The sequence below is a fragment of the Pseudomonas sp. S2_H01 genome, assembly GCF_054668305.1.
The window spans coordinates 1,266,433-1,381,775 of sequence record NZ_CP162756.1 but is presented as its reverse complement, the minus strand read 5'-3'; the positions used below and the strand labels follow the sequence as shown (position 1 = coordinate 1,381,775).

86 protein-coding genes, 2 tRNA genes, 3 rRNA genes and 1 pseudogene are annotated in these 115,343 nt (G+C 59.7%); 48 read left to right on the top strand and 44 right to left on the bottom strand.

Going from position 1 to position 115,343, the window contains the following annotated elements:
- Nucleotides 1-109: 109 nt before the first annotated feature.
- The 6 genes from AB4N84_RS06095 (at nt 110) to AB4N84_RS06070 (ending at nt 7,944) form a co-directional block, all read left to right on the top strand.
- Nucleotides 110-1,459 carry an MFS transporter gene (locus tag AB4N84_RS06095; RefSeq protein WP_074756268.1) on the top strand — a complete coding sequence of 450 codons (1,350 nt, stop codon included), beginning with the start codon at nt 110-112 and terminating at the stop codon, nt 1,457-1,459.
- Nucleotides 1,452-2,411, top strand: coding sequence for an amidohydrolase family protein (locus tag AB4N84_RS06090; RefSeq protein WP_460045609.1), 960 nt, complete (start codon nt 1,452-1,454; stop codon nt 2,409-2,411). Before AB4N84_RS06095 ends, AB4N84_RS06090 begins: the two co-directional genes overlap by 8 nt.
- The gene (locus tag AB4N84_RS06085; protein WP_074756264.1) at nt 2,408-3,412 is read left to right on the top strand and encodes a 4-hydroxythreonine-4-phosphate dehydrogenase PdxA; all 1,005 of its coding nucleotides are present in this window, start codon (nt 2,408-2,410) and stop codon (nt 3,410-3,412) included. Before AB4N84_RS06090 ends, AB4N84_RS06085 begins: the two co-directional genes overlap by 4 nt.
- A gap of 475 nt (nt 3,413-3,887) precedes the next feature.
- Nucleotides 3,888-5,063: an L-rhamnonate dehydratase gene (locus AB4N84_RS06080; RefSeq protein WP_074756263.1), complete on the top strand. Its 1,176-nt coding sequence runs from the start codon at nt 3,888-3,890 to the stop codon at nt 5,061-5,063.
- A 279-nt stretch (nt 5,064-5,342) separates the two neighbouring features.
- Nucleotides 5,343-6,338, top strand: a complete 996-nt coding sequence (araD1, locus tag AB4N84_RS06075; RefSeq protein WP_460045608.1) for an AraD1 family protein — start codon at nt 5,343-5,345, stop codon at nt 6,336-6,338.
- Nucleotides 6,339-6,363: 25 nt separating this feature from the next.
- Nucleotides 6,364-7,944 (top strand): aldehyde dehydrogenase (NADP(+)), encoded by a 1,581-nt coding sequence (locus AB4N84_RS06070; protein WP_460045607.1) that lies wholly within the window; start codon nt 6,364-6,366, stop codon nt 7,942-7,944.
- Nucleotides 7,945-8,080: 136 nt separating this feature from the next.
- Here the strand turns inward: AB4N84_RS06070 and AB4N84_RS06065 are convergent, their stop codons facing one another.
- The 3 genes from AB4N84_RS06065 to AB4N84_RS06055 form a co-directional block, all read right to left on the bottom strand.
- The gene (locus tag AB4N84_RS06065; protein WP_460045606.1) at nt 8,081-9,373 is read right to left on the bottom strand and encodes an MFS transporter; all 1,293 of its coding nucleotides are present in this window, start codon (nt 9,371-9,373) and stop codon (nt 8,081-8,083) included.
- Nucleotides 9,374-9,650: 277 nt separating this feature from the next.
- Nucleotides 9,651-10,736, bottom strand: a complete 1,086-nt coding sequence (trmA, locus tag AB4N84_RS06060) for a tRNA (uridine(54)-C5)-methyltransferase TrmA (RefSeq protein ID WP_460045604.1) — start codon at nt 10,734-10,736, stop codon at nt 9,651-9,653.
- On the bottom strand, nt 10,733-12,025 hold the full coding sequence (locus AB4N84_RS06055) for an NCS2 family permease (protein WP_074756253.1): 1,293 nt from the start codon (nt 12,023-12,025) through the stop codon (nt 10,733-10,735). Before AB4N84_RS06055 ends, trmA begins: the two co-directional genes overlap by 4 nt.
- A 307-nt stretch (nt 12,026-12,332) precedes the next feature.
- On the opposite strand from AB4N84_RS06055, the gene AB4N84_RS06050 reads away from it, so the two are divergent.
- From AB4N84_RS06050 to AB4N84_RS06030, 5 genes are all read left to right on the top strand, one after another.
- Nucleotides 12,333-12,866, top strand: a complete 534-nt coding sequence (locus AB4N84_RS06050) for a (2Fe-2S)-binding protein (protein WP_460045603.1) — start codon at nt 12,333-12,335, stop codon at nt 12,864-12,866.
- A complete protein-coding gene (locus tag AB4N84_RS06045) occupies nt 12,863-13,849 on the top strand; it encodes an FAD binding domain-containing protein (protein ID WP_460045602.1) in 987 nt (328 codons plus the stop codon). The genes AB4N84_RS06050 and AB4N84_RS06045 overlap by 4 nt, the downstream gene beginning before the upstream one ends.
- Nucleotides 13,849-16,068 carry a xanthine dehydrogenase family protein molybdopterin-binding subunit gene (locus AB4N84_RS06040; protein WP_460045601.1) on the top strand — a complete coding sequence of 740 codons (2,220 nt, stop codon included), beginning with the start codon at nt 13,849-13,851 and terminating at the stop codon, nt 16,066-16,068. The genes AB4N84_RS06045 and AB4N84_RS06040 overlap by 1 nt, the downstream gene beginning before the upstream one ends.
- 369 nt (nt 16,069-16,437) lie before the next feature.
- On the top strand, nt 16,438-17,379 hold the full coding sequence (choX, locus tag AB4N84_RS06035) for a choline ABC transporter substrate-binding protein (protein ID WP_460045599.1): 942 nt from the start codon (nt 16,438-16,440) through the stop codon (nt 17,377-17,379).
- Nucleotides 17,380-17,573: 194 nt separating this feature from the next.
- Nucleotides 17,574-18,509: an alpha/beta hydrolase gene (locus tag AB4N84_RS06030; RefSeq protein ID WP_460045598.1), complete on the top strand. Its 936-nt coding sequence runs from the start codon at nt 17,574-17,576 to the stop codon at nt 18,507-18,509.
- A 10-nt stretch (nt 18,510-18,519) separates the two neighbouring features.
- On the opposite strand, the pseudogene AB4N84_RS06025 reads toward AB4N84_RS06030, so the two are convergent.
- Nucleotides 18,520-19,166 (bottom strand): annotated as a pseudogene (locus AB4N84_RS06025) (MFS transporter).
- Nucleotides 19,167-19,597: 431 nt separating this feature from the next.
- Here AB4N84_RS06025 and AB4N84_RS06020 point away from each other — a divergent pair.
- From AB4N84_RS06020 to AB4N84_RS06010, 3 genes are read left to right on the top strand one after another with little or no spacing between them, the layout of a single operon-like run.
- On the top strand, nt 19,598-21,037 hold the full coding sequence (locus AB4N84_RS06020; protein ID WP_074756243.1) for a cytochrome ubiquinol oxidase subunit I: 1,440 nt from the start codon (nt 19,598-19,600) through the stop codon (nt 21,035-21,037).
- A 3-nt stretch (nt 21,038-21,040) separates the two neighbouring features.
- Entirely contained in the window at nt 21,041-22,048 is a 1,008-nt protein-coding gene (gene cydB, locus AB4N84_RS06015) for a cytochrome d ubiquinol oxidase subunit II (protein ID WP_074756241.1), read from the top strand.
- Nucleotides 22,049-22,105: 57 nt separating this feature from the next.
- Nucleotides 22,106-22,288 (top strand): DUF2474 domain-containing protein, encoded by a 183-nt coding sequence (locus AB4N84_RS06010; protein ID WP_460045596.1) that lies wholly within the window; start codon nt 22,106-22,108, stop codon nt 22,286-22,288.
- Nucleotides 22,289-22,465: 177 nt separating this feature from the next.
- Here the strand turns inward: AB4N84_RS06010 and AB4N84_RS06005 are convergent, their stop codons facing one another.
- Together AB4N84_RS06005 and AB4N84_RS06000 are read right to left on the bottom strand one after the other, a co-directional pair.
- Nucleotides 22,466-23,590 carry a methyltransferase gene (locus AB4N84_RS06005; RefSeq protein ID WP_460045594.1) on the bottom strand — a complete coding sequence of 375 codons (1,125 nt, stop codon included), beginning with the start codon at nt 23,588-23,590 and terminating at the stop codon, nt 22,466-22,468.
- A 165-nt stretch (nt 23,591-23,755) separates the two neighbouring features.
- Nucleotides 23,756-24,004: a helix-turn-helix domain-containing protein gene (locus AB4N84_RS06000; protein ID WP_460045592.1), complete on the bottom strand. Its 249-nt coding sequence runs from the start codon at nt 24,002-24,004 to the stop codon at nt 23,756-23,758.
- A 336-nt stretch (nt 24,005-24,340) separates the two neighbouring features.
- Here AB4N84_RS06000 and AB4N84_RS05995 point away from each other — a divergent pair, with 336 nt between their 5' ends.
- Nucleotides 24,341-25,117, top strand: coding sequence for a ferredoxin--NADP reductase (locus AB4N84_RS05995; protein ID WP_460045591.1), 777 nt, complete (start codon nt 24,341-24,343; stop codon nt 25,115-25,117).
- Nucleotides 25,118-25,280: 163 nt separating this feature from the next.
- Here the strand turns inward: AB4N84_RS05995 and mscL are convergent, their stop codons facing one another.
- Entirely contained in the window at nt 25,281-25,730 is a 450-nt protein-coding gene (gene mscL / locus AB4N84_RS05990) for a large-conductance mechanosensitive channel protein MscL (protein ID WP_074756231.1), read from the bottom strand.
- A gap of 197 nt (nt 25,731-25,927) precedes the next feature.
- On the opposite strand from mscL, the gene radA reads away from it, so the two are divergent.
- A complete protein-coding gene (radA, locus tag AB4N84_RS05985; RefSeq protein ID WP_062390018.1) occupies nt 25,928-27,298 on the top strand; it encodes a DNA repair protein RadA in 1,371 nt (456 codons plus the stop codon).
- A 137-nt stretch (nt 27,299-27,435) separates the two neighbouring features.
- Here radA and AB4N84_RS05980 read toward each other — a convergent pair whose 3' ends face one another.
- On the bottom strand, nt 27,436-27,804 hold the full coding sequence (locus AB4N84_RS05980; protein WP_074756227.1) for a PilZ domain-containing protein: 369 nt from the start codon (nt 27,802-27,804) through the stop codon (nt 27,436-27,438).
- Between the two features lie 136 nt (nt 27,805-27,940).
- On the opposite strand from AB4N84_RS05980, the gene AB4N84_RS05975 reads away from it, so the two are divergent.
- From AB4N84_RS05975 to yjiA, 3 genes are all read left to right on the top strand, one after another.
- On the top strand, nt 27,941-30,010 hold the full coding sequence (locus tag AB4N84_RS05975; RefSeq protein ID WP_460045590.1) for a carbon starvation CstA family protein: 2,070 nt from the start codon (nt 27,941-27,943) through the stop codon (nt 30,008-30,010).
- A gap of 26 nt (nt 30,011-30,036) precedes the next feature.
- Complete coding sequence (locus AB4N84_RS05970; RefSeq protein ID WP_074756223.1) at nt 30,037-30,234, top strand: YbdD/YjiX family protein; 198 nt, start codon at nt 30,037-30,039, stop codon at nt 30,232-30,234.
- A 152-nt stretch (nt 30,235-30,386) separates the two neighbouring features.
- Nucleotides 30,387-31,364, top strand: a complete 978-nt coding sequence (gene yjiA, locus AB4N84_RS05965) for a GTPase (RefSeq protein ID WP_460045589.1) — start codon at nt 30,387-30,389, stop codon at nt 31,362-31,364.
- Between the two features lie 174 nt (nt 31,365-31,538).
- Here the strand turns inward: yjiA and glyA are convergent, their stop codons facing one another.
- Together glyA and AB4N84_RS05955 are read right to left on the bottom strand one after the other, a co-directional pair.
- The gene (gene glyA / locus AB4N84_RS05960) at nt 31,539-32,792 is read right to left on the bottom strand and encodes a serine hydroxymethyltransferase (protein WP_460045588.1); all 1,254 of its coding nucleotides are present in this window, start codon (nt 32,790-32,792) and stop codon (nt 31,539-31,541) included.
- Between the two features lie 287 nt (nt 32,793-33,079).
- Nucleotides 33,080-36,919 carry a sensor domain-containing protein gene (locus AB4N84_RS05955; RefSeq protein WP_460045587.1) on the bottom strand — a complete coding sequence of 1,280 codons (3,840 nt, stop codon included), beginning with the start codon at nt 36,917-36,919 and terminating at the stop codon, nt 33,080-33,082.
- 397 nt (nt 36,920-37,316) lie between these two features.
- Here AB4N84_RS05955 and ettA point away from each other — a divergent pair, with 397 nt between their 5' ends.
- Both ettA and AB4N84_RS05945 read left to right on the top strand, forming a co-directional pair.
- The gene (gene ettA, locus AB4N84_RS05950) at nt 37,317-38,981 is read left to right on the top strand and encodes an energy-dependent translational throttle protein EttA (RefSeq protein ID WP_074756215.1); all 1,665 of its coding nucleotides are present in this window, start codon (nt 37,317-37,319) and stop codon (nt 38,979-38,981) included.
- 120 nt (nt 38,982-39,101) lie between these two features.
- Nucleotides 39,102-40,433, top strand: a complete 1,332-nt coding sequence (locus tag AB4N84_RS05945) for an IS4 family transposase (RefSeq protein WP_460045586.1) — start codon at nt 39,102-39,104, stop codon at nt 40,431-40,433.
- 239 nt (nt 40,434-40,672) lie between these two features.
- On the opposite strand, the gene AB4N84_RS05940 is transcribed toward AB4N84_RS05945, so the two are convergent.
- Both AB4N84_RS05940 and AB4N84_RS05935 read right to left on the bottom strand, forming a co-directional pair.
- Entirely contained in the window at nt 40,673-41,170 is a 498-nt protein-coding gene (locus tag AB4N84_RS05940; protein WP_460045585.1) for a GreA/GreB family elongation factor, read from the bottom strand.
- A gap of 86 nt (nt 41,171-41,256) precedes the next feature.
- Complete coding sequence (locus AB4N84_RS05935) at nt 41,257-41,616, bottom strand: hypothetical protein (protein ID WP_460045583.1); 360 nt, start codon at nt 41,614-41,616, stop codon at nt 41,257-41,259.
- A gap of 228 nt (nt 41,617-41,844) precedes the next feature.
- Here AB4N84_RS05935 and AB4N84_RS05930 point away from each other — a divergent pair, with 228 nt between their 5' ends.
- Nucleotides 41,845-43,053, top strand: coding sequence for a multidrug effflux MFS transporter (locus AB4N84_RS05930; protein ID WP_460045582.1), 1,209 nt, complete (start codon nt 41,845-41,847; stop codon nt 43,051-43,053).
- A gap of 673 nt (nt 43,054-43,726) precedes the next feature.
- The gene (locus AB4N84_RS05925) at nt 43,727-44,419 is read left to right on the top strand and encodes an ArsR/SmtB family transcription factor (protein ID WP_074756207.1); all 693 of its coding nucleotides are present in this window, start codon (nt 43,727-43,729) and stop codon (nt 44,417-44,419) included.
- Nucleotides 44,420-44,528: 109 nt separating this feature from the next.
- On the opposite strand, the gene AB4N84_RS05920 is transcribed toward AB4N84_RS05925, so the two are convergent.
- The 3 genes from AB4N84_RS05920 to AB4N84_RS05910 form a co-directional block, all read right to left on the bottom strand.
- On the bottom strand, nt 44,529-45,482 hold the full coding sequence (locus AB4N84_RS05920) for an adenosine deaminase (protein WP_074756205.1): 954 nt from the start codon (nt 45,480-45,482) through the stop codon (nt 44,529-44,531).
- Nucleotides 45,483-45,561: 79 nt separating this feature from the next.
- The gene (locus tag AB4N84_RS05915) at nt 45,562-46,530 is read right to left on the bottom strand and encodes a 2-oxoglutarate and iron-dependent oxygenase domain-containing protein (protein ID WP_460045581.1); all 969 of its coding nucleotides are present in this window, start codon (nt 46,528-46,530) and stop codon (nt 45,562-45,564) included.
- Between the two features lie 140 nt (nt 46,531-46,670).
- Nucleotides 46,671-47,768, bottom strand: coding sequence for a BMP family ABC transporter substrate-binding protein (locus AB4N84_RS05910; RefSeq protein ID WP_460045580.1), 1,098 nt, complete (start codon nt 47,766-47,768; stop codon nt 46,671-46,673).
- Nucleotides 47,769-48,174: 406 nt separating this feature from the next.
- Here AB4N84_RS05910 and AB4N84_RS05905 point away from each other — a divergent pair, with 406 nt between their 5' ends.
- Nucleotides 48,175-49,266 carry a calcium:cation antiporter gene (locus AB4N84_RS05905; RefSeq protein ID WP_460045579.1) on the top strand — a complete coding sequence of 364 codons (1,092 nt, stop codon included), beginning with the start codon at nt 48,175-48,177 and terminating at the stop codon, nt 49,264-49,266.
- Between the two features lie 41 nt (nt 49,267-49,307).
- Here the strand turns inward: AB4N84_RS05905 and AB4N84_RS05900 are convergent, their stop codons facing one another.
- The 9 genes from AB4N84_RS05900 to AB4N84_RS05860 all read right to left on the bottom strand — a co-directional run bounded on the left by AB4N84_RS05900 (nt 49,308) and on the right by AB4N84_RS05860 (nt 59,846).
- Nucleotides 49,308-50,663, bottom strand: coding sequence for an 8-oxoguanine deaminase (locus tag AB4N84_RS05900; protein WP_460045578.1), 1,356 nt, complete (start codon nt 50,661-50,663; stop codon nt 49,308-49,310).
- Between the two features lie 303 nt (nt 50,664-50,966).
- Complete coding sequence (locus AB4N84_RS05895; protein ID WP_460045577.1) at nt 50,967-51,653, bottom strand: SDR family oxidoreductase; 687 nt, start codon at nt 51,651-51,653, stop codon at nt 50,967-50,969.
- Nucleotides 51,654-51,756: 103 nt separating this feature from the next.
- Nucleotides 51,757-52,683, bottom strand: a complete 927-nt coding sequence (locus AB4N84_RS05890) for an ABC transporter permease (RefSeq protein WP_460045576.1) — start codon at nt 52,681-52,683, stop codon at nt 51,757-51,759.
- Entirely contained in the window at nt 52,683-53,783 is a 1,101-nt protein-coding gene (locus AB4N84_RS05885; protein WP_460045575.1) for an ABC transporter permease, read from the bottom strand. The genes AB4N84_RS05890 and AB4N84_RS05885 overlap by 1 nt, the downstream gene beginning before the upstream one ends.
- A gap of 11 nt (nt 53,784-53,794) precedes the next feature.
- The gene (locus tag AB4N84_RS05880; protein WP_460045574.1) at nt 53,795-55,357 is read right to left on the bottom strand and encodes an ABC transporter ATP-binding protein; all 1,563 of its coding nucleotides are present in this window, start codon (nt 55,355-55,357) and stop codon (nt 53,795-53,797) included.
- 596 nt (nt 55,358-55,953) lie between these two features.
- Nucleotides 55,954-56,547 carry an IMPACT family protein gene (locus AB4N84_RS05875; RefSeq protein WP_460045572.1) on the bottom strand — a complete coding sequence of 198 codons (594 nt, stop codon included), beginning with the start codon at nt 56,545-56,547 and terminating at the stop codon, nt 55,954-55,956.
- Nucleotides 56,548-56,583: 36 nt separating this feature from the next.
- Nucleotides 56,584-57,243 (bottom strand): TetR/AcrR family transcriptional regulator, encoded by a 660-nt coding sequence (locus AB4N84_RS05870; RefSeq protein WP_460045571.1) that lies wholly within the window; start codon nt 57,241-57,243, stop codon nt 56,584-56,586.
- 84 nt (nt 57,244-57,327) lie between these two features.
- The gene (locus AB4N84_RS05865) at nt 57,328-58,713 is read right to left on the bottom strand and encodes a uracil-xanthine permease family protein (RefSeq protein WP_460046947.1); all 1,386 of its coding nucleotides are present in this window, start codon (nt 58,711-58,713) and stop codon (nt 57,328-57,330) included.
- 212 nt (nt 58,714-58,925) lie between these two features.
- Entirely contained in the window at nt 58,926-59,846 is a 921-nt protein-coding gene (locus AB4N84_RS05860) for a LysR family transcriptional regulator (RefSeq protein ID WP_460045570.1), read from the bottom strand.
- Between the two features lie 148 nt (nt 59,847-59,994).
- On the opposite strand from AB4N84_RS05860, the gene aptA reads away from it, so the two are divergent.
- From aptA to recD, 10 genes are all read left to right on the top strand, one after another.
- Complete coding sequence (gene aptA, locus AB4N84_RS05855) at nt 59,995-61,341, top strand: omega-aminotransferase AptA (protein WP_460045569.1); 1,347 nt, start codon at nt 59,995-59,997, stop codon at nt 61,339-61,341.
- 69 nt (nt 61,342-61,410) lie between these two features.
- The gene (locus tag AB4N84_RS05850; RefSeq protein WP_074756181.1) at nt 61,411-62,904 is read left to right on the top strand and encodes a CoA-acylating methylmalonate-semialdehyde dehydrogenase; all 1,494 of its coding nucleotides are present in this window, start codon (nt 61,411-61,413) and stop codon (nt 62,902-62,904) included.
- 583 nt (nt 62,905-63,487) lie between these two features.
- Nucleotides 63,488-65,024, top strand: a 16S ribosomal RNA gene (locus tag AB4N84_RS05845).
- A gap of 64 nt (nt 65,025-65,088) precedes the next feature.
- Nucleotides 65,089-65,165: transfer RNA gene (locus tag AB4N84_RS05840), tRNA-Ile, on the top strand.
- Nucleotides 65,166-65,191: 26 nt separating this feature from the next.
- Nucleotides 65,192-65,267: transfer RNA gene (locus AB4N84_RS05835), tRNA-Ala, on the top strand.
- Between the two features lie 248 nt (nt 65,268-65,515).
- A 23S ribosomal RNA gene (locus AB4N84_RS05830) occupies nt 65,516-68,408 on the top strand.
- A gap of 155 nt (nt 68,409-68,563) precedes the next feature.
- Nucleotides 68,564-68,679: ribosomal RNA gene (rrf, locus tag AB4N84_RS05825) — 5S ribosomal RNA — on the top strand.
- Together the 16S, 23S and 5S rRNA genes with 2 tRNA genes alongside form the textbook arrangement of a ribosomal RNA operon.
- 126 nt (nt 68,680-68,805) lie before the next feature.
- On the top strand, nt 68,806-72,267 hold the full coding sequence (gene recC / locus AB4N84_RS05820; RefSeq protein ID WP_460045568.1) for an exodeoxyribonuclease V subunit gamma: 3,462 nt from the start codon (nt 68,806-68,808) through the stop codon (nt 72,265-72,267).
- A complete protein-coding gene (recB, locus tag AB4N84_RS05815) occupies nt 72,264-75,962 on the top strand; it encodes an exodeoxyribonuclease V subunit beta (protein WP_460045566.1) in 3,699 nt (1,232 codons plus the stop codon). The genes recC and recB overlap by 4 nt, the downstream gene beginning before the upstream one ends.
- Nucleotides 75,959-78,046: an exodeoxyribonuclease V subunit alpha gene (recD, locus tag AB4N84_RS05810; RefSeq protein ID WP_460045565.1), complete on the top strand. Its 2,088-nt coding sequence runs from the start codon at nt 75,959-75,961 to the stop codon at nt 78,044-78,046. The genes recB and recD overlap by 4 nt, the downstream gene beginning before the upstream one ends.
- Before the next feature lie 170 nt (nt 78,047-78,216).
- Here the strand turns inward: recD and AB4N84_RS05805 are convergent, their stop codons facing one another.
- The 6 genes from AB4N84_RS05805 to AB4N84_RS05780 all read right to left on the bottom strand — a co-directional run bounded on the left by AB4N84_RS05805 (nt 78,217) and on the right by AB4N84_RS05780 (nt 84,416).
- Nucleotides 78,217-78,489, bottom strand: a complete 273-nt coding sequence (locus AB4N84_RS05805; protein ID WP_074756137.1) for a Rho-binding antiterminator — start codon at nt 78,487-78,489, stop codon at nt 78,217-78,219.
- A 54-nt stretch (nt 78,490-78,543) separates the two neighbouring features.
- Nucleotides 78,544-80,094: an amino acid ABC transporter permease/ATP-binding protein gene (locus AB4N84_RS05800; RefSeq protein WP_460045563.1), complete on the bottom strand. Its 1,551-nt coding sequence runs from the start codon at nt 80,092-80,094 to the stop codon at nt 78,544-78,546.
- Between the two features lie 225 nt (nt 80,095-80,319).
- Nucleotides 80,320-81,120, bottom strand: coding sequence for an ABC transporter substrate-binding protein (locus AB4N84_RS05795; RefSeq protein ID WP_074756178.1), 801 nt, complete (start codon nt 81,118-81,120; stop codon nt 80,320-80,322).
- A gap of 59 nt (nt 81,121-81,179) precedes the next feature.
- The gene (locus AB4N84_RS05790) at nt 81,180-82,244 is read right to left on the bottom strand and encodes an isopenicillin N synthase family dioxygenase (RefSeq protein WP_074756133.1); all 1,065 of its coding nucleotides are present in this window, start codon (nt 82,242-82,244) and stop codon (nt 81,180-81,182) included.
- 13 nt (nt 82,245-82,257) lie between these two features.
- Nucleotides 82,258-83,109: a sugar phosphate isomerase/epimerase family protein gene (locus AB4N84_RS05785; protein WP_460045561.1), complete on the bottom strand. Its 852-nt coding sequence runs from the start codon at nt 83,107-83,109 to the stop codon at nt 82,258-82,260.
- A gap of 359 nt (nt 83,110-83,468) precedes the next feature.
- Nucleotides 83,469-84,416: a LysR family transcriptional regulator gene (locus AB4N84_RS05780; protein WP_460045560.1), complete on the bottom strand. Its 948-nt coding sequence runs from the start codon at nt 84,414-84,416 to the stop codon at nt 83,469-83,471.
- 313 nt (nt 84,417-84,729) lie between these two features.
- On the opposite strand from AB4N84_RS05780, the gene AB4N84_RS05775 reads away from it, so the two are divergent.
- From AB4N84_RS05775 to mmsB, 3 genes are all read left to right on the top strand, one after another.
- The gene (locus tag AB4N84_RS05775) at nt 84,730-86,058 is read left to right on the top strand and encodes an MFS transporter (protein WP_074756127.1); all 1,329 of its coding nucleotides are present in this window, start codon (nt 84,730-84,732) and stop codon (nt 86,056-86,058) included.
- A gap of 57 nt (nt 86,059-86,115) precedes the next feature.
- Entirely contained in the window at nt 86,116-87,642 is a 1,527-nt protein-coding gene (locus tag AB4N84_RS05770; RefSeq protein WP_460045558.1) for a CoA-acylating methylmalonate-semialdehyde dehydrogenase, read from the top strand.
- Nucleotides 87,643-87,827: 185 nt separating this feature from the next.
- The gene (gene mmsB, locus AB4N84_RS05765; protein WP_074756125.1) at nt 87,828-88,715 is read left to right on the top strand and encodes a 3-hydroxyisobutyrate dehydrogenase; all 888 of its coding nucleotides are present in this window, start codon (nt 87,828-87,830) and stop codon (nt 88,713-88,715) included.
- A gap of 126 nt (nt 88,716-88,841) precedes the next feature.
- On the opposite strand, the gene argH is transcribed toward mmsB, so the two are convergent.
- From argH to AB4N84_RS05715, 10 genes are all read right to left on the bottom strand, one after another.
- A complete protein-coding gene (gene argH / locus AB4N84_RS05760) occupies nt 88,842-90,272 on the bottom strand; it encodes an argininosuccinate lyase (RefSeq protein ID WP_460045556.1) in 1,431 nt (476 codons plus the stop codon).
- 273 nt (nt 90,273-90,545) lie between these two features.
- Nucleotides 90,546-90,800 (bottom strand): glutaredoxin 3, encoded by a 255-nt coding sequence (gene grxC / locus AB4N84_RS05755; protein WP_074756174.1) that lies wholly within the window; start codon nt 90,798-90,800, stop codon nt 90,546-90,548.
- A gap of 175 nt (nt 90,801-90,975) precedes the next feature.
- The gene (locus tag AB4N84_RS05750) at nt 90,976-91,899 is read right to left on the bottom strand and encodes a LysR family transcriptional regulator (RefSeq protein WP_074756121.1); all 924 of its coding nucleotides are present in this window, start codon (nt 91,897-91,899) and stop codon (nt 90,976-90,978) included.
- 283 nt (nt 91,900-92,182) lie between these two features.
- Nucleotides 92,183-92,629 carry a cupin domain-containing protein gene (locus AB4N84_RS05745; protein ID WP_460045554.1) on the bottom strand — a complete coding sequence of 149 codons (447 nt, stop codon included), beginning with the start codon at nt 92,627-92,629 and terminating at the stop codon, nt 92,183-92,185.
- A gap of 9 nt (nt 92,630-92,638) precedes the next feature.
- Entirely contained in the window at nt 92,639-93,349 is a 711-nt protein-coding gene (locus tag AB4N84_RS05740) for a TenA family transcriptional regulator (RefSeq protein ID WP_460045553.1), read from the bottom strand.
- Nucleotides 93,349-94,644, bottom strand: a complete 1,296-nt coding sequence (ectB, locus tag AB4N84_RS05735; RefSeq protein WP_460045552.1) for a diaminobutyrate--2-oxoglutarate transaminase — start codon at nt 94,642-94,644, stop codon at nt 93,349-93,351. The genes AB4N84_RS05740 and ectB overlap by 1 nt, the downstream gene beginning before the upstream one ends.
- Nucleotides 94,645-94,666: 22 nt before the next feature.
- The gene (locus AB4N84_RS05730) at nt 94,667-95,332 is read right to left on the bottom strand and encodes a GNAT family N-acyltransferase (RefSeq protein ID WP_460045551.1); all 666 of its coding nucleotides are present in this window, start codon (nt 95,330-95,332) and stop codon (nt 94,667-94,669) included.
- Nucleotides 95,307-96,530, bottom strand: a complete 1,224-nt coding sequence (locus tag AB4N84_RS05725; RefSeq protein ID WP_460045549.1) for an MFS transporter — start codon at nt 96,528-96,530, stop codon at nt 95,307-95,309. Before AB4N84_RS05725 ends, AB4N84_RS05730 begins: the two co-directional genes overlap by 26 nt.
- A gap of 45 nt (nt 96,531-96,575) precedes the next feature.
- Nucleotides 96,576-97,505: a ThiF family adenylyltransferase gene (locus tag AB4N84_RS05720; RefSeq protein ID WP_074756111.1), complete on the bottom strand. Its 930-nt coding sequence runs from the start codon at nt 97,503-97,505 to the stop codon at nt 96,576-96,578.
- A gap of 15 nt (nt 97,506-97,520) precedes the next feature.
- Nucleotides 97,521-98,630 (bottom strand): alpha/beta hydrolase, encoded by a 1,110-nt coding sequence (locus tag AB4N84_RS05715; RefSeq protein ID WP_460045548.1) that lies wholly within the window; start codon nt 98,628-98,630, stop codon nt 97,521-97,523.
- A gap of 145 nt (nt 98,631-98,775) precedes the next feature.
- Between AB4N84_RS05715 and AB4N84_RS05710 the strand changes: the two genes are divergently transcribed.
- Nucleotides 98,776-99,594 (top strand): isocitrate lyase/PEP mutase family protein, encoded by an 819-nt coding sequence (locus AB4N84_RS05710; RefSeq protein WP_074756109.1) that lies wholly within the window; start codon nt 98,776-98,778, stop codon nt 99,592-99,594.
- Nucleotides 99,595-99,799: 205 nt separating this feature from the next.
- Here AB4N84_RS05710 and AB4N84_RS05705 read toward each other — a convergent pair whose 3' ends face one another.
- Nucleotides 99,800-100,144 (bottom strand): cupin domain-containing protein, encoded by a 345-nt coding sequence (locus tag AB4N84_RS05705; RefSeq protein ID WP_074756107.1) that lies wholly within the window; start codon nt 100,142-100,144, stop codon nt 99,800-99,802.
- A 61-nt stretch (nt 100,145-100,205) separates the two neighbouring features.
- Nucleotides 100,206-101,129, bottom strand: a complete 924-nt coding sequence (locus AB4N84_RS05700; protein WP_460045546.1) for a LysR family transcriptional regulator — start codon at nt 101,127-101,129, stop codon at nt 100,206-100,208.
- Between the two features lie 163 nt (nt 101,130-101,292).
- Between AB4N84_RS05700 and AB4N84_RS05695 the strand changes: the two genes are divergently transcribed.
- The 3 genes from AB4N84_RS05695 to AB4N84_RS05685 all read left to right on the top strand — a co-directional run bounded on the left by AB4N84_RS05695 (nt 101,293) and on the right by AB4N84_RS05685 (nt 103,926).
- The gene (locus AB4N84_RS05695; RefSeq protein ID WP_074756103.1) at nt 101,293-102,057 is read left to right on the top strand and encodes a sulfite exporter TauE/SafE family protein; all 765 of its coding nucleotides are present in this window, start codon (nt 101,293-101,295) and stop codon (nt 102,055-102,057) included.
- A gap of 201 nt (nt 102,058-102,258) precedes the next feature.
- Nucleotides 102,259-102,843: an NAD(P)H-dependent oxidoreductase gene (locus tag AB4N84_RS05690; RefSeq protein WP_460045545.1), complete on the top strand. Its 585-nt coding sequence runs from the start codon at nt 102,259-102,261 to the stop codon at nt 102,841-102,843.
- A 186-nt stretch (nt 102,844-103,029) separates the two neighbouring features.
- Nucleotides 103,030-103,926, top strand: a complete 897-nt coding sequence (locus AB4N84_RS05685) for a LysR substrate-binding domain-containing protein (protein ID WP_460045543.1) — start codon at nt 103,030-103,032, stop codon at nt 103,924-103,926.
- Nucleotides 103,927-104,090: 164 nt separating this feature from the next.
- Here the strand turns inward: AB4N84_RS05685 and AB4N84_RS05680 are convergent, their stop codons facing one another.
- Nucleotides 104,091-104,960 carry a LysR family transcriptional regulator gene (locus AB4N84_RS05680; protein WP_460045542.1) on the bottom strand — a complete coding sequence of 290 codons (870 nt, stop codon included), beginning with the start codon at nt 104,958-104,960 and terminating at the stop codon, nt 104,091-104,093.
- 112 nt (nt 104,961-105,072) lie between these two features.
- Here AB4N84_RS05680 and AB4N84_RS05675 point away from each other — a divergent pair, with 112 nt between their 5' ends.
- The 3 genes from AB4N84_RS05675 to ggt all read left to right on the top strand — a co-directional run bounded on the left by AB4N84_RS05675 (nt 105,073) and on the right by ggt (nt 109,159).
- Entirely contained in the window at nt 105,073-106,029 is a 957-nt protein-coding gene (locus AB4N84_RS05675) for a DMT family transporter (protein ID WP_460045540.1), read from the top strand.
- Between the two features lie 264 nt (nt 106,030-106,293).
- On the top strand, nt 106,294-107,193 hold the full coding sequence (locus tag AB4N84_RS05670; RefSeq protein ID WP_074756092.1) for an NAD-dependent epimerase/dehydratase family protein: 900 nt from the start codon (nt 106,294-106,296) through the stop codon (nt 107,191-107,193).
- Between the two features lie 298 nt (nt 107,194-107,491).
- Complete coding sequence (ggt, locus tag AB4N84_RS05665; protein WP_460045538.1) at nt 107,492-109,159, top strand: gamma-glutamyltransferase; 1,668 nt, start codon at nt 107,492-107,494, stop codon at nt 109,157-109,159.
- 325 nt (nt 109,160-109,484) lie between these two features.
- Here ggt and AB4N84_RS05660 read toward each other — a convergent pair whose 3' ends face one another.
- Entirely contained in the window at nt 109,485-111,068 is a 1,584-nt protein-coding gene (locus tag AB4N84_RS05660; protein ID WP_074756089.1) for a peptide chain release factor 3, read from the bottom strand.
- 333 nt (nt 111,069-111,401) lie between these two features.
- On the opposite strand from AB4N84_RS05660, the gene AB4N84_RS05655 reads away from it, so the two are divergent.
- Genes AB4N84_RS05655 through AB4N84_RS05640 form a run of 4 tightly spaced genes read left to right on the top strand, consistent with a single transcriptional unit; the run spans nt 111,402 to nt 114,935 of the window.
- Nucleotides 111,402-112,115, top strand: a complete 714-nt coding sequence (locus AB4N84_RS05655; RefSeq protein WP_074756088.1) for an ABC transporter permease — start codon at nt 111,402-111,404, stop codon at nt 112,113-112,115.
- Between the two features lie 20 nt (nt 112,116-112,135).
- Entirely contained in the window at nt 112,136-113,104 is a 969-nt protein-coding gene (locus AB4N84_RS05650) for a glycine betaine ABC transporter substrate-binding protein (RefSeq protein ID WP_083370743.1), read from the top strand.
- A complete protein-coding gene (locus tag AB4N84_RS05645) occupies nt 113,101-113,754 on the top strand; it encodes an ABC transporter permease (RefSeq protein ID WP_074756086.1) in 654 nt (217 codons plus the stop codon). The genes AB4N84_RS05650 and AB4N84_RS05645 overlap by 4 nt, the downstream gene beginning before the upstream one ends.
- An 11-nt stretch (nt 113,755-113,765) precedes the next feature.
- The gene (locus AB4N84_RS05640) at nt 113,766-114,935 is read left to right on the top strand and encodes an osmoprotectant ABC transporter ATP-binding protein OsmV (protein WP_460046946.1); all 1,170 of its coding nucleotides are present in this window, start codon (nt 113,766-113,768) and stop codon (nt 114,933-114,935) included.
- The last annotated feature ends 408 nt before the right edge of the window (nt 114,936-115,343 follow it).

The window sequence follows — 115,343 nt, the reverse complement described above, 5'->3', positions numbered from 1 at the left end:
CCACTTTTGATTAGACGGTTATCGCTGAGCCTTCGATAGTGATGGCCACGACGGGTGATCTCACAGAAGATCGCCAACAATAAAAACAACAACATTGAGGTACGCACCCATGGCTCGCAGCAGCGCCGACGTGAACCTGTCCGCGACAGGTGAACCGTATGCCCCTCCCGTTTCCAGCGTTGCCTCCGGGGCCAAAGCCAGTACGGTGCGGTGGCGGATCTTCGCAATCATCTTCGTGCTGACCATGGTCAACCTGATCGACCGGGTTTCGCTGTCCATCGCGATGCCGACCATCGCCAAGGAATTCACCCTCTCACCTGCGATGCAGGGTTTGATCCTCAGCAGTTTCTTCTGGGCCTACGCGCTGTTGCAGATCCCCGGGGGCTGGATGATCGACCGCTTTGGGCCGCGCCGTGTGATCACGTGGTCGACCGGATTGTGGGGCACGTTCCAGGTGTTGGCCGGTTTTGCCACGGGCGGCGCGTCGTTGTTGTTCGCCCGGATGTTTCTGGGGGCTGCGGAAGCGCCTCTGTTTCCGTCGGGCGGCAAGCTGATTTCGCTGTGGCTGGCGCCAAGCGAGCGCAGCCGTGGTGCGGTGATGATGGACAGTGGCAGTCCGCTGGGCGTAGCGCTGGGTGGGTTGATCATCGCTTTCCTGATCGTGTCGCTGGACTCCTGGCGCTCGGCCTTTGTGATTGCCGGGGTCGCGACGCTGTTGTTGGGCTGGGTGTCGTGGCGGTATCTGCGTGACGACCCCTCGGTTCACCCGCAGGTCAACGAAGCGGAGCTGGCGAAAATCAATGAAGGCCGTGAAACCCCGGCGGCTGAAGCGGCGCGGGCCAAGGTCAAAGGTCTGGGCATCGCCGCTCGCTCGCTGACGGGCCTGCTCATCGGCCGCTCGACCTGGGCGATGGTGTATTTCGGTTTGCTGACCTGGGGGCCGAGCTACCTGGCTCAAGCACGAGGCTTCGACATCAAGGGCATCGGTTTCGCGACGTTCGTGATTTTCATCTGCGGTTCTCTGGGCTCGCTGACCGGCGGTTTTCTTTGCGACGGCCTGATTCGCAAGGGCGTGCGCCGGGGTGTGGCGGTCAAAGGCTTGCTGACTTTCTCGGGTGTGATTGCCCTGGGTGCCTTGCTGTTGTTGCCGCAACTGAGCGATCCGATTGGCGCAGTGGCATTGCTGGCAATGACGGCGTTCTTCCTGATGTGGGGCAGCCTCTACTGGAGCTTCCCGGCATTGCTCGCGGCACCTGCCCGGGTCGGCCTGATCGGCGGCGTGATGAACCTGGCGGGCAGCATTGGCGGCATCTTCGTACCCATTTTGGTGGGCCTGATCCTGCAATACTTCGGCGGTTTCGGTGCGGTGCTCGGGTTCTTCGCGGTCTGCGCTGCGCTGTTCGTCCTTGCCACCCTGCTGATCGGCCTCGACGGCGAGCGTGAGGTGAGCAATGGCTGAGGAGGTCTATAACGGCCCGATTGTCGATGCCCATCATCATTTCTGGGACCCGCAGACCAACCACCATCCGTGGCTTGCAGAGGGGGCAAACATCCCGTTCCGCTACGGTGATTATTCGGCGATCAAGCGGCGTTACCTGCCACCCGAGTACTTCGCCGATGTGGGCGAGCACAACGTGGTGCAGACGGTCTACGTCGAGACCGAGTGGGACCCGAGCGACCCGATCGGTGAAACCCGTTTCATCGAGCAGATCGCCGCGCGGTACGGCGTCCCCAATGCGGTCGTCGCGCAGGCCTGGCTCGATCATCCGGATGCGATTGCCGTGCTCGCCGAGCAGGCGTTGTTCGCCAGCGTCCGCAGCGTGCGGCACAAACCTGGTGGCCCTGCGTCGCCAAACGAGGTGGGCTCGCAACACACATTGATGAGCAATGAACACTGGCGCCGCAGTTACGCGACCTTGCACGATCTGGGCTTGCGTTTCGACCTGCAGACGCCGTGGTGGAACCTGCCGGAAGCCGGGTTGCTGGCGCGGGACTTTCCGGACACGACGCTGATTCTCAACCACGCCGGGCTGCCGTCGGATCGCAGCACCGAAGGCCTGGCAGGGTGGCATGGGGCGATGGCGAAACTGGCCGAGCAACCCAACGTGATGGTGAAAATCTCCGGCCTCGGTTTGCCCGGCAAATGCTGGAGCGTTCAGGACAATGGCTGGATCGTGCGCGAGATCATCGCGATGTTCGGCACTGACCGGGCGATGTTCGCCAGCAACTTCCCGGTCGACAGCCTGTGCGGCTCGTTCGACGACATCTACAGCGGTTTCAAACACATCGTTCGTGATCTGCCGCGCGCCGATCAGGAGCGTCTTTTCTACAGTAACGCGCAGCGTATTTACCGTTGCGAGCCGTGCGCCGTGGACCGTCCGCGGCAAGAACACATGAGGAGTCAGGCATGAATAAAACCCGAATTGCGATGGTGCTCGGTGACCCGGCAGGCATCGGCCCGGAATTGATCGCGCGTCTGCTCAGCGATGAAAAGGTCCGCAGTCAGGCGCAGGTGGTCCTGATCGCCGATGAAGCCGAAATGCGTCGGGGCATGGACCTTGCCGGTCTTTCGTTCCCTTATCGGCAGATCGATTCACTGGACACGCTGGATTTCACTGACGACACGCCGTTGTTTTACAACTTCCGTGGGGACGCGGTGGGCGAGTTCCCGCGCAGCGAAGCCAGCGCCATTGGCGGCCGTTACTGCCTGGACACCCTGAAGATCGCGGTTGAGCTGACGGCCGCAAAAGTCACCAATGCGGTGTTGTTCGGACCGTTGAATAAAACCTCGCTGCACATGGCGGGCATGGATCACAACGACGAGTTGCACTGGTTTGCCGAGCTGTTGGGCTTCACCGGGCCGTTCTGCGAATTCAACGTGATGGATAACCTGTGGACCTCTCGCGTGACCTCCCACGTGGCGCTGTCAGCGGTGCCGGGCATGTTGAGTCAGGAGCGGGTGGTCGAGGCGATTCGGCTGATCGATACCGCGCTCAAACGCAACGGTCTGAAAGCACCGCGCATCGGTGTCTGCGGACTGAACCCGCACAACGGCGACAACGGTTCGTTCGGACGCGAGGAAATCGACATCATCGGTCCGGCAGTCAAAACCGCCCAGGCGCAGGGCATGAATGCGGACGGACCGTATCCGGGCGATACGATTTTCTTGAAAGTGCAGGGCGACGCCAACGCGTTCGATGCGGTGGTGACGATGTACCACGACCAGGGGCAGATCGCGATCAAGCTGATGGGCTTTTCTCGCGGGGTAACGGTGCAGGGCGGGTTGCCGATTCCGATCACCACGCCAGCGCACGGCACGGCGTTTGATATTGCGGGCCAGGGCAAGGCGAACGTCGGTGCCATCCGCCAGGCTTTCGAAATCGCCTGTCGGATGGGGCAGAGCAACGTTTAACGGTTCGGGCCTTCGGGCTGAGTGAAAAAAGACCACGTTTTTGCCGCAGGACGTTAGATGAGCGTCCTGCGGTTTTTTTTGTCTGGATTTCGGGTTGTCTGAGCTGACGCCATCGCGGGCAAGCGCGCTCCTACAGGTGACGGTCGTCTTTGACTGTTCCCACGCTCTGCACGTTCTACGTCCGAGGTTGCCTGTGACGCCGAGCGTCCGTCGCCGGGTTACCACGCGGAGCGCGGGAACGATCAAACAACCTTTGTCCCTCCTATAACTCCCAAACCGGTTATGTCTTGCCACCGATCACCACCGGCTATCACTGGATACGCATAAGTGATTAGCCGGCCCCCTTCGCGACTGGCTAAATTCCTTCCATCGAGCCGCGATGCAAAGCCTGCGAATCGAAGAACAATTACAAGAAGCCCTGTTCCGAACCCCGTGGAACGATTGGGCGCAACCAGCAGTGGCAAGGACTCTTCTCATGAAAATCAAAGCAATCCGTACCCGTGTCTTCGAATGGAAAGGCAAAGTCGTTCCACCTCAGGCGCACTTCTGCACCAACGCCAGCGACATCCTTTTTGAACGTGGCGATGCCATGGGCTCTTTCCGCTTTCACGGTTGGCTGGTGGTGGAAGTCGAGACCGACAACGGCATCGTCGGCATCGGTAACTGCGCGCTCGCGCCTCGTGTGGCCAAGGAAATCATCGACACCTATCTGGCCCCGATCGCGATCGGCGAAGACCCGTTCGACAACGAGTACATCTGGCAGAAAATGTACCGCCAGAGCCACGCTTGGGGCCGTAAAGGCATCGGCATGGCGGCCATTTCGGCGATCGACATCGCGATCTGGGACATCATGGGCAAAGCGGTGAACAAGCCGGTGTTCAAACTGCTCGGCGGCCGCACCAAAGAGAAGATCTGGACCTACGCCTCCAAGCTCTACGCCAATGACAACCTGGACCTGTTCCTCGAAGAAGCGCAGGGCTACCTGAGCCAGGGCTTCACTGCCATGAAAATGCGCTTTGGCTACGGTCCGAAAGACGGCCCGGCGGGCATGCGCCGCAACATCGAGCAGGTGCGTGCGCTGCGTGAACTGGCGGGTCCTGACGTCGACATCATGCTCGAGTGCTACATGGGCTGGACCCTGGAATACGCCCGTCGCATGTTGCCGAAACTGGCTGAGTTCGAGCCGCGCTGGCTCGAAGAACCCGTGATCGCCGACGACCTGGAAGGCTACATCGAGCTGAAGAAGATGGGCATCATGCCGATCTCCGGCGGCGAGCATGAATTCACCTCTTACGGCTTCAAAGACATGCTCGAACGCCGCGCGGTCGACGTGATTCAGTACGACACCAACCGCGTCGGTGGCATCACGGCCGCGCGCAAGATCAACGCCATGGCCGAAGCCTGGTCGGTGCCGGTCATTCCGCACGCCGGTCAGATGCACAACTACCACCTGACCATGTCCACCACCGCCTCGCCGATGGCCGAGTTCTTCCCGGTGTTCGACGTCGAGGTCGGCAACGAACTCTTCTACTACGTCTTCAAAGGCGAGCCAGCACCGGTCAACGGCTACATCCAGCTGGACGACAACAAGCCGGGTCTGGGCCTGGAAATCTCGGACGAGTACCTGAGCGAGTTCAACATTATCGAGTGATGTTGTAAGCGGTCGCGCGACGTCCCTGATGCCGCGCGCGCTGCTTTTGATTCGGTTCTGATGCCCCACGATCTGCTTTTGATTCTGCCCGCAGGGCGTAGGAGCAAGCTTGCTCGCGATCTGCCGGGCACCGGCAGCAAACCCTGCGAATACGGTGCAGCTGACACGGCCAATGTGCCTGATTTTGCTGCCGCTTCGCGCCAGATCGCGAGCAAGCTTGCTCCTACGCCCTCCGGGCAGAAGCGAGATCGCATTCCACATTTTCGGGAGATTCAGCCTATGCGCCTTATTCAATTCGAAAACAGCCAGGGTCAGCGCCAGGTCGGCGTTGTCGAGGGCTCGCAGGTCAACGTCGTGCGCAACACCACCAGCACCCGCGAACTGGCCCTTGCCGCCATTCGCAGCCAGCACAGCCTTCAGGCTGAAGTCGAAAGCCGTGGCACCGAATCCGGCCCGGATTACGCGGGCCTCTTGCAGAACGGTCACATCCTCCCACCGCTGGACCACGAAGACCCGGCGCATTGCCTGATCAGCGGCACGGGCCTCACGCACCTGGGCAGCGCCTCGGCGCGCGACAAGATGCACCAGCACGACGGTCAGGTTGAAGCGGGCATGACCGACACCATGAAGATCTTCAAGTGGGGCATCGAAGGCGGCAAACCGGCGCAGGGCCAGGTCGGTGCGCAGCCGGAGTGGTTCTACAAAGGCGATGGCAGCATCGTGGTGCGGCCGGGTGCAGACTTCCCGGTTCCGGCGTTTGCCGAGGACGCGGGTGAAGAGCCCGAACTGACAGGCCTCTACGTCGTTGGCGATGACGGTCAGCCGTACCGGCTGGGTTACGCGCTGGGCAATGAGTTCTCCGACCACGTCATGGAGCGTCGCAACTACCTGTACCTGGCGCACTCCAAGCTGCGTTATTGCGCCTACGGCCCGGAGTTGCGGGTCGGCGAATTGCCGCGTCACCTGGCTGGCATGAGCCGCATCAAGCGTAACGGCGACGTGATCTGGGAGAAGGAATTCCTCAGCGGCGAAGACAACATGTGCCACAGCCTGGCCAACCTCGAATATCACCACTTCAAGTACGCCCAGTTCCTGCGCCCTGGCGATGTGCACATTCACTACTTCGGCACCGCGACGCTGTCGTTCGCCGATGGCGTGAAAACCCAGCCGGGCGACCGCTTCCAGATCAGCCTCGATGCCTTCGGCGCACCGCTGGAAAACGGCATCGGCGAAGGGCCACGTCCCGTGGCGATCGGTCAGATTAAGGCGCTTTAGGGTTAACGGATTAGAGGAGTTTCTGATGTCTTCCACGCTTGGACACAACTTCATTGGCGGCCAGCGCAGCGCACAGGGTTCGGTGCAACTGAACAGCCTCGACGCGACCACCGGCGAGGCGCTGCCGCATGCGTTCGTGCAGGCGACCGAAGCGGAGGTCGACGCTGCCGCGCACGCCGCCGCAGCTGCCTTCCCGGCGTTTCGCAACCTGCCGGCTGAAAAGCGCGCGCAATTCCTCGACGCGATTGCCGATGAACTGGACGCACTGGGCGATGATTTCGTCGCCACCGTGTGCCGCGAGACGGCGCTGCCGGCCGGACGCATTCAAGGCGAGCGCGGCCGGACCAGCGGGCAAATGCGCTTGTTTGCCAAAGTGTTGCGCCGTGGCGACTTTTACGGCGCACGCATCGACCGGGCCTTGCCTGATCGTCAACCGTTGCCGCGCCCCGACCTGCGTCAGGTGCGCATGGGTGTGGGCCCGGTTGCGGTGTTCGGCGCGAGCAACTTCCCGTTGGCGTTCTCTACGGCCGGCGGTGATACCGCCTCAGCGCTGGCAGCCGGTTGCCCGGTGATCGTCAAAGCACACAGCGGTCACATGGTCACTGCCGAGCGTGTTGCCGAGGCCGTGATCCGTGCCGCTGAGCGTACCGACATGCCGAAGGGCGTGTTCAGCATGATTTTTGGCAACGGCGTGGGCGAATGGCTGGTCAGGCATCCGCTGGTTCAGGCGGTAGGGTTTACCGGCTCGCTGCGTGGCGGCAACGCGTTGGTCAAAATGGCGTCCGAACGTCCTCAACCGATTCCGGTGTTCGCCGAGATGTCGAGCATCAACCCGGTGTTCATCTTGCCTAACGCGCTGACGGCTCGTGGCGAGAAGATTGCGTCGGAACTGGCCGCTTCGGTGACCTTGGGGGGCGGGCAGTTCTGCACCAACCCGGGCCTGGTGATGGGTTTGCGTTCCCCTGCGTTCAGCCAGTTCGTCGAGCGCCTGAGCGCCAACATGAATGACCAGGCGCCACACACGATGCTCAACGCGGGTGGCCTGGTCAGCTACAGCAAAGGTCTCGAGCATCTTCACGGTCATGCCGGTGTGACGCATCTGGCCGGGCATCCGCAGCAGGGCGAACAGGCCCAGCCGCAGCTGTTCAAGGCGGACGTCAGTCTGTTGCTGAACGGCGATGAGTTGCTGCAAGAAGAGGTGTTCGGGCCGACCACGATCATCATTGAAGTCGAGGACGAGGCCACGTTGAAGTCGGCGTTGACCGGCCTTCGCGGACAACTGACCGCGACCGTGATCGGTGAGCCCGCCGAACTCGTGAGTTACGCGTGGTTAATGGAGGCGTTGCAGGAGAAGGTCGGGCGCGTGCTGCTCAATGGCTACCCAACGGGCGTCGAAGTGTGCGATGCGATGGTTCACGGCGGGCCGTATCCCGCCACGTCCGATTCGCGTGGTACGTCAGTCGGCACATTGGCGATCGATCGTTTCCTGCGCCCGGTGTGCTTCCAGAATTACCCCGATGCGCTGTTGCCCGAAGCCTTGCAGAACGCCAACCCGCTGAAGATCCGCCGGTTGGTGGATGGGGATATCACTGATTCAGCGCTGTAGAACTGCAAACCAATAAACCTGTGGGAGCGAATTCATTCGCGAGACGGCGGTACAGGCGATGAAGATGTATCGCCTGAACTGTCGATTCGCGAATGAATTCGCTCCCACAGGTACGGTGTCAATCAATGAACCTGGATCACACCCGCGCTTTCTGCTGTTCGGTCACTTCCGAAGGCGACGCATCGGCAAAGTGATTCACCTGCCGCAAGGCCTTGAAGCCCACCATCCAGGTACCCACTACTCCTAACGTACACAATCCGCCGATGATCGCGGCAGGGACAGCGCCCCACAGCGCAGCGCTGCTGCCCGCGCGGAATTCGCCCAGTTCGTTGGAAGAACCAATGAACAGCATGTTCACCGCATTGACCCGACCGCGCATGTCGTCGGGGGTCGAGAACTGCACCAGCGTCGAGCGGATATACACGCTGACCATGTCCGCGGCCCCCGCAATCATCAACGCGAACAACGACAGCCAGAACAGCGTCGACAGCGCGAACACCAGGTTCGCGAGGCCAAACACCGCGACCGCAATGAACATCACCATGCCGACGTTGCGATCAAACGGCCGCACGCTCAGATAAAGCCCGGTGCCGACCTCTCCCAGACTCATCGCACTGCGCAGCGCGCCCAGGCCTTGAGGTCCCAAGTGCAGGACTTCGTGGGCGTAGATCGGCAGCAAGGCGACCACGCCGCCCAGCAGCACGGCGAACAGGTCCAGCGAAATGGTGCCCAGAATGATCGGGCGCGAACGAATGAACGCGATGCCCGCCGTGAAGCGTTTCCAGGCGGTGGATTCCAGAATCTGCTTTTTACCGGCATAGAGCACCGGCACGCGGGTCAGCAGCAGCACGCCGGCTATGAAACTCGCCATGCACACCGAATAGGTCAAACCGCCGCCGCCCGCCGCGTACAGGCCGCCGCCCACCAGCGGTCCGGCAATGGTGGCGATGCGCATGATCATGCTGTTGGTGGCGATGGCCGAGGCGAGTTTTTCGCGCGACACGACCTGCGGCAGCAGGCTTTGCAGCGCCGGACCGGTGAACGCCCGGGCACAGCCGAACAACGCCAGCGTGGCATAAATCAACCGGGTGTCTTGATGGTGGGTGACCGAGAACAGCATCAGCATCAGGCTGCACAGCGCCTGGACGGTCCAGCTGATGGTCAGGATCAGTTTGCGATCGTAGCGGTCGATGAGGTCGCCGGCCGGCATCAGCAACAGCAACATCGGGATGAACTGCGCAAGGCCCACATACGCCAGCGAAATCGGGCTGCGGGTCATGTCATAGACCTGCCAGGCGACTACCACCGCTTGAATCTGCATGGCAAACACGGCTGCGAGGCGGGCCGTCAGAAACTCGAAAAAGCCAGGCTGCCGAAGCACGCTGTCAGAGGCAGATCCGGAGGGCGAAGCGGGCGATTCGGAACTCAAGGCAAGGCATCCATCGAACGGAAAGACGGCCGATTGTTATACACCGGTATGCAGGTATATGCCGGTTACTGTCACAAATTTAATGATGAGCGGTGCGATGTTATTTGACTTCGCCGCAGCGCCGACTGGCATCTCGCGGACCTGTGGAAGCCGGCTTGCTGCGGGCCGCGTTCGGACGAAGGCGCCGGGTCAGACACTGATGTTTTGAATGACCCATCGCATTCGCCACTGTCGTAACCTCCAGCAGCTCCCACAGGTGAATGTGTTTCGCATTCGCTTAGCGTCTGACCAGCAACACCCCAGACTCCATATGGTGCGTGTACGGAAACTGATCGAACAGTGCGCAGCGCTCCACCCGGTGGGTGTCGTGCAGTTGCGCGATGTTGGCCGCCAGGGTTTCCGGGTTGCAGGAGATGTACAGGATGCGTTCGAAACGACGGGTCAGTTCGCAGGTGTCCGGGTCCATGCCCGCACGCGGCGGGTCGACGAAGACGCTGCCGAACTCGTAGCTCTTCAGGTCCACACCGGCCAGACGCCGGAACGGACGCACATCGTTCAGCGCTTCGGTCAGCTCCTCTGCCGACAGACGCACCAGCGACACATTATCCACCGCGTTGTCCGCCAGGTTGCTCAAGGCGGCGTTGACCGAGGTCTTGCTGATTTCGGTCGCAAGCACTTTGCGCACGCGGGTCGCAAGCGGCAGCGTGAAGTTGCCGTTGCCGCAATACAGCTCCAGCAAGTCATCCTCACGGTCGCCCAGCGCGTCATACGCCCAGCTCAGCATTTTCTGGTTCACAGTGCCGTTGGGCTGGGTGAATGCGCCTTCTGGCTGGCGATAGCTGAACGTGCGTCCAGCGACGTCCAGCTCCTCGGTCACGTAATCGCGGCCGATCACCAGACGTTGCCCCTTGGAGCGGCCGATCACGCTGACCTTCAAGTCCGCGGCCAGTTGCTCGGCTTCAAGCTTCCAGGCGTCATCGAGCGGACGGTGGTAGCACAGGGTGATCATGCCGTCGCCGGCCAGCGTGGTCAGGAAGTCGACCTGAAACAGCTTGTGGTTAAGCGTCTTGCTGGCTTCCCAGCGATCACGCAGCACCGGCATCAATGCATTGATGTGCAGGCTTGCGATCGGGAAGTCGTTGATCAGGATCGGCGTGTACTTGTCGCCCGGCGTGAACATCGCATAGTGACGTTTGCCATCGTCGCGCCACAGGCGGAACTCGGCGCGCAGGCGGTAGTGCTCACGCGGCGAGTCAAAGACCTGAGGTTCCGGCGCGTCAAACGGCTTCAGCAGCTCACGAAGACGATCGGCTTTTTCATCGAGCTGACGGCTGTAGCTCGCAGGGTCGAACGTGCTGCTCATGGATAGAAGCCCAGCTTGATGACGAACAGGATCGACAGCACGACCAGCGCTGAATTCAGTTCACGGGCGCGGCCCGACAACAGCTTGATCACTGTCCAGGAAATGAAGCCAAACGCGATGCCGTTGGCGATGGAATAGGTGAACGGCATCGCCAGCGCGGTGAGCACGACGGGCGCCGCTTCGGTGATGTCGTCCCAGTTGATTTCCGCCAGACCCGAGGTCATCAGCACGGCCACGAAGAGCAGGGCCGGGGCGGTGGCGAAGGCCGGAACGCTGCCGGCCAGGGGCGCGAAAAACAACGCCAGCAGGAACAGCACCGCGACCACGATGGCGGTCAGGCCGGTGCGGCCACCGGCACTGACGCCGGCTGCGGATTCGATGTAGCTGGTGGTGGTCGAGGTGCCCAGCAGCGAACCGGCCATCGCGGCGGTGCTGTCGGCGATCAGCGCACGGCCCATTTTCGGCATGTGGCCGTCTTTGCCCATCAGGCCTGCGCGCTTGGCGACGCCGATCAACGTCCCGGAGTTATCAAACAGATCAACAAAGAGAAACGAGAAGATCACGCTGACCAGACCGATGTTCAGCGCACCGGCGATGTCCAGTTGCAGGAAGGTCGGTGCCAGCGAAGGCGGCATCGACACCACGCCGCCGAACGGCGAAAAGCCCATCAGGATCGAGATGATGGTCACGGCCAGAATGCCGATCAGCACCGCGCCGCGCACTTTCAGGGCTTCCAGCGCCACGATCAGGGCAAAGCCCAGCGCCGCGAGCACCGGAGCCGGTTTGGCCAGGTCGCCCAGACCGACCATGGTGGCCGGGTTGCTGACCACGATTTCAGCGTTGTGCAGGGCAATCAGCGCCAGGAACAGACCGATACCGGCGGCAATCGCCGAACGCAGCGGCAGCGGGATGCTGTTGATGATCCATTCGCGGATGCGAAAGATCGATAGCAGGAAGAACATCACGGCGGAAATGAACACCGCACCCAGCGCCACTTGCCAGGTGTGGCCCATATGGAGCACCACGGTGTAGGTGAAGAAAGCGTTCAAGCCCATGCCCGGCGCCAGTGCGATCGGGTAGTTGGCGATCAGGCCCATGACCGTGGAGCCGATGGCGGCTGCCAGACAGGTCGCGACGAAGATGGCGCCTTTGTCCATGCCGGTCGCGCCGAGGATGCTCGGGTTGACGAACAGGATGTAGGCCATGGCCAGGAACGTCGTGACGCCGGCCAGGATTTCCGTGCGCACATTGGTGTTATGTGCCTTGAGTTGAAACAGCCGCTCCAGCATGTGTGGCTCCCCGGTGGCGCAATGCGCCATTAATGAAATCGACTAAAACAGCAAAGCACAGCTCGCGAAAAGAGCTTGCACAAATTCTGCCAGTCGCAAAAAGCCGCGCATCATACCAGCGTCCCCCGTGAAAGGCTGCTGACGTTGATCGGTATGGAAGGGCACGCGCGCTTGGGTTCCCAGGCCCTTGGGGTCCCAGGCACCCGGCACGCTCATCACAAACCCTGAACGTTTAGGAAAACCCGCCAGTCGTACCTCATGAGACGCAGATTGACTGCGCAGACGCGTACCTACCGTGAGGTTTGCAATGAGCGAGACAACTAACCAGGCCTTCGCAGAGCATGCCATTGCTCTGACCCTGAACGGCCAGTCCAGACAATTGAACGTGCAGCCGTGGTCGACATTGCTGGACGTATTGCGTGAACAGCTCGATCTGGTGGGCACCAAGAAAGGCTGTGACCACGGACAGTGCGGGGCGTGCACGGTGCTGCGCGATGGCAAGCGGGTCAATGCCTGCCTGACCCTGGCGGTCATGTGCGACGGCGCCGAGTTGACCACCATCGAAGGGCTGGCGGACGGCGACACGCTGCACCCGATGCAGCAGTCGTTCATAAAGCATGACGCCTTTCAGTGCGGTTACTGCACGCCGGGTCAGATTTGCTCGGCAGTCGGGCTGGCCAACGAAGGCCGGGCGCACACCGCTGACCAGATCAAAGAGTTGATGAGTGGCAACCTGTGCCGCTGCGGCGCCTACACCAACATCCTCGCAGCGGTCGAAGAGGCCTTGCCGCACTCCGCCGCCGAGGCATCGGCCGTCAGTGAAGGAGGGATCGACGCATGAATCCCTTCCATTACAGCAAGCCCGTCGACGTCAGTCAGGCAATCAGCCTGGCCGGAGCGGCCAGCCGCTTTATCGCGGGCGGCACCAACCTGCTGGATTTGATGAAAGAAAACATCGCCCGGCCGGAACACCTGATCGACATCACCGGCCTGCCGCTCAAGGACGTCCGGGAAACCGCCAGTGGCGGCCTGTTGATCGGTGCGTTGGTGAGCAATGCCGATCTGGCGTGGCATCCCTTGGTCGAGCAGCGTTACCCATTGCTGTCGCAAGCCATCCTGGCAGGCGCCTCGCCTCAGCTGCGTAACATGGCCAGCACCGGCGGCAACCTGCTTCAGCGCACCCGTTGTTACTACTTTTACGATTCCGCGGTGCCTTGCAACAAGCGCGAGCCGGGAAGCGGATGCCCGGCTAAAGACGGCCTGAACCGGATTCACGCGATCCTGGGCGCCAGCGAGGACTGCGTGGCCACCCACCCGTCGGACATGTGCGTGGCGCTGGCCGCGCTGGACGCCGTTGTGCATGTGGAAGGTCGGGGCGGCAAACGCACCATCGAATTCGCTGACTTTCACCGGTTGCCGGAAGACGCCCCACAGCGCGACAACCAGCTGGCCGATGACGAATTGATCACGGCCATCGAACTCCCACCCCAAGGGTTTGTTGCTCACAGCCATTACCTGAAGATTCGGGATCGTGCGTCCTACGCCTTCGCGCTGGTCTCGGTCGCGGCTGCCTTGGAGCTGGACGGCGACATCATTCGCGACGTGCGCCTGGCCCTGGGCGGGGTGGCGCACAAGCCGTGGCGTGACAAAGCGGTCGAGCAGTCGCTCATAGGGCAACCGGTGTCCCGGGAGAATTTCGTGGCGGCAGCCGAAGCCATCCTGCGTGACGCCAAACCGCTCGAACACAACGCCTTCAAGGTCAAGCTGGCGCAACGCGCCATCGTCCGTGCGCTCAGCGACGCGGCAACAGGAGGTAAAGCCTGATGAACGCGAAAATCAATCCACCCGGTTATGTGTCACCCGTCGGGCAACCGCTGGATCGCGTCGACGGTCACCTGAAGGTCACCGGCCAGGCACGCTATGCCGGCGAATACCCGCAAGCCGGCCTGCTGTTTGGCAGCGTGGTGTCCAGCAATATTGCGTGCGGCCGCGTGCTGCGCATTGACGCCTCGCAAGCCTTGCAGGTCAAAGGTGTCGTCGCCGTCATTGACCACACCAACCGTCCGCATGTTGCCAGTTACGACAAAGATTACGAGGATGCGGATTCGGCCGAAGGTTCGCCGTTCCGCCCTTTGTATAACGATCGCGTGCTGTACAGCGGGCAACCGCTGGCGCTGGTCGTTGCCGACACCCTCGAGCTTGCGCGTCACGCAGGCTCGCTGGTGCGCATCGAGTATGAAACCGAGGCTCACCAGACCGACCTGATGGCCGCACAAGGGAACGCGCACACGGCGCCGGCTGAAACCCCCAAGCCGCGCGGCGATTTCGAGACCGCCTTTACCCAGGCGGCGAAGACGGTGGACGCGCGTTACAGCACGCCGAACGAGCATCACAACCCGATGGAGCCCCACGCCTCGACGGTGATGTATCAGGATGACGGCAGTCTCGAGATCCACGACAAGACCCAAGGCACGCAGAACTGCCAGGATTACCTGCACAAGGTGTTCGGCCTGGAGAAGGACAAGATTCGTGTGCGGGCGGCGTTCGTCGGCGGTGCGTTCGGCTCCGGCTTGCGCCCGCAATACCAGCTGCCTCTGGCCGTCATGGCCGCGCTGCATCTCAAACGCTCGGTTCGCGTCACCCTGACGCGCCAGCAGATGTTCACGTTCGGCTATCGCCCCCACACCTTGCAACGCTTGCGGCTGGGCGCGACCGCCGACGGGCGCCTGTTGGCAGTGGGTCATGACGTGATCGGGCAGACCTCGCGATTCGAGGACTTCACTGAGCACGTGGTCGAGTGGAGCGGCATGCTCTATCAATGCGACAACGTGCAGCTGACCTACAAACTTGCGCCGCTGGACGTGTACACCCCGCTGGACATGCGTGCGCCGGGCGCGACGTCGGGCATGGTCGGTCTGGAGTGTGCGCTGGATGAACTGGCGTATGCGACCGGCGTCGATCCCGTGAAACTGCGCGCGATCAATTTCGCCGACCGTAACGGCAACGAAGACAAGCCTTACTCCAGCAAAGAGTTGCTCGCCTGCTACGAGCAGGGCGCCGACCGCTTCGGCTGGAGCCAGCGTAACTCCGAGCCACGCAGCATGCGCCAAGGTCGCCAACTGGTGGGTTGGGGCATGGCCGGTGGCGTGTGGGAAGCCATGCAGATGAAAGCCAGTGCCAAGGCGCGCATCGACGCAAGCGGCAAGCTGACCGTCAGCAGTGCGACCACCGACATCGGGACCGGCACCTACACGGTCATGACCCAGATCGCAGCCGAAGCGGCGGGCATGACACCGCAGGACGTTACGTTCATGCTCGGCGATTCCTCGCTGCCGACGGCGCCGCTGCAGGGCGGCTCCTTCACGGTGTCGTCCGTCGGCACGGCGGTGCAGCAAGCGTGCCGGGCTTTGCGCGCCAAGTTGCTGGATGCCGTGCGCATGGCCCATCCCGAGTTCGCGGTGGTGGACATGGAAGAGGTCGGCTTCGGCGACGGTTGCCTGCACATTCGTGGGCAGCGGTTTTCGTACGCCGACATCGTGCGTGCGTCGTCTCACGAGACACTGGAGGTGCAGGTAGACGCCGAACCGGATGAAAAGCGCGAAGGCTATTCGACCGCGACCCACTCGGCGGTGTTCGTCGAGGTACTGGTCGATGAGGACTTGGGCACCGTGCGTGTCAACAGGGTTGTAAGCGCCGTGGCCGCTGGCCGCGTGGTCAACCCCAAGACCGCACGCAGCCAGATCCTTGGCGGCGTCGTGTGGGGCATCAGCCAGGCCATGCAGGAAGAGACCCAGAACGATCAGCACCTGGGCCGCTTTATGAACCACAGCCTGGCCGAGTACCACATTCCGGTGAACGCAGACATCGGCGACATCGACGTGCTGTTCGTGGAAGAAAACGACGACATCGTCAACGAACTGGGCTCCAAGGGCGTGGGCGAGATCGGCATCGTCGGCGTGGCATCGGCCATCGCCAATGCTGTCTATCACGCGACCGGCAAGCGGGTGCGGGATTTCCCGATTACGCTGGATAAGGTGCTCTAAACCGCCGCGCCTCTCGTAGGAGCGCGCTTGCCCGCAATTGCGATGTGTCAGTTTCATTGGTGATGACTGACCGTTTGCAATCGCGGGCAAGCGCGCTCCTACAATGGGGGCATGCATGACCTGTGTTTCGTTAGAGCCAGCCGCTCGTGAATGAATTCGCGCTCCAGTGGATCTCCATCAGACTCAGAGTCTGGAACACTTCCAATGTCGCTCCAGTGCAACCACAGGTCGCGCTGGTGCGCTTCGTGCGAGGGGCTGCTGCGTAATTTGCTCCAACGCGGCAGCATTCGGATTGCCGTGGGTCTTGAAGCCTTAGAAAAACTGCCGAAAAGAGCTGAATAAAATAACGAGCCGACCCGAGGAGCACGCATGAAGAGATTTATTCGTCAGATCAGTTGCGGTGTGTTGATGCTGAGCAGTACCGCCTTGATGGCAGCCGAGCCGGCCAAATGTCAGAGCGTGCGGATGGGTGTGGTCAACTGGACCGACGTGATCGCGACCAGTGCGGTGGCGGAAGTGCTGCTGCAAAACATGGGCTACGAGGTCAAGCAGACCAGTGCGGCGCAGCAGATCGTTTTTGGCGGCTTGCGCGATGACCGACTCGACGTGTTCCTGGGTTACTGGAAACCGGCGATGGACAAGAACATCGCACCGTTCGTGGCTGCGAATCAGGTCAAAGTCTTCGACACACCGAGCATGAACGACGCCCAGGCGACGCTGGCCGTGCCGCAATACGTGGCCGATGGCGGGCTGAAAACCTTTGCCGATATCGCCAAGTTCAAGGACAAACTGGGCGGCAAGATCTACGGCATCGAGCCCGGCACCGGCGCCAATGCCAACATCAAGGGCATGATCGAGAAGAACCAGTTCGGCCTGGGTGACTTCCAGTTGGTGGAGTCGGGCGAGGCGGGCATGCTGGCGGCCGTGCAGCGTGCGACCAAGCGTAACGAGTGGGTGGTGTTTGTGGGCTGGACTCCGCACCCGATGAACATCAACATGAAGATCGCGTACCTGACCGGCAGCGAGGACGTGTTCGGTCCGGGCGAAGGCGCAGCCACCGTGTCGGTGGTGACCGCACCGGATTACGCAACGCGTTGCCCCAACGTGAATAAACTGATGAGCAACCTGAAGTTCACCGCCGCTCAGGAAAGCCAGATGATGGTGCCGATCATGGACCGCAAGGCGCCCACTGACGTCGCCAAACAGTGGCTTAAGGATCATCCTGAAGACATGAAGCGCTGGCTGGACGGCGTGACCACCTTCGATGGCAAGGACGCAGCGACTGCCGTGCAGGTCGCGGTCAATAAATAAGCCGCAGGTGGGATCTGTTCAAGCCCGCGTGCTTACCTTGTGGGAGCGAATTCATTCGCGAGACGTCAGTACGGTCGCCCCGTCCAAGGCGACCGAACCACCGAATCGCGGTCGCGTTCGATCTCACAGTGTTCACGTTCTGCACGCCAGGTAACTCCCTCGATCCCGGCGGTTCCGACGGGCTGGAGCCACACATGCCCACTTACGCTTCGCTGTCGCCGGCCATGGTCGGCTTCATCGAAAAGACCCTGAGTTTCAGCGTTGCATCGCTGGAGATCGCTGACCAGCGCCGCGCTTACTCGCGCATGTGCGAAGCGTTCACGCCTGCCCGTTCTCAGGATCTCGACGTCAGGGACCTCCAGCTCGCGGGTGTCCTGGTGCGCAGCTACCGCCCTCGCTACCTCTCCGCTGAATACCCGGCACCTTGCGTGATGTACCTGCACGGCGGCGGCTGGGTGGTGGGCGATCTTGATTCACACGACTTTCTTACAGCGGCGCTCGCGATCGACCTCAATGCCGTGGTGATTGCCGTGGACTACCGACTGGCGCCCGAGCATCCGTTCCCGGCAGGATTTGGTGACTGTCTGGCGGTCTGGCATGCGTTGCAGGTTCAGGCGCCGCGGATGGACATCGACCCCCGTCGAGTCGCGATTGCCGGTGACAGTGCGGGCGCAAATCTGGCAGCGGCCGTGTGCCTGGCGCTGCGCGATGCGGAGGAGCGACAGCCCGTCGGGCAGGCGTTGGTATATCCAGGCCTGGGGGGCGGCGACGATCTTCCCTCGCGTACCGAGTGTGTCGATGCGCCGCTGCTCAGCACGGCGGACCTTGGGTTTTACCGCCAGCTTTATATGAATGAGAGCGAGCGTTCGCCCTACGCGATGCCGTTGAACGCGACCGATTTTCGAGGGCTGGCGCCTGCGTTTATTGCGGTGGCCCAGTTTGATCCGCTGCGCGATGACGGCAGCTGTTATGAGCGGGCCTTGCGCGAAGCCGGCGTGGCGACCGAGTTCGATCCCGGCTTGGGGCTGGTGCACGGCAGCCTGAGAGGCAAGGGGCACGTACCTGAGGTGGATGCCCTTTACCGCCGCCTTGTTTCTGCATTGCTGGGGTTTATCCGCAGCTCATTGTGAGCAGCGTTCTTTAAACCGCAGCCTGCTCGGCTTCAGCCACGATCTCGCTCATCCGGTCGCGCTTTGCCAGGCCCGGGAACAGTTTGATCCACAACCCGGTAATCGCCAGCGTGCCGACGCCACCGAGCACCACGGCGGGCACGGTGCCTAACCAGTGCGCTGTCAGAACGGACTCGAACTCGCCCAACGGGTTCGACGCGCCGATGAGCAAGCCATTCACAGCACTTACCCGGCCGCGCATTTCGTCGGGCGTCTCCAGTTGGAGAAACAACGACATGCCCAGTGCACCCACCGCAGGCGCCGAACGCAGCAAGCCAAGGCCCCACGGGCCGGTCAGCAGAATGTCACGCTGTCCGTCAGGCCGCCGATCGTCAAGGCCAAGGCAATGCACGCCTGCAACGTCTGGCAAATCGCGGCGACCTTGCGTCGATCGTACCGATCCGCCACATGCCCGGTGTGCAGCATGAACAGCACCCGCGGTGCGAATTCGACCAGACCGACCAGCCCCAGGTCCAGCACGTTGCCGGTCAGCTGATAGAGATTCCAGCCGATGGCCACGGTGAGCATCTGAAAACCGCTGGCCGTAAAAACCCGGGCGAGCCAGAATGCGACGAACGGTCGATGGTGACGGAGCAGGGCAGGGGTTTGAGTCGGCATTGGACGACAGCCAGCAAAGGAAAAAGGAGGGTTTCACAAGGTTGCCACTTTGCATCAGCACCTCTTTTTGTAACAGGGCGTTGCCTCATATCGGCTTTGTACACGCACTCGGTGGGCGCCGAAGCCCTCTGCTCCGGTTTTCCCGAAACTGCTCTGTATCAAGGGGTGAGGCAACTCGCCACGCGACAAAAGGCCACGCAGTTCACCTGCCGAAATGGGACTACTCTTTGATCGTTGGTTGACCTGAGTCAATTGCGCGATACATGTGGATTGACCGGGCGGCTTGACAGAACTCCCGCGTCGTCTTCTGGCCTGTGGCCTGAGCGCGAACTAAAAAGAACAAACGCATTACGTCGTACTCAATACACCGTGGGGGCAGACGCTGAGGGCCCCAAGGTCCGAAGCCGGTTTCACCTGATAGAGGAAGACCTATGTTCGGTTTAGAGGCACTCGATCTCGCCCGAATCCAGTTTGCGTTCACCGTTTCATTTCACATCCTGTTCCCGGCCATCACCATTGGTCTGGCGAGTTTTCTCGCTGTGCTCGAAGGCCTGTGGCTCAAGACTCACGACAATACCTACCGGGATCTCTACCACTTCTGGTCGAAGATCTTTGCCGTGAACTTCGGTATGGGGGTGGTTTCCGGTCTGGTCATGGCGTACGAGTTCGGCACCAACTGGAGCCGGTTCTCCGACTTCGCGGGGGCGGTCACGGGGCCGTTGCTGACCTACGAAGTGCTCACCGCCTTCTTCCTCGAAGCCGGCTTCCTCGGCGTGATGCTGTTTGGCTGGAATCGTGTCGGCCGTGGCTTGCACTTCTTCGCCACCGTCATGGTCGCGGTCGGTACGCTGATTTCCACCTTCTGGATTCTCGCCTCCAACAGCTGGATGCAGACCCCGCAAGGGTATGAAATCGTCGACGGCCGCATCATTCCGGTGGACTGGCTGGCGGTGATCTTCAACCCATCGTTCCCCTACCGTCTGGCGCACATGGCGATTGCCGCGTTCGTGGCCACCGCGTTCTTTGTGGGTGCGTCGGCGGCCTGGCACTTGCTGCGCGGCCGTGATAATCCGGCCATTCGCCGCATGCTCTCGATGGCCATGTGGATGGCGCTGATCGTTGCGCCGATTCAAGCGGTGGTCGGTGACGCCCATGGTTTGAATACGCTGGAGCACCAGCCGGCCAAGATCGCGGCCATTGAAGGTCACTGGGAGAACGTGGGTGACGAACCCTCCCCGCTGATTCTGTTTGGTATTCCGGACATGAAAGAGGAGCGGACCAAATACGCGATTGAGATCCCGTATCTGGGCAGCCTGATCCTGACCCACAGCCTGGATAGACAGATTCCGGCGCTCAAGTCTTTCCCGCCTGAGGACCGCCCCAACTCTCTGATCGTGTTCTGGTCGTTCCGCATCATGGTGGCGCTGGGCATGTTGATGATTTTCGTGGGGCTTTGGAGTGCCTGGCTGCGCTGGCGCGGCGGGCTATACACCAATCGCCTGTTCCTGCGCCTGGTCATGTGTATGGGCCCCGCTGGCCTGATCGCGATGCTCGCGGGCTGGTTCACCACTGAAATCGGGCGTCAGCCTTGGGTGGTCTACGGGTTGATGCGCACAGCCAACGCGTCGTCGAACCACAGTGTGGGGCAACTGACGATCACCTTGGTGCTGTTCGTCGTGGTGTATTTCCTGCTGTTCGGCACAGGCTTCGGCTACATGATGCGCCTGGTGCGCAAAGGACCGAAAACCCATGAAGGCGATGACACGCCTCACGGCGGTCCCGGCCAGAAACGCACTCCTGCACGTCCTCTCTCCGCTGCCGATGAAGGCACCGAAGAAGGGCACAAAGACAGCCTGCGTGAGGTGAATTGAGCCATGGGTATTGATCTTCCACTGATCTGGGCCGTGATCATCATCTTCGGCATCATGATGTACGTCATCATGGACGGCTTCGACCTCGGGATCGGCATTCTCTTCCCGTTCATCAAAGGCAAATCCGACCGCGATGTGATGATGAACACCGTCGCACCGGTCTGGGACGGCAACGAAACCTGGCTGGTACTGGGTGGCGCGGCGCTGTTCGGCGCGTTCCCGCTGGCCTATTCGGTTGTCCTCGAAGCGTTGTACCTGCCGCTGATCTTCATGCTCATCGGGCTGATCTTCCGTGGTGTGGCGTTCGAGTTCCGTTTCAAGGCCACCGACGCCAAGCGTCACCTGTGGGATAAGGCGTTCATCGGCGGTTCGCTGGTGGCGACGTTCTTCCAGGGCGTTGCGCTGGGCGCGTTCATCGATGGCATCCCGGTGGTCAACCGAGCTTATGCCGGTGGCGGGCTCGACTGGCTGACACCGTTCTCGCTGTTCTGCGGCCTGGCGCTGATCGTGGCCTACGCGTTGCTCGGTTGCACCTGGCTGATCATGAAGACCGAAGGCGGTCTGCAGAAGGCCATGCATGATCTGGCTCGGCCTCTGGCGATCGCGACGCTGGTGGTGATGGGCATCGTCAGCCTGTGGACCCCGCTGGCGCATCAGGACATCGCCGATCGCTGGTTCAGCGTACCGAATCTGTTCTGGTTCATGCCGGTGCCGGCGCTGGTTCTGGTGACCATGTACGGGCTGTTCAAGGCGGTCGAGCGTAATGCGAACTACACGCCGTTTCTGCTGACGCTGGTGCTGATCTTCCTGGGCTACAGCGGTCTGGGCATCAGCTTGTGGCCAAACATCGTACCGCCGTCGATTTCGATCTGGGACGCTGCCTCGCCGCCGCAAAGCCAGGGCTTCATTCTGGTCGGGACACTGTTCATCATCCCGTTCATCCTGGGTTACACCTTCTGGAGCTACTACGTGTTCCGCGGCAAGGTCACCCACGAAGACGGTTACCACTAGTTGGCGTTCGGCCCCGGTTTAAACTCGGGGTCGTTTCCGGAAGAAGAGGGCTCAGCGATGTCCGGTAAAGAATCCTTTCACGACCAACCCGCGCACGATGAAGATCCCGCGCGCAAGTCGCCACTCTGGAAACGCATCGGCTGGCTGGTCACGATCTGGGCGGGAAGTGTGTTCGTCCTGTTCATTTTCGCCAGCCTGCTGCGCATGTTCATGACGGCGGCGGGGATGAAGTCGCATTGAGTGTTTTCTGCGCAATAAAAAACCCGCTTCGGCGGGTTTTTTCTTAGTCTGCGCCCTGACCGCGCAGGATACTTGTCGGCGCGCGCTTGCCCGCGATTACGGTCTGCCAGTCACCATTGAAGGTGGCCGGCTTCATGCATCGCTGGCAAACGCACTCCTACCCTCCAGTCATTAAAATCATTTGCGCGCTTTGAGAATGACGAACTTCGGCGTTGCCGCCACCTGCTCAACCCCTCTGAACAGCCGCGCCAGTTTGCTGTGGTAGCCCAGGTGGCGGTTACCGACGATGTACAGCGCGCCGCCCGTCACCAGCGCAGAGCGCGCTTGCTGGAACATGCGCCAGGCCAGAAAATCACCCACGACCTGTTGCTGATGAAACGGCGGATTGCACAGCACCACGTCCAGCGAATCCGGTTCCTGACCCGCAAGGCCGTCGCCGGCGCGGATCACCGCCTCACGATCACCCAGCGCCAGTTGCCAATTCTCCTGAGCGGACTGCACCGCCATGAACGACTCGTCCACCAGCGTGTAGTGCGCGTCAGGGTTGGCCAAGGCGCTGGCGATTGCCATCACACCATTACCGCACCCTAGGTCCGCGACGCGCGCTGCGCCCAGGTTTTTCGGCAGATGCGGCAAGAACGCCCGCGTACCGATGTCCAGGCCGTCACGGCAGAACACGTTGGCGTGGTTGATCAGCTCGATCTTCGGCTCGTCCAGCGTATAGCGTGTCGGGAACGGGGAGGGTTGAAACGTCTTGGACTGCGGCGTGCAGAACAGCAGACGCGCTTTCTTCACCGCCAGCGAAGCCTGCACCGGGCCAATGTACTCTTCCATCAACTCACCCGCCGAACGGGGCAGATGTTTGACCATCCCGGCGGCCACCACCTTGGCACCCGGTGCCAATTGCCCTTGCAGGCGAATCAGTTGCTCTTCAAGCAGGGCGAGGGTCTTGGGCACGCGAATCAGCACCCAGTCGAATGGGCCCGTCAGCGGCTCGCTGGCAGGAATCACGGGGACCGCATCGAACGCCTGACCGTTACGCACCAGGTTCTTCTCCAGCGCCTGAACCCCTAGAAAGGAGTCCGTGCTGCTGAAGACGGCCGCATGGGGTGCGAGACTGGTGGCTAGGGCGCCAAAGCTGTCGTTGAGGATCAGCATGCGGGTTTGTAACGTCAGGCCTTGTTCGGCGACGTGGTTGAGCAGGTACTCGTCGGCGGCGTCGAATGCCTGCAAGGGTTCATCCGACTGCTCCGGCTGGCGAATCAGGTCGAGCTCGGCGAAAGGCGTGGTAAGCAGGGGCATGTACAGGGAATGTCCATTCGTTGGCGACGCGGTCAGGCGCTCGGCGGGTGTCATGTAAGCGCCGTTGCTACCGGACTCACGAAACCCGCGATTTTACGTGTTTTTCGACCTTTCGCACCTGAGGTTTTTCGTCATCGTCTTTGAATCCCCCCATGCCCCGCGTAATCAGAACACCCCGTGCAGCGCCGCCTGCACCACGGCCGAGGTCTTGTTCGTCACCCCCATTTTGCGAATGGCGGTGCCGATGTGGAAGTTCACCGTTCGCAGCTTCAGGTCCAGAATCATCGCCACTTCAGCAGCGGTTTTCCCTTCTGCGGACCACTTGAGTATCTCTGCCTCCCGAAGTGTCAGCCCCTTGTGGGGCAGGGTAGCGCCCCCTGTCAGTTGAAGTGACGTCAATGTCTGATGTTCCATCGCAAGCCTCCATGCCTGATCGTACTGACTACTGTTTTGATTGAAGTCTAGGAAAAAAACATTTTGTGGTCGGGGATCGGCCTGGGGCTGCTGACGAGTGGAGCAACCCAGCGGTAATCAGCGTTTTTAAAAAGCGATTCAAATCAGCAGATTGCAGCCTTCAGCGCGTGATGTTGTCGTTGATCGCGATAACGATGATCGCGAAATGCTCTAAAAACACGTGTATTGCCATCCAGCCCCCTCCACCGATATCACTACAAACCTGCGGTGTTTATCGCGGCCCGTTTGCGGGAAACTGGGTGCTCTTGAATGAGTGACAGGAGCCAGGAGCGCCCAATGACCGCCAGTGCAGAGAAATTCACCCGGCAAACGCTGCTGGATGTGACGCCGTTGACACCTAGCCTGTTCACCTTTCGCACGACCCGAGATCCGGGTTTCCGCTTCACCGCAGGCCAATTCGCACGGCTGGGGGTGACCAAGGCTGACGGCAGCACCGTGTGGCGGGCCTATTCGGTCGTGTCGTCGCCGTTCGATGAATTCCTGGAGTTTTTCTCGATCGTGGTGCCCGGGGGCGAATTCACCAGCGAACTGAGCCGCCTGCGCACGGGCGATACGCTGATGGTGGAAAAACAGGCGGTGGGCTACCTGACCCTCGACCGCTTCACCGATGGGCGGGATCTGTGGATGTTGTCCACAGGCACGGGCGTGGCGCCGTTTCTCTCGATCCTGCAGGACTTTGAGGTGTGGGAGAAATTTGAACGCATCATCCTGGTCTACAGCGCCCGTGAGACCAAAGAGCTTGCGTACCAAGAGCTGATTGCCGGCCTGGCCCAGCGCGATTACCTGGCCGAATACGCGCACAAGTTTCAGTTCATTGCCACCGTGACCCGCGAAGAGCATCCGGGCGCGCTCCACGGACGGATCACCACGCTGATCGAAAATGGCGAACTGGAGAAGGCTGCCGGGGTAGCGCTGACACCTGAGCATTCGCGGGTGATGATTTGCGGCAATCCGCAAATGATCGACGACACCCGCGCACTGCTCAAAACCCGCGACATGCGCCTGGCCCTGACCCGCAAGCCGGGGCAGATAGCGGTGGAGAATTATTGGTAGAGCCAGTGTCCGCAGGCGGGCACAGTCACTGTGGGCGCAAATTCATTCGCGCGAGGTCGTTACATCCGCTAGAGAGATTGCGTCTGATAGTCCGCATCGCGAATGAATTCGCTCCCACAAGGTTTTACGCCGAGCCACTGGGGGTGTGGCAGAGGCGCTTTGCTTAAACCAACCGATCAGGATTCACAGGCAGCGGCGCAGCCGGTTTGCTGTTCTGCTCTTTCAACAGGTCCCGGATCTCGGTCAGCAGGGTTTCCTGCGGTGTTGGAACCGGTGGCACGGTAGGGGCCTTGGCTTCTTCACGCTTCAGGCGGTTGATAGCCTTCACGCCCATGAAGATGGCGAACGCAACGATGATGAAGTCGATCACGGTCTGGATGAATTTGCCGTAAGCCAGCACCACGGCCGGTGTCGTACCTTCCGCGCCCTTCAGGGTGATCGCCAGATCACTGAAATCCACGCCGCCGATCAGCAACCCCAAGGGCGGCATGATGACATCGCCGACGAACGACGAAACGATCTTGCCGAATGCCGCGCCGATGATGATACCGACGGCCATGTCGACGACGTTTCCTTTGACGGCAAAGGCTTTGAACTCGCTTAGTACGCTCATGGTGTATTCCTTTGTTACAGATGAGGGTGGTGGATGCAGTGTATGTCAGCTACACGGATCCCGCGTAATCCATGCAATCGACCGGCTCCGGCCGGGTTAGTTTTACTGAATCCCCCAAAAAGGTAGTTCGCGGTCCCTTCGCACGCAGGTGTTTGAGCCTTGGGGTATGATTGGCCCTTTTTTGCGGCGGGGGTTTCATGGCAAAGGCCAAACGCATGTATGGCTGCACCGAGTGCGGCGCGACCTTTCCCAAATGGGCCGGGCAATGCGGCGAATGCGGCGCCTGGAACACCCTGGTCGAGACCGTCATTGAAAGCGGCGGCGCAGCGGCGCCGAGCGGTCGCGCCGGATGGACTGGCCAGCAGGCGCAGATCAAGACCCTGGCGGAAGTCAGCGTCGAGGAAATTCCTCGTTTCTCCACCAACTCGGCGGAACTGGACCGCGTGCTCGGCGGTGGTCTGGTGGATGGCTCGGTGGTGTTGATCGGCGGTGATCCCGGTATCGGCAAATCAACGATTCTGTTGCAGACCCTGTGCGCCATCGCAGAGCGCATGCCGGCGCTGTACGTCACCGGCGAAGAATCCCAGCAGCAAGTGGCCATGCGCGCCCGACGCCTCGGGCTGCCTCAGGACAAACTGCGGGTCATGACCGAAACCTGCATCGAAAGCATCATCGCCACGGCGCGGGTCGAGCAGCCGAAAGTCATGGTGATCGACTCGATCCAGACCATCTTTACCGAGCAGCTGCAATCAGCGCCGGGCGGGGTATCGCAGGTGCGCGAGAGTGCTGCGTTGCTGGTGCGCTATGCGAAGCAGAGCGGCACGGCGATCTTCCTGGTCGGCCACGTGACCAAGGAAGGCGCGTTGGCAGGTCCGCGCGTCCTCGAACACATGGTCGACACCGTGCTGTATTTCGAGGGTGAGTCGGACGGGCGTCTGCGCTTGTTGCGCGCGGTGAAAAACCGCTTCGGCGCCGTCAACGAGTTGGGCGTCTTCGGCATGACCGATAAGGGCCTGAAAGAAGTCTCCAATCCCTCGGCGATCTTTCTGACCCGTGCGCAGGAAGCCGTCGCGGGTAGCGTGGTCATGGCGACGTGGGAAGGCACGCGCCCGATGCTGGTGGAAGTGCAGGCGTTGGTCGATGACAGTCACCTGTCCAACCCGCGCCGCGTCACGCTGGGTCTCGACCAGAACCGCCTGGCCATGCTGCTGGCGGTCTTGCATCGCCATGGCGGCATTCCGACCCACGATCAGGACGTGTTCCTTAACGTGGTCGGCGGCGTGAAAGTTCTGGAAACCGCGTCCGACCTCGCATTGATGGCAGCGGTCATGTCCAGCTTGCGTAACCGCGCACTGCCAGGCGATTTGCTGGTGTTTGGGGAAGTGGGCCTGTCGGGCGAAGTGCGCCCCGTGCCGAGTGGCCAGGAGCGCTTGAAGGAAGCGGCCAAGCATGGCTTCAAACGCGCCATCGTGCCCAAGGGCAACGCGCCTAAGGAATCACCGCCGGGTCTGACCGTGATTGCCGTGACGCGGCTCGATCAGGCGCTGGATGCGTTGTTTGAGGAGTAGTGGGCCGCAGACAATAAAAAACAGTGCAGGAGCGCGCTTGCCCGCGAAAACATTCGTGCATCCGCTACACATGGGGTGGCTCACAATCCAATCGCGGGCAAGCGCGCTCCTACAGGGGGTTGGGTATCGGCCTACAGTCAAACCTCAATCAACGCCGCCAATTCCCGCTCAAGCTCGTCGTGATCCGCCAGGTTCAACTCGATCAACCGGCGCAGGTGGGTCACCGATTCCAGGCCGATGTGTTCGCAGACAAACCCCAGATGATTGTGATCGTCGTGGGTCAGTCTCACCTCCATCTGCACGAAGATATCGACGTTCAAATGAATGTCGACGATAAACGGCTCGTCAGGGTTGCCCTGCCACGGTGAGGGCCGTTCGATCAGCAGGCCTTTGAGCGAAAGGTCGATCAGATGAACGGGCCAGGTCTTGTGGTTCTGAGTCAATTCAGTCTTGGCATCGAACGCGATGCGTTTAAAGCGTCGGCGGTCTTCGTGGGAATCTGTCATAAGTCGACTTCTCCTTGGCTGCTTTGACTATAGGCCAAAACCCGCGCTAGACCATTGTGGGGGTGGCCTTTCGCTTCAGCAGCGCTAAACTCTGATGGCTGCTCACACAAGTCCACTCAGCTGGAAATAAAAAAAAATGAAAAACAATAATAGTCTGCTGCGCCACGTGCCCTGGCTGATTGTTGCGATTCTCGGGGCGTGGGCCCTGGGAGTGGTTGCATTGCGTCGGGGAGAGGCAATCAACGCACTCTGGATCGTGGTCGCCGCGGTCGCTATCTATCTGGTTGCTTATCGCTACTACAGCTTGTTCATCGCCACCCGCGTTATGCAACTCGACCCGACACGGGCCACACCGGCGGTGCTGAACAACGACGGTCTGGACTACGTGCCGACCAACAAACACATTCTGTTCGGTCACCATTTCGCCGCTATTGCCGGTGCAGGTCCGCTCGTCGGTCCGGTGCTCGCTGCGCAAATGGGTTATTTGCCCGGCACGCTGTGGCTGATTGCCGGTGTCGTGCTGGCCGGTGCGGTTCAGGACTTCATGATCCTGTTCCTGTCCACTCGCCGTAACGGCCGCTCGCTGGGCGACATGGTCCGTGAGGAAATGGGCCGTATTCCCGGCACCATCGCCTTGTTCGGCTGCTTCCTGATCATGATCATCATCCTCGCGGTGCTGGCGCTGATCGTGGTTAAAGCGCTGGCCGAGAGCCCATGGGGCATGTTCACGGTCATGGCGACGATCCCGATTGCGATGTTCATGGGCGTTTACATGCGCTACATCCGTCCGGGCCGCATTGGTGAAATCTCCGTGGTCGGCGTGGTGCTGTTGCTGCTGTCGATCTGGGTGGGTGGCCAAGTGGCCGCGAGCCCTGAGTGGGCGCCGCTGTTTACGTTCACGGGTGTGCAAATCACCTGGATGCTGGTCGGTTACGGCTTTGTGGCCGCCATGCTGCCGGTCTGGCTGGTACTGGCACCGCGTGACTACCTGTCGACCTTCCTGAAAATCGGCACCATCGTCGCCCTGGCGATCGGCATTCTGATTCTGGCCCCCGAGCTGAAAATGCCGGCCCTGACCCAGTTCACCGACGGCACCGGTCCGGTCTGGAAAGGCACGCTGTTCCCATTCCTGTTCATCACCATCGCTTGCGGTGCCGTGTCGGGTTTCCATGCACTGATTTCTTCGGGCACCACGCCGAAGTTGCTGGATAACGAAGTCAACGCCCGTTACATCGGTTACGGCGGCATGTTGATGGAATCCTTCGTGGCGATCATGGCCATGGTGGCGGCTTCCGTGATCGAGCCCGGTGTTTACTTCGCCATGAACAGCCCGGCGGCGATTGTCGGTTCCGACGTGAACGCAGTGGCGCAGATGGTCAGCAGTTGGGGCTTCGTGATTACCCCGGACCAGCTGATCGCAACGGCCAAGGACATCGGTGAGAACACCGTACTGGCCCGTGCTGGCGGTGCTCCGACGCTGGCGGTCGGTATCGCGCAGATCCTGCACCAGGCCTTCCCTGGCCAGAACACCATGGCGTTCTGGTACCACTTCGCGATCCTGTTCGAAGCGCTGTTCATTCTGACGGCCGTTGACGCCGGTACCCGTGCCGGTCGCTTCATGCTGCAAGATTTGCTGGGCAGCTTCGTCCCTGCGCTCAAACGCACCGAGTCCTGGACCGCCAACGCGATCGGCACCGGTGGCTGCGTGGCGTTGTGGGGCTATCTGCTGTATCAGGGCGTGATCGACCCACTGGGTGGCATCAACACCTTGTGGCCGCTGTTCGGTATCTCCAACCAGATGCTGGCGGGTATCGCGCTGATGCTGGCAACCGTGGTCCTGATCAAGATGAAGCGTCAGCAGTACGTGTGGGTGACCATTCTGCCCGCGTCCTGGCTGCTGATCTGCACCGTGACCGCCGGCTTCATCAAGCTGTTCGACCCAAGCCCGGCGGTAGGCTTCCTGGCGCTGGCGAAGAAATACAGCACAGCGGCCGATGCCGGACAGGTGCTGGCGCCGGCCAAGACCATGGACCAGATGCAGCACGTGATCTTCAACGCGTACACCAACGCGGCGCTGACCACCCTGTTCCTGTTCGTGGTGCTGAGCATCCTGTTCTACGCAATCAAGGTAGGCCGCGCGGCCTGGACCAAGAAAGAGCGTACCGACAAGGAAGCGCCATTCCAGGCCTTCCCGAAAGCCAACTGAGTGCGCTGTGAGGCGAGGAGCTGTGTATGTTCAATGACCTGAATCGTTTGGGTAAGTATCTGGGTCAGGCAGCCCGCCTGATGGTGGGCATGCCGGACTACGATAACTACGTCGAACATATGCAGAACAAACACCCGGACAAGCCGGTGATGACGTACGAGGCGTTCTTTCGGGAACGCCAGGATGCGCGTTACGGCGGCAAGGGTGGGCCCAAGTGCTGTTGATGGCCTGATTCTGTAAAGCTTGTTTGAATAGCGCGCCACGCCTGTCGTGGCGCGTTTTCATTTGGATACTTCTATTGTTTGTGCCGATGTCTCGCGAATGAATTCGCTCACATAGAGAGAGCGTCGGCGCGCATCTGAAAGCAGGAGAACGCATGACCGTTTCGCAACCTATTCCCGTCACCGTCCTGAGTGGTTTTCTCGGCGCGGGCAAGACCACGTTGCTGCGTCACCTGCTCAAGGAAGAGCACGGCCTGAAAATCGCCGTGATCGAAAACGAATTCAGTGACGCCGGCGTCGACACGCAATTGCTCGGCGATGAGCCCGTGCAGGTGATGACGCTGTCCAATGGCTGCGTGTGCTGCACCATCCATACCGACCTGACCAAGGCGTTGTTCCTGCTGCTGGAGCGACTGGACAGCGGTGAAATCGCTTTCGACCGCCTGGTGATCGAATGCACGGGCCTCGCCGATCCCGCGCCCGTCGCGCAGACGTTCTTCATCGATGAAGAGCTGCGCGAGCGCTATATCCTCGATGGCATCATCACGCTGGTTGACGCCGCCCACGCCGACACCCATCTGGAACAGACCATCGCCCAGGCACAGATCGGTTTCGCCGACCGCCTGTTGGTGAGCAAGACTGATCTGGTGGGCGAGGCGACCTTTGAAGCCCTGAGCCAGCGACTGGCGCGCATCAATCGCCGGGCGCCGATTCGCATCGTTGAGCACGGCAAGATCGATTTGGCCGAACTGCTCGATGTGCGCGGGTTCAACCTGAACGCCGACATCGGCGGCATGACCCTGCGCCCGGCAGCGCCTGCGGGCCGGTCAATCGACCGCATCAGCAGCCTGGTCCTGCGCAGCGACAAGGCGCTGGATATCGACAAGCTCAGCGAGTTCATGAACGAACTGCTCGAAGACCACGGCAAACAACTGCTGCGCTACAAAGGCGTACTGAACATCGCCGGCGAAGAACGCAAGCTGGTGTTTCAAGGCGTGCTGAAGTTATACGGCTTCGATTTCGACGTGGAGTGGGCAGAAGGCGAAAAGCGCGAAAGCGTGATTGTGTTCATTGCCGATGAACTGCCGGAAGAGAAGATTCGAGAAGGGTTTGCGAAGGTGGCGGCGGATTGAATTTCCTGTACGGCGCCGAACAACTGTAGGAGCGCGCTTGCCCGCGATAGGGTCTATCAGTCACCACACCAGGGTCTGACCCACCGAATCACGGGCAAGCGCGCTCCTACAAGTGGAAACGAAAAAGCCCGGCTCAAGAGCCGGGCTTTTTCATGCAACCGCTACAGCGTCAGATCACGCGCCGTAAACCGGCAGCTTGGCGCAGATGGCTTGGACTTTCTCACGAACAGCGGCGATCACCGCTTCGTTGTTCAGGTCAGCCAGGATGTCGCAGATCCAGCCCGCCAGTTCCTTGCACTCTGCTTCCTTGAAGCCGCGAGTGGTCACTGCCGGGGTGCCGAAGCGCAGGCCGGAGGTGACGAACGGGGAGCGTGGGTCGTTCGGTACGGAGTTCTTGTTCACGGTGATGAAGGCCTTGCCCAGTGCGGCGTCGGCGTCTTTACCGGAGATGTCCTGCTTGATCAGCGACAGCAGGAACAGGTGGTTCTCGGTACCGCCGGAGACTACGTCGAAACCGCGCTCGATGAATACCGAAGCCATGGCCTTGGCGTTCTTCACCACTTGTTGCTGGTAGGTCTTGAACTCAGGCTGCAGTGCTTCCTTGAAGCAGATCGCTTTGGCGGCGATGACATGCTCCAGAGGACCGCCCTGGCCGCCCGGGAACACGGCGGAGTTCAGCTTCTTCTCGATCTCGGCGTTGGCGCGCGCCAGGATCAGGCCGCCGCGTGGACCGCGCAGGGTTTTGTGCGTGGTGGTGGTGACGACGTCAGCGAAGGGAACCGGGTTCGGGTAGACGCCAGCGGCAACCAGACCGGCCACGTGGGCCATGTCGACGAACAGGTAAGCGCCGACCTTGTCAGCGATGGCGCGGAAGCGCGGGAAGTCCAGGATCTGCGAGTAAGCAGAGAAGCCCGCCACGATCATCTTCGGCTTGTGTTCTACCGCCAGACGCTCGACTTCGTCGTAGTCGATCAGACCGTTGCCGTCGATGCCGTATTGAACAGCGTTGTACAGCTTGCCAGACGAGGAAACGCTGGCGCCGTGGGTCAGGTGACCGCCGTGGGCCAGGCTCATGCCCAGGATGGTGTCACCTGCGTTCAGCAGGGCTAGGTAAACGGCGCTGTTGGCCTGGGAGCCGGCGTGTGGCTGGACGTTAGCGTAGTCGGCGCCGAACAGCTCTTTGGCGCGGTCGATGGCCAGTTGCTCGACGATGTCGACGTATTCGCAGCCGCCGTAGTAACGCTTGCCCGGGTAGCCTTCAGCATATTTGTTGGTCAGCACAGAACCCTGGGCTTCCATGACAGCGGGGCTTGTGTAGTTTTCCGAGGCGATCAGCTCGATGTGCTCTTCCTGTCGCTTGGCTTCTTGTTCCATAGCGGCATACAGGTCGGAGTCGTACTTGGCGATAGTCAAATCACGGCTGAACATGGCGGTCCTCGGGGATCGGGCAGTAGAAAAGGGGGGCATTCTACAACATCGGCTTTTATCTGGCATATGAAAGCGGGTCATGTGCTGGACAAGCGGTTTTCATCCAGCCTGACGCTGCACCTGCAGGCGCGTGGCTTGTCCCGCGATGTGCCGGGAACCGGTACCCAATCCGGTATACCCGATTCATCTGAAATACCGGATTTACCGATTTTACAAAGGGTCCCCCGCCGATCGCGGGACAAGGTAGAGCGCCCCTCCGACCACTCCTGCAGGGGAGCGGCATCGATTCAGTCAATCATGAACAGCGCATCGTTACTGAATTGCGCTTCGAACCGCGAGGCCGGCATCGGTCGCCCGAACAGGTAACCCTGCACTTCGTCGCAGCCGTGTTCGCGCAGGAATTCCAGTTGCTCGTGGGTTTCCACGCCCTCTGCGATCACGGCCAGGTTCAGGCTGTGGGCCATGGCGATGATCGCACGGGCGATCTGTGCGTCCTGTTCGCCGGAAGGCAAGCCGTCGACGAAGGTGCGGTCGATCTTCAGCACATCGATCGGGAATTGCTTGAGGTAGTTCAGCGAGGAATAGCCGGTGCCGAAGTCGTCGACCGCAATACTCAGGCCCAGGCGCTTGAGGCCGTCCAGGATCTGCATCGCTTCGCTGACTTCGCGCATCAGGATACTTTCGGTCAGCTCCAGTTCCAGGCAGGCAGGCGGCAGGCCGGTTTCCTGAAGGATATTGGCGATGCGCATGCCTAACTGGCCATCGGAGAACTGCCGCGCGGAAATGTTGACCGAGACCTTCGGCACGCGGACCTTTGCCTTGTGCCATTCGCGCAACTGCTGGCAGGCTTCCTTGAGCACCCATTCGCCGACTTCGACCACCAGCCCAAGCTCTTCAAGCACCGGGATGAAGTCCCCCGGCGGCACCAGTCCGCGACGGGGGTGACGCCAGCGCAACAGGGCTTCCGCGCCGGTCAGGCGCTTGCCGTCACCGCTGAACTGCGGCTGGTAATACAAGGTGAACTCTTCCTGCTCGAGGGCGTGGCGCAGGTCGCTTTCCAGTTCCAGACGCTCCAGGGCGCTGGCGTTCATGTCGGCCTGATAGAACTGGAAGTTATTCTTGCCGCGCTCCTTGGCGTGATACATCGCCGTGTCAGCGTTCTTCATCAGCTGGCTCAGCTCATTGCCGTCCTGCGGGCTCAGCGCGATCCCGATACTGGCCGTCACGAAGAACTCACGGCCTTCCAGCACAAACGGTTTAACCAGGCTGGCGAGAATCTGCTCCGCCACGTGAATGGCCCGGGTCAGCGCGGCCTGTTGCGTGGCGCCGGGCTGCAACAGCAGGGTAAATTCGTCGCCGCCCATGCGCGCCACGGTATCGTCGTCGGCCACACACGCCAGCAGGCGTGCCGCCATGTCCTTGAGCATGCGGTCGCCCGCGGCGTGTCCGAGGGAGTCGTTGATCGGTTTGAAACGGTCCAGATCGAGGAACATCAAGACCACCCAGGCATGCTGACGCTCGGCATGTTGCAACGCGGTGTGCAGACGGTCCTGGAACAGCGTGCGGTTGGGCAGGTGGGTCAGGGCGTCGTAGTAGGCCAGCCGGTGAATGCGCTGTTCGCTGGCCTTGCGCTCGCTGATGTCGCTGAAGAAACACACGTAGCTGGCCAGGTCGCCTTCGTCGTCGAACACGGCCGTGATGCCGACCCACGCCGGGTAATGTTCGCCGTCGCGTCGCTTGAGCCACAGCTCACCCTCCCAACTGCCGCGCTGGTGCAGTTGCTTGAGGATGTAACCCATGTGGGCTTCCTGCTGGTCTTCGACAGTCAGCATCATCGGCAACTGGTCCAGCACTTGCGCGACGGCATAGCCGCTGACGCGACTGAACGCGTCGTTGGCCTGGACGATATAACCGGCCGGGTCGGTGATCAGGATCGCGGAGGTCGAGTGCTCGAATACGGTCGCGGCCATGCGCAGGTCTTTTTCAGCGCGGCGCTGCTGACTGATGTCACGACCGACCCCGAGGATGCCTTCGAACGTCCCGGCTTCGTCCCACACCAGCACCAGACGCAGCTCAACGGGGATCTTGCGGCCGTCCGCGCGCAGGCAGTCGAACAGGAACAGTTGCGTCGTCACTTCACGGCGCAGCGCCGCCAGGGCGTCAGGCTTGCCCAGACCTCTGCGAACGCGGTGCAGCAGGGCGTAGAGCGCCGCCAGTTGTTGCGGGTTGGCAATGATCGAGTTCCAGCCGTTTTGCAGAATCCACTCAGAGGTATAGCCCAGCACGGCATTGACCGACGGGCTGACATAGTTGGGTTGCAGTTTCTGATCGGTGGAGAAGATCACATCGCTGATGCTTTCTGCCAGCATGCGGTAACGCTGCTCGCTGTCACGCAACGACTGACTGGCCTCGACCTGCTCGGTGATGTCCTTGGCGACACCGATGATGCGCGTGACCTGACCGTTCTTGTCCGGCGCCAGTGCCTGCTCGCGAATATCGAAACGGCGCCACCGGCCTCGGCGGTCGCGAAAGCGCAATTGGCATTCGGTCATCCCGCTGTCGCTTTGGTGGGTCCAGGGCAAGCGCATGTGTTCATAGCACTCGGTGTCTTCGGGGTGCAGCAGTATTTCCCAGAAGTATTCCCCCATTTGTTGCAGATCTTCCGGGGTGTAGCCCAGGGTTTGCCCCAAATGATGGTTGCTGTAAATCATGCGCCGCGTGGTGATGTCCTGAACGTACAGATGGTCGGGGACAGTGCGCACCACGTCCGACCAGAAGCTTTCACGCTCCTGCAACGCCAGCTCGGTTTGCTTGCGGTTGGTGATGTCGTTGATGCTGAGGATGACAGCGTTGAAGTCTTCCGGCTGCTCGGGCAGGCGCACCACGAGCCACAGGTGCTGGTCGTGGCCGTCGGCATCGGGCAGCAGGATTTCCAGCTCAAGCTGCGGCAGGCCGTCGAGCACCGCGCTGATCAACTGCACACCAATGCCTGTATGCGACCGGGGGCAGCCCTCGATCAACTGTTGCCAGACCTTTTCGGCAGATTCGGCACGCAGCAGGCTTGAGGCGACCTGATTGACCTCGGTGATGTGCAACTGGTGTAACAGGCCTTTGAGCTGGACGGGATGATGGATCAGGCGCTGGCTCAATTCTTCGCTGCTGTTCAGCTGTAGCTGTCTCAGGTATTCGGGCAGGCCTGAGAGATCGAGAACACAAAGCGCGACGCCGGTGCCTTCGAAGATATCTTTGTAACGACGACGGCTTTCATGCAACTGCTGTTGGCGGCGTCTCAAGCTGCGCAACGCCAGCAGCGGCACGATGGAGCAGAGCAGGGCGATCAAGCATTTTGCTATCAACGGTGCGACCAAGGCCTGACGGGCTTTTTTCGCATCGAACAGGCCCCGCAGTTGCCAGTCACTGTTGGTCAGCGGTTCGAGCAGCACGGTCTGTGGATCGCTGCCCACTGATGCGCCGTCCGCCGCTTCGCCCCGGTAGATGAGATGCCGTGTCGTGCGGTTTTCCAGTTGCCAGCCTGGCTGATAGTCCTGATCGCTTTGTCGGGTCAGGGACTTCAGCGCTGACGTGTTCAGGCGGATCGCCCAATAGCCTTCGCTTTCGCTGCCCGGTTGACGAACGAACAGGTAAATCAGCGACCCGTCCGGGGCGTCAGCGTAATAGTAGGTGCGGCCTTGAATGCGCTGGTGCTGATCAGTCAAAAAACCGGCGTCCTGACGCCTTGGGTCGCTGTCGGCGATGACGTTGGATTGGCTGTCGAGCCAGGCGACACTGCGCAGTGCGGGGATCGATTGACGCAGGCGATCCAGTGTCGCGGTATGTTGCTCAAGGGCTTGGGGACTGCCTTTGGCGTCATCCAGAACGTTGAGCGCAACCTGAGCGCTCAGCGCCATGTTCAGGCTCAGTCGGTCGGCCAGCTGGATGCTGTAGTCAACGCTGCGCTGATGCTGACGCTCTTGCGTCTGCTGAAACTGTTCAACCAGTTGCCACAACAAAAGCACGAGCATCAGCAGCACCAGCACCGCCAGTGCGCCTTTGAGCGAGCCTCGAAAAGGCATGGCCGTCGCACTTTTCGACGAGCGCAAGGGCGGAGTGGGGGTTGATGTGGACAAACTGTGATCCTGACTGCTGGACTGAATCAGCGTGTGCGAAATGCACTATAAGCTTGACGCCCAAAGGGCGGCTAGCATGCCTTGACTTGTGGCTAAGTGCCAGCCCCATTGGGCCGCACGGTTTGCCCTGCCGACTGCATTCGGGTAGCTTTGCGCCACGCGCGGGACACCCGATTTCTGCAAGCGTGACGCAATGCCTGCAAACATTGCTCCAGCTTTATGACCGGTGCTCGGAAGTTTTGCCGCCGCTATTCTGGTCAAGCCTTAATCAATTCAAGGCCCGGATGCGCCCGACGGCAAGTTGCGAGGTCATTTAAAAGCTGTTTTTGCGACAGAGCACCGGGTTTCTCCCGAACGCTCGCGCCTTTATTCACCGTCATAACCAGGTTTTCATTCCATGGCTCAATACGTCTTCACCATGCATCGGCTGAGCAAAGTTGTTCCGCCGAAGCGGGAAATCCTGAAAAACATCTCGCTGTCGTTCTTCCCGGGCGCCAAGATCGGTGTACTCGGCCTTAATGGTTCGGGCAAATCCACGTTGCTGAAAATCATGGCCGGTGTCGACACCGAGTTTGATGGTGAAGCACGCCCGATGCCCGAGTTGAACATCGGCTACCTGCCGCAGGAACCTCAGCTGGACCCGACCAAGACTGTCCGTGAAGTGGTCGAGGAGGCGGTCAGCGTGATCAAGGACGCCCAGGCGCGTCTGGACGAGGTCTACGCTGCCTACGCAGAACCGGATGCCGACTTCGACAAGCTGGCCGCCGAACAGGCCAAGCTGGAAGCCATCCTGCAGGCCAGCGATGGCCACAACCTCGAGCGTCAACTGGAAGTCGCCGCCGATGCGCTGCGTCTGCCAGCCTGGGACGCCAAGGTCGAACACCTGTCCGGTGGTGAAAAGCGTCGCGTGGCCCTGTGCCGTCTGCTGCTGTCGGCACCTGACATGCTGCTGCTCGACGAACCGACCAACCACCTGGACGCCGATTCCGTTGCATGGCTTGAGCACTTCCTGCACGACTTCCCGGGCACCGTGGTCGCGATCACGCACGACCGTTACTTCCTGGACAACGTCGCCGGCTGGATTCTGGAACTCGACCGCGGCGCCGGTATTCCTTACGAGGGCAACTATTCGGGCTGGCTCGAGGCCAAGTCCGATCGTCTGGCCCAGGAATCCAAGCAGCAATCGGCTCACGAAAAGGCCATGAAGGAAGAGCTGGAGTGGGTGCGTAAAGGCGCCAAAGCGCGTCAGTCCAAATCCAAGGCCCGTCTGCAACGCTTCGAAGAAATGCAGTCGCAGGAATTCCAGAAGCGCAGCGAAACCAACGAAATCTACATCCCGGCTGGCCCACGTCTGGGCGACAAGGTCATCGAATTCAAGAACGTCACCAAGGGTTACGGCGATCGCGTGTTGATCGACAACCTGTCGTTCGCGATGCCTAAAGGCGCCATCGTCGGGGTGATTGGCGGTAACGGTGCCGGTAAGTCGACCCTGTTCCGCATGCTGATGGGCAAGGAACAACCCGATTCAGGCTCCATTGAAATCGGTGAAACCGTGCAACTGGCCTGCGTCGATCAGAGCCGTGACGACCTGGACGGCAGCAAGACGGTGTTCGCACAGATTTCCGATGGCTCCGATCAGATCAAGATCGGCAACTATGAAATCCCGTCGCGCACCTACGTCGGTCGTTTCAACTTCAAGGGTGGCGATCAACAGAAGTTCGTCAAAGACCTCTCCGGGGGTGAGCGCGGTCGCTTGCACCTGGCGCTGACCCTGAAAGAGGGCGGCAACGTCCTGCTGCTCGACGAACCGTCCAACGACCTCGACGTCGAAACCTTGCGTTCCCTGGAAGAAGCCCTGCTGGACTTCCCGGGCGCCGCCATTGTGATCTCCCACGATCGGTGGTTCCTGGACCGCGTGGCGACCCACATCCTGGCATACGAAGACGACTCGCAAGCCGTGTTCTTCGAAGGCAACTACACCGAGTACGAAGCCGATCGCAAGAAGCGTCTGGGCGACGCCGCTGCCCAACCGCACCGCGTGCGCCACAAGAAACTCGCCTGATTAAGGCGAGTGTCATGAAAACGGAGCCCTCGGGCTAATGCCGATCAGTTAAGCCTTCTCGCTTGACCTTTGGCCGCAAGAAATCAAAATCCGATGCCTGTACTGGCATCGGATTTTTTTATGCGTCTCGCTCGGGCACTGGAACTGACCCACAACATCGCCTCCACCCCCAACGCCATCGAGGGGTTGGGCTCGTTGCTCGATCCTTCTTTGGTCGAACAGGCGCTTGAACAGGCCGGCGTAGCCACCTTGCGCAAGCGGCGTTTGCCACTGGAAATGATGCTTTGGTGCGTGATCTCCATGGCGTTCTTCCGGCGCATGTCAGCGTGGGATGTGGTCAGCCGCATGAACATCATGCTGCCAGGTCAACGTCCGTTGGTGGCGCCTAGTGCCGTAGTCCAGGCCCGTCAGCGATTGGGCAGCGAAGCTGTACCACAGGTCTTCAATCTGACCCAGAAAAGTTGGCATGAAGCGGCCGCTCATCCGACGTGGGCTGGTTTGCGCTTATTGGGCGTCGATGGTGTCGTCTGGCGCACGCCTGACACACCGGAAAATCGGGAGCGTTACGACTCCGCCAGCAACCAGCATGGCGACACCGGTTTTCCCCAGGTGCGCATGGTCTGCCAAATGGAGTTGACCAGCCATTTGCTGATCGGCAGTGCATTTGACGGCTACCGCAGCAACGAAATGAAACTGGCCGAGCAACTGATCGAAACCACCCCCGATCATTCGTTGACGCTGTTTGACCGTGGATTTTATTCGCTAGGCTTACTGCATCAATGGCAGCAAGCAGGCGTTGAACGCCACTGGCTGATGCCGCTGAAAAAAGGCTCGCAGTACGAGGTGATCCAGCGGTTGGGGCGCCAGGATGCGATTGTTTCGCTGAGCACTTCGCCGCAGGCCCGCAAGCAATGGCCGGGGCTGCCGGAACGTCTGACCGCGCGACTGCTGAGCAAAACTGTCAAGGGTAAGGTCTGTCAGATCCTGACCTCGATGGCCGACCCGCTGCGATTCCCATCCGACGAAATCGTCGACCTGTACAGCCAGCGATGGGAGATCGAATTAGGGTTTCGGGAAATGAAGCAGACGCTGCTCAACAGCAGTTACACGCTGCGCAGCAAGACGCCAGAGATGATCGAGCAAGAGTTGTGGGGCGTGTTATTGGGCTACAACCTGTTGCGCTATCAGATGGTGGAAATGAGTCGTCATTGCCCAGGTATTTACCCATGTGAAATGAGCTTTACCGCCTGCACCTGGGCGATCCTCGGGTTTATCAACGGTGTTTCGGCCGACCGTTCCGGAAACATCCCCAAATACCTGGCCGAGCTTCATGCTTCAGCGCCGCACTACGTGCTGCCGCATCGACGTGAGGAGCGGGTTTACCCCCGGGCCATCCGGCTGAAATCACCGAAGTATCCGATTAAAAACAAAAATGCCAGTCAGCTTAACTGACTGGCATTAGCCCTCGGGCTCCGTTTTTTTTGCGCGTGTCGTCAGTGGCTGCATGAACGCAACTCACACATTGGGTGGAACCAGATCTGCGCATAGGCCCGGTACCTGTAGGAGACGTCCGAGGTTACGAGGGCAGCGAATGCGGTGGGTCAGGTGACGGAAATGTCAGATGACCTGCAAGAACGTTTTGGGGTATCTCTCAAAACCTGGAAGCTTCGGCAACGAGGGCTTGCGGGTCATCAACCATCCCCCTCGATCTGCACAATCTCAATCACCTGATCGCCGACCGGCCGTTTCCAGCTGACCTCATCCCCGACTTCCCCACCCAGTAATGCCTTGCCCAGCGGCGATGCCCAGTTGATCAACTGGCGCGTCGCATCCGCCTGATCTTCCCCCACCAACTGCACACGCTGCTGATTGTCCTGCTCATCGGCAAAGGTCACCCAACTGCCAATCTGCACCTTGTCAGTGGACACGGCAGGCGTGACCACTTGAGCACTCTGCAGGCGTTGATTGAAGTAACGCAGGTCCCGTTCGATATCGGCCAGGCGCTGCTTGTCGGCGTTCTCGCCACGCGCGGATTCATCGCTGTGTTGCGCCTGCAATAACGAGACATCGTCCTGCAACTGAGCAAGACCACGTGCCGTCACGTAATTCGGTTGTTCGCTGACCTGTCGCTCGACTGGCTGGCTTGCCTGCGCGGCAGCGTTATCTTCATTGACGAAGGCCCGACTCATGAGGTGCTCTCCTGTTCACGTTCATGAACGTTGGGCCATGATCGCATTCGATAAGTTTCGCCAAATGTCCCGCAACGACGTGAGCGTCAGTGAGAGCGATAAGCCTTGGCGGCGTCCTGGGTTTTCTGTTGCTCCCAGGCGCGGTCCCGGTCGTTCCAGATGCTGTCTCGCCCCTGATCCTGAACATTGCGGTTTTCCAGTTGGGCCTGGCACTGGCGGAATCCGTCGCTCCAGCCTTGCGCGTAAATCGTGTCGCGCAAATAGCGCGGCACGTCCTTTTTGTATTGCCCTTTCATGATATCCACGGACTGCCGACCACTCCCGCAACCATCCTGAAAACCGTCCGCAAATGCCGGCGGGTAACCTTCGGCCAGTAACTGGTCGTGGGTAGACTGACATCCGGCGACAACCAAGCAGCACCACAGCACAACCCAACGCGTATTCATTTCCGTATCCTCGACTTATGTAAAAAGTCTAGAAGCGGATCTGTGAGTTATGTGTAAAAGCGTTGTGAGAAATCCATTAACCGATGCCCGGTATACCGTGATTAGTTCCGAATTTCTGCCTGACGGCTCAGTAGCCTGAAAAAACTTTTAGTAATTTTCTTGTCGACGGCCTGCGAAGATTCAGGGTTGGTAGACTGTCCCGCTGCGCGAAACTGCTTAGGAAGATGAATGAACCTGCGAACGATCCTGATCCTTGGCGCACTCAGCGCTTTTGGCCCATTGGCCATCGACTTTTATTTGCCCGGTTTTCCGGCCATTGCATTGGCGTTCGCAACGGATGAACAACACGTTCAGTTGACGCTGGCTTCTTACTTCCTCGGCTTGAGCATCGGGCAACTGGCCTATGGGCCGATCGCCGACCGTTTTGGCCGACGCCTGCCGCTGTTGTTCGGCGTGGGTTTGTTCACGCTGGCTTCGCTGGCGTGCGCCTTCGCGCCGACTCTGGAGTGGCTGATCGCTGCCCGCTTCGTTCAGGCGTTGGGTGGGTGCGCCGGCATGGTGCTGTCGCGGGCGATCGTCAGTGATAAATGTTCCCCCGTTGAGTCGGCAAAAGTGTTTTCGCAGCTGATGCTGGTGATGGGACTGGCCCCGATCCTGGCGCCGATGCTCGGCGGTCTGCTGGTGAATGTGTACGGCTGGCAGACGATTTTCATGACGTTGACCCTGTTCAGTGCAATGACGGCAGCGGCTGTTGCGTGGGGGCTTCCGGAAAGCATGCCGGCCGGTCATCCGCGGCTGCCGTTGTCCGGCGCATTGGGTTCCTACTGGCGCCTGTTCGGGGACCGGATTTTTCTGGGCCATGCATTGACCGGCGGCATCGCGATGGCCGGAATGTTTTCCTACATCGCAGGTTCTCCATTCGTGTTCATCAAGCTGTACGGCGTCCCGGCCGAGCACTACGGCTGGCTGTTCGGTACAAACGCGGCAGGCTTCATCCTGGTCGCACAGGTCAATGCCCGCCTGGTCGGCCGTTTCGGCCCCGCATGGTTGTTGTCGCGCATGGTCTGGCTTTACCTCGCCGCGGCACTGGTTTTACTCGGGATCGCCTCGCTGCACACCGAAAAGCTCTGGCCGCTGCTGGTCCCGCTGTTCATCTACATCGCCAGTCTGGGGTGCATCATTCCCAATGCCTCGGCTTGCGCGATGGCCGGGCAGGGCAAGCGTGCCGGCAGCGCGTCGGCGCTGCTGGGATGCCTTCAATTCAGTGTGGCGGCGGGCGCAGCGGCGTTGGTCGGTGTGCTGCATGACGGCACTGCCGTGCCCATGGCGACCGTCATTACCTTGTGTGGCGTTCTGGCTGTGAGTCTGGCCATGCTCACCCGACGTGCACATTTGAAACGCGATGCCCTCAACCCGCCTGTCGATGTACGACTGTGACGCCCGTTCGGCGACGTGATGACGTTGCCGAACCCTTCTGATAGCAGGCAGATAAGCGTGGAGTTACATACACCGGATGTTTCTGATGTGCGAATGAATTGGATTTCGCCACAGTTGTTTACTACTTGAAAAATAGAATCTTCTTACATTGGCTTTGTGCAGAAACAATCAGGACAGTTTTTTCAGTGGATAAATCCGGTGTTCCTGTTTGATCAGCGGATTTTTTTCTTGAGAGTTTTTGGAATATTCGCTGTAGGCATTTGCCTCGGTATTAATCATCCACTGTTACCCAAAGAGGACTGACAAGCCCGTGCGAAGCGGTTTCTGGCTGCTTTGTGAAGCATGTCGCGGCATCGAGGGAATGCGACCCTTTGCCCGATGTTTTACCTAAGGGGCTGACAAGCTTCAACATCCGACTTGGTGAAGCCAATTCTCTGCGTAGATGCAACGCTTATACTGTGCACCCACCGTGGATCCCATTACTGGCGCAACATTGAAACTGTCCTGACGGCTTGAGCCAATCTGTACGACTGGGCGAATCAGGCCGTTCAGAGTTTCCATGAGGTGATGCAGATCAACGCCATCATGTGTGCCATGCAACGATCATGGCGGCATACCGTGCATGGCGAGCCGGTCCTCGTAGTAGACGAATGTTTCAACAGGGAGTGAAGACATGGAACACGCACCTTGCATCAGTCAGATTGCCGCGCTGCTGGCGGATCCCAAGCGCAGTGCGATGATGTGGGCATTGATGGACGGGACCTCGCGAGCGGCCGACGAGTTGGCATTGCTGGCAGGCTTGTCGACCTCCTCGGCGGGTGCGCACCTGGCGCGTTTGGCCTCCGGCGGATTGCTCCGGCAGGAAGTGCGCGGGCGAAAGCGGTTTTTCAGACTGGCCGCGCCGGAAGTCGGCGCGGCGGTACAGGCGCTGGCCAGTGCTTCGATGATCAGTGCCGAAGTGGTCAATCGCAGTGTCGCGCAGCCGTTACCTCCGTTGCCATTACGCCGCGCGAGCGTGTGCGCCGATCATCTCGGCGGGGAACTGGGGACGGAGTTGTACCAGCGCATGCTGGGGGCGGGCTGGATCGAACAGTCCGATCAGCGCCTGGAGGTGACGAACGTCGGGATTTCACGGTTTGCCGAACGCGGAATCTTCGTGCCTGCACTGGCTCACAGGCAGCGGGAAACCGTGTGTGCCTGCGCCGATTGCAACGAGGTGAGCCCGCACCTTGGCGGTGCCTTGGGCGCCGGGTTACTGCAACTGTTCATGCAGTTGGGTTGGTTGCGCACGACGGAGGAGGCTTGCACGCTTCAGGTGTCGTCGAACGGGCAGCGTGAAATCAACAAGATTGCGGCGGCCGCTTGAGGATTGCCGGCGCAATACGCGCCGCACGGTTTGGCGAGGGTGGCGATGTTGACATCCGCACCGCTGGCAAACCGCATGGCTGCTGAAGGTGTGTAGCAAGCCCTTGGTATCAGGGCTTGATCAACCGCGCATCGAGGCTGTTCTGCGCCAGACGTTTCGCCTGATCCTGGGTCATGCCCAGATGCTCGTGCAGCGCCTGGAAGTTTTCAGTCACGTACCCGCCAAAGTAGGCCGGGTCATCAGAGTTCACCGTGACCTTCACCCCACGCTCGAGCATGTCGAGGATGTTGTGCTGGCTCATGTGGTCGAACACGCAGAGCTTGGTGTTTGAGAGCGGGCATACCGTGAGCGGAATTTGCTCGTCGATGATGCGTTGCATCAAGCGTTCGTCTTCGATCGCGCGCACGCCATGGTCGATGCGCTGGATCTTCAACAAGTCCAGTGCTTCCCAGATGTACTCGGGCGGGCCTTCTTCGCCAGCGTGCGCAACGGTCAGGAAGCCTTCATTGCGGGCACGATCGAATACCCGCTGAAACTTGCTCGGCGGGTGCCCCATTTCAGAACTGTCCAGACCGACGGCGACGAACGCGTCACGGTACGGCAGGGCCATGTCGAGGGTTTTCTCGGCCTCTTCTTCGCTCAGGTGGCGCAGGAAACTGAGGATCAGGCCGCTGCCGACACCTAGTTGCTCCTTGCCGTCTTTCAATGCACCGGCGATGCCGTTCAGCACGACTTCAAACGCAATGCCGCGATCGGTGTGGGTCTGCGGATCGAAGAAGGGTTCGGTGTGGATGACGTTCTGGGCCTTGCAGCGTTGCAGATAGGCCCAGGTCAGGTCGTAGAAATCCTGCTCGGTGCGCAGGACGTCCGCGCCCTGGTAGTACAGGTCGAGAAACTCCTGCAGGTTGTTGAACGCGTACGCCTTGCGCAGGGCGTCGACGTCATTCCAGGGCAGGGCAATCTTGTTGCGTTCAGCCAGGGCGAACAGCAGTTCAGGCTCTAGCGAGCCCTCCAGATGCAGGTGTAATTCAGCCTTGGGCAGGGCATTCAACCAGTCGTACATGTGCTTTTCTCATCAGGTGCAATGATGGGCATTCTACAGAGTTGAGCGCGGCGGCTGGGTGAAAACCTGACCGGACGGTTCAGACCGTCGCGTCTTGCTCCCTTCTGTAGGCATAGGTGTCGGCGAAACGTGACAGCAGAAACTCGGCGCACGTGGTCGGTGGGTAGAGTGGAGGATGGTGCTCGTCGGTGCAGCCGGGCAGGCATTCAACACGGGTATCGGGATGCGGTTCGGCGAAGAACGGCATCGAATAGCGATCGACGCCCAGCGGACTGATGACCCGGTGCGGCGTCGACACGTACTGATCATTACTCCAGCGCGCCATCATGTCCCCCAGATTGACCACGAAGGTGCCATCGATGGGCGGCGCATCGACCCACTGGCCGCGAACATCACGCACCTGAAGACCTCCGGCGACGTCCTGGTAAAGCAAGGTGATGCAGCCGTAGTCGGTGTGAGCGCCCGCGCCTTGTTGCTGTTCGCTGGTGGCGGTGTGGCGGGGCGGGTAGTGAATCATCCGCAACACGCTGACGGGTTGCTCGAAGCGTTGATCGAAGAAGTCGCGTTCGATGCCCAACGCCGGGGTCATGGCCCTTAGCAGCGTCAGGGCCAGGGCCTGCATGTCTCGGTAATGCTGTTCCATGAGTGCCTGCCACCCCGGCAGATCAGGGTGACGGTTAGGTCCGCGCAACGGCTTGCCCGCCAGCACGTCGGGATGATCGGCAGGCAGATGCAGACCCATGTCGAAGGTTTCCTTCAGATCGCTGGGCAGATCAGGGTCCAGTTGCTCGGTGGCAATCGCCCCGTACCCGCGATGATGCTGGCTTTGGGTGATGTCGATTTTCAGCTTCTCGCTCAGGGGCTGGGCGAAAAAACGCTGAGCGCTGCCGATCACGTGCTCGATACGTTCGGCGCTGATCGGGTGGCCCTTGATGTAGAAGAAACCCCATTCACGGCACGCCGCATCGATGCGCCGGGCAACCTCGTGCCAGGCCTGATCGTCTTGAGCGTAGAGCGGGGAAATGTCGATGACGGGAAGCGGGTTCATGTGTACTCCGTTTAGGCAGCTATCACTCACTGTAGGAGCGCGCTTGCCCGCGATGCGGTGTGTCAGGTTCGCAGGTGTGGAATGACAGAAAGCAATCGCAGGCAAGCGCGCTCCCACAGATGCTGAGACCAGGGATTGCCCTACTTCGGCAACTCCGCCTTCACCCCTTCCACGTAATAGTTCATCGACGCAAGTTCTGCGTTGGTTGCGATGCTCCCCTCAGGAATCTTCACTGCCCCCGCCTGATCCTTGATCGGGCCGGTGAACGGATGGAACGCGCCGCTCTCGATGTCAGCGATGATCTTCTGCGCTTCGCTTTTTACGTCGGCGGGCACCAGGTCGCTGATCGGCAGTTCAACCGTGCCTTCTTTCAGACCACCCCAGTAATCCTGCGATTTCCAGGTGCCGTCGATGACCGATTGCGTGGCCTGAATGTAATGCGGGCCCCAATTGTTGACGATCGAGGTCAGCACGGCTTTCGGACCAAAATGCGCCATGTCCGAGGCGTACCCCACGGCGTACACGCCACGACGCTCTGCAGCCTGAATCGGGGCCGGACTGTCAGTGTGCTGGAAGATCACGTCGGCGCCCTGATCGATCAACGCGTTGGCGGCGTCCGCTTCCTTGCCCGGATCGAACCAGGAGTTGACCCACACCACTTTGATTTCGGTGCCTGGGTTGTATGTGTTCAGCGCCAGTTGAATCGCGTTGATGTCACGCAAGACCTCTGGAATCGGGAACGAGGCGACATAACCGATTTTTTTGGTTTTGGTCATCTTGGCTGCGAGGAAACCACCCACATAGCGGCCTTCGTAGGTGCGGGCCAGGTACGTGCCCATGTTCTTGTCCTGCTTGTAGCCAGTTGCGTGTTCAAAAGTCACTTTGGGGAATTGCTTGGCGACCTTCAGCGTCGGGTTCATGTAGCCGAACGAGGTGGTGAACACCAGGTCGTAGCCGCTCTTGGCCATGTTGCGGATGACACGCTCTGCGTCGGCGCCTTCCGGTACGTTCTCGACAAAACTGGTCGTCACCTTGTCGCCCAGTGCTTTGGCCATCGCCTGACGGCCCTGCTCATGCTGATAGGTCCAGCCGTGGTCGCCAATCGGCCCGATGTAAACGAATCCGACTTTCAATGGATCTGCCGCAACGGCCAACAGACTGGAGCTCAGGCCAACGACAGCGGCCATGGCGCACAACAGTTTTTTCAGCGGACGACGTAAGTGAAGGGTGGAAAGCATGCAGGTCGAGCTCCTTTGGTCTTGTGGGCCGGGCCGTCTGGGCGGGGCGTTGGACCCAATGCAAAAAGCTGACCAATAAGACAGGTCTGCGTGCGTGGCGGGATTCAACGAGATCTCGGGATCGGTGGCGGCGGGCGTGTGTTCGCGGACAGTGCGTCCAACGCGCTGGGCGCTACGAACCGGTGCAACGGGTCAACCCTCTGTGGGCGAATTCATTCACAAGGGGCCTGTACAGCAGATGCCTCTTTATCGGCTGAAATAGCGTTCGCGAAGGCATTCACTCCCACAAAAGAAGGCTGTATCAGGCCTGTCTTGAAACCTTTATTTACAACCAGCACTCTCAACCGCTTGAACAGTTAAACCTTCATGGATGTGCGGCCTGGGTCGCAGAGGCGAAAAGGCAGCGATGGGCACGATACTCAAGCAAGAAAAGTTTCTTCTGTTGGCGGTGATTGCGACCTGCTTCGCGTACCCGTTCGAGCATCAATTACTGGGGCACGGCAACACCGTCGCGCTGATCGCAGGCATCGCGCTGGTAGGGTTCATCGTCTGCGCCTCCATGCGCGTGGCGCATCACGCCGAATTGCTCGCGGAAAAAGTCGGCGACCCCTATGGCACGATGATCCTGACCCTGTCAGCGGTATTGGTAGAGGTGGTCATCCTGGCGATCATGATGAGCAACGAGCCGTCACCGACGCTGGTGCGCGACACGATTTACTCAGCCGTCATGCTCGACATCAACGGGATTCTCGGGCTGGCGGCGTTAATGGGCGGGCTCAAGCACGGCGAGCAGTCCTACAACGATGATTCGGCGCGGTCCTACAGCGTGATGATCCTGACGGCGATGGCCGTGTCGATGGTCGTGCCCGAATTCATTCCGGAGTCGAAATGGAAGGTCTATTCGGCGTTTACCATTGGCGCGATGGTCCTGCTCTACGGCTTGTTTTTACGCATGCAGGTCGGGCCCCACAGTTACTTCTTCAGTTACAGCTACCCCGACAAGAAACGCCGCAAGGATCAGCCTGAACAGCCGAGCGAACCGGTGAATCTGCCGCGGTCCATCGGCACGCTGGTGTTCGGCGTGGTGATCATCGGTGCGCTGGCGGAGGTCATGTCGAAGACGGTCGACCTGGGCCTTGAAGGCAGCGGCGCGCCGCCGGTGATGACCGCGATTCTGGTCGCAGCGATTTCCGCCGCGCCCGAGATTCTTACGGCCCTGCGAGCCGCACTGGCAAACCGCATGCAGTCGGTGGTCAACATCGCGTTGGGTGCGTCTTTGTCGACGGTGATTCTGACGGTGCCGGTGATGGAGGCAATGGCGCTGTACACCGGCCAGCCGTTCCAGATGGCGATGACGCCGGTACAGACCGTGATGATCCTCGTCACGCTGGTGGTCAGCGCCATCAACCTGAATGACGGCGAGACCAACGCCATCGAAGGCATGACTCACTTCGTGTTGTTCGCGACCTTCGTCATGCTTTCGTTGCTGGGGTTGTGACGGTCTGGCTTCTGGCCGCACGCCAGAAGCCGGATGCACCGTCAGCCGTTGATCAGCTCAGCCGCCGCCTGCCGGTGGTCTGCGATCAAGCCTTTCAGGTCCAGCCCCTCGACCTGACCGTCGATCACGCGCCACTGGCCGCCAATCATGACGCGATCGGCCCGATCCGCCCCGCAAAGCAACAGCGCGGAGAGCGGATCATGGCTGCCTGAGAAACGCAGCTCGTCCAGCTTGAACATCGCAAGGTCGGCCTGTTTTCCGACTGCCAGTTCGCCGATATCGCTGCGGCCCAGCAGCGTCGCCGAGCCTTTGCTCGCCCAGCCCAACGCCAGTTCCGGGGTGATCTTTTCTGCCCCGTAACGCAAGCGCTGCAGGTACAGCGCCTGCTTGGCTTCCAGCATCATGTTCGATGCGTCGTTGGAGGCGGAGCCGTCCACACCCAAGCCGATCCGCGCACCGGCCGCGATCAGGTCCAGTGTCGGGCAGATACCCGACGCCAGGCGCATGTTCGAACTTGGGCAGTGGCAGATCCCGGTGCCGGCTTGGCCGAGTCGCGCGATCTCCTGCTCGTTGAAATGAATGCCGTGAGCCAGCCAGGTACGCGGTCCGAGCCACCCGACGCTGTCCAGATAATCCACGGTGCGCAGGCCGAAGCGTTGCAGGCAGAAGTCCTCTTCATCCAGCGTTTCCGCCAGATGCGTGTGCAGACGAACGTCGAGCTTTTCTGCCAGCACGGCGCTCTCGGACATGATTTCAGTGGTCACCGAAAACGGCGAGCAAGGCGCCAGCGCAATCTGGATTTGCGCGCCGTCGCCGCGTTCGTGATAGGTGTCGATCAGGCGTTGGCTGTCGTCCAGAATCACCTGTCCTTGCTGCACGGTCTGTTGCGGCGGCAAACCGCCGTCGGCTTCGCCCAGACTCATCGAGCCGCGCGTCAGCATTGCGCGCATGCCCAGTTCGCGGACGCTCTGCACCTGCACATCGATTGCGTTCTCCAGACCGTCCGGGAACAGGTAGTGGTGATCGGCCGCGGTGGTGCAGCCCGACAACAGCAATTCGGTCAGTGCGACTTTCGTGGCGAGCGCCAGCTTTTCTGGAGTGAGGCGCGCCCACACCGGGTACAGCGTCTTCAGCCACGGAAACAACGGTTGATTGACGACCGGTGCCCAGGCACGGGTCAGGGTTTGATAGAAGTGGTGATGAGTATTGATCAGGCCCGGCAGCAGCACATGTTCACGGGCATCGAACGTTTGATCGCACGGCGCCGAAGGCGATTGGCCGGCCGCGAGCATTTCGACAATGACACCGTTTTCCACCACCAGCCCGTCTCGGGCATCAAGGTCGTTGGCGGTAAACACAGCAAGGGGATTTTTCAACCAGATACGGATCGCAGGCATTGGCCGGCTCCTCTGAAAGTGGGTTCAGGTCGCCAGCTCAGTGTTGCCCTGTCTGCTGATCCAGGGTCGCCGCGGCTTCGAATGAGCCACAAGGCGAGGGTGCGGAGTTTAGAGCTGAGTTGACCTTTCGATCAAGTATTGGCATTCACCTTTTGGTAAACACCAGGACGCGGTGTTGTGACCGCTACAAACCCGTGGGAGACGTCGCAGGTTACGACGGCAGCGAATACGGCAGGTCGGTCGATGTGAATACACCTGACCCAACGCATTCGCCAGCAAGCCTGCTCCTGCGATCCTATGGCGTCACCAAGGAATCGTTTCACCCTTGTAGTTCACGAAGTGATGGCCACCTTCTCCGGCAAACCGCTCAAGCTGTTCGACCAGCCCGCGCACGCTGGTGTCCACGTCGATGTCGGCGCCTTCGCCGCCCATGGCCGTGCGGACCCAGCCCGGGTGCATCGACAGCACCGTAGGTTTGTTGTCGCCCAATTGAGTGAAGAAGGTGTTGGTCATCGAGTTCAGGGCCGCTTTGCTGGCCTTGTACAACGCCATTTCCGGTGCGTCGGGCATCGTGACGCTGCCCAGCACCGAGCTCATGAACGCGATGACGCCGGTGTTCGGGCGGATCTGATTGACGAAGCGTTTGGCCAGACGAATGGGGGCAACCGCGTTGGTCAGGAACAACTGACCCAGCTCGCCGGCGGTGGCGTCGGTCGGGTTTTCATGTTTGGGGCCCATGATGCCGGCGTTGACGAACAGCACGTCGTACACCTGACCTTTGAGGTTATGGGTAAGCACTTCCAGCGACGATTGCTCGTCCATGTCCAGCGTCTGCAGGTGCACGCCAGGCACGGCTTTCAATTCTTCAGCATTGTGCGGATCGCGAACGGTCGCGGTGACCTCCCAGCCTTGCTCGGTCAGGCGTTTGACCAGGCCGAGACCCAAACCTCGGGAAGCGCCGATGATCAATGCAGTTTTGTTGGCAGGCATGATTAACTCCTTGGAAAACGAAACGAGGCAGCATCAGGAGAGTTGACCGCGGCGGGCTCCAGGAATTTGGTTTTCCGGCGCAACGGTCGTCCTCTTGCGTGAATCAGTGCCCCGACTGCCAAGGCTGTCCCAGGGACACCGGTGCGTACAGTCGGGTGCGCAGTGCATTGCGCGACAGTAACACCAGCACCACGATGGTCGCGACATACGGCAGCATCGCCAGCAGGTTCGAAGGGATCGCCAGGCCGATGCCTTGAGCGACCAGATACAGGATGCTGGCGAAGCCGAACAGGTACGCGCCCAACAACACCCGTGCGACGCGCCAACTGGCGAACACCACCAGCGCCAAGGCAATCCAGCCACGACCAGCGCTCATGTTTTCCGCCCACATCGGTGTATACGCCAGCGACAGATAAGCGCCGGCAAGCCCCGCCATTGCACCGCCGAACAGCACCGCCAGGGTGCGAACGAGCAGCACGGGAATGCCCATCGCACTCGCTGCGTCAGGGTTTTCGCCCACCGCTTGGATAATCAACCCCGCACGGCTTTTCAGCAGCGTCCAGGCCACCACCGCGAACATCGCGAAGGACAGGTAAACCAGGATGTCTTGCGCGAAAAGCATCCGCCCGATCAGCGGAATATCGCTCAAGTAAGGAATGGCCAGCGGCTCGAACCCCGACAGCGGTTTACCAACCCAGGCGGCGCCGACGAAACTGGAAAGCCCGACGCCAAAGATCGTCAGTGCCAGCCCCGTCGCGACCTGATTGGCGTTGAACACCAGCGCAACCAGCGCGAACAGCGACGAAAGGAGCATGCCCGCCAGGATCGCCAGCAAGACACCCAGCCACAGATTGCCCGTGCTGAACGCAACGATGAAACCGATCACCGCACCGAACAGCATCATGCCTTCCTGACCGAGGTTGAGAACGCCGCTCTTCTCACAGACCAGCTCCCCCAGCGCCACCAGCAACAGCGGCGTGCCGCAACGTACCGTGGCGAAAAAGATATTACTCAGCAGATCGATATCCATCACACGGCTCCCGGCACAGTGGCCATCTGGCGGCGGGCCCAGCGCAGTTTGAGGCGCGGGCGGTAGAGAATCAGCACGTCACAGGCCAGCAGGAAGAACAGCATCATGCCCTGAAACAGTTGTGTGATGGCTTGCGGCAAATTAAGGGTCATCTGCGCGCTTTCGCCGCCCAGATACAGCAACGCCATCAACAGGCTCGAAAACAGAATTCCGAGCGGATTTAGCCGGCCAAGAAAAGCCACGGTGATCGCGGCGTAGCCGTACCCAGGCGACACCTGAGGCACCAATTGACCGATCGGGCCGGTCACCTCGCAGACACCTGCCAACCCGGCCAGTGCGCCACTGATCATCAACGCCAGCCAGACGAGACGCTTTTCACGAAAGCCGACGAACCCGGCGGCGCGTTTGTCCAGGCCGAGGACCTTGATCTGGAAGCCTACAAAGCTGCGCTGCAGCAACACCCAGACCGCGACCAGCGCGAGCAGCGCGAAATAAACCCCGGCGTGTACGCGACCGTCTTCGGTCAGCAGCGGCAGACGACTGGCGTCGCCGAACATGGCGGACTCAGGGAAATTCATGCCTGCCGGATCTTTCAGCGGGCCATGTACGAAATACAGCAGCAGGTTCAGCGCAATGTAGTTGAGCATGATGCTGGTGAGGATTTCATTGGCGTTGAACTGCGTGCGCAACCAAGCCGTCAGGCCAGCCCATGCGGCACCTGCCGTGATGCCGATCAACAGAATCGGCACCAGCACCCAGCGGCTGTCGATGTCGATCACGTTGACCGCCACGGCACTGCCTGCCAGTGCGCCGATCAGCAATTGACCTTCGGCGCCGATGTTCCAGATCCGCGCCTGGTATGCCACGGCCAGACCCAGCGCGCATAGCAGGATCGGCAAGGTCTTGACCATCAGTTCGGACACGCCATAGAGGTCGCTGACCGGTGCGATCAACAAGGTGTGCAGGGTCAGCAGCGGATCGAGTCCGAGCGCGATGAACAGCAACGATCCCGACGCCAGGGTCAGCATGGCCGCCAGAACGGGCGAAAACCACAACATGGCACGCGACTCTCGGCCGCGCGATTCCAGTGAAAGCAGCATGGGAGTCTCCTTTAAATGTGCGACGCGGCGTCGGGTTGAGGTAAATGATCGGTGTCGAATTGCCCGGCCATCCAGCCGCCGATCTGCACCTGCGTGGTTTGCGCGGTCGGCAACAGCGTCGACAGGCGGCCGCCTGACAACGCCCCGACCCGATCACTGATCTGAAACAACTCGTCGAGGTCTTCGGAGATCACCACAATGGCCGCGCCGGCGTCGCGCAAGGCAATCAACGCACGATGAATGGCGGCTGCCGCGCCCACATCCACGCCCCAGGTCGGGTGCGCGGCCACCAGCAGTTTGGGGTTCTGCAGGATTTCGCGGCCCAGGATGAATTTCTGCAGGTTGCCGCCTGACAGACTTCGGGCGGCGGTTCGCGCGTCCGGTGTTTTCACCGCAAAGCGCTCGATGATGGTGTGAGCCAAGGCCTCAACCTTGCCGCGCTGGATGAGGCCCTTGCTGACAAGTCCCTGCTGAAAAGCGGTCAACAGCGCGTTATCCGCCAGGCTCATGTCCGGTACGGCGCCATGGCCCAGGCGTTCGGCGGGCACGAAGGCCAGGCCTTGTCGACGTCGGGCGTCCGGGCGCAGATGAGCAACGCCTTGCTCGCCAAACCGGATGCGCTGCGCTTGCGCCCGGCTTAATGTTTGCTCGCCGCTCAGCAGCGCAAGTAATTCATCCTGGCCATTACCGGCGACCCCGGCGATGCCGACGATCTCCGCGCTGCGCACCTGCAGATCAACCTCGATCAGCGAGCAGCCGAACGGGTCCGGGTTGTGCCAAGACAGCTTTTCCACGTGCAGAAAAGGCGCGTTGCCTACGGCTTTCGGATACTGAGCGACCAAACCTTGCGCATCACCCACCATCAAACGCGCCAGTTGCAGATCGCTGCATTCGTTGGGCACGCAATGCCCTGACACCTTGCCGCCACGCAACACCGTCGCGCTGTGGCATAGCGCGCGCACCTCGCCCAGCTTGTGGCTGATGAAGAGGATGCTGCAGCCTTCTTCGGCCAGTCGACGCAGAGTGACAAACAAGTCCTGGGCTTCTTGCGGCGTCAGCACCGACGTCGGCTCATCAAGAATCAGCAGGCGAATGTCTTGCATCAGGCAACGGATGATTTCGACTTTTTGCCGCTCACCGATAGACAGGCTATGCACCAGACGTTGAGGCTCGACGGCCATGCCGTAACGCTGCGAAACCTCGCGAATTTTCGGCTCCAGTTGTTTTGGCGTACCGGCGGCAGCCCCCATCGCCAAGGCGATGTTCTGCGCGACAGTCAGCGTTTCGAACAGCGAAAAATGCTGAAATACCATCCCGATGCCGAGCGCCCGCGCTTGAGCGGGGTTGCGCATGGAAAGCGGCTGACCTTGCCAGATGATCTGCCCGACATCGGGCTGGACCACGCCGTAGATGATTTTCATCAAGGTGCTTTTGCCCGCGCCATTTTCGCCGAGCAACGCGTGGATCTCGCCGGGCTGGATGGTCAGGTCGATGGCGTCGTTGGCAAGACATCTTGGATATTGCTTGGTGATGTGGCGCAGTTGCAGGCGCGGGTGAGTCGTTGAATGAGGCATGACGGGCTCGATGACAAAGGATCGCTACTGCACTTAGCAATTTCTTGGCCAGCTGGTCAGGTTTTTAGCGCGGTACTGATAGGTGGGTACCACGATCCGCTCTGAACCCGGTCGTGACATGGCGTGCAGGCGGCCGACCCAGGAACCTTATCCCTCGCCGGAGCGCCCTTGCGCTTTGAAAAGATAGATTCGTGGGGGCGCAGGAGCACCATGACTGGGCGCCGTATTTCAAGGGCGAGTCAATTTGGTTCAATAAATTTGTATGAAAAATGACCAGTCAGCGGCGAGCAAGATATCCCCGGCACTGTGGACAGCGTTGCACCTGTTATCCACAGGTTGATCCACAGTTAATGTGCGCAAGCTCAACTACTGGGTATAAGCCCGCGCAGAGTAGGAGCGGGTGGCGATAAGGCACTCTAACACCCTGTTTTCTGGTCTATTTATACGGTGGATAAGTGGTTTGGTTAAAAAATAACCAGAACCCGCTAACCCATGTGAATCAAGGCCTGCGGGGGTATGTGCTCAGCTTGTCCACAGGCGGATGCACAGTAGTTGTGGGCAACCGTCACATCCTCAAGAACGCGCAACGGGTCAGATCAGAGGTCGGGTTTGCGCTGGAGCACGATGCGTCCGCGACTGAGGTCAGAAAGCTGGCGCTGCAAGGTGTCGATCTGCTCAGGCCCTACCGCGATTGAGAGCGCGACGCCATTGGCGAGGAAATCTTCGTTTTCCACCACGCCATTGAGTTCGGCGAGCCGCAACTTCACCAGCGCCAGTTCGCTGAACGTGCAGTCTAAGGTCAATGAGACACGATTGATCAGTGGCAAGCGTGCGGCCTGTTGCAGGCATTTATTGGCCCCGCCACCATAGGCCCGCGCCAATCCGCCGGTGCCCAACTGGATTCCGCCGTACCAGCGAATCACCAGCACCACGACCTGGTCGAAATCCTGCGCTTCAATGGCCGCCAGAATCGGCCGACCGGCCGTGCCACCCGGCTCGCCGTCGTCCGTGCTGCGGTATTGCGCACCCAGTTTCCAGGCCCAGCAGTTATGCGTGGCATTGAGGTCACTGTTCTGCTCGATGAACGCTTGAGCGTCGGCCGGGCTGTTGATGGGCGCCGCAAGCGTTATGAAGCGGCTCTTGCGAATCTCCTCGCGAAATTCGCAAGGGCCGACGAGGGTTGAAGGCATTGACGGTTCCAGCCAGACGCTAAGGTGGTTCGTGGATCAGATCGGTGGCGTGAGCCCGCAACCCTTGAGGATGATGCGAATCAGGTTATTGCCCGCTTCTTCCATGTCTTGCTTGGTCAGGCGTGTACGGCCGGTGACCTGGCAGATCTGCGTGGCGAAGTCAGCGTAATGCTGCGTGCTGCCCCACAGCAGGAAGATCAGGTGAACCGGATCGACCGGGTCCATTTTGCCTGCGTCAATCCAGGCCTGAAACACGCCGGCCCGCCCCTGAAACCATTGGCGATAATCCTGGCTGAAGTACTCGTTCAGGCATTCGCCGCCACTGATGATTTCCATCGCGAAGATGCGCGAGGCCTGCGGCTGGCGACGGGAGAATTCCATTTTTGCGCGGATGTAATGGGCCAAGGCCTGCGCCGGATCGTCTTCAACCTTCAAATGGTTGAAGGTGCTGTCCCACAGTTGAATGATGTTACTCAGGACCGCGATGTACAGACCCAGCTTGTTGGTGAAGTAATAGTGCAGGTTGGCTTTTGGCAGGCCTGCATTCTGCGCGATCGTGTTCATGCTGGTGCCTTTGAATCCGTGACGGGCGAACTCGTCCTCGGCAGCTTTCATGATCGCTTCTTCATTCTTTTGACGAATGCGGCTCGCCGGTTTGGTGGCGCTGGCGCTGTGAGCAGGGACTTCAAGGGTCATGGGCGGTTCCAGACGGATCATTGGGTGCGACGGGGTGAACAGATAACGCACCCGTGACGATCCGACAAGCGTTGGCAGTGGAAATTAGTGCTCAAATGCCTCCATCTCCTGCTTTTTTTCTGCAAGGGTCTCTTTGCTCTCTGGCAACAACAGACACATCGCAATCGCCGTCAGACCGCCACTGGTGATCGCCGAATCAAACAGGTTTTGTACCAGCTGTGGCAAATGGTGCAGCAAGGTCGGTTGCGCGGCGATGCCCAGGCCGACGCCGAACGACGTCGCAATGATCAACATGCTGCGGCGATCCAGCGTGGATTGCGCCAGAATCCGAACGCCAGCGGCGGCCACGCTGCCGAACATCACCAGGGTCGCGCCGCCCAGCACGGGCTTCGGGATTTGCTGAAGAATCGCACCGATGACCGGGAAAAGTCCGAGTAGAAAAAGGATCGCGCCGATGTAGAGCCCTACATAACGACTGGCAACGCCCGTGAGCTGAATCACGCCATTATTCTGGGCGAACGTGGTGTTGGGAAAGGCGCTGAAGGTGGCGGCGATCATGCAACTCACGCCATCACCCAGTACGCCGCCTTTGAGACGGGCAATGTAACCAGGGCCTTTGATCGGTTCGCGAGAAAGCATGCAGTTGGCGGTCAGGTCGCCGACGGTTTCGATACTGCTGATCAGATATATCAGTGCGACCGGCAGGAATGCCGACCAGTCAAAGTTGAATCCGAACCGGAAAGGCGTAGGCATGCTGATCAACGCAACGCCGCTGATGGCGTGGGGCGTGAGTTTTCCACAGAACCATGCCGCGATGCTCCCGACCGCAAGCCCGATGATGATTGCCGACAGACGCACCCACGGGGTGCTCGAGCGGTTAAGCAGAATGATCACCAACAGCACGAAAACGCCCAGCGCAAGGTTGATCGGCTCGCCAAAATCGGGGGCGTTGAAGCCGCCGCCCAGGTCAGTCACGCCGACCTTGATCAGGCTGACGCCGATCAGCGTGATCACGATGCCGGTCACCAACGGCGTGATGATACGGCGCAACTGGCCGATAAAACGGCTGAGGACAATCTGCACGATGGCGCCGAAGAAACACACACCGAACACCATCGCCATGATGTCTTCGGGGCTGCCACCACGTTGCTTGACCATGAACCCCGCAGACAGCACCGCGCCGAGAAACGCGAAGCTGGTCCCTTGCAGGCAAATCATTCCCGCACCGATACCGAACGGACGACGCGCCTGGATGAACGTGCCAACACCTGAAACCATCAACGCCATGCTGATCAGGTAAGGCAAGTAAGCGCCCAGTCCTAATGCCGACCCGATGATCAGTGGCGGCGTGATGATGCCGACGAAGGCCGCGAGCACGTGCTGAATGGCAGCCAGGGTCGCGGGTGCCGGGCTGGGTCTGTCGTTGAGGCCGTAGATCAGGTCGTTATTGTCGGGCGCTTCAGGCTGCATGCTGGACTCTCGGTTTTTGTGTTTGGCCATGTCGGCGATGCGCGTGAGATCGTCTCGCGCTATACCGACACTGGCCGTTGTTGCAAAAACCTGTCCAGTCGATCAGGTAGCTACTGTTCTATATTGTTTATCTTTATGAAAAATAACGATTTTAAAATTTATAAACGCATTCTAGATCGCGTTTAGTTCTGTCGGTGTAGCGCTTTTCGGCCTCATCGTGTGGCAGCCAGACTTTCCAGAAAACTCTCCAGCACCAAATGGGGGCGACGCCCCTTTCGTGTCACGGTTACAAGACTCAGGTCATAAAATCGGGTCTGCGGCTTTAACGCTCTCAATCTGCCTTGCTGGACCCAGAAGCTCGCGTAGTGGTCCGGCAGATACCCCATATAGCGTCCTGTGAGAATCAGAAATGCCATGCCTTCCCGGTCCGAAGCGCTGGCGGTGCATTTGAGCGCCTGGTAGTGAGCCTGAATGTCCGCAGGCAAACGAAAGGTCGGTGCGATGGCCTCCTGATCGGCGAGACGGTCATCACCCAGTTGCGCGTCATCGACGTAAAACAATGGATGACCTACGGCGCAGTAGAGCAGGGAGCGTTCACTGTAGAGCGGCTGGTATTCAAGGCCGGACAAGGCGCTGGCCTGGGGCACAACGCCGACATGCAAACTGCCATCGAGCACGCCTTGCTCCACTTCGTTGGGCGCGATCATGCGGATGTTGATGTGCACATCCGGTCCACGCTCCTTGAGTTGTGACAGCGCGTGGGTGATTCGCATGTGGGGAAGGGTGACCAGGTTATCCGTCAGACCAATGTTCAGTTCGCCGCGCAGGTGTCGGTGAAGGCCATTTACTTCTGTGCGAAAACTTTCCAGCGCACTTAATAGCTGCAGTGACGACTGATAGACCTCACGGCCTTCTTCTGTCAGAGAAAACCCCGCGCGGCCACGTTGACACAAGCGTAAACCCAGACGCTGCTCCAGATCGCTCATCTGTTGGCTGATCGCCGAGCGACCAATGCCCAGCGCGCTTTCGGCGGCAGAGAAGCCCCCCGATTCGACTACGCTTCGAAAGATGCGCAGTAGGCGGATATCAAAGTCGCTGACTTGTGCCAGTGGATCGGAACGTCGTGTGCTCATAGTTTAGTAGTCGGCCAACTAAAGATCATAAAAGCAGGGTTTTCCAGACTTTATGCCCGTGGCAAGTTAGCTGCAACCCGGTCCTGCTCCCTGCGCTGGCTTAACTGTGCGAAGACAGGCCACCCACACCCTTGTGAGGTTAATTCCAATGAATATGCCTGAATCGTCCGATATGTCTCTGGCCAGCCAGCTGAAGCTTGATGCGCACTGGATGCCCTACACCGCCAACCGCAATTTCCAGCGCGATCCTCGACTGATCGTTGCAGCGCATGGCAGTTACCTGACAGACGATAAAGGTCGCAAGATTTACGACGGCTTGTCCGGCCTGTGGACCTGCGGCGCCGGTCATACCCGCAAGGAGATTCAGGAAGCCGTTGCCAAGCAGCTGGGCACACTCGATTACTCGCCGGCTTTCCAGTTCGGCCATCCACTGTCCTTCCAACTGGCGGAAAAGATCACCGATCTGACGCCAGGCAATCTGAATCACGTCTTCTATACCGACTCCGGCTCCGAGTGCGCTGACACCGCAGTGAAAATGGTTCGTGCGTACTGGCGCCTCAAAGGTCAGGCGACCAAGACCAAGATGATTGGCCGTGCCCGGGGTTATCACGGCGTGAACATCGCCGGCACCAGCCTGGGTGGTGTTAACGGCAACCGTAAGATGTTCGGTCAGTTGATGGACGTCGACCACCTGCCTCACACCTTGCTTGCCAGCAATGCCTACTCTCGCGGCATGCCGGAACAGGGTGGCGTCGCCTTGGCCGATGAAATGCTGAAGTTGATCGAGCTGCACGACGCCTCGAATATCGCCGCGGTCATCGTCGAGCCGATGGCGGGGTCTGCGGGCGTGATCGTTCCGCCCCAGGGCTACCTCAAACGCCTGCGCGAAATCTGCGATCAACACAACATCCTGCTGATCTTCGACGAAGTCATCACCGGCTTTGGCCGCACGGGTTCGATGTTCGGTGCTGACAGCTTCGGTGTGACCCCTGATCTAATGTGTATCGCCAAGCAAGTCACCAACGGTGCAATCCCGATGGGTGCGGTGATTGCGAGCAGCGAGATCTACCAGACGTTCATGAATCAGCCAACGCCTGAATACGCGGTCGAATTCCCTCACGGTTACACCTATTCGGCGCACCCGGTCGCGTGTGCAGCCGGCCTTGCCGCGCTGGAGATCCTCCAACGTGAAAACCTGGTGCAGCAAGTCGCGGAAACCGCGCCGCACTTCGAAAACTCGCTGCATGGTCTCAAAGGCAGCAAGAACGTGGTCGATATCCGCAACTATGGCTTGGCAGGCGCGATTCAGCTCGCGGCGCGCGACGGCGACATGATCGTTCGTCCTTTTGAGACGGCTATGAAGCTGTGGAAAGCCGGTTTCTATGTGCGCTTTGGCGGCGACACTCTGCAGTTCGGGCCAACGTTCAACAGCAAGCCGCAGGATCTGGATCGCATGTTCGATGCGGTGGGCGAAGCGCTCAATCAGATCGACTGATTCCCTCTCTTTTATCAACAGGCGCAGCGTGGGCTGCGCTTGCGGGCTACTTTTTTTCGGAGTTAAGGCATGAGCACCATTCAACACCTGATTCATGGCGAGTTTGTCAGCGACACCGGTCGTACCGCCGACGTCTTCAACCCGTCCACTGGTCAGGCGATTCACAAGGTTCCCTTGGCCAGCCGTGAAACCGTGCAGCAGGCTATCGACTCGGCCAAAGCCGCCTTTCCAGCGTGGCGCAATACGCCGCCCGCCAAGCGCGCTCAGGTGATGTTCCGTTTCAAGCAACTGCTGGAGCAGAACGAGGCTCGTATTGCTCAATTGATCAGTGAGGAGCACGGCAAGACCCTGGAAGATGCGGCGGGTGAGCTCAAGCGTGGTATTGAGAACGTCGAATACGCCAGCGCCGCGCCGGAAATCCTCAAGGGCGAGTACAGCCGCAACGTCGGTCCCAACATTGACGCATGGTCCGATTTCCAGCCACTGGGTGTCGTCGCCGGCATCACGCCGTTCAACTTCCCGGCCATGGTGCCGCTGTGGATGTACCCGCTGGCGATTGCTTGCGGCAACTGCTTCATCCTCAAGCCTTCCGAGCGTGATCCAAGCTCCACGCTGTTGATCGCTCAATTGCTGCACGAAGCAGGCTTGCCCAAGGGCGTATTGAACGTAGTGCATGGCGACAAAGCTGCGGTCGACGCGCTGATCGAGGCGCCGGAAGTCAAAGCGCTGAGTTTTGTAGGCTCAACGCCGATTGCCGAGTACATCTATAAAGAAGCGACTGCGCGCGGCAAACGCGTTCAGGCGTTGGGCGGTGCGAAGAACCATGCCGTGCTGATGCCGGATGCCGATCTGGACAACGCCGTGAGTGCATTGATGGGCGCGGCCTACGGTTCCTGCGGTGAACGCTGCATGGCCATTTCGGTGGCTGTGTGCGTAGGCGATCAGGTTGCCGACGCGTTGGTCGCCAAACTCGTGCCGCAGATCAAGGCGCTGAAAATTGGTGCAGGCACAACGTGCGGGCTGGACATGGGGCCGTTGGTGACCGGTCAGCATCGCGACAAAGTCAGTGGCTATATAGAAGACGGTGTCAGTGCCGGTGCCAAGCTGGTTGTTGATGGTCGTGGCCTGACGGTTTCAGGTCATGAAGATGGCTTCTTCCTGGGTGGTTGCCTTTTCGACCAGGTCACCCCCGAGATGCGTATCTATAAAGAAGAGATCTTCGGTCCGGTGCTGTGCATCGTACGAGTGAACAGCCTTGAGCAAGCCATGCAACTGATCAACGATCATGAGTACGGCAATGGCACCTGCATCTTTACTCGTGATGGCGAGGCGGCGCGCCTGTTCTGCGATGAGATCGAAGTCGGCATGGTGGGCGTCAACGTTCCGCTGCCAGTCCCTGTGGCGTATCACAGCTTTGGCGGATGGAAGCGTTCCTTGTTTGGCGATCTCCATGCGTATGGCCCCGATGGCGTGCGTTTTTATACCCGCCGCAAGGCGATTACGCAGCGCTGGCCTCAACGCGCAAGCCATGAGGCTTCGCAATTCGCATTCCCAAGCTTGTAATCGTGTCTGGAAAGGGGCGGGCCGAAAGGCTCGCCCCTTTGAGTTTGAGGCTATTTCTGACCGATATGACAATTTAATGAAAATAGGGGTTGACGCCCCTCTGAATGTCTCTATAATTCGCCCCACTTCCGGCGCAGACGAAACGGAAAACTTCTTGAGAATCAATGAGTTGGACGAAGTAAGCAGCGAGGAAGCGCTTCGGTTCAGATGCTTGAATCGACAGCGGTGAGAAAGGAGTTGACAGCAGGTTGTAACGCTGTAGAATTCGCCTCCCGCTGACGTGAGACGGTAAGTCGAACGAAGCGCAAGTGGTTGAAGTTGCAAAGGAAACTTTGAAAACTTCTTAAAATAACCGCTTGACAGATACAGAGGACGCTGTAGAATGCGCGCCTCGGTTGAGACGAAAAGCTCTTAACCAACCGCTCTTTAACAACTGAATCAAGCAATTCGTGTGGGTGCTTGCGCTGTAAGACTGAAGTCAACTGATTATCAGCATCGCATGTTGCTCCACGAGAAATCATGGTTTAACCAACGATTGCTGAGCCAAGTTTATAAGGTTTTCTCAAAACCTAATTGCAGTATTGAACTGAAGAGTTTGATCATGGCTCAGATTGAACGCTGGCGGCAGGCCTAACACATGCAAGTCGAGCGGATGAAGGGAGCTTGCTCCCTGATTCAGCGGCGGACGGGTGAGTAATGCCTAGGAATCTGCCTGGTAGTGGGGGACAACGTCTCGAAAGGGACGCTAATACCGCATACGTCCTACGGGAGAAAGTGGGGGATCTTCGGACCTCACGCTATCAGATGAGCCTAGGTCGGATTAGCTAGTTGGTGAGGTAATGGCTCACCAAGGCGACGATCCGTAACTGGTCTGAGAGGATGATCAGTCACACTGGAACTGAGACACGGTCCAGACTCCTACGGGAGGCAGCAGTGGGGAATATTGGACAATGGGCGAAAGCCTGATCCAGCCATGCCGCGTGTGTGAAGAAGGTCTTCGGATTGTAAAGCACTTTAAGTTGGGAGGAAGGGCATTAACCTAATACGTTAGTGTTTTGACGTTACCGACAGAATAAGCACCGGCTAACTCTGTGCCAGCAGCCGCGGTAATACAGAGGGTGCAAGCGTTAATCGGAATTACTGGGCGTAAAGCGCGCGTAGGTGGTTTGTTAAGTTGAATGTGAAATCCCCGGGCTCAACCTGGGAACTGCATCCAAAACTGGCAAGCTAGAGTAGGGCAGAGGGTGGTGGAATTTCCTGTGTAGCGGTGAAATGCGTAGATATAGGAAGGAACACCAGTGGCGAAGGCGACCACCTGGGCTCATACTGACACTGAGGTGCGAAAGCGTGGGGAGCAAACAGGATTAGATACCCTGGTAGTCCACGCCGTAAACGATGTCAACTAGCCGTTGGGAGTCTTGAACTCTTAGTGGCGCAGCTAACGCATTAAGTTGACCGCCTGGGGAGTACGGCCGCAAGGTTAAAACTCAAATGAATTGACGGGGGCCCGCACAAGCGGTGGAGCATGTGGTTTAATTCGAAGCAACGCGAAGAACCTTACCAGGCCTTGACATCCAATGAACTTTCCAGAGATGGATGGGTGCCTTCGGGAACATTGAGACAGGTGCTGCATGGCTGTCGTCAGCTCGTGTCGTGAGATGTTGGGTTAAGTCCCGTAACGAGCGCAACCCTTGTCCTTAGTTACCAGCACGTTATGGTGGGCACTCTAAGGAGACTGCCGGTGACAAACCGGAGGAAGGTGGGGATGACGTCAAGTCATCATGGCCCTTACGGCCTGGGCTACACACGTGCTACAATGGTCGGTACAGAGGGTTGCCAAGCCGCGAGGTGGAGCTAATCCCACAAAACCGATCGTAGTCCGGATCGCAGTCTGCAACTCGACTGCGTGAAGTCGGAATCGCTAGTAATCGCGAATCAGAATGTCGCGGTGAATACGTTCCCGGGCCTTGTACACACCGCCCGTCACACCATGGGAGTGGGTTGCACCAGAAGTAGCTAGTCTAACCTTCGGGGGGACGGTTACCACGGTGTGATTCATGACTGGGGTGAAGTCGTAACAAGGTAGCCGTAGGGGAACCTGCGGCTGGATCACCTCCTTAATCGAAGACTCAGCTTCTTCGCAAGTTCCCACACGAATTGCTTGATTCATTGAAGAAGACGATTGGGTCTGTAGCTCAGTTGGTTAGAGCGCACCCCTGATAAGGGTGAGGTCGGCAGTTCGAATCTGCCCAGACCCACCAATTACCGGTGCACCCTGTAGCGATACGGGGCCATAGCTCAGCTGGGAGAGCGCCTGCCTTGCACGCAGGAGGTCAGCGGTTCGATCCCGCTTGGCTCCACCATTACCGCAGTAGTTGGGTACAGGCAGTTGTCCGCGAAAGCTTAGAAATGAGCATTTCCTTCGGTTGAAGGCTAAATGTTGATTTCTGATCTTTGTCAGAATCGTTCTTTAAAAATTTGGGTATGTGATAGAAAGATAGACTGGATGGCACTTTCACTGGTGTTCATTCAGGCTAAGGTAAAGTTTGTGAAATGCAAACTTTCGGCGAATGTCGTCTTCACAGTATAACCAGATTGCTTGGGGTTATATGGTCAAGTGAAGAAGCGCATACGGTGGATGCCTTGGCAGTCAGAGGCGATGAAAGACGTGGTAGCCTGCGAAAAGCTTCGGGGAGTCGGCAAACAGACTGTGATCCGGAGATGTCTGAATGGGGGAACCCAGCTGTCATAAGACAGTTATCTTACGCTGAATACATAGGCGTAAGAGGCGAACCAGGGGAACTGAAACATCTAAGTACCCTGAGGAAAAGAAATCAACCGAGATTCCCTTAGTAGTGGCGAGCGAACGGGGACCAGCCCTTAAGTTGATTTGAGATTAGCGGAACGCTCTGGAAAGTGCGGCCATAGTGGGTGATAGCCCTGTACGCGAAAATCTCTTGTCAATGAAATCGAGTAGGACGGGGCACGAGAAACCTTGTCTGAACATGGGGGGACCATCCTCCAAGGCTAAATACTACTGACTGACCGATAGTGAACCAGTACCGTGAGGGAAAGGCGAAAAGAACCGCGGAGAGCGGAGTGAAATAGATCCTGAAACCGTATGCGTACAAGCAGTGGGAGCCCACTTTGTTGGGTGACTGCGTACCTTTTGTATAATGGGTCAGCGACTTATTTTCAGTGGCGAGCTTAACCGAATAGGGGAGGCGTAGCGAAAGCGAGTCTTAATAGGGCGTCTAGTCGCTGGGAATAGACCCGAAACCGGGCGATCTATCCATGGGCAGGTTGAAGGTTAGGTAACACTGACTGGAGGACCGAACCGACTACCGTTGAAAAGTTAGCGGATGACCTGTGGATCGGAGTGAAAGGCTAATCAAGCTCGGAGATAGCTGGTTCTCCTCGAAAGCTATTTAGGTAGCGCCTCATGTATCACTGTAGGGGGTAGAGCACTGTTTCGGCTAGGGGGTCATCCCGACTTACCAAACCGATGCAAACTCCGAATACCTACAAGTGCCGAGCATGGGAGACACACGGCGGGTGCTAACGTCCGTCGTGAAAAGGGAAACAACCCAGACCGTCAGCTAAGGTCCCAAAGTCATGGTTAAGTGGGAAACGATGTGGGAAGGCTTAGACAGCTAGGAGGTTGGCTTAGAAGCAGCCACCCTTTAAAGAAAGCGTAATAGCTCACTAGTCGAGTCGGCCTGCGCGGAAGATGTAACGGGGCTCAAACCATGCACCGAAGCTACGGGTATCATCTTTTGATGATGCGGTAGAGGAGCGTTCTGTAAGCCTGTGAAGGTGAGTTGAGAAGCTTGCTGGAGGTATCAGAAGTGCGAATGCTGACATGAGTAACGACAATGGGTGTGAAAAACACCCACGCCGAAAGACCAAGGTTTCCTGCGCAACGTTAATCGACGCAGGGTTAGTCGGTCCCTAAGGCGAGGCTGAAAAGCGTAGTCGATGGAAAACAGGTTAATATTCCTGTACTTCTGGTTATTGCGATGGAGGGACGGAGAAGGCTAGGCCAGCCTGGCGTTGGTTGTCCAGGTTTAAGGTGGTAGGCTGGAATCTTAGGTAAATCCGGGATTCTAAGGCCGAGAGCTGATGACGAGTGTTCTTTAGAACACGAAGTGGTTGATGCCATGCTTCCAAGAAAAGCTTCTAAGCTTCAGGTAACCAGGAACCGTACCCCAAACCGACACAGGTGGTTGGGTAGAGAATACCAAGGCGCTTGAGAGAACTCGGGTGAAGGAACTAGGCAAAATGGCACCGTAACTTCGGGAGAAGGTGCGCCGGTGAGGGTGAAGGACTTGCTCCGTAAGCTCATGCCGGTCGAAGATACCAGGCCGCTGCGACTGTTTATTAAAAACACAGCACTCTGCAAACACGAAAGTGGACGTATAGGGTGTGACGCCTGCCCGGTGCCGGAAGGTTAATTGATGGGGTTAGCTAACGCGAAGCTCTTGATCGAAGCCCCGGTAAACGGCGGCCGTAACTATAACGGTCCTAAGGTAGCGAAATTCCTTGTCGGGTAAGTTCCGACCTGCACGAATGGCGTAACGATGGCGGCGCTGTCTCCACCCGAGACTCAGTGAAATTGAAATCGCTGTGAAGATGCAGTGTATCCGCGGCTAGACGGAAAGACCCCGTGAACCTTTACTATAGCTTTGCACTGGACTTTGAATTTGCTTGTGTAGGATAGGTGGGAGGCTTTGAAGCGTGGACGCCAGTTCGCGTGGAGCCATCCTTGAAATACCACCCTGGCAACTTTGAGGTTCTAACTCAGGTCCGTTATCCGGATCGAGGACAGTGTATGGTGGGTAGTTTGACTGGGGCGGTCTCCTCCTAAAGAGTAACGGAGGAGTACGAAGGTGCGCTCAGACCGGTCGGAAATCGGTCGTAGAGTATAAAGGCAAAAGCGCGCTTGACTGCGAGACAGACACGTCGAGCAGGTACGAAAGTAGGTCTTAGTGATCCGGTGGTTCTGTATGGAAGGGCCATCGCTCAACGGATAAAAGGTACTCCGGGGATAACAGGCTGATACCGCCCAAGAGTTCATATCGACGGCGGTGTTTGGCACCTCGATGTCGGCTCATCACATCCTGGGGCTGAAGCCGGTCCCAAGGGTATGGCTGTTCGCCATTTAAAGTGGTACGCGAGCTGGGTTTAGAACGTCGTGAGACAGTTCGGTCCCTATCTGCCGTGGACGTTTGAGATTTGAGAGGGGCTGCTCCTAGTACGAGAGGACCGGAGTGGACGAACCTCTGGTGTTCCGGTTGTCACGCCAGTGGCATTGCCGGGTAGCTATGTTCGGAAAAGATAACCGCTGAAAGCATCTAAGCGGGAAACTTGCCTCAAGATGAGATCTCACTGGAACCTTGAGTTCCCTGAAGGGCCGTCGAAGACTACGACGTTGATAGGTTGGGTGTGTAAGCGCTGTGAGGCGTTGAGCTAACCAATACTAATTGCCCGTGAGGCTTGACCATATAACACCCAAGCAATCTGCGACTCGATGAGCACAGATTGCGGTGACTGTGAAGACGACACGCACCGAAAGTTTGCAGGACACAGGCAAGACACCTGATCACATACCCGATTTGCTGAAGCGAGGCCTTACGGTCACGAGTCAGTACCCGAATTTCTTGACGACCATAGAGCGTTGGAACCACCTGATCCCATCCCGAACTCAGCAGTGAAACGATGCATCGCCGATGGTAGTGTGGGGTTTCCCCATGTGAGAGTAGGTCATCGTCAAGATTAAATTCCAAAACCCCATTTGCGAAAGCAGATGGGGTTTTGTTTTTGCGCCCGGAAAAGGCCGAACTGCAACAGCGCGACGCCCTCTGTTAGTCTTCTCCCTCTTCAAACGCCAAGGAAGCAGCTATGCCGGTGACATCCCATCTCAATCCCGGGTTCATGGTGGTTCATGGCAATCGCCTGGATGAGCTGCGCAGCCTTGTCGTGTCGTGGATGCGGCGCTATCCGCTTACACCGCTGGAGAATGAAGTGGCTCTGGTGCAGAGCAATGGCATCGCTCAGTGGTTAAAGCTTGCCTTGGCTGAGGATGCGCAGGAGGACGACCTGGGCGGGTGCGGTATCGCTGCTGCGATCGATGTACAGCTTCCCGGCAGTTTTATGTGGCAGCTTTATCGTGCGGTGCTGGGTAAGGATGAGATTCCGGAAACCTCGCTGCTCGATAAGGCCCCGCTGACTTGGCGCCTGATGCGGCTGCTGCCCGCGCTCATCGACCTGCCCCACTTCGAACCTCTTCAGCGCTTTCTAACGGCCGACGCGGATCTGCGCAAACGCTATCAACTGTCCGAGCGTTTGGCGGACCTGTTTGACCAATATCAGGTCTATCGCGCTGACTGGCTGGAAGACTGGGCCGCTGGCAGGCATCAACTGAGGAACGTCCGAGGGGAAATCAAACCCCTCAAGGCTGAGAACTGCTGGCAGGCCGAGTTATGGCGTGCGCTGCTGCATGACGTCGGTGCCGAAGGCATGGCCCAGAGTCGTGCCGGTGTCCATCAGCGCTATATCGAGTGTATCAACAGCCTGACCGAGGCCCCTGTCGGACTGCCGGCGCGGGTCATCGTATTCGGCATCTCCTCGCTCCCGGCGCAAGCATTGGAAGCCCTCGCAGGACTGGCTCGCTTCAGCCAGGTGCTGTTGTGTGTGCACAATCCGTGTCGCCATCACTGGGCCGACATCGTCGCGGATAAAGATTTGCTGCGCCACGAATACAAGCGTCAATCGCGCAAGGCCGGCATGCCCGTTGTGCTGAATCCGGACGCCTTGCATCAGCATGCGCACCCGCTGCTTGCCGCGTGGGGCAAGCAGGGGCGCGATTACATCAATTTGCTCGACAGCCACGACGACCCCAACAGTTATCGCGCTATTTTCCGCGACGGCCGGATCGATCTGTTCAGCGAAAGCGACCCGCACACGATCCTCAATCAATTGCAGGACGACATCCTCGAATTGCGCCCCCTCGGAGAGACCCGCGAACGATGGCCGGCGGTGGATACCAAGACAGATCGATCAATCCGCTTCCATGTCGCCCACAGCGCGCAACGCGAAGTGGAAGTGCTGCACGATCAATTGCTCGCACGATTTAGCAAGGATCCGGATCTGCGTCCGCGGGATGTCATCGTCATGGTCCCGGACATCGACAGCTACGCGCCTCACATTCGCGCCGTGTTTGGTCAACTGGATCGTGATGATCGTCGCTTCATCCCGTTCACGCTGGCCGACCAGGGTCAGCGTGGCCGCGATCCTTTATTGATCGCTGTCGAACATCTGCTGAAGATTCCAGACAGCCGTTTTCCAGTCAGTGAAATCCTCGACCTTCTGGACGTTCCGGCGTTGCGTGCCCGATTTGGGATTAATGAGCGCGACCTGCCCACCCTGCATCGCTGGATCGAAGGTGCAGGTGTGCGTTGGGGGCTCAATGCCAAGCAGCGAGAAGGGCTGGGGCTGCCGGAGGCGCTGGAGCAGAACAGCTGGCATTTCGGTTTACGCCGCATGCTCCTCGGTTACGCGGTGGGTGCAGGCATTGCCTATGAGGGCATTGAGCCCTACGACGAGATCGGTGGGCTGGATGCTGCGCTGATCGGTCCACTGGTTGCGTTGATCGATGCGCTGCAGATCGCTCACAACGAACTCTCGCAACCCGCTACGCCACCGGTATGGGGCACGCGTCTGCAGGCGCTCATGCAGTTGTTCTTTGCCGCAGAAAGCGAGCACGATGATTACCTCTTGGGTCAGCTGGAAACGCTGCGTGAAACCTGGCTGGAAACTTGCGAGAAGGTGGGCTTGCTTGACGAGCTGCCACTGACGGTTGTCCGCGAAGCCTGGCTCGCCGGACTGGACCAAGGACGTCTCTCGCAGCGATTTCTGGCGGGTTCAGTCAACTTCTGCACGCTGATGCCGATGCGTGCGATTCCCTTCAAGCTCGTCTGCTTGTTGGGCATGAATGACGGCGATTATCCGCGCGCGCAGCCGCCGCTGGATTTCGACTTGATGGGCAGCGATTACCGTCCCGGTGATCGTTCTCGTCGTGAGGACGATCGCTACCTGTTGCTCGAAGCGCTGCTTTCCGCGCGTGATCAGCTGTACATCAGTTGGGTCGGGCGCAGCATTCGTGACAACTCCGAGCGTCCCGCGTCTGTGCTGATCGGTCAGCTACGCGATCACCTGTCCAGCGGTTGGCGGCTCGCTGACGCCGTTGAGCCAGAAGACGAAAAAAAGCGCGACCCTGGCCAACAGCTGCTGCACAAGCTCACGCTCGAGCACCCGTTGCAGCCTTTCAGTGCGAAGTATTTTCAGGAGAGTCTGGAGTTCTTCAGCTTTGCTCATGAGTGGCAGGCTCTGCATGAGACGGCCCCACTCGCCGAGCTCGAAAAAGATCTGGAAGCGCACAGCAGCAGTGAAATGCTCAGCCTCAAACAGCTGCAGGATTTCCTGCGCAGTCCGGTGAAGTATTTCTTCAGCCAGCGGTTGAAAATATTCTTTGAAGCAGCAGAGCAGCCGTTGGCGCAAGAGGAGCCCTTCGTGCTGGATCAACTGCAGCTTTATCAAGCCAGCGACAGTCTTCTGCAGGCTGCGCTGACCCATTTGGATGATGTTGACGAGGCGATGCACGCACAGGCAGCTCGCTTGCAGTCAAGCGGTTTGCTACCCATGGCTGGTTTTGGCACGGCGTTACAGCGTGAGTTGATCGATCCATTGCCTGAAGTGCTTCAGCGATACATTGAGCTGCGCGAGCGCTGGCCGCAGCCCCTGAACAGTGCCTTGTCGCTGAGCTTCGTGCATGACGATTCCGGCGTCAGTGACTGGCTGGAGGGCGTGTGCCAAGACAGTGACGGGGGATTGCTGAGTGTCACGACAATTCCCAACACGATCGCCGCTGGAAGATCCCGCAAATGGCATCGGCTGGTCAAACCTTGGGTCACCCATGTGGTGGCATGCGCATGCGGTCTGCGCTTGACCAGTGCCATGGTCGCCAAGGATCAGACGCTATTGTTGCCTCCGCTGGAAACGCCTGTTGCCAGTGAGATCTTGATTACGATGCTCCAGGCATACCAACAAGGCATGCAAAAGCCGTTGCCTGTGGCATTGAGGACCGCATTCGCCGCGCTGGAAAAGGCTGATCCGGTCAAGGCGTATGAGGGTGACGATTTCACACATAAAGGTGAGCGCGAGGAGACCGCTCTCGCTCGGCAGTATCCTGATTTCAGCGCACTGACTGAAAGTGGTGAGTTTTTCCACTGGTGCGATTTGCTTTACAAACCGCTGCTGGAAGCGCCTTGGCAGTCAATAACCCGCAAGGAGGCTGAAGCATGAGCACCCTACAACAGCCTCTGGCGCTGAGTTTTCCGCTCAAGGGCAGTCAGTTGATCGAGGCCAGCGCCGGGACCGGCAAGACCTTCACCATTTCGGCGCTGTACTTGCGGCTGGTGCTGGGTCACGGCAGCGAGCTGTCAGGTTTCGGGCGGGAGCTGCTGCCCCCACAGATACTCGTGGTGACATTTACCGAGGCCGCCACCCAAGAGCTTCGCGACCGTATTCGCTCGCGCTTGGCCGAGGCTGCGCGTTTCTTCCGGGAGGAAATCGCGGCGCCTGACGGATTGATTGCAGACCTGCGCAATGAGTTTGCCCGTGAGCAGTGGCACGCATGCGCAAGTCGGTTGGACATCGCTGCTCAGTGGATGGACGAAGCCGCAGTTTCGACTATTCATGCATGGTGTCAGCGTATGTTGCGTGAACACGCGTTCGACAGCGGCAGCCTGTTCACTCAAACGCTGGAAACCGACCACGGCGACCTGCTCAGTGAGGTCTTGCGCGACTATTGGCGCAAGTTCTGCTACCCCCTCAGTGGTGACACGCTGAACTGGATTCGCGAAAACTGGCGCGGGCCTGACGCTTTGCTGCCCAAAGTGCGCAGTTTGTTCGGCACCGAAAGGCCACTGCAGACCGAGTCGCTGGACGAGTTGATTGAGCATGCTATCGAGCAGCGCCTTGAGGCGCTTGAGGCCCTGAAGTCGCCGTGGCGCAAGTGGGTGGGAGAACTGCTTGCCATTTGCCAGGATGCCACCCAGCGTAAAGCTGTTCACGGTAACAAGTTACGTGCGGCGAACTACACCGCATGGTTCGAAAAAATCACCGCTTGGGCGAATGACCCCGCACAAGAGGCGCTTGATATTGGTGCGGGTTTCACACGATTGACGCCGGACGGAGTGGCTGATGCCTGGCACGACGCTCCTCCGTCGCACCCCGCCTTCGACGCAATGCTGATCCTTAAGGACGCACTGGAAAGTTTGCCGACCCCCGATGCCGCAGCGCTCGAACATGCTGCGCAGTGGGTGAGCGTCCGCTTCGAGGAAGAAAAGCGGCGTCGCGCGGAAATGGGTTTTGATGACATGTTGTTACGCCTTGATGCGGCACTGTGCAGCGCGGGCGGTGAGCGTCTGGCAACGCTGATTCGCGAACAATTTCCGGTTGCCCTGATTGACGAATTTCAAGACACCGACCCTGTGCAGTACCGAATCTTCGACAGCATTTATCGTCTGCACGCCAATGACCCTAGCACTGGCCTCTTTTTGATTGGCGATCCCAAACAAGCCATCTACGCCTTTCGGGGGGCGGACATCTACACCTATCTGCGCGCCCGGCACGCAACCCAAGGGCGTTTGCATACGCTCGGCACCAACTTTCGCTCTAGCGAAGCGATGGTCGAGGCGGTCAATCATGTGTTTGAGCGTGCGGAAGTTCGGGCTGCTGGCCAGGGGGCCTTCCTGTTCAGGCGTGGGGGCGATAATCCTGTGCCGTTCTTGCGAGTGGCTGCGCAAGGTCGTAAGGAGCGGCTGGAGGTCGATGGGTCAGCACTGGCGGCATTAAACGTATGGCACCTGGAGACTGACGAACCGGTGTCTGCGGAGGTCTATCGCGAACAGATGGCAGCTGCGTGTGCCAGCGAGATCGTGCGGTTGCTCAATGCTGGTCAGCAGAGCCGAGCGGGCTTTGCCAAGTCGGATGAACCGCTGTTGGGCCTGTTGCCTGCGGATATAGCGGTTCTGGTCCGCGACGGTCATGAAGCTCAGGCGATTCGTAATCAACTGTCACGACGGGGCGTACGCAGCATGTACCTTTCCGACAAGGACTCGGTATTCGCTGCCCGTGAAGCTCATGATGTTCTTGCGTGGCTCAAGGCCTGTGCCGAGCCTGATTCGGAGCGCATGCTGCGTGCCGCCTTGGCCAGCATTACGTTGGCCCTGCCCTTGAGCGAGCTGGAGCGGTTGAACCTTGATGAGCTGGCCTGGGAGCAACGGGTCATGCAGTTTCGGGAGTACCGGCGAGTCTGGCGAACACAGGGTGTGCTGCCGATGCTGCGACGGCTGCTACACGACTTCAAGCTTCCCCAGCGACTCATGTGCCGCAGCGATGGCGAACGGGCGCTGACCAATTTGCTGCATCTCTCGGAACTGATGCAGCAAGCGGCCGCAGAGCTGGACGGCGAACAGGCATTGATCCGTCACTTGGGGGAGCATCTGGCGTTGTCAGGCCAGGCGGGCGATGAGCAGATCGTGCGCCTGGAAAGTGATGAACAACTGGTCAAAGTGGTGACCATCCACAAGTCTAAAGGACTGGAATATCCACTGGTTTTCTTGCCCTTCATTTGCTCGTTCAAACCTGTCGATGGCAGCAGGCTGCCGTTGCACTTTCATGACGCCGAAGGCAATGCGCAGATTAGTCTCAACGCAACGACAGCATTGATAGAGCAATCTGACGATGAGCGTCTGGCCGAAGATTTGCGTCTGTTTTACGTGGCGGTGACGCGCGCGCGACATGCTTGCTGGCTGGGCGTTGCCGACCTCAAGCGTGGCCGCAACAAAGCGTCCGTGTTGCATCGCTCGGCGCTGGGGTATCTGCTGGGCGGTGGCTTGCCGGTAGGGGCCGATGGCACTTTATCTGATTGGCTGACACAACTGGCGAACGGCGCGTCTGCGCTGGCCGTCGAGCCTTTGCCGCACGCGGGGGACGAATTGTTCACCGCACCCCGCAGCGAAGCTGCGTTGAGCAAGCCGCGCATGCCACGGCGCAGCGCCCGGGAAAACTGGTGGATCGCCTCCTACAGCGCGCTGCGCATTGGTGACACGATCACTGACAGCGGCGATCAGTCGCCCGACAGTCCGCAAGCTCAAAAGCTGTTTGACGATGAACGCCTGGACCCTGAAGCGCCTCGTGAAGTCATGGCCAGTGGCGGTGATATCCATCGGTTTCCACGTGGGCCGAATCCCGGCACCTTCCTTCACGGTTTGCTGGAATGGGCGGGAGAAAAGGGCTTCGCGCTGGCATCGGGACACCCGCAGGCGCTGGAAAAAGTCGTTGCCCAGCGCTGCAACCGACGTGACTGGAAAGGCTGGATCAACACCCTGACGGACTGGCTTCGGCATCTGCTGGTCATGCCGTTACGCCTCGGCGCTGACGTTCCACCGGTTGCCTTGAGCGCACTGGATCAACCGAACCAGTACCGCGTCGAGATGGAGTTCTGGTTCGCCTGTTCCAGAGTCGACGTGGCGCAAATGGACGCGCTGGTGCGTCGCTACACGCACAACGGCGCGCCGCGAGCCGCCGCGGAAACCGTTTCGCTCAATGGCATGTTCAAGGGTTTTATCGACCTGACGTTCGAGCATGAAGGTCGCTATTACGTGGCCGATTACAAATCCAACTGGCTGGGTGTCGACGACGATGCCTACACCGAGCAAGCGATGGAAAACGCAATTCTGGATAACCGCTACGACCTGCAATACGTGCTTTACCTGCTGGCGTTGCATCGCCAGCTCAAGGCGCGTCTGGTTGATTATGACTACGACCGGCACATGGGCGGTGCGGTATATCTGTTCGTGCGTGGCAGTCGCGCAGCGAGCCAGGGCGCGTGGTTCACCCGTCCGCCTCGCGCGCTGATCGAAAGTCTTGATTTGCTGTTCCAGGGCCGTCCGTTGATCGAGGAAGAAGCGCCGTCAGGAGAGCTCGCATGAATCGCACCTTTGCTCATTTACTCCCTACGCCGCTGGACGCCGAAAGCCTCGCCGAGCTCAAGCCCCTGAGCCGTGTGGACGATCTGCTGTTGCTGCTCGAACGTTGGGTCGAGCGCGGCTGGTTGCGTGCACTGGACAAGGCCTTCGTCGGGTTTCTGGCCGATCTTGATCCCACCGCTGACTCGCTGGTATTGCTCGCGGCCGCGCTGACCAGCCATCAGCTCGGTCACGGCCACGTGTGTCTCGACTTCTATGAGACCCTGAAAGAACCGGACTTCGCCCTGTCGCTGCCACCGGAGGGCGATCTGTTGTCGACCCCGATGTTGCTGCCCTCGGCGTTGCTCAAGGCGCTGGACGGCGCGACCTGGTGCAAGGCGCTGGCAGACAGCACGCTGGTTGCCCAGGCAGGCGACAACAGCGCTGTGGCGGCCGAGAAGCCCTTGGTGTTGTCGGACCGACGCCTGTACCTGCGTCGTTACTGGACCTACGAGCGCAGCATCGATGCCGCACTGCATCGCCGGCTGTCGCAGGTCGAGGCAGCCCCAAGTGATCTGGCAGAGCGGCTGGAGGCGCTGTTCGGTCCGGCCAGCGCCGCCCCCGATGCGTTGATCGATTGGCAAAAGCTTGCCTGTGCACTGGCAACACGCGGTGCGTTCAGCATCATCACCGGCGGACCGGGCACGGGGAAAACCACCACGGTGGTGCGCCTGTTGGCGCTGCTGCAATCACCTGCGGTCGAGCGCGGTAAACCGCTGCGTATTCGGCTGGCGGCACCCACGGGTAAAGCCGCAGCGAGGCTGACCGAATCCATCAGTCACCAAGTGCAATCGCTGCAGGTGCCTGAGGACGTGCGCCAGAAAATCCCCAGTGAAGTGACCACCGTGCACCGCCTGCTGGGCAGTCGTCCGGGCACGCGGCATTTCCGTCATCACGCGGGGAATCCGTTGCCGCTCGATGTATTGGTGGTGGACGAAGCCTCGATGATCGACCTGGAAATGATGGCCAATCTGCTGGATGCCCTGCCGCCCCATGCGCGCATGGTGCTGCTCGGCGACAAGGACCAACTGGCGTCAGTGGAAGCCGGTGCCGTGCTGGGTGATCTGTGCCGTGATGCGGAGGCGGGGATGTACAGCCCGCAGACCCAGGCCTGGCTCGAGTCGGTCAGCGGTGAGGACTTGAGCAAGAGCGGTTTGCAGCCGGGCGATAACGTCAAGCATGCGCTGGCGCAGCAGGTGGTGATGCTGCGTCATTCCCGACGCTTCGTGGCCGGCAGCGGCATTGGTCAGCTGGCGAAGTTGGTCAACCAGCAGCAGGATCGGGAAGCGCGTGAGTTGTTGGCGGCGCGTACGTATCCGGACCTGTTTGCGTTGTCGCTCAAGGGCGAGCAGGACCGTGCCTTGTCGCGCCTTGTGCTCGACGGCCACGGCAACGGGCCTCAAGGCTACCGGCATTACCTCGGCGTGATGCGGGCGCGCCGGCCGCAGGATGTGATGTCCATTGACGATCCACGGTGCGTCGAGTGGGCGCGAGAAGTGTTGAACGCGTTCGATGAATTCCAGCTGCTGTGTGCCGTGCGCAAAGGGCCGTGGGGCGTCGAAGGCCTGAACCAGCGCATGACTCAGACGCTGTTCGCCGCGCAACTGATCGAGAGCGATCAGCAATGGTACGAAGGCCGCCCGGTCTTGATGACCCGCAACGATTACGGCCTGGGGTTGATGAACGGCGACATCGGCATTGCCCTGCGGTTGCCGGAGGGTACGCCTGAGGAAAACCGCCAGGCCCTGCGTGTCGCGTTCCCGCGCAATGACGGCAGCGGCGGGGTGCGTTTTGTGTTGCCAAGCCGACTCAATGATGTGGAGACGGTGTACGCCATGACCGTGCACAAATCACAGGGCTCGGAGTTCGCGCACACGGCGTTGATCCTGCCCGAAGCGCTCAATCCGGTGTTGACCAAGGAGTTGATCTACACCGGCATCACGCGGGCCAAGCACTGGTTCAGCCTGATCGAGCCGCGTCAGGGCGTGTTCGAAGAGGCGCTGCGTCGCAAGGTCAAACGCCTGAGCGGGTTGATGCTGGAGTTGTGAGGCACGACCGTCGATGTTGCCACATGGTTTTAAACCGATGCAGTCCTGTCTGTGGGAGCGAATTCATTCGCGATAGATTTTCCTGGCGCTGAAGATGGTTTGCCTGTGCCGGCCAATCGCGAATGAATTCGCTTCCACAGGGATAAGGTGTCTGGACGTGACTCGGTCACTCACGTCGCGCAGAACGAATTCCCCAACTCCACTCGACCGAAACTGGCGCCTTCATCGAGCGGGGTGATGGCGGCCAGTTGATCCAGTCGCACGTCCTCAATGCCATCGGCGAATTGCAGGAATTCCTCTTTGCTCGGCGCGGTGCGGGTGGTGAGGGGTTTGCCTTCGAAGGTCTGGCCGTCGACCAGTTCCACCTTCAATCGATAGCCATGCATGCAGGCGATTTCGACGTAGTCGTAGAGATCGCAATTGAGCGGTTGATAACGGTCCATTTCTGACTCCCGAGCGGCGTGAAGCGACTGTGATGGTCGCTTCACGATAGCCGCTCAGGCTTCTTTGCGCACCGGCTCCTGCTGAGTGACCCCATGATCGAGCCCCATGAATTTGCGCACACGATCGCCACATTGATCGGCGAGGATGGTCTGTGGCGAAGCGTCGACCTGTACCACGCCGTTTTCCATGAAGATGACCCGGTCGGAAATCGACAGCGCGAAGTCCATTTCGTGGGTGACGATCAGCATGGTCATGCCTTCTTTCGCCAGATCGCCGATCACCTTGAGCACATCGCCGACCAGCTCCGGGTCAAGGGCCGAGGTCGGTTCGTCGAACAGCATGATCTGAGGGTCCATCGCCAATGCCCGGGCGATGGCGACGCGTTGCTGCTGGCCACCGGACAATTGATGCGGGTATTTCTGCGCGTGCGCCAGCAGGCCGACCTTGTCGAGCAGGGCATAGCCGCGCTGTTCGCTGATGGCTTTGTCGCGCCCGTGGTAGCGAGGTGCGAGCGTCACGTTGTCGAGGATGGTGCGATGGGGGAACAGGTTGAAGTTCTGGAACACCATGCCGATGCGCTGCACACCCCGACGAATCTGCGGTGCGTTCGGGCTGTCGCCAGCGTGAATAAAGCCTTCGCCGAAGAGAATGATCTCGCCCTTGTCGATGCTTTCCAGGCTGTTCACGGTGCGGATCAGCGAGGTCTTGCCCGAGCCAGACGGACCAATGATGGAAATCACCTGGCCCACGTTGACGTCCAGATTGATGCCTTTGAGCACTTCATGCTGACCGTAGCTTTTGTGGATGTTGAGCAGTTGCAGGGCGGGCGCCGAGCCAGGGCCTGACTCGGCACGCTGAGCAGTGGAAGGCTGCGCCACGAGCGTTGCGCGCAAGCGGGTCAACGCGGTGTCATCCAGGGTTTGTGGCTTGCGGTTGTTCAGTTCCAGGTGCTGCTCAAGCCAGTGAAACAGCCAGCCGAACACGGTGACGATCATCACGTAGTACACGGCCACGGCGGACAGCGTTTCCATGACCAAAAAGTTCTGCGCGTAGAGGCGCTGGCCGACTGTAAGCAGTTCGGTCAGCGAGATCACCGACACCAGCGAGGTGAGTTTGACGACGGTGATGTATTCGTTGATCAGGGTCGGGAGCGAGATACGAAACGCCTGAGGAATCACGATCAGACGCTGCATGCCAATCAGCCCGACGCCGAGCGCACGGCCCGCTTCCTTCTGCCCTTTGGCGACCGAAATCAGACCGCCACGGTGGATCTCGGCCATGTACGCCGCTTCCGTGACGACCAGCGCGAGCAGGCCGGAGTAGAAGGGGTTGGACAGCACATCACGGGTGATCGGGAACATCTGCGGCAGGTTGTAGGTGAACACCACCAGCACCAGCAGCGGGACGCTACGGAAGAACCAGATATAAATCGACGCAGGCACGCTGATCCAGCGCGCGGTCGAGAGCTTGGCCGAGGCCAGCAGGAAACCCAGCAACATGCCGATGAACCAGCCCAGCGCACTGAGCTCGATCACGGTGATGCACGATTCCCAGAAGTCCGAGACCGAAAACAGAGAAAAAAAGTAGGACCATTCGAATTGCATACACATACCTCAGCGGGGCGAAACCCTGCGGCAAACCTCTATCAACGCGGTCCCCTGTAGGAGCGTGGCTTGTCCCGCGATCGGCGACATAGTCGTCGTAAATCCGATGAACGCGGTGTGTCAGTCATACGGCGCTGGCTGATCTTACGACTGCTTCGCAGCCGATCGCGGGACAAGCCACGCTCCTACAGGAATGGGCGTCGAGTCAGAACGCCCATCATTCACTCAGTTACCCGGCTCTTCCAGGTTGTACTTTTTCAGCAGCGCTGCGTACTCACCGGATTTCTTGGTTTCGTCGAAGGCCTTGAGCAGCGCCTGATACAGCTCGTCGTTACCCTTCTTCACGTAGATGCCCAGAGTCTGCTGGTAGATCGAGTGCTCGGTACTCACCACCACACGGCCTTTGGTGCGTTCGGCGATCATGCCCGCAGCGCCGTCGATTTCCACTTGCGCCTGAACGTTGCCGGACAGCAGCGCCTGGGTCACTTCAGGGGCCGACGGGAATTCGCTGACCGAGATCGCGCCCTTGTTGTTCGGCACGCAGTACTCGGTGGACAGCTTGTTGAACTGGGCGACCCACGTGGTACCTTTTTCCAGGCCGACCTTTAGGCCGCAGAGGTCTTCTGGCACCTTGGGTTTAATCGTGCTGTCTTTGAGGACCATGATCGCCGCGCCCGTCTTGGCATATGCGATGGTCTGGGCCTGGGTCTGACGCTCAGGCGTGATGTACATGCCCGAGATAATGGCGTCGTAGTGACCGGCGTTCAGGCTCAGGATCAGGCTGGAAAACTTGGTGTCGACGAATTCGGCCTTCAGGTCCATGTGCTTGGCCAGCAGGCGCGACAGGTCCGGGTCGGAACCGACGACGTTTTTCTTCTCGTCATAGGATTCGAACGGTGGATAGGTGATTTCCATCCCGACCTTGAACTGGCCAGGCGTGACGGTGGCGGCGTGGGCAAAAGTGGCGCCGAGCACGGCGGCGGCAAGAACGGTCAAGCGGACAGCAGTGTTCACAGTGTTGCGCATCGTCGGTGACTCCACGTCAGGAAGGTAAGGCACGGTGTGTTTGGACATCTTCTCGAGCATCAGGACGCGTCCTGTGCCTGGTTCTTCAAGTGGCCGAAGCTCGATGGCTTGCGCGCCTTCTCGTACAGCTTGAGCTCGCCGCTCTCGACCTTGCGCCGCAGGTACTGATACGTCTGCAGGGCCTGGCCGAACATGTGTTCGCCGATGGTGATCGCTTCGTATTCCTTGCTGCCATTGTCAAACTGCGGAAGCGGCTTGATCTGGGTGTGGAAATCGCAGGCGAAGAACAACGGGAATGAATAACGCTCTTCGCTGACGGTGCGTACCCGGTGAGCCGTAGCAACGAACGTACCAGCGGTCATGACCTCCAGCATGTCGCCGATGTTGACCACGAATGCGCCTTCCACCGGAGGGGCATCGATCCATTGGCCCAGATCGTTCATCACCTCAAGGCCGGGTTTGTCGGCCAGCAGCATGGTGAAGCACTCGTAATCGGTGTGTGCACCAATACCGGGCGCATCCTGCGCGGCGCCATCGAAGGGGTAGTGGATCAGGCGCAGCTTGGACGGCGGACGGGTGACCATCGCCTCGAAATAGCCTTCTTCCAGGCCCAAAGCCAGTGCGAAGCCGTCGAACAGGCGACGACCCAGCGCAAATACGGCGGCGTAATACGCTTCCACCGCCGGACGAAAACCCGGCAGGTCGGGCCATTCGTTGGCACCGATCAACGGCGTTTTGGCGATCACCAGCGGGTCTTCGTCACCCACCTCGAAGCCGATGTCGAAGGCTTCCTTGTGATCCGGCTTGCCTTTGGCATAGACCTCTTCGCCCTCGGGCACGAAGCCTTTGTGGCTGCGCGAGGTGCCGATGTAATGCTGCATCTTGTACTCGAGTGACTGAGCGAACAGGTCCTTGGCGGCCTGGCGCAACCCGTCGATCAACGCTTGTTCGATGCCGTGATTCTTGACGTACAGAAAGCCCACTTCACGTGCGGCTTTGCCCAGTTCGTTGGCCACGGCCTGTCGGTGGGCGATGTCGGTGCTGAACAGACCGGCGATGTCGACCACCGGAATGCTGTTGAAGTTGGCGACCTTCGGTGTCGCCGCTTGAGACTGATCGGGCATGGCGAAACGCTCCTTATCGGCTTGTTGTATGGGTGAAGCGCTGAAAATGTTCACGTTCGGTTTTGCCCATCCACACGTTCAGCGACCACAGATCGGCCACGGGCACGTCGGTGAAGGGGAGGTGATGCAGATAGCCGTCGGCGCCGAATTCCGGGGTCAGGGTGGTGACCGGGTAACCGCGCGCCTGCTGGGATGTCCAGATGGCTTCCCAGTGCTGCTGATGGAAGGCCAGCTCCCTGGCGCGCTCGGGCCCGGCGGGGTGCGGGACTTGCGGGCCCTGGTCGTAGCCGACACGGGCCTGAATGTGGTGAACGCGCTCGACGAACGCACTGAGGTCGTCTTCGGGGTCGTTGAGCAGGCGCTCGCAGGTGACAACCCAGTGGCTGATGTCGCTGGTGAAACGCAGGTCCGGCAACTGACGGATCAGCTCCAGCGTGACCCACGGGTTGAACAGCGAACGGGCGCGGTGGGTTTCGAAGGTCACCATTTGCCCGTGCTTGCGCGCCAGCTCCAAGGCCTGGCCGAAGAAATCGACCTGTTGCGGCAACAGCCAGCGATCATTACCGGCCAGCACGTTGACGAAACGCGGGTTCAACTCAGTGGACCAGGCGAGTTTCTTTTCCAGATCGGTGAGGTGCTCGGCGGTGGTCGCCGATTGTTCGGGCAGGACGTCGTAGGCGGTGAACACCGTGGCGATGTAAGGCAGGTGGTTGGCGCGCAGGAAGGCGCCGAACTCGGCACGCTCGACGGGCGTCAGCGGCAGACGCGCTTCCATGCCGTCGAACCCGGCTTCCAGCAGCTCGTCCAGTGCCTGGGCCTTGCTGGCGGTGTAGCCCCACATCGTGCGGAAGATTTCCAGTTTCATCGAGCGTCCTCAAAGATTGCGTCTTGCGGCTGACACATGACATAGCTTCGCCACGGCGCGAGCCGAAACGGGTTACAGCGGCAGTCACATCAGAAAAAGGCAATCTTCGGGCCGGGTCTCTACTGGACGGGCTCCTTTATTGAAGCCGATCTTAGGTTCGCCCGATGAACGGAAAGAATAGGAAACCTCAAATGCATAGTTCAGAGATTTCTAAACTATGGTGGCGAGGTGCGATCTAGACCTGCTGTGATCTTGTAGGAGCGTGGCTTGTCCCGCGATCTGCCGCGCAGCGGCAGTAAAATCAGTCACCTTGGCTGTGTCGGGCAGACCGCGGGACAAGCCACGCTCCTACAGGATGATCAGTCGACAAACGTCATCACCTTGCTTTCACCCAACAAAAACGCCTGATTGGCCTCCGTCGTCTCGCGGATGTAATCCCACAACAAGGTAATCCGCTTGAGCTTGCGCAGGTCCTCCCGGCAGTACATCCAGAACTGCCGCGTAATATTCACCTCGGTTTCCAGCACCGGCAGCAACCGTGAATCCTGTGCGGCCAGAAAACACGGCAGGATCGCCAGGGCGCGACCTTGCAGGGCAGCGACGTATTGGGCGATAACGCTGGTGCTGCGCAGCGTCGCGTGGGCGCCGGGGAGCAGGTTGCTCAGGTACAAAAGCTCCGAGCTGAACGCCAGGTCGTCGACGTAGCTGATGAAGGGATGATCGACCAGATCGTCGACGTGGGTGATCGGCGCATGGTTGTCCAGGTATTCCTGCGTTGCGTACAGCCGCAGGTTGTAGTCGCACAGTTTGCAGCAGACGTACGGCCCATGTTCCGGCCGCTCGAGGGCGATGACGATATCGGCTTCGCGCTTGGACAGGCTGATGAAGTGCGGCAATGGCAGGATGTCCACCGAAATGGCCGGGTAGGTGTCGGTGAAATGGCTCAGTTGCGGGGTGATGAAGAAGCTGCCGAACCCTTCGGTGCAGCCCATTCGCACGTGACCCGACAACGCGACACCGGAGCCGGAGACCTGCTCGCAGGCGATGTGCAACGTGCTTTCGATGGACTCCGCCGAGCCCAGCAGGCGTTGACCTTCGGCGGTAAGCACAAAGCCGTTGTTGCGCGACTTTTCAAACAGCAGTGTGCCCAGTGATGCCTCCAGCGAACTGATCCGCCGCGACACGGTGGTGTAATCCACCGCCAGCCGCTTGGCCGCCAGACTGGCCTTGCGCGTGCGGGCTACTTCAAGAAAAAACTTCAGGTCATCCCAGTTCAAAGCGCTCAGGGATGTGATGTTTTTTTGCATGTTGAACCTGCTTTTATGTGCGTTCTTATTAGAAGTTTGCACATCTATACTCCGAAGCATGGCGCAATCCAACGTGTCGTACTGCAAGAATTTCGAGCGTGATGGATACCCAGTGGGAGCCGGCTTGGTGCGGGCCGCGTTCGGACGAATGCGGTGGCTCCGTCAACATCGATGTATCTGACATGAGGCTTTCGCCAGCAAGCCGGCTCCCACCGGGATCGTGAACACATTCAAGAGAGGCTAACGCGATTTAGAACCGCAGCACCCCACATCGCATAACACCCTGCACAACAATAAATAAGCGGAGGAGTTTATGAAGAACGCTATAACGGCGCACGCTGGTGCACCCGACGCCCGCGCGACCAGCAAAGTCAAATCCTACCGGCTCGCCGGTGCTGCGAGCATGGCGGGCACGACCATCGAGTGGTACGACTTTTTCCTCTACGGCACGGCTGCCGCACTGATCTTCAACAAAATCTTCTTTCCCGCGCTGGACCCGATCATCGGTGTGCTGGCGGCGTTCGCCACCTATGCCGTGGGGTTTCTCGGTCGGCCTTTGGGCGGGATCGTGTTCGGCCACTTTGGCGACCGGATCGGTCGCAAATCCATGCTCCTGTTCACCCTCATGCTCATGGGGATTCCGACCATCATCATCGGCCTGATTCCCACGTATCAGCAGATCGGCTATTGGGCGGCGGTGATCTTGGTGGCGATGCGGTTTTTGCAGGGCATGGCCGTCGGCGGCGAGTGGGGCGGGGCGGTATTGATGGCGGTCGAGCATGCGCCCGAAGGCAAGAAAGGCTTCTACGGCAGCCTGCCGCAAACCGGTGTCGGCGCAGGTTTGGTGCTGGCGTCGCTGGCGATGGCCATGGTCGCAAAATTGCCCGAAGAAGACATGCTCAGTTGGGGCTGGCGCATTCCGTTTCTGGCCAGCGTCGTGCTGCTGGGGGTGGGTTGGCTGATCCGATTGAAAGTCCCGGAATCGCCTGATTTCGAGAAGCTGAAAAAGGACAACGTCGCGGTCAAAGTCCCGCTGTTCAAGGTCTTGCGCGATCACCCCAGAGAGACCCTGACGATCATTGGCGCCCGCACGGCCGAGAACGCCTGGTTCTATATGTCGGTGACGTTCGCCCTGGCCTATGCCGCCAACCAGTTGCAGATCCCGCGCGCCGATGTGCTGGGCGCTATAACAGCGGGTGCTGCGCTGTCGCTGGTGACCATGCCGCTGTGCGGGCACATCTCCGACCGGGTTGGGCAGAAGCGCCTGTATTTCGTGGGCCTGTTGCTGCTGTGCGCGTTCGTTTACCCCTTCTTCGCCATGCTCGGCACCCGCGACCCGGTCTTGGTCTGGTGGGCGATGGTGCTCGCGGTGGGCGTGGTGTTCCCGATCCTGTATGCGCCCGAATCGCTGCTCTTCGCCCGGCAATTCCCGGCAGAAATCCGCTACAGCGGCATCTCGGTCTCGGTGCAACTGGCGGGCGTGCTGGGCGGTGGTTTCGCGCCGATGATCGCCACGCAACTGCTGGCCATGGGCGGCGGCAACCCGCACTACGTGATCGTTTACCTGATTGGCATGGCGCTGATTGCGTTGGTCTGCACGGCGCTGATGAAGCGCGATCCGGCGAGACACCACGCGGGCTGAACATTGAATCCCCGGCGCGCCCTCGCAGCCGCGCCGCTTCGAATGGAGAACATCGAAATGAACGTCTCACTGAACAAAAACACCACCACAGTGGCCCACGTCAAACTGTTGATCGATGGCGAGTGGGAGGAATCGCAGACCCGCGAGTGGCTGGACGTGATCAACCCCGCGACTCAGGAGGTGCTGGCCAAGGTCCCGTTCGCGACCACCGCCGAAGTCGACGCCGCCGTTGCCGCCGCTCAAAGGGCCTTCAAGACCTGGCGTGACACGCCGATTGGCGCGCGCATGCGCATCATGCTCAAGCTGCAGGCATTGATTCGTGAACACTCCAAACGCATCGCCGTGGTCCTCAGTGCCGAGCAGGGCAAGACCATTGCCGACGCTGAAGGCGATATTTTCCGGGGCCTGGAAGTGGTCGAGCACGCGTGCTCCATCGGCACCCTGCAAATGGGCGAGTTCGCCGAGAATGTGGCGGGTGGCGTCGACACTTACACATTGCGTCAGCCCATCGGCGTTTGCGCGGGCATCACGCCGTTCAACTTCCCGGCGATGATTCCGCTGTGGATGTTCCCGATGGCCATCGCCTGTGGCAACACCTTCGTGCTCAAACCCTCCGAGCAAGACCCGATGTCGACCATGCTGTTGGTGGAACTCGCCGTCGAGGCGGGCGTGCCGGCGGGTGTGCTGAACGTGGTGCATGGCGGCAAGGACGTGGTCGATGCCATCTGCACCCACAAGGACATCAAGGCCGTATCCTTCGTCGGTTCCACCGCAGTGGGCACCCATGTCTATGATCTCGCCGGCAAGCACGGCAAGCGCGTGCAATCGATGATGGGTGCCAAGAACCACGCGGTGGTCCTGCCCGATGCCAATCGCGAGCAGACGCTCAACGCCTTGGTTGGCGCCGGGTTTGGCGCGGCCGGTCAGCGTTGCATGGCGACCTCGGTGGTGGTGATGGTCGGCGCATCGAAGCAGTGGATTCCAGACCTGAAGGCGTTGGCGCAGAAGCTCACGGTCAACGCAGGTAACGAGCCGGGCACCGATGTCGGGCCGGTCATTTCCAAGCGCGCCAAACAGCGAATTCTCGACCTGATCGAAAGCGGCGTGAAAGAAGGGGCAACGCTCGAACTGGACGGGCGCGGGATCAAGGTGGCAGGTTACGAGGAGGGCAACTTCGTCGGCCCGACCCTGTTTACCGGCGTCACGACCCGGATGCAGATCTACACTCAGGAAATCTTTGGGCCGGTGCTGGTGGTGCTGGAGGTGGACACGCTGGATCAGGCGATCGAACTGGTCAACGCCAACCCGTTTGGTAATGGTGTGGGACTGTTTACCCAGAGCGGGGCGGCGGCGCGAAAATTCCAGAACGAAATCGACATCGGCCAGGTGGGCATCAACATCCCGATTCCGGTGCCGGTTCCGTTTTTCAGCTTCACCGGTTCGCGCGGCTCCAAGCTCGGCGACCTGGGGCCTTACGGCAAACAGGTGGTGCAGTTCTACACTCAGACCAAGACGGTCACCAGCCGCTGGTTCGATGACGACAGCGTGAATGACGGGGTGAACACGACGATCAATTTGCGTTGATGAGACTCGCGGGCGTGCAGTACGTGTAGGAGCGCGCTTGCCCGCCAATGGACATGACAGGCGATAGAGATGTAGCGGGTCTGGATACCCATCGCGGGCAAGGTGGACCGCCACCCCGGTCGCTCATACAAGGAATCGCCTGTTTCCAAGCTCCCGTGGTTTGAATCTGAAAAAGGGAAAACACCATGAAAATCGCATTCATCGGCTTGGGCAATATGGGCGCGCCCATGGCGCGGAATTTGATCCGGGCCGGTCATCAGTTGCACCTGTTCGACCTCAACACACAGGTGCTCGCCGAGCTGGCGGAGCTCGGCAGCCGGATCAGCGAATCGCCCAAACACGCCGTGGAAGGTGCGGAACTGGTAATCACCATGTTGCCCGCCGCTGCCCATGTGCGTGCGGTTTACCTGAATGAAGACGGCGTGCTGGCCGGGATAACGCCCGGCGTGCCGGCCGTGGATTGCAGCACCATCGACCCGCAAACCATTCGTGACGTGGCCGCTGCGGCGGCTCAAAAAGGGGTGGTGGTCGGCGACGCGCCGGTGTCTGGCGGAACGGGTGGCGCACAGGCCGGGACGCTGACGTTCATGGTCGGCGCGAGCCTTGAGCACTTCACGGTGCTCAGACCGATCCTCGCGCAGATGGGGCGCAACATCGTCCATTGCGGTGATGTCGGTACGGGACAGATCGCCAAGATCTGCAACAACATGCTCCTGGGGATTTCCATGATCGGTGTCGCTGAGGCCATGGCATTGGGTGACCGCCTGGGGATCGACACGGCGATTCTGGCGAACATCATCAACAGTTCGACCGGCCGTTGCTGGAGCTCGGAAATGTACAACCCGTGGCCGGGCATCGTCGAAACCGCACCCGCGTCGCGCGGGTATACCGGAGGGTTTGGCGCCGAGCTGATGCTTAAGGATCTGGGGCTGGCGACCGAGGCCGCACGGGTGGCGCATCAGCCGGTGGTCATGGGCGCCGTGGCGCAACAGCTGTATCAGGCGATGAGTTTGCGTGGTGACGGCGGCAAGGATTTCTCGGCGGTGGTTGAGGGGTATCGGAAGAAGGAATAGGCGCACGACCCAAGTGTAGGAGCGCGCTTGCCCGCGATTGCGTTCGTCCAGCCACCTAAATGTCGGCTGACACACTGCAATCGCGGGCAAGCGTGCTCCTACAAAAAAGGTCACATCGAATTGCGCTTATCCACCCCGAGGGCCGTTGTAGTCATTGGCCCACTGCTCTTGCGCCACCATCTGCTGCTTGAACCGCGCGATCTGCTCGACCACGCGAACAGGCGCGGTCCCGCCCCAACCGCTTCGGGCAGCCAGTGCGGCGTCCAGCGTCAGGCTTTCCAGCACCTCAGGCGTCAAGCGCGCGTCGGTCTGCGCCAGCATGGCCGGTGTCAACTCTTCCAGCCCGATGTCCTGCGCTTCGCACAGTTGCACCAATTGCCCGGTGATCTCGTGGGCTTCCTTGAACGGCACGCCGCGCACGGCCAGCCAGTCAGCGACCTCGGTGGCGAGGGTGAAACCCAACGGGGCCTGACGCAGCAGTTCGTCGGTGCGTACGGTCATGGTCTGGACCATGCCGGCAAAGGCGGGCAGCACCAGATTCAGCGTGTCCATCGCATCGAAAATGGCGTGTTTGTCTTCGCTCAGGTCGCGGTTATACGACAGCGGTTGCGCCTTGAGCACCGACAGAATGGCCGTCAGCGAACCGATCAAACGACCGGACTTGCCCCGCGCCAGCTCGGCGATGTCGGGGTTTTTCTTTTGCGGCATGATCGAGCTGCCGGTGGCGTAGGCGTCATCGAGTTCGACCCAGCGGAACTGGCGCGAGGTCCACAGGCAGAACTCCTCGGCCATGCGCGAAATGTTGATGCCCAGCATGCTGGCGCAGAACAGGAATTCGGCCACGTGATCGCGGCTGGCCACGGCATCGATGGAGTTCTCGCACGGACCGGCATAACCCAGTTCAGCGGCTGAGCTTTGCAGGTCCCGTGCAATGGCCGAACCGGCCATTGCCGCCGCGCCCAAGGGCGAGAGGTTGAAGCGATTGTCCCAATCCTGCAAACGCTGGATGTCACGATGAATCGCTTGTGCGTGCGCCATCAGGTGATGGGCGAAGACGATGGGCTGGGCCTGTTGCAGGTGGGTGAAACCGGGCGCGACGGTGTTGATGTGCTGCTCGGCCTGACCCACCAGGGCCTTTTGCAGATCGAGAATCGACAGCGTCAGAACACGAATCTGATCGCGCAGAAACAGGCGCATGTCGTTGGCGGTCTGGTCGTTGCGTGAACGACCGGCGCGCAGCTTGCCGCCCAACGCGCCCAGGCGTTCGGTCAACAGGCGCTCGATAAAGGTGTGAGCGTCTTCGTCCGCCGGAATGGGGTGAACCTTGCCTGCGGCAAAATCTTCGTCGATCGACTGCAGCGCTGCGATGATGCGCCGGGTTTCGTCGGCATCCAGCAGGCCGGCCCGCTCAAGCTCATGGGCGTGCGCCTTGCACCCCGCGACGTCATAAGGCGTCATGCGGAAATAGATAGCGGGCGAGCGTGACAGGTTGGCCATCGCTGGCGCAGGACCGGATTTGAAACGCGCCCCCCACAGACGCTCAGTTGCATCAGACATGTGCAGTTCCCTTCGTATACGTGGATTGCTGGCGAACCAGGCGTCGACGACGTCGAAGGATCCTAGGAAAAACCGCCCCGAGGGGAAATGTTTCAAATGGCAAGTGGACTTGGCAGAAATGGAAACCTGCGTGAAGTCGCGGCTCAGCAGAACAACTGTGTGAGCGCATTCATTCGCGAAACGGCGTCAGGCAACAAAGGTGCGTCGCATGTGCCATTGATCGCGAATGAACTCGCTCCCACAGGGTGGTCGAGGCGTCTGAAACGACGATGCTTAACCCGCCAGCAGCGCGTCCAGCTCGCCTCTCTGTTGCAGCAGGGCCATGTCGTCGAAACCGCCGATGTGGCGCTCGCCGATGAAGATCTGCGGCACGGTGCGACGACCGCTGCGCTCCATCATGATGGTGCGCTGTTCCACTGAGGTCTGGACGCTGATCTCGTTGTAGCTCACGCCCTTGGCCTTGAGCAGGCTCTTCGCGGCAGCGCAATACGGGCAGGTGTTGGTGGTGTAGAGAGTGACTTCAGACATGATCATTAAGCTCCGGGGCGGCTGGTAGACGACAGCCTTGGGCGATAAGGACAAGAGCCCGTCAATCGGTTGAGCCCTTGTGATGGTTCCCATGTTATGCCCGGCGCCCTGCTTTTCGGCGTCTGAAAGTCGCCACTATGCGACAGATCGTCTAAATAAGACGCAAAAGGCGGGATCAGAACAGGCTCTGTCTCATCAACGGTTCGCTGTGCTGCCTGTTCGAGACGAGCTGGTCGCAACTGGCATTGATGCACGCTTTGATCTTCGCGGACACCTGCGACAGGGTGTGTTTCGGAATGCGCTCGTAGTTCGCCACGGTGCTCATTTCAATGCGCGGCAGTTCAGGCAACAGCGAGCTGTCGATCACGGGCGTTTTTTTGGGAATCAGCGAGCGTTCGCTGACGCCGATGCCTGCGCCGGCATTGATCGCATTGAACACTGAAAAGTTGGAGTCAGAGGTAAAGCTCACGCGCGCCTCGATGCCCGCCATCCTCAACGCATTGACCGAGATCTCGCGACAGATGCAGCCTTCCGGGAAGTGCACCAGGGGCAAGGGCTGGCCCGGCTGCATCAACTCTTCTTCACCGATCCAGCTCAATGCTTCATAGCGAATGTGTTCCGAGTTGGCCACGAGTTGACCTTCGGGCGTGGCGATGATCGCCATGTCGAGGTTGCCGTGTTCGATGTCGGTCATCAGCAGCAGCGACGTCTTGCAGGTCACGTTGAGGTGAATGGTCGGTTCCATCGAGTTCAGCGAACGGATGATGTCGTGCAGAAAGAACAGCGAGTAGTCGTCGGGCAGGCCCAGACGCAGTTCGTAGGCATTGACCTTGTCCTTGAGCCTGAACAGGTTGTCGTTCATGGTCAGGATTTTTTCGGCGGTCATCAGCACTTCTTCGCCAATCGGCGTCAGTCTGAAACCGTGATCGCCGCGCACGAAAAGCTGCAGATCGAGCAGCTCTTCCAGCTTTTTGATTTGCATGCTGATGGCCGGTGGCGTCTTGCAAAGGGCGGCGGATGACCGAGTGATGCTGCGGGTTTCGCTGACCGATTTGAAGGTGCGCCAGAGGTTGGTATCAACATCGAAAATTCGAGACATGCTGTTTTTCCTGGAATGGCTGATCCTTGGCGGTTGAAATCAGTCCATTACCCGCGTTTTCTTGTGGTGGCTTGAATGATCGCGCCGGTCTGCGCCGTGCGTTTGGCCGTGTCTGTAAACGCGCTCATGGTGAGCCGTTTACCCGGTGATGTGCAAGTGCTAGCAAGGTGGGAAAACATGACATTCGTCGCGTAAATACCATTCAAGAACAACGCGCGCACATGCACGAACAGGCCGTATTAACCGGCCTGAACGGTGCAAATGAGAAGCAACTGAAAAGGGGTCAGCCTTGCTCTCGCAACGCGATGCCCAATGTCTGTAACAGAGGGGTGTTTTCACACGCGAGGTAGGTCGCTTCTGCCGTTTCACTGGTGTTCACGTGTTTATGCCATTGCCAGACCGGAATGTAGATCGCATCACCCGCCGTCCAGGCGACGTGGGTTTCGCCGATCAGTGAAAAACCCGATCCGGAAGTGATGTACATCAGCGTTTCGTAGTTGTGGCGCTGCAAGTCTGAACCCTGCAACGGGCGCAAGATGCCCACGCTCATGTTCATCGTCCTGGCCGGCAGGCTCACAGGGTGCACCTCGGGTTTGCGCGAATTGATCCGGGAGGCGTTCAGCTTGAGCCGTCCCGATTCGCGTACCGACTCGTGCAACAGGCGTTCATGCCGGTCCAGTGACTCAAGGCTGGACGGGATGGGGCTCGACAGAAATCTGTGTTGGGTCATGATCGTCTCTCACATGTCGTCGAGGAATTCGAGGCGTGCCTGAATCATCAGGAACGCGGCGTGCCTGACCACTTCGAACAGCGTCGGCTTTTCGATGATCAATCGCGAAAGAATAGCCAGCAGGGTGTCGGCATGGCCGTCGTCGCATTCGATGTGCAGGGTGAAGAACTTCAAGTCCTCAAGGGCGACACCCTGTTTGACCAGACCGGTGACGATGTCGCTGTAGAGCGACGGCACGATGGCTTCTGCGCCCAGGCACAGCGCGGACAGCCCATAAACGCCCTCCGGCTGCTTGCAGAAATTCATCATCGTGTTGATCAGGCGCTGCGTCGAAGGCCGCGCCGGGAAGGCGTCCAGTTGCAGGTCGAAGTTGAGCAGCATGTCGCGGTAAATCTGTGAATGAGGCGGTTCGCTGACCTCGCCAAATCCCATCTCCTCAAACAGGTTGTCGAGCAGGTGCAGAATGTCTTCGTTGGACTCCAGGTTGGCCATCAACTGACAGATGTAGCGCGTGAAATGCCGGCTGTACTTGCCCTGCTGCACCATGAAGGCTTTCAGCCGGTCGAGCGACGCCAGTCCGTTGCGGCATTCGATCAGAAACGGATGCCGCGAGATCTGGTCGATCATCTCCTCTTTCAGTTGCGCGAGTTCCTGAAGGATGAAGTCGCTGTCGTTCTGATGGGCGTACGGCATGTCGAAGCGTTGGGTCATGTTGTTCATCAAGCGATCCCTCGCAGGGCGGTGGCAGTCGGTGTAGGGACGCAGAGGACATTCAGGCAGGCCTGCTGCAGCTTTTCCAGACCCAGGGTCAGGGTGTGGGCGTCGATGGTCAGAGGTGGCATCAGCTTCAGCACCTCGCTTTGCGGACCGCAGGTTTCCACCAGCAGCCCTTGTTCGAGGCAGGCGCTGACGAGTCGGCTGGCGGTGTCGGGGTCACTGAATTTCAGGCCCATGAACAGGCCCCGTCCCACGACCTGCGCGGTGCCGGGCGAGGTCTGCGCAACCAGCGTTTCCAATGCCGTGCGGATTAGCCGCGAGTACACGCCGATGGTGTCTTGCAGCCGGGTGTCCTGCCAGTAATCCAGTGCCGCGCAGGCCGTGACGAATGCCGGGTTGCTGCCACGAAACGTGCCGTTGTGTTCGCCGGGCGCCCAACAGTCGTGCTCGGGTTTGATCAGCACCAGTGACATGGGCAGTCCGTAACCGCTGATGGATTTCGACAGGCAGACAATGTCCGGCGAGATGCCCGCGGGCTCGAAGCTGAAAAAGCTGCCGGTGCGCCCGCAACCTGCCTGAATGTCATCGATGATCAACAGCGCACCGAGGTCTTTGCACAGCTGCTCGATTCGTTTTAGCCAGTGCGTCGAGGCGCAGTTCAAACCCCCTTCGCCTTGAACGGTTTCGAGGATGATCGCCGCCGGTTTTTCATACCCGCTGCCAGCGGTGCTGTAGAGGGTTGCGATGATGTCGGCGCTGTCGATGTCCGGGCCGAAGAAACCGTCGTACGGCAGGCGCACCACGTTCGACAATTCCACGCCGCCTGCGCCGCGCTTATCGGCGTTGGCGGTCGCGGCCAGTGCGCCGAGCGAGACGCCGTGAAACGCGTGGGTAAACGCTGCGACAGTGGATCGGCCGGTGGCTTTGCGCGCCAGCTTCAACGCGGCTTCCACGGCATTTGTTCCGGTCGGGCCGGTGAATTGCAGTTTGTAGTGCAGGCCGCGCGGCTTGAGGATCACCTGCTCGAAGCGCTCGATGAACCGGGATTTTGCGTCGCTGTGAAAGTCCAGCGTGTTGGTCACGCCGTCCTGCTCGATGTACGCCAGCAGCTGTTTTTTCAGGTGCGGGTTGTTGTGCCCGTAGTTCAGGGAACCCGCGCCGGCAAAGAAGTCGACATAGCTCAGTCCATGGACATCGGTCAGGGTTGCGCCGCGGCCGGTGGCGAATATCACGTCGCAGTCCCGGCAATAGGAACGTACGTTGGATTCAAGCTGGTAGATGGAGGTCGAGGTGTTCATAGGTTCCGTCCTGTGCAGCGCGTCAGCCTGCATTGCGCATCATGATGTAGTTGCCCAGCCCGTTGTCCTGGCCATAAAAGATCGACAGCATGTCTTTGATGTCCAGGTGCAGGACCGTGCATTCCGAGGCCTCTTTGAGCTCATCGCGAAAGCGGATATTCAGGTCCTTGAAGCCCATCTGCACCAGCGCCTTGATGGGCGTGGTCCGGGTGTCGAGGAAGCAGTTGGCAAGCACGTTGTAGTTCTTCTCCTTGAGGCAATGATGCAGCGCGGCTTTCACCAGCGCGGCAAAGACGCCATGGGGATAGGCCGCGAACTTTTGATCGCGGTAGCGCGCAGGGACCATCAGCCTTGCGCACTCGACCAGCGAGCCCTGCGCGGCGTGGCGCAGGGCTGTGATGTCGATGAAGTTCTCCACCGGCAGTCCCTGCACACTGTCGATCACCATGCGCATGACGCCGACCGGTTCGCCTTCGCTGCCGGTGGCCAGCAGGTACACCGACGCGGCGTGAAAGCGATCGTTGCGTGGGTCGGTGTTGGTTTCATCCAGCCAGCCGAGTTCTTCTTTGTAGACTTCCTCCCAGATGGCCTGGACCTTGGCCAGATCCGCTTCGGTGCTGGCGATGCAGACCTGATTGATGCGCCGCGTCGGCACCGGGAAATCAAGTGGCAGAGTTGATGTGGTCATAGTGCGAACCCCAGAGTTTGTAGATGTACGAGATGGCGGCGATGGCCAGGATCATGACCGTCGCGGTGATGACGCCCACCGACGTGGCTTCCCAGTACTCGAGCAGCGTGCCCAGCAGAAACGATCCAACCGGGTTGCCGCCCATGAAGAACAGCATCAGCAGCGCCAGCACTTGCGCCTTGTTGCGCGCGGGGGCGTTTTCCTGAATCAGGGTCTGGCCCATGCTCAGCGCGATGCCGCCCAAAAACCCCCAGCCAAACAACAGCGTAAGCAGCAGCCAGCGGTTGAAGACGCAGGGCATGACGACCAGGACAAGTGAGGCCAACAGGCTGCTCACGATCAGCGTGCGTTGCTTGCTCTGCACGCCCCCGGCGAGCACCAGCGTGGCGATGGATGCGATCAGCCCGACCATGAACACGATGTTCGCGGTCGCCAGCAGAGAAGCGTCGTAGCCTGGCAGTTGAGACAGGTGCAGCGGCATGACGACGAAGTATGAACCCAGGAAAAACACCCCGATCAGCCCGTTGAGCAACAGCACCGGAAAGATCACCGGGTGATTCACCGAGAAGCGAAACGCCTCGCGGGTCTCGGTCAGCAGGTCCGACTGCGGCTTGGCCAAGGTCGTTGTGGAGATCCGCGCCACTGAAACCGAGGCGGTCAGAAACAGCACCGCGAGGAGCAGGAACATCACGCTGACGCCGACCCAGGAGACCAGTCCGCCCAGGGCATAACCCACCACCTGAATACCGAACTCGATGCCAATATTGATCGTGACGATTTTCTGCAACTGCCGCTGGCCGAGCACGTTGAGCCAGGCTTCCCGGGCCGGTGCGCAGAAGGCGGAGAGCACGCCGAACAGCAGCGAGTAGATCAGCACCATCGGATAGCTCAGCGAACCTTGAAAGCACCAGGCCGCGAACAGCAACGCAACCATCGCAGCGATCAGGTAGAGGCGCGTCAGCAGGCGACGCAGCGGGTGACGGTCCGCCAGGTAGCCGCCGTAAATCACCAGCGCCAGCACCGGGAGCATCAGGCACATCTGCGCCACGCCGAACTGAAAGGGCGAGGCATGAAGAACGCTGATCAGCACCCAGGGCAGGAAAATGCTCTGAATGCCCACGCAGATGAACCACAAGCCCGATCCTGTGAGGAACAAACCAATGTCGCGTGTTTCGTGAAGACGGGTTGTCGCGTTCAAGGCACATACCTCGGTGTGGCCCCCGCGTACGAGGGCCGTTGAGCATCAGGCGATGTTGAAGTGCTTCCGGTGTTCGTCCGGGTTGGCCCATTCGCCGTTGAACTCGTAGATCCCGTTGTCGAAGGTCGAGCCGTCGAACCAGTAGTACTTGGGCATGGCGGGCAGCGGTGTGCTGTAAGGCGCGCCTTCCAGGTCGCAGAGCATCAGGGTCGAGCGGCAGAGGATCAGGTAGTGCGAGGCGGTGGGCGCGATGGACAGGATCGGCACGTTGCCGGTGTCCTGCATCCAGCCGTAGATGTCCGGGATGCTCGGGAAACGGGGCTGATAGGACGCCTGCAGCTTGACCAGCTTGTCGACGAGGTCGGGTGTCATCTGCACGTCTTCGGGAATCCCGTAGAAGTCCTCCAGGGTCAGCCCGTCCTTTTCGAACTTGTAGATGTTCGCGCCCCAGCCGACCACCGACGACGCGAGCATGCCTTTGCACTTCTCCGATTTGCGGTAGGCGCGGTGCAGGGCATAGCGTTCGCCGATGCTGTAGAAGTCCATCTGGTCGAGCACCAGGTCGCAGTTCTCCACGAAGGCGTCGGCAGTGTGTTTCTGGATGCCTTCCGGAAAGACTTCGATGGTCACGTCGCCGGCCAGCTTGTGCACCTCTTCGGCGACCACCAGCGCTTTGTTGCGGCCGACGGTGTTCACCGAGGCGCCGAACTGGCGGTTGATGTTGCTGATCTCGAAAGAATCGGGGTCGGCGATCTTGATATGGCGCACGCCCAACCGGGCCAGCCCCAGCGCAACGGCGCCGCCAATGCCGCCTGCGCCTGCCACACCGACCACCGCGTTGGACAGCTTGGCCTGATTGGCGACCTGCTCAAGCACAGTGTTGCCCAGGAAACAGCCGCTTCGGGATACCCGTTCGTCGTAGATTTTCTCGTTGAAGACGCCTTCCAGCGTCACGATGCGTGCTTTCTTCAGCATGGTCTTGCTCCTTGATTAATTGCGGCCGCCGCAGAAATTGCAGGTCAGCGTCTGCGGGGTATAGGGTCCGTCGAGGAAAAGTTGAACTTCGCGATACAGTTCAAAACGCTTCTTTTCAAACAACATGGCATGCGTGCCTTTATCAATTAACACCGAGCGCTTACTGGGGGCGTTAGTCAGATGGCTGTATAACCAGTCGGTGTCTTCGCGCGGGGTTAAAACATGGTCGTAATCACCGCGTGTAATGAGCACGGGTACTGTCACTTTGGCCGGGTCCCAATAAGTACCGTGCCAGGCGTCGTAGATGTCTTGAGCGAATCCACCGGGTACTTTAATCGTGCCTTGTCGGGTGCCGCGCTCTGACAAAGAGTCGCTCGGCCAATGCGTGATGAAGTCGTCTTCCAGCTGCACGTCGGTGCCTTGCGGCCGATCATCGGTGAGCATGGCGAGGCGCTTGTCCATGGGGATTTCGTAGAAATTCAGGCTCGGTCGGTCAGCGCTGCCGAACAGGCCTTTGATGACGGCCGGGTCGATGGTGTCGCGGCGCACGATGGGCGAGTTGAAGACCACCTTGTCCAGCTTTTCCGGGTGTGCGGTGACGTAATAGCCCACGGGAATCGCGCCGCGCGAGGTGGCGATGATCGTGAGTTTCCGTGCGCCGCTTTGCTTGAGGATGTAGTCGACGGCCGCGTCCAGCACGGGCACCAGACTCTTGGCATTGCCCACCGGATCCGTGGTGGTGCTGGCGTCCGGCTTGCGCATCTCGGGGTAGTCGTCGGAGCGGCCATAACCGGGCAAGTCCACCACCCACGCATCACGTCCGGAGTTGGCGACATCGCCAGACCAGGAATAACCGTCAATGGGATAACCGGCGGACAACTTGCCGGAAATCGTCGCGCCGTGAACAAATAAAACCACTTGGGATTCTTTGATCATTGCGCGGTGCGGGCCACGGGCTTTGTCTTCCCATAGTGCGATATTAAGCGCAGAGTCCGGCAGTTTTAACGTATGAAGTTTCGAACTTTCCGTGGAGAGGGAAGTTGATGTTTTGACGGGTTCGACTTGTGCGGCAAACGTCAATGTACAGGCGAGTGAAAGCAATAAAGCGGTTGCAGTCCGTTTCATGGAAAGGCGTCCAGGGCGTTAGGTGGGGCAAGACTTTCACGATCCCCGGCCCCTGTCTGTTCACGTTTTTTTAAACGGATTAATTTTTTCTGAATGGGTAATAAACGGCCCGGCCCTTAATCTTGCGTTCAGGGGGAATTTATCCATGAATGCGAGCAAACGATTCAACGACTTACACCGGCCTGACAGCCCACTTTTCGTGATGCCCAACGCGTGGTGCGAGGGGAGTGCGCGTCTGATTGAGCAATTGGGTTATCCGAGTGTGGGGACGACCAGCGCGGGCATTGCCTTTATGCGAGGGTACCGCGACTCGTCGCCAGCCATGGACGACGAAATGAAGTTCGAGGCACTGGACCGCATCGTGCGCGCGGTCCAGATCCCGGTGAGCGCGGACCTTGAAAACGGTCTGGCAAGAACGCCGGAAGGGGTGGAGAGCAATTTCCGACGCATCTCGGACATCGGCTGCGGTGGGGCGTCCATCGAGGACATCGCTGATTACAGCGACCCGAAAGCGCCGGTCTTCTTCAATGTCGAGCAAGCCTGCGAACGGGTCGGCGCGGCGTGTGAAGCGGTGCGCACCCGCAACCCCAACTTCGTCGTGACCGCACGCACCGACTACCTGCTTGGGCAGCACGACTATTCACTGAGTGAAGTCATCAAGCGACTGGCGGCTTTTGAAGCGGCGGGCGCCGATTGTCTGTTCGCGCCAGGGCTGCGCAGCATGGAAGACCTGAAGACCGTGCAGAGCGAGCTGTTCAAACCGCTCAACGTCCTGCCGGCACCGCGCATGACCATTGACCGTTTGCGAGCGGCCGGTATTCAGCGGGTCAGCCTGGGCAGCTCGTTGTTCCGCGCGGCCTATAAGCAGATCTCGATGGTGTTGGCGGAACTGGATCAACTGACCGGGCTGGACTACATGCAGCGGGCGCTGCCGCTAGAGCATCTGGACAGAGTCATGCGTTGACGCGTGGTGGGTCAGTCACTGCCGATGGCACTGACCCACTGTTTTCTTCAGGATGTCGCCCAGACCAAGCTCGTTCCTACAGGCTTGATGTCATCCGCGAGGCACCGGAACGACGCGAAACCTGTAGGAGCAGTCGGAGGTTACGAGGGTCTGGGCCGCACTTCGGACGAACGCGATGGTTCAGCCACCCTGATGATTCAGCCGATCAGGCAAACACGAAATACTTGCGCACGGTTTCCACGACTTCCCACGTGCCTTTCATGCCTGGTTCGATGATGAACTTGTCACCGGCTTTCAGGTGAATCGGGTCTTTCCCTTCCGGGGTGATGATGCAATAGCCTTCCTGGAAGTCGCAGTATTCCCACTTCACGTATTCCACATACCATTTGCCCGGTGTGCAGATCCAGGTGCCCATGATCTTTTCGCCGTCGGCGCTGGTGTAGGCGTTGAGGTTGACCGTGTGCGGGTCGCCGCCGATGCGTTCCCATTTGCAGGCGTCGACGACGGGCAGTGGCGTGGTGTCGCGAAGAACGATGATCGGGTTGCTCATGACAGCTCCAGAAAAGGTGGCGAAAGTTGCGCTCGCACACCTTAGGGGTGCCGTTGTCGCGTCAGTTGTCTGAGCTCGACATCGGTGTGCCCATAAACGCAGTTTCCGGGGCCAGGTGGCGCAACAACGCGTTGATGTATTCAGGCAGTCGCCCGAAATCAGGCGCGCACAGCAACAGCGTACGGTCGGCCCAGCGGTCGCTCAGCGGCACGCTTTTCAGTTGGCCGGCTTGCTGAAAGCGTTCGATGGCGGCCTGGGGTACAACACCCAGACCGGCGCCACGCACCACCATGCGCATCACCCCATCGAAACTCTCCGCGCGCACGCGGGTTTTCAGTCGACGCCCCAGGTGCAGCGCCTGTTCTTCGAGGTAGATCGCCATGGCATTGTTGACCCCAAGCCCGACGAACTCGTGATGCAGCGTCTGACTGAAACGCAGGCTGTCGTGACCCGCCAGTGGATGATTCGACGGCATGATCAGCGTCAGCGGGTCAGTGCAGAACGGTACGGTTTGCAGGTCGCTGGCGTCGACGGCGTCGGAAATGATGCCGATGTCAGCCGTGCCATGACGCACCGCATGCAGAATGCGCAGGCTGGGGTGTTCTTCCAGATGGATGTCGATGTTGGGATGACTGGCAAGAAAGTCGGCCAGACGTTCAGGCAGGTGCTCGCTCAGGGCAGATGTGTTGCACAGCAAGCGGATCTGGCCCTTAAAGCCTTGCGCGTAGTCGGTGAGGTCAGCCTGCAGGCGTTCGACCTGCTGCAGGATCAAGCGTGCATGCTGAGTCAGGGCCTTGCCAGCGGCGGTCGGTGTGACCCCGCGTCGGCCACGTTCGAGCAGCGCGATGCCCAGTGAAGATTCCAGCCCTCGAATCCGTGCGCTGGCCGAGGCCAGAGACAGATGACTGTGCGCGGCGCCGGCCGTGATGTTGCCGGCTGCGGTCACGTTGAGGAAAAGCTTCAGGTCGATCAGGTCGAAGTGCATGGGTTTGCTGCTCAGGAAAGGCGCGCGAAATCACGGACAAACATTGAACCCGGTGGGAACGTCACTCGAAGGTGCAGCACAAGCACGAGGTTCTGTTAAAAGCGAAGGCTGACTCAATATATCGCAGATTTTCAAACCCGGCGGACCGGCGCAGGATGCGCCGATGACGACCTTTTTCTCGCTGTACCAAAACATCGGCTGGGGCCTGACTATTCTGGTGTTGGTCGCCTTCCTGCTGGCGGGCACCGTCAAGGGTGTGATCGGTATGGGCCTGCCCACGGTCGCCATGGGGCTACTGGGCATGGCTATGTTACCGACACAGGCTGCCGCGTTGCTGTTGATTCCTTCGACCTTCACCAATGTCTGGCAACTGGCGGCGGGCGGGCACTTGCGCAGTTCCCTCAAGCGGTTGTGGCCGTTGCTGGTCATGATCGCGGTGGGGACTGGGCTGGGGTCGTATGGATTGGGAATGGGCGGTGCGCATTCGATGGGGCGTGCACTCGGTGGCGCGCTGCTCGTTTATGCACTGTGCGGCCTGTTCCTGCCGCCGCTGAAAGTGCCACCTCGTGCTGAGCCCTGGCTGGGCCCGCTGTGCGGCTTGATCACCGGACTCATCACCTCGGCCACCGGCGTGTTCGTGATTCCCGCCGTGCCTTATATCCAAGGGCTGGGACTGGATCGCAATCAACTGGTGCAGGCGCTGGGCCTGTCTTTCACGGTGTCCAGCCTGGCGTTGGGCGCCGGGCTGTTCTGGAACGGCGCACTGGGCGGCGCGCAAATGAGCGCCTCGCTGTTGGCAGTGGTCCCTGCGCTGATCGGCATGATGCTCGGCCAGTGGCTACGTCAGCGCATCAGCGCCTCGCTGTTCAAGCGCGTTTTTTTCACTGGAATGGCCCTGTTGGGCCTGCATCTGTTAATCAGCGGTTAAATGCCAAGAGCGTATTAAAAGTCAACAATGCCGTATTGATTCGTGCGTTTATGGCAAATGTTTTTTGCCTCAGCCCTGCTTATTTCAGCCCCGTCGAATCGATATCCTGCTGCCCATCCCTATTCCCCCTCTCTTATTACTGACGCTCGAACGCAATCCTCTTCGGTGAGGGCTGACGGCCGGGCCACGACGAGGCTTTCAATGAAAAAAATCCTGTTCATCAACGGCGGCAAACAATTCGCTCACTCGGAAGGTCGTTACAACGCCACGTTGCATGATGCTGCGTTGGCCTTCACCGACCGCGCCGGCTTTGATGTAAAGCAGACCTTCATCGACGGTGGTTACGACGTCGCCGAAGAAGTGCAGAAATTTCTCTGGGCTGACGTCATCGTCTGGCAGATGCCGGGCTGGTGGATGGGCGCGCCGTGGACTGTGAAAAAGTACATCGACGAGGTGTTCACCGAAGGCCATGGCAGCCTGTACGCAAACGATGGCCGTACCCGCTCCGACCACTCGCAGAAGTACGGCAGCGGTGGTTTGTTGCAGGGCAAGCAGTACATGATTTCCGCGACCTGGAATGCACCGCAGCAAGCCTTCGACGACCCGACCGATTTCTTCGAAGCCAAGGGCGTGGACGCGGTCTACTTCCCGTTCCACAAGGCGAATCAGTTCCTGGGCATGACCGGTCTGCCGACCTTTCTAGCCGTGGACGTGATGAAAGTGCCGAACATCGAAGCCGACGTGAAACGCTACGAGGCGCATCTGGCCTCGGTCTTCGGGGTCTGATTCGACGCAGCGTCACCAGGTCTACGATGCCAAGTTCAGGCCTGTCCGGCCGCAGAACTGCTTCTTTGACGGTTTCGGTTTGATGGGAGTGGCGTGAATCTAGCGCGCTGAAAGGGATGTCATGCGTCGCGTGGCTTTTGCGAAAAACGAGGCTAATCTGCAGGCAGTTTTGAGCGGAGGACAACAGTGAAAGCCAGATCCGATGAGTTACAGGTGTTCGTGTCGGTTATCGAAAGCGGCTCTATTTCGGCCGCTGCCGAGCAGATTGGCCAGACGCCTTCGGCCATCAGTCGCACCTTGTCGCGACTGGAGGCCAAGCTCGACACCACGCTGATCAACCGCACGACACGCCGCATGGACCTGACCGAGGAAGGCAAGTTTTTCCTGGAACGGGCCAAGCAGATCCTGGGGCAGATGGAAGAGCTGGAAGAGCGCATGTCGCATCGGCAGCAGACGCCCTCCGGGCGGTTGCGGATAAACGCGGCGTCACCGTTCATGCTGCATTCCATCGTCCCGTACGTGGCTGAGTTCCGGTCGTTGTACCCGGACATTCAGCTGGAACTGAACAGCAACGACCTGATCATCGACCTGCTGGAACAAAGCACGGACGTGGCGATACGCATCGGCACGCTGGCGGACTCGACGCTGCACGCGCGTTCTCTGGGCACCAGCCCGTTGAACATCCTCGCCAGTCCCGATTACCTGAAGGAACACGGCACGCCCAGGACCGTTGAAGCGTTGAGCGGACATTCCTTGTTGGGGTTCACCCAGACCGAAACGTTGAACCACTGGCCGTTGCGCCATGGGGATGGCGATCGCCTGTTCATTCACCCGACCGTGTCCGCGTCCAGCGGCGAAACGTTGCGCCAGTTGGCCTTGGCAGGCGAGGGCATCGTCTGCCTGTCGCACTTCATGACCCACGAGGACATCCGCTCGGGACGCCTGAAGGTCATTCTGCCGCACGCCAACAGCGGCTATCGCCAGCCGATTCACGCGGTGTATTACCGCAACTCGCAACTGGCGCTGAGGATTCAGTGTTTTCTGGATTTCATTCAGCAGAAGCTGGCGAATTATGCGGCGTAAGGTTTCGTCGAGACAGGGCGGGGCAAACGCGATCCTGTGGGAGCGAATTCATTCGCGATTGGTCGGCATGGTCGACATGTCTCTGTCGACTTCACGGCCATCTCGCGAATGAATTCGCTCCCACAGGTCTGCATCAGAGCGACTTGAACCGGCGGTCATGCGCTTCAAATCCCACTGAACTCCGCCCTCAACATCTCCACGAACGCTTCACGTGCGGGGTGATGCTCGGCGTTTTCGTGCCAGTAGAACAGGTTGTCGATGGAGGTCAGCTCCGAGAATTCGTAACCGACCCAGCCCGAGCCTTTGTGGTATTGCTCGAACACGCCCTTGGGCACCAGCGCGACGCCCGCGCCGGCACTGACACAACCGACGATGGTGCCGTAGCTGGCGATGCTGATGATCGGCTGGGTCTGCCCGTTGTTCAGCAACCAGCGTTCGAGCGCCGCGCGATAAGGGCAACCCTCCGGCCACATGAAAATCGACTTGCCTTGCAGGTCCGCCGCGCTGCGAATCGGTCCCAGGGATTCGGCGGCAATCAACACCAGGTCCTCGCGGTACATCGACGTTCGCTTAAGCCGTGGCCGTTTGACGTCGATGGCGACAATCGCGCCGTCGAGCTTGTGGTTCACCGTGGCCTCCAGCAATTGCGGGCCTGTGCCGGTGGTCAATTCAAGTGACACGTCCGGGTAACGCGCGTGAAAGCGTGCAAGCAATCGAGGCAAGCGTGACGTGGCGGACGATTCGATGGCGCCGATGCGCAACGGCCCGGACGGCGCGGCATCCGGGTGCACCGCGCGCTTGGCTTCTTCGGCGAGGCTGAGCATGCGGCCCGCGTACGTCAGGAAGATTTCCCCCGCCGGGCTGATGCGCAGCCCGCGACCATGGCGGAAAAACAATTCGGTCCCCAGTTCGCTTTCCAGCGCTTTGATGCGCGCGGTGATGTTCGACGGTACGCAGTGCAGCACCTCGGCGGCACGCGCGATGCTGCCGGTGTCGGCGACGGTCTTGAACATACGAATCTGGGCCAGTTCCATGCATCACCTAAAGTGAATGGTTGAGTCATTATTGTTCGGTTGTGGTGAGCATAGGTTGTTTCGATACTCTCAGCCAAGCGCGGGCAAAACGCTCGCGGACGGGAGCATCGACATGAACGTGGTGAGTGAACCGGTTGCAGGCGTGAGCGGTTCTGACGGTTCGGGTGTGCGTTGGCAGGGGCTCAAAGTGGCGCTGGCGACGTTTTTCGTGGTGGCCTGCTGGGGCTTTTCGCCGACCGGAATTCGCATCGGCTTGCAGGGGTATGACCCCGGCCATCTGGCCCTGCTGCGCTTTATCATTGCTTCGGTCTTCATGGCGATCATCGCCTCTTCACTGCGCATCTCCCTGCCGCGCCTTAAAGACCTTCCGCTGCTGGGTGTGCTCGGCTTCTTCGCCGTCAGCCTGCACCACATTGCGCTGAACTTCGGCCAAGCCGGCGTCACGGCGGGCGCGTCCAGCGTGTTGATTCAATCAATGCCGCTGTTCACCGCCTTGCTCGCACACTTTGTGTTCAAGGAACGCGTCAGCGCCTGGCGCTGGACCTGCGTGGCGTGGGGGCTGGTGGGCGTCGCGATTGTCATCACCGGTGACCGTGGGTTTGGGCACATTGATGTGCGCGGGCTGCTGGTCTTGCTCGCGGCGTTTTCCTGGAGCGTGTATTTCTCGCTGCAAAAGCGTTACAGCCACCGTTATGACGGCCTGACCATGGTCTGTTACACCGTCTGGGCAGGGACGTTTTTCTTATTGATTTACCTGCCCGGGCTCATGGGCGAAATCGTCAATGCGCCGTTACGGGTGAACATCGCTGTGGGAGTTTTGGGGTTTTTCCCCAGTGCGCTGGCGTACCTGGCGTGGGCGTATGTGCTCAAACACATGGACGTCAGCCGCGCGTCGATGAGCCTGTATCTGACCCCGCCCATGGCGATCGCCATTGCCTCGGTGCTGCTGGGTGAAATGCCCTCGGCAATGGTGATCGTGGGGTCGTTGGTGGTACTGAGTAGCGTGCTGGCGCTGAACCTGCGGCGGGAGCGAGTGACACCTGTCCCGATTCTCCAGCCGGATCGATGAGCACTGTGGGCGCTGTCGGAGGTGGCGATGGTGGCGGATGCGGTGTGTCAGAAAGGCCGCTTTCGCCGCCGTCGTAACCTCCGGCAGCTCCTACAGGATTTGCAGTGCCTGCAGGATGGGCAGTGCATACCGGAAGCGAACGGCGCCCGATGGCTGAGTGTTATTCGTGATCTGCAGGCAATAGTCATTTGGCCTGACCTGCCTTTTTCGTAATGAATCACGCGCCGATACTGAGTCCATCACTTACTCAGCAGGAGTCCTCTCATGAACATCTTCATAACCGGCGCCGCAGGTTTTATCGGTGGCTCCATCGCAACCGGCCTGGTCAAGAAAGGTCATCACGTTACCGGGCTGGTGCGCAGCGCCGAGCAGGCGGACGAGCTGGACGCGCTCGGCATCGTCCCGGTGATCGGGACGCTGGATGACACCGCCCTGCTGATCGAGCAAGCCCGTAAAGCCGATGGCGTGATCAACGCCGCCAGCAGCGATCACCGGGGAGCGGTCGAGGCGCTGATCGAGGGGTTGAAGGGCTCGAACAAGCCGTTTCTGCACACCAGCGGTTCGAGCATCGTCGGTGATGCCTCCGGCGGCAAAGGCACCGACGAGGTCTACTACGAAGGCCAGTTGCCCGCTGCGACGCCGGACAAGGCCGCGCGCGTGGCCATTGACGATCTGGTGATCGCCGCAGCCAAAGAGGGCGTGCGTTCGGCGGTGCTGTGCAACACGCTGATTTACGGCCACAGCCTGGGCGTCGATCGTGACAGCGTGCAGCTGCCGCGTCTGGTCAAGCAGGCACGCAAAAGTGGCGTGGTTCGTCACGTCGGCACCGGCGGCAACATCTGGTCCAACGTGCACATCAATGACGTGGTCGAGCTGTATGCGCTGGCCCTGGAAAAGAGTCCGGCGGGCACCTTCTACTTCGTCGAAAGCGGCGAAGCCTCGTTCCTCGACATGAGCAACGCCATTGCAGAGGCTCTGCACCTGGGCAGGGCGCAAGACTGGCCGTTGAAGGATGCCGAAGCGGAGTGGGGTTACGAAATGGCCAATTACGGCCTGGGCTCCAACAGCCGGGTGCGCGGCAAGAACGCTCGCGAGTTGCTGGGCTGGTCGCCCAAGACGACGTCGGTGCTCGACTGGATCAAGCACGACATGCTCAAAGCCTGAGTCGCCAACCTGTAGGAGCGCGCTTGCCCGCGATCTGCCGCGCAGCGGCAGTAAAACCGGTTGATGCGGTGCGTCAGTGCAGCCGGATAAGACGTTTCTACGACTGCTGCGCAGCCGATCGCGGGCAAGCGCGCTCCTACCGTTACGCGCAACGGCGGCCACCTTCGGGTGGCCGTTTGCGTTTACGGGAAGTTTCATCATTAATGAGCGACTGGACCTTTAGTCTCGTCAGCGTTCAGACAGCTTCCATACAGCACGCGCGTACGAAGCTGTCGCCTCCGCTCATTAAGGAAGCCCTATGCGAGTCGTGACACTCAAGACCCTCGCCTTGTCGGTCATCTTTGCCGTCAGTTCGCCCGTGTACGCCGTTGTGCTGGAAGGTGGGGCCGTTGCAGCGCCTGACCAGTACGGCGCCGACGTCGCCGCGCAGATCCTGAAAAAAGGCGGCAACGCCGTCGATGCGGCAGTCGCCACAGCGTTCACCCTGGCCGTGACCTATCCCGAAGCCGGCAACATCGGCGGCGGCGGGTTCATGACCCTGTTCATGAAGGGTAAGCCTTACTTTCTCGACTACCGCGAAACCGCACCCAAAGCCGCCAGCCGCACCATGTACCTGGATGAGAAAGGCGACGTGATCCCCGGCATGAGCCTGGTGGGCGCGCGCGCATCCGGGGTGCCCGGCACGGTGATGGGGTTGTGGGAAGCGCATCAGAAGTTTGGCAAGCTGCCGTGGGCCGAGTTGCTGACACCCGCCATCGGCTACGCCAAAAACGGTTTCAAAGTGGCCGACAAGCAATACCTGTATGGCGAAGCCGCGATCAAACAGCTCGAGGGCAAGACCAACTTTGGCGACTACTTCGGCGGGATGAAAGCAGGCGAGACGTTTCGTCAGCCGGAACTGGCCAAGACGCTTGAGCGGATCGCCGACAAGGGCGCGAACGAGTTTTACCAAGGCGAGACAGCCGACCTGCTGGTCGCGCAGATGCAGCACGACAATGGTCTGATTACCCGGCAGGATCTCGCTGACTACAAGGCGGTATGGCGCAAGCCGCTGCGCGTCAACTTCGACGGAAACACCCTCTACACCGCGCCACTCCCCAGCTCGGGCGGTGTGGCTTTGGCGCAGTTGATCGGCATCAAGCAGCAGTTGAGTGACGACTTCAAGGGCGTGCCACTCAACTCTGCGCGTTACATTCACCTGTTGGCGGAAATCGAAAAGCGGGTGTTCGCCGACCGCGCCAACTACTTGGGCGACCCTGACTTTTCACAGGCGCCCGTGAGCCAGTTGACCGACCATGTGTACCTGGTTCAGCGCGCCCATGAAGTTAACCCGAACGCCATTTCTCCCACCGAGCACATCAAGCCCGGGCTTGAATCGCACCAGACCACGCACTTTTCCATCGTCGACTCCAAAGGTAACGCAGTCAGCAACACTTACACCCTGAACTGGGATTACGGCAGTGGTGTGGTGGTCAAAGGCGCGGGCTTTTTGATGAACGACGAGATGGACGATTTCAGCGCCAAACCGGGTGTGGCCAATGCCTTTGGCGTGGTGGGCGGCGATGCCAACGCCATCGAGCCGGGCAAGCGCATGTTGTCGTCGATGAGCCCAAGCCTGGTGACACGCGACGGTGCCGTGACGCTGGTGCTGGGAACGCCGGGCGGGTCGCGGATCTTCACCACGGTCTTTCAGGTGCTGAACAACCTTTACGATTTCCACATGCCGTTGAAGGACGCCGTGGCCGCGCAACGTGTTCATCACCAGTTGCTGCCGAAGGACACGATCTTCACCGAGAAATTTGCGCCATTGCCTACGCCGGTGGCCGAAGAGCTGAAGACCATGGGCTACACCCTCAAGGATCAGGGCTGGTCGATGGGCAACGTGCAGGCGATCAAGATCGACGGCACGAAAGTCGAAACGGCGTCGGATCCGCGAGGCAGAGGAGTGGGGAGGGTGGTGCAGTAAGCGTGTCGGGCACGATCAAGACAGGTTTCCAACAATCCCTGTAGGAGCGCGCTTGCCCGCGAATGGCCGGTACATCCGACGCACATCTGTTGTCCGTACTCAAGCATCGCGGGCAAGCGCGCTCCTACAGGGGGTGTGTCGGCGGCGAAATTACGCCGCCCTACAAACCACTGTGGGAGTGAGCTTCATGATCGTTCCCACGCTCTGCGTGGGAATGCATCCCTGGACGCTCCGCGTCCGCAGCAGGGTGACGCGGAGCGTCACGGTCGGCATTCCCACGCGGAGCGAGGGAACGTTCATGGCAGGTCTATTGCGGTGCCAGCGCTTAGTGATGCTCACGCGTCGCACGGAATTTGATGTCCGGCCAGCGCTCTTCCATCAAGGCCAGGTTGACCCGGGTAGGCGCCAGGTAGGTCAGGTGACCACCGCCGTCCACTGCCAGGTTTTCCACCGCCTTGTTCTCGAATTCCTCGAGCTTCTTCTTGTCGCTGCTGTCGATCCAGCGGGCTGACCACACGGTGATCGGCTCGTAGGCGCATTCGACCTTGTACTCTTCCTTCAAGCGACTGGCGACCACATCGAACTGCAGCACACCGACGGCGCCGAGGATGATGTCGTTGCTGCGTGTCGGGAAGAACACCTGCGTGGCGCCTTCTTCGGCCAGCTGTTGCAGACCCTGACGCAATTGCTTGGATTTCAGCGGGTCCTTCAGGCGGACGCGACGGAACAGTTCCGGCGCGAAGTGCGGGATTCCGGTGAAGCCCAGCGCTTCGCCTTCGGTGAAGGTGTCGCCGATCTGGATCGTGCCGTGGTTGTGCAGACCGATGATGTCGCCGGCGTAGGCTTCTTCCAGCTGTTCACGCTCGCTGGAGAAGAACGTCAGCGCATCGCCGATACGCACATCTTTGCCCGTACGGACGTGGCGCATTTTCATGCCCTTGTCGTACTTGCCCGAGCAGATGCGCATGAAGGCGATACGGTCGCGGTGTTTGGGGTCCATGTTCGCCTGGATCTTGAACACGAAGCCTGAGAACTTCTCTTCGACCGGCTCCACGGTGCGCTCGTTGGCAACCCGCGGCAGCGGCAGCGGTGCCCAGTCGACGACCGCGTCCAGCACGTGATCGACACCGAAGTTGCCGAGTGCCGTACCGAAGAACACCGGGGTCAGCTGACCGTCGAGGAACTCCTGCTGATCGAAGGTGTGGCAGGCGCCCTGCACCAGCTCCAGTTGCTCGACGAAACGGTCGTACTCATCGCCCAGGTGGGCGCGGGCCTCGTCGGAGTCCAGATTCTGGATGATCTTGGTTTCGGTGCGCTCATGACCGTGACCGGCGGTGTAGACGATGATGTAGTCGTCGGCCAGGTGATAAACGCCCTTGAAGTCGCGGTAGCAACCGATCGGCCAGGTGATCGGCGCGGCCTTGATCTTCAGGACCGCTTCGATCTCGTCCAGCAGCTCGATCGGGTCGCGGATGTCGCGGTCCAGCTTGTTGATGAAGCTGACAATCGGCGTGTCGCGCAGACGGCAGACGTCCATCAGTGCGATGGTCCGCGGCTCTACGCCTTTACCGCCGTCGAGCACCATCAGCGCCGAGTCCACGGCGGTCAGGGTGCGGTAGGTGTCTTCCGAGAAGTCTTCGTGACCCGGGGTGTCGAGCAGGTTGATCATGTGTTCGCGATACGGGAACTGCATGACCGACGTGGTAATGGAGATACCACGCTGCTTCTCCATTTCCATCCAGTCGGAAGTGGCATGGCGATCGGATTTACGGGATTTGACCGTACCGGCGACGGCAATGGCCTTGCCCATCAGCAGCAGCTTTTCGGTGATGGTGGTCTTACCGGCGTCCGGGTGAGAAATAATGGCGAAAGTGCGGCGTTTCGCGACTTCGGCGGCCTGTCTGGTCATGGGAAATCGCCCGAGAGGTGATTCAAAAAAGGGCCGGGATTATAGCCTAAATGAAGGCGATAACCGAACCGTTCAGTCGATAAAGGGTGGCCAAATAGCATCTCACGTGGGAACCTTTCAGACCGTGGAGACGTCCACTCCCCCGTAACGACACGTTGCAGGGGCTGCAAAATCAGCAAGTTAGCTTGACGAAGCTGCGCTCATGGCTTGTGTTTTCGCCGAGGTTCAACCCTCTCCGGCGACCCACCCGCTGCTCTTCGCGAACGTTCGCAGACTGCCTGACAAGGCCAGCTCCATGCGAGGCGTTCGCCGACTGAAATAAGGAGTCCGCCCGTGGCTAATCGCTATGGCAAGGGGCTAATGGGAGGTGTGATTGTCATCGCACTCCTGGCCCTGCTGGTCCAATGGATCGGCATCAGTACTATCAGGCAGTATCAGGACGATCTGCTGTTTTATCTGCAAGCTCACGTGATGCTGGTGCTGGCATCGATGCTGGCGGCACTGGTGGTCGGAATCCCGACCGGCATTGTTCTGAGCCGACCGAACATGGTTGGCCGGGCCGAACGCTTCATGCAGATCTTCAACATCGGTAACACCGTTCCTCCTCTCGCGGTTCTGGCCATTGCTCTGGGTGTCCTGGGTATTGGCAGCGGACCTGCCATCTTTGCGCTGTTCCTCGCCTCGCTGTTGCCCATCGTGCGCAACACCTACGAAGGCCTCAAAAACGTTCAGGGTTCCCTTAAAGAAGCCGCCACCGGCATCGGCATGACGCCGCGTCAGGTGCTGTGGCGCGTCGAGCTGCCCAATGCCGTGCCGATCATCATCGGTGGCGTTCGGGTTGCCCTGGCGATCAACGTCGGCACCGCGCCGCTCGCCTTCCTGATCGGCGCCAACAGCCTTGGCAGCCTGATCTTCCCTGGCATCGCCCTGAACAATCAGCCGCAACTCGTACTGGGTGCCGCGTGTACCGCGTTGCTGGCCCTGTTCCTCGATGGCGCCGTGACGCTGGCAAGCCGTCTTTGGCTGGAACGTGGCCTCGCTCGTTGAGCGCAGAGAAAGGAATTCGCATGAAGAAGTTATGCACATTGATACTGGGCGCCGGCCTGTTGTTGTCCGGATTTGTCCAGGCGGCCGATGCACCGGCCGAGCGACCGCTGCTGCGCATTGGCGCGCGGGTCTTCACCGAGCAGACCATCCTCGCCGAGCTCACCGCGCAATACCTGCGAGACAAGGGGTATCAGGTCCAGATCACCGGCGGCCTGGGGAGTAACCTGGCGCGCAGTGCGCAGGAAAGCGGCCAGCTCGACATGCTTTGGGAGTACACCGGGGTCTCGCTGGTGTCCTACAACCATGTAAACGAAAAGCTCGATAGTGAGCAGACCTATCAGCGGGTGAAAGAACTCGACGCGAAGAAAGGCTTGGTCTGGCTATCGCCGTCCAAGTTCAACAACACCTATGCCTTGGCGCTGCCGGACAAGATCGCCCGCCAGTACCCGCAGATCAACAACATCTCCGAACTGACCACTGTGCTCAAGGATGAGGCCGATAAGGATCATATCGTCGCCCTCGACACTGAGTTCGCCAATCGCTTCGACGGGCTGGTGGGTATGGTCAAGCACTACGACATGAACCTGAGCCGTGAAAACACGCGCCAGATGGACGCCGGTCTGGTGTATACCGCGCTGCGCAACGGTCAGGTGTTCGCCGGGCTCGTCTACACCACCGACGGCCGGCTGAATGCCTTCAAGCTCAAGGTGCTGGACGACGACAAGCACTACTTCCCGGACTACACCGCAGCGCCGGTGATCCGCAAGGAATTCCTGGACAAGCACCCACAACTGGCCGAACAACTCAAGCCGCTGGCGGCCTTGCTGGATAACCAGACGATGATTGATCTGAACGCGCGCGTGGATGTCGATCACGAAAGTCCTACCGTCGTGGCCGCCGACTTCCTGCGCGCGCATCCGATCAACCCTTCCGCTGAAAGCGTGCCGATCAAGCAAACGCCAGTAGAGCAGCAGGAGAAGAAACTATGAGCCTCCTTAGCGCTTTCTCCCATCTGGACTGGAATCAGGTCCTGCACCTGACCCTGCAACACATCACGCTGGTGGGCATCGCAGTGTCGCTGGCCATTCTGGTGGGCGTGCCGTTGGGCGTTTTCATGACGCGCTTTCCGGTGCTCGCCGGCCCCTTGCAGGCCAGCGCCACGGTGCTGCTGACCATCCCGTCGATTGCCTTGTTCGGCCTGCTGCTGCCGTTCTACTCGAAGTTCGGCCAAGGCCTGGGCCCGATGCCGGCGATCACGGCCGTGTTCCTTTATTCACTGTTGCCCATCATGCGCAACACCTACCTGGCGCTGACGGGTGTCGAGCCGGGCATTCGTGAAGCCGCGAAAGGCATCGGCATGACCTTCGGTCAGCGCCTGCGCATGGTCGAGCTACCGATTGCCGTGCCCGTGATTCTCGCCGGTGTGCGCACCGCCGTGGTCATGAACATCGGCGTCATGACCATCGCGGCCACCATCGGTGCCGGTGGCCTTGGCGTACTCATCCTCGCTTCCATCAGCCGCAGCGACATGTCGATGCTCATCGTCGGCGCCGTACTGGTCAGCATTCTGGCCATCTTCGCTGACCTGCTTCTGCAATGGCTGCAACGCTCGCTGACTCCAAAAGGATTGCTCAAATGACTGTCAAAACCATGATCGAACTTCAAAACCTCTCCAAAACCTTCCAGAGCAACGGCAAGGAAGTGAAGGCTGTCGATTCCGTGAGCCTGACCGTCAACGAAGGCGAGATCTGCGTCTTCCTCGGCCCGTCGGGCTGCGGCAAAAGTACGACGCTGAAAATGATCAACCGCCTCATCATGCCAACCTCCGGCAAGGTGCTGATCAACGGCGAAGACACCACTCAGCTCGATGAAGTGACCTTGCGTCGCAACATTGGCTACGTGATCCAGCAGATCGGCTTGTTCCCGAACATGACCATCGAAGAAAACATCGTGGTCGTACCTAAACTGCTGGGCTGGGACAAGCAGAAGTGCCACGACCGTGCCCGCGAACTGATGAGCATGATCAAGCTTGAGCCCAAGCAGTACCTGCACCGTTACCCGCGTGAACTGTCGGGTGGTCAGCAACAGCGGATCGGCGTGATTCGCGCATTGGCGGCCGATGCGCCGTTGTTGCTGATGGACGAACCGTTCGGCGCGGTCGACCCGATCAACCGCGAGATGATCCAGAACGAGTTTTTCGAGATGCAGCGCGCGCTGAACAAGACCGTGATCATGGTCAGCCACGACATCGACGAAGCCATCAAACTGGGCGACAAGATCGCGATCTTCCGCGCGGGTAAACTGCTGCAGATCGATCACCCGGACACCTTGCTGGCTCATCCTGCTGATGACTTCGTCAGCAACTTCGTCGGTCAGGACAGCACCCTCAAGCGCCTGCTGCTGGTGAAAGCTGAAGATGCGGCGGATAACGCGCCTTCCGTCAGCCCGGAAACGCCGGTCGCCGATGCGCTGGAGATCATGGACGAACAGGACCGCCGCTACGTGGTGGTCACCGACGCCGACAACAAGGCCATGGGCTACGTGCGCCGCCGCGACCTGCATCGCCAGAGCGGTACATGCGAGCAATACCTGCGTCCGTTCAACGCCACTGCGGCATACGACGAGCACCTGCGCATCCTGTTGTCGCGCATGTACGAGTTCAACCGTTCATGGCTGCCGGTGCTCGACGCCGAGAACGTGTTTCTGGGGGAAGTGACGCAGGAGTCGATTGCGGCCTATCTCAGTTCAGGCCAGTCGCGAGGCATGAAGACCAGCATCGTTTCGCCAGCGGAAGTGGCAGAGCAGGTGGCATCGGTTTGAGGTAAGGGATCAGGTGCGTTACTCGCGCCTGACCTGACGCCCTCGCGAATGAATTCGCTCCCACAGTAGGAATGTATGTTTTCTGTGGGAGCGAATTCATTCGCGAACGATGTCGCAAGGCACCTCTTTTTACCGGTCGGGTACCGAACGGGAGATAGAAGGCATCGCCTGCTTCGGCGAGCCACGGGAACATCGTCCTGTCACATCGGTCGGTTACTACAGGGTGATGAAACAAACGCGAATGCCCGTCTGGCAAAAACGGGCAGAAAAGCGACATTTTTTGTTGATCTTGAACCCCTCAGGTCCTAAAGTTCGCGCCGAACGTCCATGCTGGAAACGATCCATCCGGCTCAAGTACTGACGACGAGACAGCAAGGCCAAGGGAACCCGCGTCCCATGGCCTTTTTG

Bases quoted from the DNA above. Each gene is read 5' to 3' on its own strand.
- AB4N84_RS06095 (WP_074756268.1), top strand. From the start codon at position 110: ATGGCTCGCAGCAGCGCCGACGTGAACCTGTCCGCGACAGGTGAACCG.
- AB4N84_RS06090 (WP_460045609.1), top strand. From the start codon at position 1,452: ATGGCTGAGGAGGTCTATAACGGCCCGATTGTCGATGCCCATCATCAT.
- AB4N84_RS06085 (WP_074756264.1), top strand. From the start codon at position 2,408: ATGAATAAAACCCGAATTGCGATGGTGCTCGGTGACCCGGCAGGCATC.
- AB4N84_RS06080 (WP_074756263.1), top strand. From the start codon at position 3,888: ATGAAAATCAAAGCAATCCGTACCCGTGTCTTCGAATGGAAAGGCAAA.
- araD1 (WP_460045608.1), top strand. From the start codon at position 5,343: ATGCGCCTTATTCAATTCGAAAACAGCCAGGGTCAGCGCCAGGTCGGC.
- AB4N84_RS06070 (WP_460045607.1), top strand. From the start codon at position 6,364: ATGTCTTCCACGCTTGGACACAACTTCATTGGCGGCCAGCGCAGCGCA.
- trmA (WP_460045604.1), bottom strand. From the start codon at position 10,736: ATGAGCAGCACGTTCGACCCTGCGAGCTACAGCCGTCAGCTCGATGAA.
- AB4N84_RS06055 (WP_074756253.1), bottom strand. From the start codon at position 12,025: ATGCTGGAGCGGCTGTTTCAACTCAAGGCACATAACACCAATGTGCGC.
- AB4N84_RS06050 (WP_460045603.1), top strand. From the start codon at position 12,333: ATGAGCGAGACAACTAACCAGGCCTTCGCAGAGCATGCCATTGCTCTG.
- AB4N84_RS06045 (WP_460045602.1), top strand. From the start codon at position 12,863: ATGAATCCCTTCCATTACAGCAAGCCCGTCGACGTCAGTCAGGCAATC.
- AB4N84_RS06040 (WP_460045601.1), top strand. From the start codon at position 13,849: ATGAACGCGAAAATCAATCCACCCGGTTATGTGTCACCCGTCGGGCAA.
- choX (WP_460045599.1), top strand. From the start codon at position 16,438: ATGAAGAGATTTATTCGTCAGATCAGTTGCGGTGTGTTGATGCTGAGC.
- AB4N84_RS06030 (WP_460045598.1), top strand. From the start codon at position 17,574: ATGCCCACTTACGCTTCGCTGTCGCCGGCCATGGTCGGCTTCATCGAA.
- AB4N84_RS06020 (WP_074756243.1), top strand. From the start codon at position 19,598: ATGTTCGGTTTAGAGGCACTCGATCTCGCCCGAATCCAGTTTGCGTTC.
- cydB (WP_074756241.1), top strand. From the start codon at position 21,041: ATGGGTATTGATCTTCCACTGATCTGGGCCGTGATCATCATCTTCGGC.
- AB4N84_RS06010 (WP_460045596.1), top strand. From the start codon at position 22,106: ATGTCCGGTAAAGAATCCTTTCACGACCAACCCGCGCACGATGAAGAT.
- AB4N84_RS06005 (WP_460045594.1), bottom strand. From the start codon at position 23,590: ATGCCCCTGCTTACCACGCCTTTCGCCGAGCTCGACCTGATTCGCCAG.
- AB4N84_RS06000 (WP_460045592.1), bottom strand. From the start codon at position 24,004: ATGGAACATCAGACATTGACGTCACTTCAACTGACAGGGGGCGCTACC.
- AB4N84_RS05995 (WP_460045591.1), top strand. From the start codon at position 24,341: ATGACCGCCAGTGCAGAGAAATTCACCCGGCAAACGCTGCTGGATGTG.
- mscL (WP_074756231.1), bottom strand. From the start codon at position 25,730: ATGAGCGTACTAAGCGAGTTCAAAGCCTTTGCCGTCAAAGGAAACGTC.
- radA (WP_062390018.1), top strand. From the start codon at position 25,928: ATGGCAAAGGCCAAACGCATGTATGGCTGCACCGAGTGCGGCGCGACC.
- AB4N84_RS05980 (WP_074756227.1), bottom strand. From the start codon at position 27,804: ATGACAGATTCCCACGAAGACCGCCGACGCTTTAAACGCATCGCGTTC.
- AB4N84_RS05975 (WP_460045590.1), top strand. From the start codon at position 27,941: ATGAAAAACAATAATAGTCTGCTGCGCCACGTGCCCTGGCTGATTGTT.
- AB4N84_RS05970 (WP_074756223.1), top strand. From the start codon at position 30,037: ATGTTCAATGACCTGAATCGTTTGGGTAAGTATCTGGGTCAGGCAGCC.
- yjiA (WP_460045589.1), top strand. From the start codon at position 30,387: ATGACCGTTTCGCAACCTATTCCCGTCACCGTCCTGAGTGGTTTTCTC.
- glyA (WP_460045588.1), bottom strand. From the start codon at position 32,792: ATGTTCAGCCGTGATTTGACTATCGCCAAGTACGACTCCGACCTGTAT.
- ettA (WP_074756215.1), top strand. From the start codon at position 37,317: ATGGCTCAATACGTCTTCACCATGCATCGGCTGAGCAAAGTTGTTCCG.
- AB4N84_RS05945 (WP_460045586.1), top strand. From the start codon at position 39,102: ATGCGTCTCGCTCGGGCACTGGAACTGACCCACAACATCGCCTCCACC.
- AB4N84_RS05940 (WP_460045585.1), bottom strand. From the start codon at position 41,170: ATGAGTCGGGCCTTCGTCAATGAAGATAACGCTGCCGCGCAGGCAAGC.
- AB4N84_RS05935 (WP_460045583.1), bottom strand. From the start codon at position 41,616: ATGAATACGCGTTGGGTTGTGCTGTGGTGCTGCTTGGTTGTCGCCGGA.
- AB4N84_RS05930 (WP_460045582.1), top strand. From the start codon at position 41,845: ATGAACCTGCGAACGATCCTGATCCTTGGCGCACTCAGCGCTTTTGGC.
- AB4N84_RS05925 (WP_074756207.1), top strand. From the start codon at position 43,727: ATGGAACACGCACCTTGCATCAGTCAGATTGCCGCGCTGCTGGCGGAT.
- AB4N84_RS05920 (WP_074756205.1), bottom strand. From the start codon at position 45,482: ATGTACGACTGGTTGAATGCCCTGCCCAAGGCTGAATTACACCTGCAT.
- AB4N84_RS05915 (WP_460045581.1), bottom strand. From the start codon at position 46,530: ATGAACCCGCTTCCCGTCATCGACATTTCCCCGCTCTACGCTCAAGAC.
- AB4N84_RS05910 (WP_460045580.1), bottom strand. From the start codon at position 47,768: ATGCTTTCCACCCTTCACTTACGTCGTCCGCTGAAAAAACTGTTGTGC.
- AB4N84_RS05905 (WP_460045579.1), top strand. From the start codon at position 48,175: ATGGGCACGATACTCAAGCAAGAAAAGTTTCTTCTGTTGGCGGTGATT.
- AB4N84_RS05900 (WP_460045578.1), bottom strand. From the start codon at position 50,663: ATGCCTGCGATCCGTATCTGGTTGAAAAATCCCCTTGCTGTGTTTACC.
- AB4N84_RS05895 (WP_460045577.1), bottom strand. From the start codon at position 51,653: ATGCCTGCCAACAAAACTGCATTGATCATCGGCGCTTCCCGAGGTTTG.
- AB4N84_RS05890 (WP_460045576.1), bottom strand. From the start codon at position 52,683: ATGGATATCGATCTGCTGAGTAATATCTTTTTCGCCACGGTACGTTGC.
- AB4N84_RS05885 (WP_460045575.1), bottom strand. From the start codon at position 53,783: ATGCTGCTTTCACTGGAATCGCGCGGCCGAGAGTCGCGTGCCATGTTG.
- AB4N84_RS05880 (WP_460045574.1), bottom strand. From the start codon at position 55,357: ATGCCTCATTCAACGACTCACCCGCGCCTGCAACTGCGCCACATCACC.
- AB4N84_RS05875 (WP_460045572.1), bottom strand. From the start codon at position 56,547: ATGCCTTCAACCCTCGTCGGCCCTTGCGAATTTCGCGAGGAGATTCGC.
- AB4N84_RS05870 (WP_460045571.1), bottom strand. From the start codon at position 57,243: ATGACCCTTGAAGTCCCTGCTCACAGCGCCAGCGCCACCAAACCGGCG.
- AB4N84_RS05865 (WP_460046947.1), bottom strand. From the start codon at position 58,713: ATGCAGCCTGAAGCGCCCGACAATAACGACCTGATCTACGGCCTCAAC.
- AB4N84_RS05860 (WP_460045570.1), bottom strand. From the start codon at position 59,846: ATGAGCACACGACGTTCCGATCCACTGGCACAAGTCAGCGACTTTGAT.
- aptA (WP_460045569.1), top strand. From the start codon at position 59,995: ATGAATATGCCTGAATCGTCCGATATGTCTCTGGCCAGCCAGCTGAAG.
- AB4N84_RS05850 (WP_074756181.1), top strand. From the start codon at position 61,411: ATGAGCACCATTCAACACCTGATTCATGGCGAGTTTGTCAGCGACACC.
- recC (WP_460045568.1), top strand. From the start codon at position 68,806: ATGCCGGTGACATCCCATCTCAATCCCGGGTTCATGGTGGTTCATGGC.
- recB (WP_460045566.1), top strand. From the start codon at position 72,264: ATGAGCACCCTACAACAGCCTCTGGCGCTGAGTTTTCCGCTCAAGGGC.
- recD (WP_460045565.1), top strand. From the start codon at position 75,959: ATGAATCGCACCTTTGCTCATTTACTCCCTACGCCGCTGGACGCCGAA.
- AB4N84_RS05805 (WP_074756137.1), bottom strand. From the start codon at position 78,489: ATGGACCGTTATCAACCGCTCAATTGCGATCTCTACGACTACGTCGAA.
- AB4N84_RS05800 (WP_460045563.1), bottom strand. From the start codon at position 80,094: ATGCAATTCGAATGGTCCTACTTTTTTTCTCTGTTTTCGGTCTCGGAC.
- AB4N84_RS05795 (WP_074756178.1), bottom strand. From the start codon at position 81,120: ATGCGCAACACTGTGAACACTGCTGTCCGCTTGACCGTTCTTGCCGCC.
- AB4N84_RS05790 (WP_074756133.1), bottom strand. From the start codon at position 82,244: ATGCCCGATCAGTCTCAAGCGGCGACACCGAAGGTCGCCAACTTCAAC.
- AB4N84_RS05785 (WP_460045561.1), bottom strand. From the start codon at position 83,109: ATGAAACTGGAAATCTTCCGCACGATGTGGGGCTACACCGCCAGCAAG.
- AB4N84_RS05780 (WP_460045560.1), bottom strand. From the start codon at position 84,416: ATGCAAAAAAACATCACATCCCTGAGCGCTTTGAACTGGGATGACCTG.
- AB4N84_RS05775 (WP_074756127.1), top strand. From the start codon at position 84,730: ATGAAGAACGCTATAACGGCGCACGCTGGTGCACCCGACGCCCGCGCG.
- AB4N84_RS05770 (WP_460045558.1), top strand. From the start codon at position 86,116: ATGAACGTCTCACTGAACAAAAACACCACCACAGTGGCCCACGTCAAA.
- mmsB (WP_074756125.1), top strand. From the start codon at position 87,828: ATGAAAATCGCATTCATCGGCTTGGGCAATATGGGCGCGCCCATGGCG.
- argH (WP_460045556.1), bottom strand. From the start codon at position 90,272: ATGTCTGATGCAACTGAGCGTCTGTGGGGGGCGCGTTTCAAATCCGGT.
- grxC (WP_074756174.1), bottom strand. From the start codon at position 90,800: ATGTCTGAAGTCACTCTCTACACCACCAACACCTGCCCGTATTGCGCT.
- AB4N84_RS05750 (WP_074756121.1), bottom strand. From the start codon at position 91,899: ATGTCTCGAATTTTCGATGTTGATACCAACCTCTGGCGCACCTTCAAA.
- AB4N84_RS05745 (WP_460045554.1), bottom strand. From the start codon at position 92,629: ATGACCCAACACAGATTTCTGTCGAGCCCCATCCCGTCCAGCCTTGAG.
- AB4N84_RS05740 (WP_460045553.1), bottom strand. From the start codon at position 93,349: ATGAACAACATGACCCAACGCTTCGACATGCCGTACGCCCATCAGAAC.
- ectB (WP_460045552.1), bottom strand. From the start codon at position 94,644: ATGAACACCTCGACCTCCATCTACCAGCTTGAATCCAACGTACGTTCC.
- AB4N84_RS05730 (WP_460045551.1), bottom strand. From the start codon at position 95,332: ATGACCACATCAACTCTGCCACTTGATTTCCCGGTGCCGACGCGGCGC.
- AB4N84_RS05720 (WP_074756111.1), bottom strand. From the start codon at position 97,505: ATGCTGAAGAAAGCACGCATCGTGACGCTGGAAGGCGTCTTCAACGAG.
- AB4N84_RS05715 (WP_460045548.1), bottom strand. From the start codon at position 98,630: ATGAAACGGACTGCAACCGCTTTATTGCTTTCACTCGCCTGTACATTG.
- AB4N84_RS05710 (WP_074756109.1), top strand. From the start codon at position 98,776: ATGAATGCGAGCAAACGATTCAACGACTTACACCGGCCTGACAGCCCA.
- AB4N84_RS05705 (WP_074756107.1), bottom strand. From the start codon at position 100,144: ATGAGCAACCCGATCATCGTTCTTCGCGACACCACGCCACTGCCCGTC.
- AB4N84_RS05700 (WP_460045546.1), bottom strand. From the start codon at position 101,129: ATGCACTTCGACCTGATCGACCTGAAGCTTTTCCTCAACGTGACCGCA.
- AB4N84_RS05695 (WP_074756103.1), top strand. From the start codon at position 101,293: ATGACGACCTTTTTCTCGCTGTACCAAAACATCGGCTGGGGCCTGACT.
- AB4N84_RS05690 (WP_460045545.1), top strand. From the start codon at position 102,259: ATGAAAAAAATCCTGTTCATCAACGGCGGCAAACAATTCGCTCACTCG.
- AB4N84_RS05680 (WP_460045542.1), bottom strand. From the start codon at position 104,960: ATGGAACTGGCCCAGATTCGTATGTTCAAGACCGTCGCCGACACCGGC.
- AB4N84_RS05675 (WP_460045540.1), top strand. From the start codon at position 105,073: ATGAACGTGGTGAGTGAACCGGTTGCAGGCGTGAGCGGTTCTGACGGT.
- AB4N84_RS05670 (WP_074756092.1), top strand. From the start codon at position 106,294: ATGAACATCTTCATAACCGGCGCCGCAGGTTTTATCGGTGGCTCCATC.
- ggt (WP_460045538.1), top strand. From the start codon at position 107,492: ATGCGAGTCGTGACACTCAAGACCCTCGCCTTGTCGGTCATCTTTGCC.
- AB4N84_RS05660 (WP_074756089.1), bottom strand. From the start codon at position 111,068: ATGACCAGACAGGCCGCCGAAGTCGCGAAACGCCGCACTTTCGCCATT.
- AB4N84_RS05650 (WP_083370743.1), top strand. From the start codon at position 112,136: ATGAAGAAGTTATGCACATTGATACTGGGCGCCGGCCTGTTGTTGTCC.
- AB4N84_RS05645 (WP_074756086.1), top strand. From the start codon at position 113,101: ATGAGCCTCCTTAGCGCTTTCTCCCATCTGGACTGGAATCAGGTCCTG.
- AB4N84_RS05640 (WP_460046946.1), top strand. From the start codon at position 113,766: ATGATCGAACTTCAAAACCTCTCCAAAACCTTCCAGAGCAACGGCAAG.